Source organism: Sulfitobacter pontiacus (assembly GCF_040790665.1).
Taxonomy (GTDB): domain Bacteria; phylum Pseudomonadota; class Alphaproteobacteria; order Rhodobacterales; family Rhodobacteraceae; genus Sulfitobacter; species Sulfitobacter pontiacus.
In genome coordinates, this window is sequence record NZ_CP160849.1 from 57,672 (window position 1) to 172,283 (window position 114,612).

Genomic DNA, 114,612 nt, shown 5'->3' on the forward strand with positions numbered 1-114,612 from the left:
CCTTCCGCCGTGTCGCATCGCGTTTCTGTATCTTTGAACACGTCTATTTCAGCCGCCCCGACAGCATCCTTGGCGGTCGTTCGGTCTATGAAACCCGCGAAGCCATCGGGCGCGAGCTGGCCAAGGAATCGCCGGTAGAGGCGGATCTTGTCTGCCCCGTCCCCGACAGCGGCACCCCTGCGGCCATCGGTTTCAGCCTCGAATCGGGTATTCCCTATGCGATGGGGATTATCCGCAACCAATACATGGGCCGGACCTTCATCGAACCGACCGAGCAGATCCGCAACATGGGCGTGAGGCTAAAGCTCAACGTGAACCGCGCGCTGATCAAGGGCAAGCGGGTCATTCTGGTCGACGATTCGGTTGTGCGTGGCACCACCAGCCGCAAGATCAAAGAGATGATCCTTGATGCCGGCGCGAAAGAGGTCCACTTCCGCATTGCTTCGCCCCCCACCGCGTGGCCCTGTTTCTACGGTGTGGACACGCCGCAACGTGAAAAGCTGCTGGCGGCCACCATGTCCGAAGAGGAAATGCGCGAGCATTTGCAAGTGGATAGCCTCAAGTTCATTTCGCTCGACGGGCTTTACCGCGCCGTGGGCGAGGCAGAGGGGCGCAACAACAAGTGCCCTCAATATTGCGATGCGTGCTTCTCGGGCGATTACCCCGTCACCCCTGCCGACCAGATCAATCAAGGGTTCGAGATGAAGCCAGCCGCCGAATAAAGCCGCCGCTTCGCGACAAGTTCCGCAAGGGCGGGCGCAGGGTTCAACCCCTCGCCCGCCCTTTTGCTATTGCGCGCCCCCGTACCGCTGGCAAAGCTTTGCCGACGTGCAAGCCAGTCTTTGCCAGCTTCCCCCGCGCCCTCTTTCGGCTGTCAGGCAGCTTTGTTAGCCCCTCGGTCTAACCATTCTTTGCCCCCCTAAGCGCAGCAAGAGGCACCCATGTCGACTGACGAAAAAGGCACTCCGACCCCGCAGAAAACACTTAATCTGGCAACGCAGCAGGCGTCCCTGCCCAAGCTCGCCCTGATTGGGACCTTCGGCAGCCTGACCGACCCCGGCGCGTTGATCCGCGATGGCCGCGGACGCATTCACCGCGTGACCTTGAACGACAAGATCAGCGACGGCATCGTCGCCGCCATTGGCGACGACAGCGTGGTTCTGGCGCAGCGCGGGCGCACGGTGACGCTCAAACTTCCCAAAGGGTGAAACGCCCCGCGACATGACCACGTGTGCCGCGCCCCTCTTGACGGGGGGCGGTGGCTCAGGCAAAGCCACCCCATGACAAAAACAGCTCTTATCACTGGCGCGTCCCGCGGTCTTGGTGCCGCCCTGGCCGAAGCACTTTGCGACACGCATCACATCATTGCAGTCGCCAAAACCACCGGTGCCCTGGAAGAGCTGGACGACCGCATCCAGTCCCGCGGCGGCAGCGCGACGTTGGCACCGATGGACATCACCAATGCCGATGCGATGGCGACCCTGTGCCGTGGCATCTATGACCGCTGGGGCAGCCTTGACCTTTGGCTGCACACCGCTGTCCATGCCGCCCCCTTGGCCCCGACCGATCACATCGACGCCAAAGACATGGCCAAATCGGTCGCCTGTAACGTCACCGCCACCTCGACCCTGATCACCTATGTGGCACCGCTGCTGGGGCAATCGGGTCAGGCCGTGTTCTTTGACGATCCGGTTGTGGCGACCAAATTCTTTGGCAGCTACGGGGCCACCAAGGCCGCACAGATCGCGCTGGCCAAAAGCTGGCAGTCCGAAGCCGTGGCAATCGGCCCGCGCGTCCACATCATGACGCCCGCCCCCATGCCCACCGCGACACGCGCGCGTTTCCACCCCGGTGAAGACCGCGAGGCGCTGAACACGCCACAGTCGCAAGCCGCTGAAATTCTGGCGCAACTGGCTGTTTCCCAGCCTTAAAACATGATGCGGTGAAGGCTCCTGCCTTGCCGCGCCGCGCCCCGTCGCCTATCAAGGCGCAAAGGGGAATTTATGCGCATTCTGATCACCAACGACGACGGTATTCACGCTCCGGGTCTGAAGACCCTGCAAGGCATTGCCACCGACCTGGCCGGACCCGATGGCGAGGTCTGGATCGTGGCCCCCGCCTATGAACAATCCGGCGTCGGGCATTGCATCAGCTACACCAAGCCGATGATGGTCGAAAAGGTCAGCGACCGGCGCTTTTCAGTCGAGGGCAGCCCGGCCGATTGTGTGATGGCGGCACTGCATGACTGTATGCTGGATGCCCGCCCTGATCTGGTGCTGTCGGGTGTGAACCGCGGCAACAACGCGGCCGAAAACACGCTCTATTCCGGCACGATCGGTGGCGCGATGGAGGCGGCGCTGCAAGGCATCCCCGCCGTGGCGCTGTCGCAATATTACGGCCCTGCCAACCGTGATCTGGATGATCCGTTCGAGGCAGCCGCCGGCCACGGGGCCGATGTGATCCGCCGTATCCTGGATGCGACACCGGCGCATGGGGATGGCTACCGTCTGTTCTATAACGTGAATTTCCCGCCCGTCGCAGCGGCAGAGGTTCAGGGCATCCGTTTGGCCCCCCAGGGGATGCGCCGCGATACCAGCTTTTCCACGATCCCGCAGCTGTCGCCGTCGGGGCGGCGGTTCTTGTGGATCAAGGGCGCGGACCAGCAGATCCCGACGGACGACGGCACCGACGCGGCGCTGAACCTTGACGGCTATATCTCGGTCACGCCCATGCGCGCCGACCTCACCGCTCATGATACATTTGACGCGCTAAAAGCCATCAATACATGAACGACGAAGAAGACATCACAGACGCGACACGCAAGATGCAATTTCTTTACGCACTCCGTTCCAAGGGCGTCACCGATGCCCGTGTCCTGAACGCGATGGAGCAGATCGACCGTGGTCCCTTCATCCGCGGCCTTTTCGCGTCCCGCGCCTACGAGGACATGCCCCTGCCGATCGCCTGCGGTCAGACCATCAGCCAGCCTTCGGTTGTGGCGCTGATGACGCAGGCGCTGGATGTGTCGTCGCGTGACAAGGTGCTCGAGGTGGGGACCGGATCAGGCTATCAGGCCGCGATCCTCAGCAAACTGGCGCGGCGCGTCTATACCATCGACCGCCACCGCAGGCTGGTGGTAGAGGCCCGCCAGATCTTCGAGGATCTGGCCCTGTCCAACATCACCGCGATCATTGGCGACGGCAGCTTTGGCCTGCCCGAACAGGCCCCCTTTGACCGGATCATCGTGACCGCCGCCGCCGAAGATCCCCCCGGCCCGCTTCTGGCCCAGCTCAAGGTGGGCGGCATCATGGTCGTGCCCGTGGGCCAGTCGGACACGGTTCAACACCTCATACGTGTACGCAAAACCGAGACCGGGCTGGAATATGACGAGCTGCGCAAGGTCCGCTTTGTTCCCTTGCTTGAAGGGCTGGGAAAAGACGGCTAAATGCAGTATAGCAAGGGGAACTCCGCCCGAACGGGGACCCCAAGGCGCTGACGGCACCGAAGACGAGGACGAGCAGATGACCCAACCAAACGTGACCCGTACCCTCAGGCTGACGGTACTGGCGGGCAGCTCTGCGCTTTTGCTCGCCGCTTGTGAACAGCCCCTTGATATGGATTTGCGCGGCGGCTTTGGCGACGGTTTCACCACCGCCCACGCAGCCACCGGCCCGCTGGATGAACGCCCCGCACCGGACAACCGCGGTGTGATTTCCTACCCCAACTATCAGGTCGCCGTGGCGCGGCGTGGCGATACGCTGTCTGACGTGGCCACCCGCGTGGGTGCTGATGTGGGCAGCCTGTCGCGCTATAACGGCATCGACCCCACTGTCCCCCTCCGCAAGGGAGAGATCATCGCCCTACCGACCCGCGTCGCCGAACCCTCGCCCGCGACTGGCGCGTCGGGCACCGGTCCGATTACCACCGCTGCGGTCGATATCCAGACCATCGCAGGCGGCGCGATCAACCGGGCACCCGCCACCCCCGGCGTGCAGACCACCACCCTGCCCTCGGCGCAGACCACGACCCGCGAGAACCCCGCGAAACAGACCGGGATCGAGCCTGTGCGCCACAAGGTGGAACGTGGGGAAACCGCCTATACCATCGCGCGTCTCTATGCCGTGCCGGTTGAAACGCTGGCCGAATGGAACGGGCTTGGCGCTGATTTCTCTGTCCGCGAAGGGCAGTTCCTGCTGATCCCCGTGGCGCAGCAGGCCGCCCCGAAACGCAGCGCTGCAGTGCCAGCCGCCGCGACGGCCACCGCGCCGACAACAACCAGCTTGCCCGGCACCGGATCGCCAACGCCGACCCCGCCAAGCGCCGCGAAGCCGCTACCGCCCGTGGACGAAAAGCCCGCCGCGCCAAAGCCCGAACCCGCCGCAGCCAAGCCTGTCGCCGATGTGGGCAAGACGACGCAACCCGCCTCTTCCGGCCGCATGTCGCCCCCCGTACAGGGCAGCATCATCCGCGCCTATTCCAAGGGCAAGAACGAGGGCATCAACATCAAGGGCACACCGGGCGCTGCGGTCAAAGCCGCCGATAGCGGCACAGTCGCCGCGATCACCAAAAGCGCCGAGGGCGTGCCGATTGTCGTGATCCGCCACCCTGACAACCTGCTGACCGTATATGCCAATGTCGCCAATGTGTCGGTCGCCAAAGGGGATAGCGTCTCTAAAGGGGCAAGCATCGCCAAACTGCGCCCGGGCGATGATTCATTCGTACATTTCGAGGTGCGCAAAGGCTTTGATAGCGTCGATCCGACGCCCTACCTGAACTAAGCCAACTGGAAAACGGAACAGCTTCAACACGCGGTCCCTTTTCGGGGCCGCTTGCTTTTGTGCAGGCCGCTTATCGCTTACAGCGCGACGCCGCGCCGCCCTGCCAGATCAACGAAGTACTGCCACGCCACACGGCCCGACCGCGCCCCACGGGTCGCTTGCCATTCGATCGCCTCGGCGTGCAGGGTCTTGGCGTCAATCTCGACCCCGTAAGCCTCGCAATAGCCGCGGATCATATCCAGATACTGTTTCTGGTCGCAGGGATGGAAGCCCAGCCACAGCCCGAACCGATCCGACAGCGATACTTTCTCTTCCACCGCCTCGGCAGGGTTGATGGCAGAGCCACGTTCGTTCTCGATCATGTCACGGGGCATCAGATGCCGCCGGTTCGACGTGGCATAAAGCACGACATTCTCTGGCCGCCCCTCGATCCCGCCATCCAGCACCGCCTTCAGCGACTTGTAATGCGCGTCATCATGACCAAAGCTCAGATCATCACAATAAAGGATAAACCGTTGCCGCGCACCGCGCAGCAGGCTCAGCAGACGGCCCACCGATGGCAAGTCCTCGCGTTGCAGTTCCACAATGCGCAGACGGTCGTGCGTCTCGCGGACATGGGCGTGCACGGCTTTCACAAGGCTCGACTTGCCCATCCCGCGCGCGCCCCACAGCAGGGCGTTGTTGGCGGGCAGACCGGCGGCGAATTGCATCGTGTTGGCCAGCAACGTGTCGCGCGCACGATCCACCCCGACCAGCAGCGACAGATCAACCTTGCTGACCGTTTCGACCGGTGCCAGATGGTCCGGCCCTGTCTGCCAGACAAAGGCCCCCGCCACATCAAAATCCGGGGTTTTCAGCGGCGGAGGAGACATCCTCTCCAACGCCGCTGCAATACGGTCCATCGGGTCACGGTTCACTTCAGGTCGTCCTCATCCTCTTCGAACTCTGCGAGGATCGGGTCATCATATTCGTCGTCATAATACCCGTCTGCGCGCAGCTGCTCTTCTCGTTTGCGTTCAACCCGCCCTACAAGAAAGATAGAGATTTCGTAAAGCCCGTAGACCACAACAAACAGGATCCCTTGGGTGATCACATCCGGCGGCGTGACAAGTGCGGCCAGCACCAGGATACCAACCACCGCATATTTGCGCACGTTGCCAAGCCCCTCGGCGCTGACCAGTCCGGCCTTACCCATCAGGGTCAGCAATACGGGCAGCTGAAAGCACAGGCCAAAGGCCACGATGAACTTGATCGTCAGGCTCAGATATTCCTGAGCCGACCCCTGGAACGCGATGGCGGCGATTCCGCCTGCGTTATCCGTCCCCTCGCCGACAAGCGTGCCCGCCTGCTGGAACCCAAGAAAGAAATCGAAAGCCAGCGGCGTCACGACATAAAAGGCAAAGGACGCGCCCAAAAAGAACATCAGCGGGCTCGAGATCAGGAAGGGCAGAAACGCGCCCTTCTCGTTCTTGTAAAGCCCCGGTGCCACGAAGCGCCACAGCTGGTAGCTGATATAGGGAAAGCCCAAAACCAGCCCGCCCAGCAAAGAGATAGAGATGGCGACGAAAAAGCCCTCTTGCAGCTTGATCAGGATCAACCCGCAGTCTTCCTGCCCACGCTCGGCCATAGCCGAACACAAAGGGTTCGTCAGGAAGTTAAAGATCGGATTCCAAACGGTAAAACAGATCACCATGCCGATGATAAAGGCGATCACCGAATGGATCAGCCGCGTGCGCAGCTCGGCCAGATGCTCGATCAGCGGGGCGGCGCTGTCGTCAATATCGTCTGATGCACTCATGTGTCACTCTTTTTGGCCGCTGGCGCTTTGGGCGCGGCTTTCTTGGCCGCAGGTTTCGCTGCGGCAGGTTTCTTGGCGGCAGGCTTCTTCGCGGGCGTGGCTTTGGCTGGCGCTTTGGCGGCAGCTGCCTTCTTGGCTGGCGCTTTCTTGGCAGGAGCTTTCGTCGCCGGCTTCTCGATCTGCGGCGCGGCGGCGGGTGTCGCGAGTTTCGCTTCTGCGGCGTCGGCCTGTGCCAGCGCCTCGGCAGCTTCACGCTGTTTGCGCTCGGCACCGGCACGGGCGGTGGCGGCCTGGATCTTCTTGACATCCTCGGCCCGCTGCGAGGCCAGTTTGCCTGTCTCGCTTTCGGGGTCGAATTTGGACAGGGATTTGGTCGCTGATTTTACTTCGTCCATCGCCGACCCCAGCGGGTTCGTCGCGGTTTTCAGCGTCTTGTTCAAACTGGACGACATTTCGCGCATGCCCGTGTCATCGGCGGCATCATTCATCGCATTGCTGAACTCGCGCGCCATCCCCTTGGCCTTGCCCACAAACTGGCCGACCTTGCGAAACAGCACGGGCAGGTCCTTGGGACCCACCACAATCAGCGCGACAACGCCAACGACCAACAGCTCTGACCACCCCATATCAAACATGAGAGCTTACACCCGGTCCTTGTCGGTCTTCGTGTCGGTGACAACAACGGTGTCATCGCTCAGCTCGGCAGTGTCCTTGTCGCCGTTTTTCACGTCATCTTCGCCTTCGCTGATGCCTTTCTTAAAGCTGGTGATGCCCTTGCCGACTTCGCCCATCAGGCTGGAAATCTTGCCGCGCCCGAACAGGACCAGCACCACAACTGCAATCAGCAAAAGACCCGGAAGGCCGATATTGTTCAACATAGTCTCAACTCCATAATCCGAATGTGAGGCAGAGGGACTGCCCCCGCCGGTAAACTCTGTCTCTTTTTAGGCCCCTGCTCTGGCAGCTTGAAGGGCCAAAGCGTTTCCCTCGCCGCGTGGCCCCGCAAAATTTACGCCCTCCGAAGACCGCCCCAACACTCCTGACAGTTTTTTGGCAGTTGCCTTGCGCCCTGCCCCCCTGCGTGGCAAACAGAAACCATGCGCCGCAGCGACCGATTGTTTTCCCTGCTCTCCCTCTTGGGCGACCACCAGCTTCACCGGGCCGAGGATATGGCGCAGGCGGCGGGCGTGTCCTTGCGCACGCTCTACCGCGACATTGCGCGGCTGCAGGCGTCGGGCGTTGCGATCACCGGCACCCGTGGCGCAGGCTACCGGCTGACACCGGCGACGGTGCTGCCGCCGCTATCCCTCTCCCCCGAAGAGATTGAGGCGCTTCAACTCGCCCTCGCCGTTGTGCTTGAAACAACCGACCCCGACCTACAGGCCGCCGCGACCTCACTGGCGCAAAAGATCGACGCGGCCTTGCCCGAAACCGCACAGCCCGCAACGCAGGACTGGCAGCGCATCGAACACCCTTTCGCCAATGCCGCGCGGGGGTTGGGGCATCTGCCCGTGCTGCGCGCCGCAATCCGCGCGCGCCAGAAACTCAGGATCGTCTATAACGCCGACGATGGCTCGCTTGATACGCTGGTGCTCCACCCCCACAGGCTCAGCCATGCCGCCCGCAGTTGGACCCTGTCAGGTTGGGATGAAACCAAAGGGCAAAACACCACCCTGCGGCTTGACCTGATCGAGGCGACACACCCGCTGCCCGCGCTATTCACCGCGCCGCCCGCCTTCCAAATGGAATAAATCCTCGCCGAAGGCATCCCGCGGTGCCACAGGGGCAGCCGCCAGCGGTCTACCCTGCCGCATGCACCGGAAAAACAAAACAACGATCGCGGCGCACGGTCAGCCACATGACGGCCCCGGGCTGCGGCAAGAAGACATTGGGCACGGTGGCGCGCAGGGTGCTGCCGTCATGGTCCATCACAAATTCCACGAGACTCTCATTCCCCATGAAACGCGCACGCGCAACAACGGCGCGGGCTGCGGTGCCATCGGTCGAGGTTGGCAACGGGCCCTTGCCCGCACGGTCAAAGTCGATGCGCAAATGCTGGGGGCGGAATACGATATCCACCTGTGTCCCGTCCGGCACGCCGGGGGCCAGAAACCGGCCAAAGACCGTATGCGCAAGCGCCCCAGACACCTCGGCCCGCAGCACATTCGCGTCCGAGAAAAACGCCACCGACGCGCGGTCAACGGGACGCGTATACACGTTATAGGGGGCCCCCTGCTGCACGATCTTGCCATCGCGCATCAAGGCGATCTCGTCCGCCATGCGCATGGCTTCCTCGGGCTCGTGGGTGACCAGCAAGACGGCGGTACCTTCCTCTTTCAGGATGCCCAAAGTCTCGTCCCGGATGTCATCGCGCAGCCGGTTATCAAGACCCGAGAACGGCTCGTCCATCAGCATGATCTTGGGCCGCGGGGCCAAGGCACGCGCCAGCGCGACACGCTGTTGTTCGCCCCCCGACAGTTGATGCGGGTAGCCGTCGATAAATCGCAGCAGGTCCACACGTTCAAGCAGTTCCTCGATACGGGCGCGGCGTTCGGCCTTGGTGCCGGTTTTCAAGCCAAAGCCCACGTTGTCGGCCACGCTAAGATGCGGAAACAGCGCGAAATCCTGAAACATCAACCCGATCTCGCGCCGTTCGGGGGGCACGCGGAAGACCGTGTCACAGATCAGCTTGCCATCAACGTGGATCGTACCGCTGTCCTGCATCTCGACGCCGGCGATCATCCGCAGGGTGGTCGACTTGCCACAGCCCGATGGCCCCAGAAGGCAGGTCACCTGCCCCGGCATGATTTTCAGGCTGACATCATCCACGACGGCCCGCCCGCCATAGGCGCGCTGTAGGTTCTTGATTTCCAGTCTCGGGTGCACGTCAGTCACTTCAGTCATGGGCGCAGTCTAATCCGATCAATTCGCTCGGGATCGACCGCTATCAGCCCCGCCGCGCGCCCGCAAGCACCGCCGCGAAGCCTGCGACCAGAACGACCACACAAATCACCAAAAGCTGTTCGTATTTATGCCCCTCTGGCAGCACCGCGGCAAAGGCGGGCCACGCACGGGCAAAATAGGCAAAGGCCCCGATCATCGCCGCCCCGAAGGCCGCCAGATAGGCCCATAGGGCGATCTGCCGTTGCATCACCAGCCCGACCACCAGCACCGGCGTCAGGAACATCGACGCAGTACCCGACACAGCCACCGCGTCGAACAGCGTCGCATTGCCCCAGAGCGTCAGCACCGTGCCCGCGGCCATAAAGCCCAGCATCACGATCCGCCCGCCGTTCAGGCTACGCGGTGCGAGCTTCAGCTCTTCAACCACCAGACGCGCGGCAGAAGAGAGCGCGGAATCCAGCGTGCTCAGCGCCGAGACCAGCAAAGAGATCATCAGCGCCACAAACACCCACGCAGGAAACATCGTGGCCCAGGTGCCGATCAGCTCGCCCTCGTAGGCCGCACCGACAAGGCTCGCCTGAATGCCGAAGAACCCGAAGCCGATGATACACAGGGTTGAGATCCAGAAGGCATGCAGAAAGGACCGGCGCGTCACCTCCGGGTCGGCGATAAAGCCCCGGTCCATCATCACCGGATCATGCGCGGGGTAGGAAAACACTTGCAACAGCGCCACGGCCAGCAAGACCCAGCCGTTATAGGCCCCTGCTGTCCCCGGAGCCGTGACAACCGCCCCCAGATCAAAGCCGGGCGACACGACCAGCGCCACAAAGGCGACACCGAAAACCACGAGGAACACGACCATCTGCACCACATCGGTGCGCAGCGCAGCACTTAGCCCGCCCCAAGCGGAATAGCCCAGCCCCACGAGCGCCACGATCAGGATCGCAGGCGTGCCGCTGCCCGCCAGCACGGCGTTAAAGATCAGCCCCACCACCAGCAGATTGGCGAACACCTCGGACAAGAGCCGCAGCGCGATGACCAGATTATAACAGGCATTGCCCGCCCCGCCAAAGCGCGCGCCCAGCCAATCCTGCACCGACATGGCGCCGTTCTGGCGCAGACGTCCGACGATAAAGCCCCCGGTCAGGAAAGACCCGTAATAGGCCGCATAGGCCAGCGTGCCCGCGATGCCGTAGTAATATCCCAGGATCGCCGCGTTCATCAGGCTGCGCGCGAAAATCCATGTGGTGACCTGGCTGAGCACCAGCGTCCAAAGCCCCGGCGCACCGCCTTGGGCCGTCATCCCGCCAAAGAACCCCTCGACCGAGGCGCGGCGCGGTGCGGCCAGCAGACTTGCGGCGATGATGGCACCGAAGAGAACAAACAGAACAATGGGGGACATCCGGGAATACCTTTGAAAGGGACAGCAACGTCCATGGGTAACCTAGCAAAAACCGCCGCGCTATCTGTTGCGCGGCGGTCTGTCGTAAACGTGATGAAATATGTCAGACGGGCGCGCGCGCCGCGACGGCATCGCAGCGCCCGGCCCTCGCACTTACATCGTGATATTGGTCGCCCCGCCGTCCAGCAGCAAGTTCTGCCCGACGATAAATCCCGCGTGTTGCGAGCACAGGAAAGCACAGGCCGCGCCGAATTCATGCCGCGTGCCATAGCGCCCTGCGGGAATCGTCGATGCGCGCTCGGTGCGGGCCTCTTCCAGCGTGATGCCCTTTTGTTTGACGACGCCGCCATCCAGTGCATCGGCGCGGTCGGTGGCGTGGATGCCGGGCAGCAGGTTGTTGATCGTGACACCCTTGCCCGCGACCTGACGCGAGGTGCCCGCGACATAGCCGGTCAGACCGGTACGGGCCGAGTTGCTGAGCCCCAGAACGCCGATTGGCGCGCGCACGGATTGCGAGGTGATGTTGACGACGCGGCCCCAGCCACGGTCCATCATCGCGGGCACCAGCGCCTTGATCATCGCGATGGGGGCCAGCATGTTCGCATCGAGCGCCTTGATGAAATCCTCGCGGTCCCAATCGCTCCACATGCCGGGGGGTGGGCCGCCTGCGTTATTGACCAGAATGTCGATCTGGCCCGCGGCCTCCAGCACCAGCTTCTGGCCTTCGTCCGTGGCGATATCGGCAGCGATGGTGGTGACCTCGACGCCATAGTCCTGACGGATGCGTTCGGCGGCTGTTTCCAGATCAGCGGCACCGCGTGCGTTCATCACCAGATCCACACCCGCTTCGGCCAGCGCCTCTGCGCAGCCTAGGCCGAGGCCCTTTGACGATGCGCAAACCAATGCGCGTTTTCCCTTGATTCCCAGATCCATAGCGATCTCTCCCGGTTAGTGTTCGCGCAAGTCGTAGCACTGTCTTTGCGGACAATGCCAGCAAAAGGCCAAAGGCTTGACCCGAATGAGACACAATCCTATGGCAAGGACACAAGAACCACCGGCAGTTGTGTGACTGCCGACCCCGATATCATTCACCTTTCGCGCGCAAAGGCCCGCCCCATGACCTCGCCCCGCCCTTCCCCTCCGCAAAGCGTCCCTGTCTTTCGTGCGACGCAATTCACGGCGACGGATGGTGCGAATATGGGCGACGCGCTGTCTTTTGCCTCGGAACTGTTGCTGGATGATGTGTACGAGCTGTCCTACGGGGCGGAACCAGTGCGCCTGTCGATCCAGACGGCACCGGATGGCAGCCTGTCGATCGCGCCCGATACGCAAACCGGCACCAGCGGGGCCGCCCTGCATCTGGATTGCGCACTGACCTTCATGTCGCCTGACGGGCAGATCAACGATGCGATCCTGCTGGTCGAAGTGGCCGATGACGGCCATGCCGAAGCAATCTATCTCATCCCGCTCAGCGCGCTGTCGTCGAAAGTGGAATACCGGCTGGTTGGCATCGACACCGAGACGATGCGCCAGAAGTTCGCGCAGGTCGCCTGTGTGTCCTTCACACGCGGCACGCACATTACCATGGCCACCGGTGAGCAGCGCCCGATCGAAGAACTCTGCGTCGGGGACAAGGTCCTGACCCGCGATGACGGCGTGCAGGCGATCCGCTGGATCGGGCAAAGCACCGTGCGCGCGGTTGGCGAATTCGCCCCGATCTGCATCAACGCGGGCACGTTGAACAACGACAATGACCTGATCGTCAGCCCCGATCACCGCCTGTTCATCTACCAGCGCGAAGACCGTCTGGGCGCCGGCCGGTCAGAGCTGCTGGTCAAGGTCCGCCATCTGGTCAACGGCGATACGGTACGGGTGCAGGACGGCGGCTTTGTCGACTATTTCCAACTGCTGTTTGACGGGCACCAGATCATCTATGCCGAAGGCATCGCGGCGGAATCCATGCTGATCGACAGCCGGACCAAAGGCGTGCTGCCGCAAGAGCTGTCGGACGCCATGGGCGATGTCATCCCCGGCCATTCCGACCTGCCCCATGCGGGGCTGGATGTATCGGAGCCGCTGCTGGACCGCCCCGACGCAGCTGAACTGCTGCGCCGCGCCAGCATGCGCTGATCAGCCAAAGAATTCCTCGCGCACGATCTTGCCATTGGCCACGTGGTAGATGGCGACCTCTTTCATCTCCATCTCGGTGCCGCTGTCCTTTTCGCGCGCCGCAACATCAAAGATGACGGCAAAACGGTCATCGCCGTGGAGCATCGGGTCGCTGACATCCTGACGCGTCACCTCCATCGCGCTGTCCCACCACGCATGCTTGCCCTTGATGCCCTCAAGGCCCTGCGTCTCGCGCCCGTTTCCGTGGTCCATCCCCTCAACCGACACGGCGTCCTGCGCGTAAAGCCGATCAAGGTTCGCCACCTCATGGCCCTCGCGGCAGCCTTTTACCAACGCATCTGCGATCTCTTTCAATTCCATTGTCACACCCCCTCTGGTTTCATCTGCCCCCATCATACCGCAGTTTCGCGCCTACCCCCAAGAAAATGCCACCACCCGCCTGATCCAAGCAGACTTGCGCGTGTGTTCGGGCGTGGATATATGCCAATCCATGTTGGATACCCCCTCAAACCGCCCCGCTTTGCCTGCCGAAATCGCTCGGCGTCGCACCTTTGCGATCATTTCCCACCCCGATGCGGGGAAAACCACGCTGACAGAGAAATTCCTGCTGTTCGGCGGGGCGATCCAGATGGCCGGTCAGGTCCGCGCCAAGGGCGAGGCGCGACGCACCCGCTCTGACTTTATGGCGATGGAAAAAGACCGCGGCATCTCTGTCTCGGCTTCGGCCATGTCCTTCGATTTCATGAACAAGGGCACGAATTTCCGCTTTAACCTTGTGGATACGCCCGGCCACTCTGACTTTTCAGAAGATACCTACCGCACGCTGACCGCCGTTGACGCGGCTGTGATGGTGATTGACGGGGCGAAAGGCGTGGAGAGCCAGACGCAAAAGCTGTTCGAGGTCTGCCGCATGCGCGACCTGCCGATCCTGACATTCTGTAACAAGATGGACCGCGAAAGCCGCGATGTCTTCGAGATCATCGACGAGATTCAGGAAAACCTTGCCATTGATGTGACCCCTGCAAGCTGGCCCATCGGCGTGGGCCGCGACTTTATCGGCTGCTACGACATCCTGCGCGACCGGCTTGAACTGATGGACCGTGCCGACCGGAACAAGGTCGCTAAGAGCATTGCGATCGAAGGGTTGGATGACCCGAAGCTGGCCGAACACGTACCCGCCGCCCTGCTTGAAAAACTGCGCGAAGACCTTGAGATGGTACGCGAGCTGATGCCGCCGCTGGATGCGGCGCTGATGGCCGAAGGGTCGTTGACACCGATCTGGTTCGGCTCTGCGATCAACAGCTTTGGCGTCAAGGAACTGATGGACGGGATCGCCACCTACGGCCCCGAACCGCAGATTCAATCGGCAGAGCCAAGACAGATTTTACCTGAAGAACCAAAGGTTTCCGGCTTTGTCTTCAAGGTTCAGGCGAACATGGACCCCAAGCACCGCGACCGCGTGGCTTTTGTCCGTCTGGCGTCGGGCCACTTTACCCGTGGCATGAAACTGACCCATGTGCGGTCCAAGAAAACCATGTCTGTCACCAACCCCGTGATGTTCCTTGCCGCCGACCGCGAGCTGGCCGAGGAAGCATGGGCCGGTGACATCATCGGCATTCCCAACCACGGGCAGCTGCGCATCGGTGACACCCTGACCGAGGGCGAGGCGATCCGCGTCAGTGGCATCCCGTCCTTCGCGCCAGAGCTGTTGCAGGGCGTGCGCGCGGGCGATCCGATGAAATCGAAACACCTTGAAAAAGCGCTGATGCAATTCGCCGAAGAAGGTGCAGCGAAGGTCTTTAAACCCGCCATCGGCTCGGGCTTTGTTGTGGGCGTCGTCGGGCAGCTACAGTTCGAAGTGCTCGCCAGCCGGATCGAACTGGAATACGGGCTGCCGGTGCGGTTCGAACAATCGCAGTTCACCTCGGCTCGATGGGTGAACGGTGACCGGCAAGCCGTTGATAAGTTTACAGAAGCCAATAAACAGCATATCGCCCATGACCACGATGGCGACATCGTTTACTTGACGCGGCTGCAATGGGATATCGACCGTGTGGACCGCGATTACCCCGATGTGCGCCTGACCGCGACCAAGGAAATGATGGTCTGACTTGGGCTTGCCAGCCCGACCGACGCACCGCAAACTGGCCCCATGACTGATGTGACATGGGGCATCGCCTCTACCATTCTGGCACCGACGCGCGACATATTGCAGTTCGCCGCCTATCATCTGGCGGCGGGCGCGCAGCGGCTGTACATCTATCTGGATGCGCCCAATGAGGAGGCCTTTGCCCATCTGGACGCCCATCCCAAGATCCGCGTCATCACCTGCGACGCGCGCTATTGGAAGCAGCGCAAACGTGACCGGCCAGACGCCCACCAGCAACGCCAGACGGCAAACGCGACCCACGCCTACAACCGCCGCCGCGAGGTGGACTGGCTGATCCACATGGACGCGGACGAGTATCTGGTCGCAGGCCGCCCGATCGCTGACATTCTGGCCGATATCCCGCAAGCTGCGCCCGCCACCCGCATCCGCCCGATGGAGCAGCTTTCAGGCGATCCGACGGCGTTCAAGGGCTTCATCCCCGCCGGCCCCGACCGCGCGCGCATTGTGGCAGAGCTTTATCCGACCTATGGCGCTTATTTGAAGGGCGGGTTTCTCAGCCATCTTGCGGGCAAGGTATTTGTCCGCACGGGGCTGCCGAATATGCATCTGCGCATCCACAACGTCTTTCAAAAGGGCGAGATGCTGGAGTGTCGCGACGCCCCGCCCGACATCACGCTGGCCCATGCCCATGCGAAAACATGGGACGACTGGATCGCCGCCTACCGCTACCGCGTCACCAAGGGCAGCTACCGCCCCGAACTGCGCCCCAACCGTCCCTATGAGCAAGGCGGTCTGTCGCTCAACGACCTTTTCTCGATGATAGAGAGTGAAAGCGGCGAGGACGGGTTACGCGCGTTTTTCGACGAAGTCTGCGCAGATACCCCGGAATTGCGCAGCCGCCTGCGCGACCACGGGCTGCTACGCGAGGTTGATCTGGCGCTGCCCAACCAACTGGCAACACATTTCCCCCGTTTCACAGGGCTTTAGCGCATCCATTTGACGCGACGGGGAGTCTTTGTTAATGGGTGCAGAACATGTCGCGGAGAGCCTCCGCCCCTTGGGCCATGCGGGCCGACATGAATGCTGCCGCGGGCCAAGTGTATGTCCGCTATCATCGGACACACATGACAAAATTTTCTGATCTAAACCTTAATCCTAAAGTCCTGAAAGCCATTGATGAGGCCGGGTATGAAACCCCCACGCCGATTCAGGCCGGCGCGATCCCCCCTGCCCTTGAAGGCAAGGATGTCTTGGGAATCGCCCAAACAGGCACCGGCAAAACTGCCAGCTTTACCCTGCCCATGATCACCCTGCTTGCCCGTGGCCGCGCCCGCGCCCGGATGCCGCGCAGTCTGGTGCTGTGCCCCACGCGGGAACTGGCGGCACAGGTGGCCGAGAACTTCGACACCTATACCAAGCACCTGAAACTGACCAAAGCGCTGCTGATCGGCGGTGTGTCGTTCGGAGAGCAGGACAAGCTGATCGACAAGGGCGTTGACGTTTTGATCGCCACGCCCGGCCGTCTGATCGACCATTTTGAGCGCGGCAAGCTGATCTTGTCCGACGTGAAGATCATGGTCGTGGACGAAGCCGACCGGATGCTGGATATGGGGTTCATCCCCGATATCGAACGCATCTTCCAGATGACGCCCTTTACCCGTCAAACGCTGTTCTTCTCGGCCACGATGGCCCCCGAGATCGAGCGGATTACGAACACCTTCCTCTCTGCGCCCGAGCGTATCGAAGTCGCCCGTCAGGCCACCACGAGCGAGAATATCGAGCAAGGCGTGCTGATGTTCAAAGCCTCGCGCAAGGACCGCGAAGCGACGGAAAAACGCAAAGTGCTGCGTGCGTTGATCGACGCCGAAGGCGACAAATGCACCAACGCGATCATCTTCTGCAACCGCAAGATGGATGTGGATACGGTCGCTAAGTCGTTGAAAAAATACGGCTATGACGCGGCTCCGATCCATGGGGATCTTGATCAAAGCCAGCGGACCAAAACACTGGAAGGGTTCCGCAACGGCGATCTGCGCTTCCTTGTTGCCTCTGACGTGGCCGCGCGCGGCCTTGATGTGCCGTCGGTCAGCCACGTGTATAACTACGACGTGCCCTCCCATGCCGAGGATTACGTGCACCGGATCGGCCGCACGGGTCGCGCGGGACGTGATGGCAAGGCAATCATGATCTGCGTCCCGCGGGACGAAAAGAACCTCGAAGACGTTGAACGTCTGGTACAGCGCGAGATCCCGCGCCTCGACAACCCCTTGGGCGGTTCGGAGGCAAAAGTGGCTCCCGCGGCAGAGACCAAGACAACCGATGCCCCCGCTGCGAAATCCGATGAGGCGACCAAATCTGAAAAGCCCAAACGCACCCGCACGCGCAGCCGTAAAAAGCCTGATGCGGCTAAGGTTGACGCTGAACAGACAGAGACGGCGCAGGCGGACAGCCCTAAGGCTGACAAACCCGATGCCAAAGCGGACGCCAAATCTGATGCAAAGCCGCAAGACAAAAAGTCGGACAAACCAGCCAAGGATTCCGCAGACAAGGCCCCTGCCCAAAAGGCAGACGCCGCTCAGGACGACAAACCCAACAACCGTCGCGGTGGCCGTGGCGGGCGCGGTGATAACAACCGCAATGACAACAACCGTCAGCAGAACAACCGCAACGACAACCGCGTCGTCGGTCTGGGCGATCACACGCCCGAGTTCATCGGCCTAAGCTTTGCCGAACGTCGCGAATAACCCCACGCACCACTGACAGAAACGATTAAAGGCGCAGAGCATCCTCTGCGCCTTTTTCTTTGTCGCTACCGCTTTGCCTTGCAGCAGTTCCGGCGCGTCACACCCTGCCCCCAAAAACGCAAAACGCCGCGCATAGGGCTGCGCGGCGTTTCGGTGAGCGTGAGAGCGTTTTAGCTCAGGCGGCTGACCACGATGGTAACCTCGGGCTTTTTGCCGATCTCATCGTTGGCGGACTGACGCACAGTGCGCTTCAACCCATCGTGCAGCTTGTCGTCGTCGCGCAGGGTCTTGGCATTAGCACGGCCAAGGAACTGGGCCAAATCGGCTTCCAGCACGTCAACCAGCGACGTCTTGGACCGTCCTTGCTCTGGCAGACCCATGGCATCGACCCAAGGATCGCCCAAGGCTTCGTCATTCTCGTCCATGATGACGGTCACGGTGACGTGGCCGTTCAGCGCCATGCGGATACGGTCGCGCACAACGCCATCCATCGCGCCAATCTGGGTAGAGCCATCAAGGTAAGTCCGCCCGCTGTCGACATATTCAACGACCTTGGGCTCGTTGCCCGACAGGTCGATCATCATGCCGTTGACGGCCAAAACACCCTTCATCCCCTTGGCGTTGGCGATTTTAGCGTGCTCACGCAGGTGGCGGTGCTCACCGTGCATCGGGATCAGAATCTGCGGCTTGACCACGTCATGCAGCGTTTCCAGATCGGGACGGTTGGCGTGGCCCGACACGTGATACAGACCCGAGCTGTCGTCGACGATATCAACGCCCATCTCTGAGAATGCGTTGATCACCTTGATCACCCCACGCTCGTTGCCCGGAATGGTTTTGGAGGAGAACAGGAACATGTCCCCTTCCTTCATTTCCAGCCCCATGTATTTGCCGCGTGCCAGCTGTGCCGACGCCGCACGACGCTCCCCTTGCGACCCTGTCACCAGCAGCATCAGGTTCTCGCGCGGGATGCCGCGGGCTTCTTCCGGGCTCACGACCGGGGGGAAGTCCTTCATCACGCCGGTTTCAAGCGAGGCTTCGACCATGCGTTTCATCGCACGTCCCAGCAGCACAACCGACCGCCCTGCCCGTTCGCCCGCATCCGCCAGCGTCTTCACACGCGCGACGTTAGAGGCAAAGGTCGTCGCGACGACCATACCCTGCGCGGTGCCGAGCAGCTTTTCAATCTCTGGCCCGACGGTCGCTTCGGACCGGCCTGCATGCTGCGAGAAGACGTTGGTACTGTCACAGATCAGCGCCTTGACGCCGTCCTTGGACACGTCGGCCCAAAGTTCGGGGTCGTAGGGTTCACCAACACCGGGTGTCATGTCGATCTTGAAGTCGCCCGAGTGGATCAGCCGATCGCCGGCCACGTCGATCACCAGCGACGACGATTCAGGGATGGAGTGGGACATGGGCAGGAAGCCCACTTTGAACGGCCCTACGGTCGTTTGCTGCGGCCAAGGGGCCACGGTGGTCACCGCATCGTCGGGGTGGCCGTATTCGTCCATCTTGCGCTTGGCGATATTGGCGGTGAATTTCCGCGTGTAGATCGGCGCGCGCAGGCGATCATAGGTATGGGCCACGGCACCGATATGGTCTTCGTGAGCGTGGGTGATGAAAATCGCCTCGATCTGGTCGCGGCGTTCTTCAAGCCAGGCGATATCGGGGATGATCAGATCCACGCCGGGGCTTGTGTCCATGTCGGGGAAGGCCACGCCAAGGTCGACAACAATCAGCCGCTCCTTACCGGGTTTCCCGTATCCATAAACATAGGCATTCATGCCAATTTCACCTGCCCCACCGAGGGGCAGATAGATCAATCTTTCGCTGCTCATATGACTAAGCGGTATCCTTGTTATAGTTATAAATCACGGTCAGGCCGTGCATCGTCAAATCATCTTGGTATGCATCAAACAGATCGACTGTCTGTTGAAAGAGCGGGGCCAGCCCGCCTGTGGCAATCACGCGCATTTCGCGGCCGCGCTCAGCCTTTATTCGGGCACATATCTCACGGACGAGGCCAACATAACCCCAAAAAATGCCCGATTGTATGCAAGAGACGGTATTTGTACCAATCACCGCCTGTGGTTTCGAGATGTCTACGTGAGGTAAGGCCGCTGCGGCGTTATGCAATGCCTCAAGGCTCAGGTTTACACCGGGGGCAATCACCCCGCCGATATAGGCCCCGTCCGTATCGACCACGTCAAAGGTCGTCGCCGTGCCGAAATCGACAATGATCAGATCACCGCCATAAAGATCATGCCCCGCCACCGTGTTGACCAGACGGTCAGGCCCCACGGCGGTGCCTTCGTCAACGCGGACATCCACCGGTAGCAGGCAATCGGGTTTGCCCACCACAATGGGCCGCGTGTCAAAATAGCGGTCCGCCAGAACGCGCAGGTTGAACACCACCCGCGGCACGGTCGAGCTGATGATGACATCGGTGATATCTGCCTCGACGCCCTGAAACTTCATCAAGGTGCTGAGCCAGACGTAATATTGGTCAGAGGTACGCTGCCATTCGGTAGAGGTCCGCCACGTCCCGAGGAACCGCGCCCCGTCCCAGATCGAAAAGACTGTATTGGTGTTTCCGCAGTCAATCGCCAACAGCATGGCACATCCCTCCGCTCGCGCTTAGAAAAATACATCCGCCGCAGTGATGGGCACGCGGCCTTTGGGGGTACGCAGGATCAGGTTGCCTTGCGCGTCCACGTCTTCGAACACACCACGGGTTTCGTCCTTCATGGTGCGCGCGACGATCTCTTCGCCCAAACGCGCGGCATGGGACAACCACGCGGTACGGATGGGGGAAAACCCATAGGTCTGGAACTGCGTTTCCAACTGCGCATATTCCGCCGCCAGCGCATCCAAAAAGACCTCGGGCGGGACTACTTTGCCGGTCTCTGCCACGACGGAAACGGGGCGCAGGGCCCCTGCCTCGACCTGATCGGCACCGGGCGCATGGGCAAGGTTCACCCCGATTCCGATGGCCAGAAAATCACCGATGCTTTCCAGCAGGATGCCCGCGACCTTACCGCCGTTCAGCAGCACGTCGTTGGGCCACTTCAGGGTAAAGGCCCCCTCGTCCCGCGTGGTGGCGACAAAGGCGCGGCGCAGGGCAAGCGAGGCGACAAAGCTGCGCAGCGCCGCGGTCGAGGGGCTTTCGGACCGGCGCATCATCAGCGTCGCGGCAAAATTGCCCCGTGGCGTGGCCCAGGACCGACCGCGCCGACCGCGTGCGGCGGTCTGCTCCTGCGCGAGGATCCATGTGGACCCAGTTAGCACGCTCGCTTGGCGTGCCGCCTCGCTCAGCGTGGAATCGACGCTATCGAAAACCTGCCGCCCATAGCCATCGGGCCAAGACGCGTTCTGCGCCTTGGCCCCCGTTGCTCCCACAGTGGAAGCGCCATTGTTCACCGATGTCACCGGCAGATCAGTTGATCAGCGTCGCCGCTGCAGAGATCGCAGCAGTTTCGACGCCAAACATGTTCAGGATACCCACGACCATGATCACGGCAGAGGCAACAACGAACCCCGACAGCAGGCTGCTTTTGCCCTCGTCCAGACGGTCATCGCCTTCGGCACCGAAATACATCAGGAAAACGATACGCAGGTAATAATAGGCACCGATGGCCGAGGCGACGGCGCTGGCAACAACCAGCCAGACCAGCCCCGCATCCACACCCGCCTGCCAGACACCCAGCTTGGCGAAGAAGCCCAGCATCGGCGGCACACCAGCAAGCGAGAACAGCAGTACCAGCATCGCCAGCGCCTTACCCGGCGCGCGTTTGGAATACATGTTCAACGCCGAGATATCGGTCACCGGCTGGCCGTCTTTCTCCATCCCGAGGATGAAGGCAAAGGTGCCGATGTTCATGGTCACGTAGATCGCCAGATAGACCAGCATGGATTTGACACCCAGCTCGGTTCCGGCGGCAAGGCCGATCAGCGCATAGCCCATGTGGGCGATCGAGGAATAGGCCATCAGGCGTTTGATGTTGGTCTGACCAATCGCGGCGACGGCACCAAGGAACATGGACAGAACCGACAGCAGCGCAACGATCTGGCTCCAGTCGGCGACAGCATTGCCGAAGGCGTCATGCAGCACGCGGGCAAACAGCGCCATCGCGGCAACCTTGGGGGCTGTGGCGAAGAAAGCTGTAACCGGCGTCGGTGCGCCCTCGTAGACATCGGGCGTCCACATGTGGAACGGCACGGCCGAGACCTTGAACGCCAGACCGGAGACGACAAAGACGATCCCGAACAACAGGCCAATCGATGTCTGCCCTGCGCTCGCAAGGCTCATGACGCCCGCGAACTGCGTGGTGCCGGCGTAGCCATAGACCAGCGACACACCGTACAGCAGCAGCCCCGAGGACAAAGCGCCCAGAACGAAATACTTCAACCCAGCTTCCGTCGATTTCACGCTGTCACGACGCAGAGAGGCGACGACATAAAGCGCCAGCGATTGCAGCTCGAGGCCCATATAAAGGGTCATCAGGTCGCCCGCGCTGACCATCATCATCATGCCGACAACGCTCAGCGCGATCAGCACAGGGTATTCAAACCGCAGCAGCCCGCGCTTTTTCATATAGGCTTCGGACATCGCCAGCACCGCCGCCGCGCTGAGCAGCATGGTGACCTTGGCAAACCGGGCAAAGCTGTCTTCGACGAACAGACCGTTAAAGGCGATGCGCGTGGTGCCACCGCTGGTCATACCGATCCAGATCGCCAGCAGCGTCATCACGATTGCCGTGGCCCAGACGATCACCCCCGCGGCGGCGTCCTTGTTGGTGTAAACCGCCCCAAGCAGTGCCAGGATCGCGAAAAGCGCCAGCAGGATTTCGGGCAGGATGACATTCAGATCAGCGGAAATCATCGCGCGGTCCTTTATTCTGAGGCCGTCTGGACAGCGGCACCTGCCGCCTCCAGGGCCGTATCATAGCTATCAACAAGGGCGGCAACCGATGGCCCGATCATGTCGAGCACCAGCGCCGGGTAGACACCCAACAGCAACGTCATTGCCACCAGCGGGGCAAAGATCCAGCGTTCGCGGCGCGACATATCGGTGATGGTGCGCAGGCTTTCCTTGATCAGATCGCCCATCACCACGCGGCGATAGAGCCACAGCGCATAGGCCGCCGAGAAGATCACCCCGGAGGTCGCAACCGCCGCGACCCAGGTGTTCACCTGGAACGTGCCCATGAGCGTCAGGAATTCCCCGACAAAGCCCGATGTCCCCGGCAGACCGACGTTGGCCATAGTGAAGAACATGAACACCAGCGCATAGGCAGGCATCCGGTTCACCAGACCGCCATAGGCGTCAATCTCGCGGGTGTGCATCCGATCATAGATCACGCCGACACAGAGGAACAACGCAGCCGAGATGAAGCCGTGGCTGATCATCTGGAAGATCGCGCCATCCAGCCCCTGCTGGTTAAAGGTAAAGATACCCATGGTCACGAAACCCATATGCGCGACCGAGGAATAGGCGATCAGCTTTTTCATGTCTTCCTGCACCAGCGCCACCAGCGAGGTATAGACAATCGCGATCGCCGACATCCACAGCACCAGCGGGGCCATCACATCTGCCCCCACGGGGAACATCGGCACCGAGAAGCGCAAGAAGCCGTAGCCGCCCATCTTCAGCAGGATCGCCGCCAGCACCACGGAACCGGCAGTCGGGGCCTGAACGTGTGCGTCAGGCAACCATGTGTGCACCGGCCACATCGGCATTTTCACCGCAAAGCTGGCAAAGAACGCCAGGAACATCATGGTCTGCAACCCGCCGACCACGGTGATCCCCGCAATCGAGAAGCTATCGGAGGCAAAGGTATGGGTCAGCAAGCTGACCTCGCATCCGCCGATACAGGTCGTGCCGGCATCCGCATACATCATCACCATCGCCACCAGCATCAGGACAGACCCGAGGAAGGTGTAGAGGAAGAATTTGAACGAAGCGTAAATGCGGTTCGCCCCGCCCCAGATACCGATGATCAGGAACATCGGGATCAGACCTGCTTCGAAGAAGAGGTAGAAGAGCACCAGATCCAGCGCCATGAACACGCCCAGCATCAGCGTTTCCAGCAGCAGGAAGGCGATCATATATTCCTTGACCCGCGTCTCTACGTTCCAGCTGGCAGCAATGACCAGTGGCATCATAAAGGTGGTCAGCATCACGAAAAGGATCGAAATCCCGTCAACGCCCAGACGGTATTTCAGGCCCATCAACCACTGCGCCTCGTCGACGAACTGGAACCCGGTGTTGGACGGGTCGAAGTCGAACAGGATGAACAGCGAGATCAGGAAGGTGACCGTCGTCGTGATCAGTGCGAGCCACTTTGCATTGCGCCCCGCTGCGGCGTCATCGCCCCGCAGGAACACAGCCAGAATAAGCGCCGCAAAGCTGGGCATGAAGGTAATGATGGAAAGCAAGTGATGATCCATTAGTGTGCCCCCCCGCTCATCGTCATCCAGGTCACAAGGACCGCGATGCCGATCACCATGGCAAAGGCGTAGGTAAATATATAGCCGGACTGCGCGCGCCCTGCCAGTCGGGTGAGGAACGGGATGATCCCCATAGCGACACCGTTCAGCGTGCCGTCGATCACATTGCCGTCCCCGCGCTTCCAGAAGAAGCGACCGATGGCCATCGCGGGTTTGACGAAGATCACGTTATAAAGTTCGTCGAAATACCACTTGTTCAGCAAGAACAGATAAAGCGGCCGCTGGTTCGCCGCCAGACGCGACGGCAGGGTCGGGTTCCAGATGTAGAACCACAGGGCCATCACAAGGCCAAAGACCATCGCGATGAACGGGCTGACCTTGACCCATGCCGGTGCGGCGTGGGCGTCGTCCAGAACGTGGTTGTCCGGTGCGATATACAATGCCCCCTCGCCCGGTGCACCGGCGAAGGCGGGACCGTGGTGACCGGCATCGGCACCTTGGCCGTCTTCAGCGTGGTCGCCTGCGTCGGCGTGGCTGTCTTCCGCCCCTTCAACATGGGTTTCACCACCGGCGGCCATCTCGGCCATGGGGATGCCATAGAACTCGCCCACATCCTCGGCATGACCAAAGAAGCTGTTGTACCAGATCATACCCGCAAAGATCGCGCCAAGGCTTAGCACGCCAAGCGGCACCAGCATGACCATCGGGCTTTCATGTGCGTGGTCATGGGTATGCTTGTCGCCGCGCGCCTTGCCAAAGAAGGTCAGGAACATCAGGCGCCAGCTGTAGAAGCTTGTCATCGCAGCGGCGATCACCAGCATCCAGAAGCCATACATGGACCCGCCGCCCCAAGCGCTTTCGATGATCGCATCCTTGGACAGGAAGCCCGCGAAGCCAAAGTGCGTCAACGGAATACCGACACCGGTAATGGCCAGCGTACCGATCATCATCGCCCAGAAAGTATAGGGGATTTTCTTACGCAGCGCGCCATAGTTACGCATGTCCTGCTCGTGGTGCATCGCGTGGATCACCGACCCCGCCCCCAAGAACAACATCGCCTTGAAGAACGCGTGGGTGAACAGGTGGAACATCGCGGCAGAATACATGCCAACGCCAGCGGCCACGAACATGTAGCCAAGCTGCGACATGGTCGAATAGGCGATGACGCGTTTGATGTCGTTCTGCACCAGACCGATGGTCGCGGCGACAAAGGCGGTGGTGGCTCCAAGGAAGGTGACGAATGTCATTGCCTCGGGGGCGACCTCCATCAACGGAGACATGCGGCAGACAAGGAAAACACCGGCCGTCACCATCGTCGCGGCGTGGATCAGCGCCGACACAGGCGTCGGACCTTCCATCGCGTCGGGCAACCATGTGTGCAGGAAGAGCTGCGCCGATTTACCCATCGCACCGATGAACAGCAGGATCGCGATCAGGTTCGCGGCATTCCAGTCGGCCCAAAGGAAACCAACGGTGGTTTCCGCCAGCTCGGGGGTGGCTGCGAAGACATCGTCGAACTTGATCGAGTCGGTCAGATAGAACAGGCCAAAGATACCAAGCGCAAAGCCGAAGTCACCGACACGGTTGACCACAAACGCCTTGATCGCCGCCGCATTCGCCGAGGGCTTCTTATAGTAGAAGCCGATCAGCAGATAGGATGCGACGCCCACGCCTTCCCAGCCAAAGAACATCTGAACAAGGTTGTCAGATGTCACGAGCATCAGCATCGCGAAGGTGAAGAACGACAGATAGGCGAAGAAACGGGCGCGATAGGGCTCCGCGTCCGAGAAATTCTCGTCATGGGCCATGTAGCCGAAGGAATAGAGGTGCACGAGGCTGGAGACCGTGGTGATCACGATCAGCATGATCGCGGTCAGACGGTCGAGACGGATCGCCCAATCGGTCGACAGGCTGCCGCTTTCGATCCAGCGCAGGATCTGGATGTGCTGTGTTTCACCGTCAAACGAAAGGAAGACGATCCAGCTGAGCAGCGCCGCGAGGAACAGTAGACCCGTTGCCACATATTGGCCGGTCTTCTCCCCGATCAGCTTCCAGCCGAAACCACAGATCAATGCACCGACAAGTGGTGCGAAAAGAATGATCGTTTCCATGATCTTAGCCCTTCATCACGTTGACATCTTCAACCGCGATCGTACCCCGATTGCGGAAGAAGCAGACCAGAATGGCCAGCCCGATTGCGGCCTCGGCCGCAGCGACGGTCAGGACGAACAGCGTGAACACCTGCCCCACCAAATCACCCAGATAATAGGAGAAGGCGACAAAGTTGATGTTCACCGCCAAGAGCATAAGCTCGATCGACATCAACATGATGATGATGTTCTTGCGGTTCAGGAATAGCCCGAAAATGCCAATGACAAACAGCGTCGCCGCTACTGTCAGGTAATGTTCAATTCCGATCATGTCGTCCCTCGGTTCTTTTGCCCGTTTCAGGCGTTCTTTAGTTCTTGTCGCGAGATGTTTCCATCCCGATCCCGTCGCATCTAGAAAATGCTGTAGCCGCCCACGACCACGATCAAAACCACGACAAGCACCACAATTGTATTACGTGACATGGATCACATCCTTGTTTGGGCAGGCCGCCTAAAGGCCCTGCCCGGGTTTCACATCATTCAGTTTCATCGCCAGCTTCGGATCGCGCATCATCTGATCGACCACGTTCTGGCGTTTCACATCCGCACGGTGGCGCAGCGTCAGCACAATCGCCCCGATCATCGCGACCAGCAGGATCAGACCCGACAGCTGGAACAGCAGGAAGTATTGATCATAAAGGATCAGGCCCAATGCGGCGGTGTTGTGCACCTCGTCGGTGATCACCTGCGTGCGCAGCCCTTCGGCGGCAGAGTTCGCATCCCACGCGCCGAACGCCATCACGAATTGCATCAGGATCACCAGACCGATCAGCAGGGCCAGCGGCATATAGCGCGCCATTTCGGCCTTGAGCTCGGCGAAATCGACATCAAGCATCATGACAACGAACAGGAACAGAACCGCGACCGCGCCGACATAGACAATGATCAGCAGCATCGCGACGAATTCGGCGTTGAGCAGCACGAAAAGCCCCGCCGCGCTGAGGAAGGACAGGATCAACCACAGCACCGAATGCACGGGGTTGCGGCTGATCACAGTGAACAGCCCGCCAGCGATCACGCTGATCGCGAAGAGGTAAAATGCGAAAACGCTCATGCGTCACCTTCCTTGTCATCCAAAACACCCTGCGCGATTTCCATTGCGCGGGTCATGGCGGGGATGCCGGCGAAAACCGCCATCTGCCCGATCGTCTCTATCACTTGCTGCTTGTGGGCCCCTGCCTCTACCGCGTGGATCACGGCCTGACGCAGCGCCACGTCATTCTGGGCACCCTGCATGGTCAGCCCCGAAATCGTCAGCAACATCCGTGTTTTGGCATCCAACCCGTTGGGGTTCATCGTATTGCCAAAAAACGTTTCCATCATGTCTTTGGGCATCTTGCCCATCATCGCCTCGAACCCTTTGGGGGAAAACGCATCCATTGCAGGAAAGGCTTTGGCCATATCCTGCATCTGACGCATCATCTCTTCAAAAGGGTTCTGGCTGTCGGTCATCGGTACGGCGCGTCCAGTTCGAGGTTGCGCGCGATTTCAGCTTCCCAGCGTTCGCCGTTGTCCAGCAGCTTGGCCTTGTCATAGAACAGCTCTTCGCGGGTCTCGGTCGAGAATTCAAAGTTCGGCCCCTCGACAATCGCGTCAACCGGGCAGGCTTCCTGACAGAAACCGCAATAAATGCATTTGGTCATGTCGATGTCGTAGCGCGTAGTGCGGCGGCTGCCATCATCGCGCGGTTCCGCGTCGATGGTGATCGCCTGCGCCGGGCACACCGCTTCGCACAGTTTGCACGCGATGCAACGCTCTTCCCCGTTGGGATAGCGGCGCAGGGCATGTTCACCACGGAAACGAGGGCTCAGCGGGCCCTTTTCATGCGGGTAGTTGATCGTCGCCTTGGGCTTGAACATATACTTAATGCCCAGCTTCAAGCCTTGATAGAAATCCTGCAGCAGGAAGTATTTCGCGTGACGGGTATAGTCGGTGTTAGCCATATCAGCCCCCTACTGTCCAACGGGCATAGATACCCCAGAACCAATCGAATTTCGCGGCGAAGGATACGAAGACAACCCAGAACAGGCTGAACGGCAGAAACACTTTCCATCCCAGACGCATCAGCTGGTCATAGCGGTACCGCGGGGTGATCGCCTTGACCAACGAGAAGAAGAAGAACACCAGCCCCATTTTCGCGACCATCCAGAAGATGCCGTCCGGCAGGCCGGGGATCGGCGACAGCCAACCGCCAAAGAACATCAGCGAGATCAGCGCGCACATCAGCACCACGGCGACCAGTTCACCGATCATGAACAGCAAGAAGGGCGTGGAGGAATATTCGACCTGATACCCGGCAACCAGTTCCGATTCAGCTTCGGGAAGGTCAAACGGCGGGCGGTTGGTTTCGGCCAGCGCCGAGATAAAGAACAGGATCAGCATCGGGAAGTGCGGTAGCCAGTACCAGTTCAGCAGACCGTAGTCGCCGCTTTGCGACAGCACGATGTCCCCGAAGTTCAACGAGCCAGAGCTGATGACGACGCCGATGATGATCAGGCCGATCGACACCTCGTAAGAGATCATCTGCGCGGCAGAGCGCAGCGAGCCCAGAAACGGGTATTTGGAGTTTGACGCCCATCCGCCCATGATCACGCCATAGACTTCAAGCGACGAGATCGCGAAGACATAAAGGATCGCGACGTTGATGTTCGACAGAACCCAACCGTCGTTGAACGGGATCACCGCCCAGGCAACCAGCGCCATAACCAATGTGACCATCGGGGCCATGAAGAACACGGCGCGGTCCGCACCGGCGGGCACGACCACCTCTTTGACGATGTATTTCGCGAAATCCGCAAAGGATTGCAGCAGACCGTAGATGCCTACAACGTTCGGGCCGCGGCGCAGCTGTACCGACGCCCAGATTTTCCGGTCGGCGTACATCAGGAACGCAAGGGCAAGAAGCAGGGGAATCACAACAAGGAAAATCTGGCCAATAATCAGCAGGATCGTCCCCAGCGTGGTGTTGAAAAAGAAGTCAGCCATAGGTCCTCACACCGTCGGTATGCCTTTTTCCATGCAGTTCTGCACGGTCACTTCAGCATCTATTGTCTTCAAGCCCGCAGGCAGGCTCGGCGAGATGGTGTAAACAGCATCTGCGTGCCAGACACCACCCTCGATCTCAACATTTGTACGCACGTGGCGGGCAAAACCAAAGCCCCGGATCAAAGTATAGCGCGCCGCGGCACATTCCGCGTATTCCGCTACATTCTCGGATGACTGCGCTTTGGTCATCGCCACGTCGAACTGGACAAGATCCCCGTCCAGCAGTTTGGTTTCAACACCGCGATACTCGGGAATGAAATCTTCGGCCATGGGCGCTTGCGTCTCGCAGGCACCCAGAACCAAAGGCAAGATCATCCCCAAAATCCTCACTCCGCCGCCAGTGGTTTTTCGCGGCGGGCTTTGGCGTTGGCCGAAAGCTCTGCCATCAACTGGCTGGCGCGGGCGATGGGGTTGGACAGGTAGAAATCGGCAATCGCAAAGCGCAACGGGCTGTCGCCCAGATCGCCTGTGGCCACAGGCTGCCATGCGTTTTCGGCAACCTGATCGATATTCCCCAGATGCGGGACATCAGCGACCAGCGCCTTGCGCAATGCCGCAAGCGAATCGAACGGCAGCTTGGCGTCCAGCTCGGCACTCAGCGCGCGCAAGATAGCCCAGTTTTCCTTGGCCTGACCGGGGGCAAAGCTGGCGCGCGCGGCAAGCTGCGGACGGCCTTCGGTATTGACGAACAAACCGCCCTCTTCCGTATAGGCGGCACCGGGAAGGATGATATCGGCACGGTGCGCGCCGCGATCCCCGTGCGAGCCTTGATAGATCACGAAGGGGCCAGCAGGAATGTCGCCCTCATCGGCACCGAGGTTATAGATCACATCGGCGGCCAGCACATCGTTGATGCCATTTTCGGCAACGGCACCGACATCCATCGCACCCACACGGGATGCGGCAGTGTGCAAGACCATGAAGCCGGATTGCGTCGCCTCGGCCAGCGCCATGGCAGCGGCCAGAACCTCTGCCCCATCTTCGCGCGCCAAGGCCCCCATGCCCACAACGATGACCGAGGATTTCTCGGCAATGTCGGCGTGATCCTTTTTCAGCAGGTCATTCAGCAGCGACGGGCTGTCGCCCAGATGATCGTAATCGTAGGTCAGATCGACCGCTGGGCCCATCAGCGCCACATCCGCGCCGCGGGTCCACGCCTTGCGGATACGGGCGTTCAGCACCGGTGCTTCCACTGCGGGGTTCGCGCCGATCAGCATCACGGCTTGCGCGTGATCCAGATCTTCGACCGTGGCGGTCCCGACATAGCCCGACCGGTTGCCCGCCGGCAGCTTCGCGCCATCGGTCCGGCATTCGACAACGCCGCCTTGCCCTTCGATCAGTTGTTTCAACGCATATGTCGCCTCGACCGAAGCAAGATCACCGATCAGACCGGCGACAGTCTTACCCTTCATCGCAGCAGCGGCAGCGGCCAATGCTTCGGGCCAGTCAGCTTTGCGCAGTTTACCGTTTTCACGAATATAGGGCGTGTCCAGACGCTGGCGGCGCAGTCCGTCCCAGACGAAACGGGTTTTATCGGAAATCCATTCCTCGTTCACGCCATCATGGTTGCGCGGCAAGAAGCGCATGACTTCGCGGCCTTTCGTATCCACACGGATGTTCGACCCAAGCGCATCCATCACGTCGATCGATTCGGTCTTTGACAGCTCCCACGGCCGTGCGGTGAAAGCATAGGGTTTCGAGACCAGCGCCCCCACGGGGCACAGATCAATGATGTTGCCCTGCAGGTTCGAATCGAGCGTCTGCCCCAGATAGGCTGTAATCTCGGCGTCTTCACCACGGCCGGTCTGGCCCATCTGGTGAATGCCCGCGACCTCGGTGGTGAAGCGCACACAACGGGTGCAGGAAATGCAGCGCGTCATATGGGTTTCAACCAATGGACCCAGATCCAGATCTTCGGTCGCGCGTTTCGGCTCGCGGTAGCGGCTGAAGTCAACGCCGTAGGCCATCGCCTGATCCTGAAGGTCACACTCGCCGCCCTGATCGCAGATCGGGCAATCCAGTGGGTGGTTGATCAGCAGGAATTCCATGACCCCCTCGCGGGCCTTTTTAACCATGGGCGAATTGGTTTTGACGACAGGCGGCTGGCCCTCTGGGCCAGGACGCAAGTCGCGCACCTGCATGGCGCAGGACGCCGCAGGCTTGGGTGGGCCGCCCACGACCTCCACAAGACACATCCGGCAGTTACCGGCAATCGACAGACGTTCATGGTAACAGAAACGCGGAATTTCCACCCCTGCTTCCTCGCACGCCTGAATGAGCGTCATCGCCCCTTCGACTTCGACTTCCTTGCCGTCAATGATGATCTTGCGGGTATCGCTCATATGCTTATTTCGCTCTCAGTAACGAACCGATCCGGCTCGATTTTTGGATTTCTGCACGCCCTAACGCACAATAGCTTTGCGGGTCCGAAGTATCGACCCCCTTCGCCTTTAAATATGCGGCCCCACGGGCCTTCATGCGCGCCTTTTCAGCATCGCTTTTGCGGTAGGCGTCAATTTCGTCCGACGTATAGCCCAAAGATTTCGCCGTATTGTGCACAGTGTTCAAATAGCTGAGCGCGCGGATCATACGGGCCGAGATATCGGGGCATTCTTTGCGAATCCGGTCGGCCAGTCCAAGATCAAGCAGCGCATCATCAACAGCCGGTACATCACGCAGCGGCGGCTTTGCGGCGACAGGGCTGGCCATCAGGGCCACGGTTGTTACGGCGATCAATACGTTACGCATCTTACTCTCCTCATGTAGCGGGGCGGACTGCCCCTTGCTACACATGGGAACTGACCCCGATGTTATTCAATAACATCACCGGATCAGCCATTTGCCAGCGGTATGTCGCGCAAACGGTCAGGAAGGGCAAGCCCCCTGAAACGTCAAAGCGTCGTCCACAAGGCGCAAATTCTCGGGCGGGGTGTCCGGCCCCACGACCCATTTGATATCCGAACTGCCATAGTTGGTCACACAATACACCGTCGCTTCATAGCGCGCCGCTTCGCGGGCACCGTTGATCGACTGCGGCGCATTGCGCACCCGCAGGGTAAAGACATCGCGTTGCCCGTCGACTTTGCTCAGCTTGGTGCGGAAATATTTACCATCAAAGGCCAGACGGTCTTCGCGGGCGGTACAGCCGGCCAAGACCGCGGCCGTTATACAAAATAGAACAATCTGCTTCATCTTCCCTCACTCTGCCGGTGTGGCCGGACCCGTCTTTTTGTGCAGCCCCCTGCCCGATCAACGGGTGAAAGCTATCGTTCTTCAGTCGTGCCTCAGAAGGCTGCGAAAATCGCCAGGACCGCCAAGGCCAGAATACAGACCAGCCCCAGCATAAAGAACAGCGACCGCATCGGCTGGTTGGTTGTCCCGATATGCACCACGGCCATCGCGACCCGCACCACCACGAACAGCGCCGCAAAGAGGTTCACCCAGAACACAGGCGCGCCAAGCAGCACCGCCGCAAGCGTCGATGCCAGAAACGGGCCCGACGCCTCTATCGCGTTCATGAACGCGCGTTCGCGGCGATAGACCACATCGTCGTAGTTCCGCTTGGGCTTGCCGCAATCGCAGCGCCCCTCAGGCGTGCGCCCCATGGTAGAGAGCGCGCCGAGGACACTGATCAGAATGGCCCAAAAAGCCAAAGCAGTCAGCGCGTGGCTATAGGCGGCAAAGCTTTCCATCAAAGGTTACTCCGCCGCGACGGCGCTGACGCGGCCGGTGCGTTTGTGCTTGATGCGATCCTCGATCTCGTCGCGGAAGTGACGGATCAGACCCTGAATGGGCCAAGCCGCCGCATCCCCAAGGGCGCAGATCGTGTGGCCTTCGACCTGCTTGGTCACGTCGAGCAGCATGTCGATTTCTTCGGGCTCCGCATCGCCGCGCACCAAACGGTCCATCACGCGCATCATCCAGCCGGTCCCTTCGCGGCATGGCGTACACTGACCACAGGATTCGTGCTTGTAGAACTTCGCCAGACGCCAGATCGCCTTGATCACATCGGTGGAGTTATCCATCACGATGACCGCAGCCGTCCCCAGGCCCGAGCGTTGTTCGCGCAGGTAGTCGAAATCCATGATCGCGTCGCGCATCTGCGCACCGGGGATCATCGGCACCGACGACCCGCCGGGGATCACAGCCTTGAGGTTGTCCCAGCCGCCACGGATACCGCCGCAATGCTTTTCGATCAGCTCTTCAAAGGTGATGCTCATCGCTTCTTCGACGACGCAAGGATTATTCACATGGCCCGAGATCGCAAACAGCTTGGTGCCCGCGTTGTTCGGACGGCCAAAGCTTGAAAACCATTCTGGACCGCGACGCAGGATTGTCGGGACCACCGCGATGGATTCCACGTTGTTCACCGTGGTCGGGCACCCATAAAGACCGGCCCCCGCAGGGAACGGCGGCTTCATCCGCGGCATGCCTTTCTTGCCCTCAAGGCTTTCCAGCAGCGCGGTTTCCTCGCCACAGATATAGGCACCTGCCCCGTGGTGCAGGTAGATGTCGAAATCATAGCCGGATTTGCAGGCATTCTTGCCCACAAGTCCCGCGTCATACGCCTCGTCAATCGCGGCTTGCAGCGCTTCGCGTTCGCGGATGTATTCGCCGCGAATGTAGATGTAGCAAGCGTTGGCATTCATCGCGAAGCTCGCGATCAGGCAGCCCTCGATCAGCGTGTGCGGATCGTGGCGCATGATCTCGCGGTCCTTGCAGGTGCCGGGCTCGGATTCATCGGCGTTCACCACCAGATAGCTGGGGCGACCGTCGCTTTCCTTGGGCATGAAGGACCACTTCAGACCGGTAGGGAAGCCCGCACCGCCACGGCCCCGCAGCCCCGAGGCTTTCATCTGGTCGATGATCCAGTCGCGCCCGTTCTTGAGGATGCCCGCCGTGCCATCCCAATGGCCACGCGCCTGCGCGCCTTTCAGCGTGCGGTCGTGCATACCGTAGATATTGGTAAAGATGCGGTCTTGATCCTGAAGCATGAAGCTAACCTTTATGTGTCACGGCTGGCCGCGCGGGCCCGCCTCATCTGATATATATTGACCATCGCCCAGATCAGGGCTGCCAGCGCGGCAAAGTCGAACAGCAGCGCATAGCGTCCGGGCAAGCCGAACTGCGGCGCAAGCCATTGCGCCGCGATCCAAAGCAACATGGTGCCGGCAATGACAAGGCCGACCATCCGGCCCTTACGGGCCAGCGCGATTTCTTCCTTATCTGTCATTACACGGCATCCATGTCAGGCTCAGGTCTTTTTACTACGGGTGGAGAATTCGGTCTCTCCACCGGAGGCGAGGGTTTTGGCCTGCGCCATCCAGTCATCACGTTGAATACGGCCTTTGAACCGCACGCGGGCATCAACCCAAGCGATTTCAGCCGCGGTCCATTTGGCGATCTGATCAAAGTGATAGATCCCCAGCTCATTCAGCGTTTGTTCAAGTTTCGGCCCTACCCCACTGATAAGCTTGAGGTTATCGGCACCGCCAGCGCGTGGTTTCTCCAGCGTTTCGGGGCTACTTTCCACAGTACCCGCCGGAATATCCGCGATCCCCGAACGGGTCGAGGTCGCCCCCTTGACGGTGGCCGGTGCCTGCGGTGTTTCAGCCGGCGTTGGTTCTGGGATAGAGGCGACAGGTTCCGCCGCCGCTTCTGTTGCTGGCGCAGAAGCCGGAGTCGCCTTGGCCTTTGCAGGCTCGGCTGCGGGGGCTTCGTATTTGTAGCTGCCTTTGCGCGCAGCGAGTTCCTCTTGGCCCTTCAGCTTGGCCGTCGGCTTGATCCCCGAGAAAGCGGCGGGTTCGTCTTTGGCTGCCGGCGAGGTGCCCGCTGTCGCCTCTGACGCGGCACCGCCGACATCGGCCTCGGCCTGACCGCCGGTCGTGTCTTCGGGGCGAGCCTCTACCGTTTCGGTAGCAGCGGGTTCCGCCTCCAGCGTCGGCTCAGGCTCTACCGCCGCGTCGCTGGTTGGTGCGGCGCTGGCCGCTTGGGTTGTGGCCGCCGTTGCAGGTGCCGCCGCCGCCGCAGGGGTGCTGGCCGTCTGCATAGGCTCATCCCCAAGCGACCCGCACATGAATTTGGACAGGACCACAAAGGTCACAAGCCCCAGTATGATTCCAAGGAACAGGGAGGCGATAAAGCCCCAGCCGAAAACCAGCCAAAATAGCAACGCGAGGACAAGACCGACCCCGGTCCCCCACTGTGTGCAACCGCGTCTGCATTGCTCTTTTTGCGTCAAATCAGTCATGTCCGTCCCTTCGTTCGCCATTCAAGATGATCTATTATGTGTTATAGATACCATCTTTTGTGGCGCGCGACGAGAATTCTGTTTCTTCACCAGCAGCAAGTTTTTTCGCCTGCTCGACCCAGTTGTCGCGGGTCACGCGACCCTTGAAACCTTCGAGGTTCTGATCCACCCAGGATACCTCGTTCGGGCCCCAGTCAGCGATCTGGCTAAAGTGGTAAAAGCCCATCTTGTTCACCAGCGCTTCGAGCTTGGGACCGATGCCCTTGATCATCTTGAGGTCATCCGCCGCGCCGCCTTCGGGGGCATCCAGCGTCTTGGGCTTGGTGGCTGCCGCATCCGCATTGGCCTCTGCAGATTTCGCAACCGATGCTTGTCTGGTGCCCGCGGTCGAGGCTTTGGGCGCAGGGGCCGGATCGCCGGGTGCGACGCTGCCTGCTTCGGGTTTGCCCACAGCTTCGGTGCCGTCAGCCTCCCCCGGTGCTTCGGAGCGTTGATCCGAGGCATCGCCCACATCACGTGGTGCGTCTTCCTCTGCGGCGGTACGTCCGCCTTGGGCACCGTCAGGACCTTCGGGTGGCATATTGTCATCCCGCGCAACAGGCTGTTCCTTGTCGGAACCGGCGCTGTCTGCACCATCTTTACCCTGCCAGGGTGCCGTCAGCGGCACTTCGGTACCATCGATGCGCTTGAGCGTGTCGCCGATGTCCACGGCCAGCTGCGCGCTGGCGTTATATTGTGTCTTGCCGCTGTCGTGATCGGTCAGGCTGGTCAGCCCGGACAGCGGTTCAGAGGCATAGCGCCCGTTCTGCGGGCCGGGTACAGGCACCTGCCCCGCCGCCATCTCGTCGATCATGGTGCGGAAGCCGTCGACGGTCAGATCTTCGTAATAGTCCTTGCCGATCTGCGCCATGGGCGCGTTGGAACAAGCCCCCAGACATTCGACTTCTTCCCACGAGAATTTGCCGTCTTCGCTGATCTGATGTGCCTTGGGCGCGATGCGCTCCTTGCAGACCTCGATCAGGTCTTCGGCCCCGCAGATCATGCAGGATGTCGTGCCGCAAATCTGGAAATGCGCGACCTCGCCCACAGGCTGAAGCTGGAACATAAAATAGAATGTCGCGACCTCGAGCCCGCGGATGTAGGCCATGCCCAGCATTTCAGAGACATGTTCGATCGCAGGGCGGCTCAGCCAGCCTTCCTGCTCCTGCGCACGCCATAGCAAAGGGATGATCGCGCTGGCCTGACGGCCTTCGGGGTATTTCGTGATCTGCGCTTCGGCCCAGGCCTGGTTGGCAGGGGTGAAGGCAAAGCTTGTCGGTTGGTCAGGGTGCAAACGGCGCAGCATCAGATCAGGCTTTCGTTCTTGCGGAAACGGCGGGCGCCTCCGGCGGGAGTTTATTTGGCAAAATGAAGAGGACCCGGCTCAACGGTCGACCTCTCCGAAAACGATGTCCATGGTGCCGATGATCGCCGCGACATCCGCCAGCTGGTGCCCCTTGGCGACATAGTCCATCGCTTGCAGGTGCAGGTAGCCTGGCGCGCGCAGTTTGGCACGGTAGGGTTTGTTCGATCCATCCGCCACAAGGTAGACGCCGAATTCGCCCTTTGGGGCCTCGACCGCGCAATAGACTTCGCCGGCGGGGACGTGGAACCCTTCGGTATAGAGCTTGAAGTGGTGGATCAGGCTTTCCATGTCGGTTTTCATCGCGGTCCGGCTGGGGGGCGTGATCTTGCCCCGCGCCAATACATCACCCTGCCCTTCGGGCGCGCGCAGCTTTTCGATGGCTTGCTGGATGATGTAGGTGGACTGGCGCATTTCTTCCATCCGGACGAGGTAGCGGTCATAGCAATCGCCGTTCACACCGGTCGGGATCTGGAAGTCGAATTCATCGTAGCATTCATAGGGCTGCGCACGGCGCAAATCCCATGCCAGGCCAGAGCCGCGGACCATCACGCCCGAGAAGCCCCAATCCTGGATGTCCTGTTCAGACACGATGCCGATGTCAGCGTTACGCTGTTTGAAGATCCGGTTTTCTGTCAGCAGCTGATCCACATCGACCATGAAGCCCGACAGGAACTTGTGGGTCCATGCCTCGATATCATCAAGCAGCGCGGGCGGCAGATCCTGGTGAACCCCGCCGGGGCGGAAATAGGCCGCGTGCAGACGGGCACCGCAGGCGCGTTCGTAGAAGATCATCAGATCTTCGCGTTCTTCAAAGCCCCAGAGCGGCGGTGTCAGCGCGCCCACGTCCATCGCCTGTGTAGTGACGTTCAACAGGTGGGACAGGATGCGGCCAATTTCAGAATAGAGCACGCGGATCAGCGAGGCACGACGGGGCACTTCGACACCGGTCAGCTTTTCGATGGCCAGACACCAGGCGTGTTCCTGGTTCATCGGGGCCACGTAATCCAGCCGGTCGAAATACGGCAGGTTCTGCAGGTAGGTGCGGCTTTCCATCAGCTTTTCGGTGCCACGGTGCAGCAGGCCGATATGCGGATCGCAGCGTTCGACGATCTCGCCGTCGAGTTCGAGAACCAGACGCAGAACCCCGTGCGCCGCAGGGTGTTGCGGGCCGAAGTTGATGTTGAAGTTGCGGATCTTCTGCTCGCCGGTCAGGGCGTCTTCGAAACCTTTGGTGCCGTCCATCATTTACGCTCCAGCTCGGTCAGTTTGACGCCCATCCACCACAAAAGGGCGACGGTGCCCAAAGGCACGATACAGGCAACAGACCAGTATTTATTGATCCCGAAAAACGGCAACAGCTTGACCATCGGGATGATTGTGAGGGCAGACAGTATGAACCACCACATGCCCCCCATTATTTTGCCTCCGGCTTTTCATCGCCCGGCAGAATATATTCAGCCCCTTCCCAAGGTGACATAAAGTCGAACTGGCGATATTCCTGAACGAGGCTCACGGGTTCATAGACCACGCGCTTTTCCGTCTCGTCATAGCGGACTTCGGTATAGCCGGTGGTTGGGAAATCCTTGCGCAGCGGGTAGCCGCGGAACCCGTAGTCGGTCAGCAGGCGACGCAGGTCGGGGTGGCCGGCAAAGATGATCCCGAACATGTCAAAGACCTCGCGTTCGAACCAGTTGGCCGACGGGTGGATATCGACGATCGAGGGGACCATATCCTCTTCGCGCGCGGCGACGCGCAAGCGGATGCGCTGGTTCTGGTACATCGACAGAAAATGATAGACGACATCAAAGCGTTTGGCGCGGCCCGGGTAATCCACCGCGGTGATATCCACCAGCGAGGAGAAACGGCAGGTCGCGTCGCTTTTGATAAACTCCACCAGACCGGGCAGATTGGCCTGGGTGACATCCATGTTCAGCTCGTCAAAGGCGATGTCCCAGCCGAGGATACAGTCGGGGCGTTTCGCTTCGATATACGCGCCAAGTTCGTTCAGTTGTTCTGACATATCAGCCCCTTAGCGAACAATTGTGCCGGTGCGGCGGATTTTGCGCTGCAGCTGCATGATACCATACAGCAACGCCTCTGCCGTGGGGGGGCAGCCGGGCACATAGACATCGACAGGCACGACACGGTCACAGCCGCGCACCACGGAATAGCTGTAGTGGTAATAGCCGCCGCCATTGGCGCAAGACCCCATAGAGATCACATAGCGCGGTTCCGGCATCTGGTCATAGACCTTGCGCAGGGCCGGTGCCATCTTGTTGGTCAGCGTGCCCGCAACAATCATCAGGTCGGACTGACGCGGAGACGCGCGTGGCGCGGTGCCAAAACGTTCCAGATCGTAACGCGGCATCGAGGTGTGCATCATCTCGACGGCGCAGCAGGCCAGACCAAAAGTCATCCAGTGCAGCGAGCCGGTACGGGCCCAATTGATGATGTCTTCGGTCGAGGTCAGCAGGAAGCCTTTGTCCTGCAGTTCCTTGTTCAGGTTCTGGGTGGCCACATCGCGGTCCATCCCGGCCACATTGGCCCCGGCGGCTGCTACTGCCATTCCAGTGCTCCCTTTTTCCACTCATATGCAAAGCCGGCGGTCAGCACGGCAAGAAAGACCATCATCGACCAGAAGCCGGCCATACTCACGTCCTGAAAGGCCACGGCCCAGGGGAAGAGGAAAGCGATTTCGAGGTCAAAGATGATGAACAGGATCGACACGAGGTAGAACCGCACGTCAAATTTCATCCGGGCGTCGTCAAAGGCGTTGAACCCGCATTCATAGGCCGACACTTTTTCAGGGTCCGGGTTGCGCACGGCCAGCACGACGGCAGCCAGGATCAAAACAATGCCAAGGACAATCGCCACGGCTAGAAAAAGTAGGATCGGCAGGTATTCCCGCATCATGTCGTCCAAGGGGAAGCTCCTTTTGCGTATGCGACGCGCCACGCGCCCTGTCAGCCAAACGGCACTATTGGCTTTGGTCGGTTTACTCCGCTGTCCGGTCAGGGTCAACCGAGCCCGCCATATTTGCGTCATCCTGTCGTGGGGCGCGGCACACCCTGCCCGCGCCCGCGGGATTGGCGCTATTTTTCCAGCAGATCGCGGCTCTCGCGCCAACTGTGCTGCGGCGCGAACCCCAGCAGGTCACGCGCCTTTTCGATGCTGTAGAATGTCTCGAACTGGCCCATATCGCGGGTCAGGCGCACGTCTTTATAGTAGCGATCAATCAAGTCAGACGTTTGTGCGGCGACAGAGGTGTCGGCGTTGGCTACATTGAACACCTCGTAGCCCAAGCCGTCCACCTCGAGACAGCGCTGCACCATCTGCCCCAGATCGCGGGCATCGATATAGGCAAAGATATTGCGCCGCCGTTGATCGGGGTCGTGAATGAAGCCGGGGAAAAGGCTGGCGTATTCATGCGGTTCGATCACGTTGTTGATTCTCAACCCGTAGATATCCGCCCCCGTGCGCGCCTGAAAGCTGCGCGCCGTCGCCTCGTTGCAGACCTTGGACATGGCATAGCTGTCTTCGGGCACGGTCGGGTGATCTTCATCGACGGGGATATAGTCGGGCTTGCGCTCCCCCTGGGCAAAGCAGACGCCATAGGTCGTCTCGGATGAGGCAAAGATGATCTTAGGCACCCCCGCCTTCACGGCAGCATCAATGACATGATAGGTGCCAAGCGTATTGACCCGAAACACCTCTGTATCCGACGTGATCAGGATGCGCGGCACAGCGGCGAAATGCACAACGGCGTCAAACCCCTGCACGCCGGTGCCCTCATCCAGTTCGCCCAGATTCATCAGACTATGCATCACATCATGCATCTGGCCCGCGTCGGTGATATCGGCAATGCGGTTGTCAACGCCGGGGTGATCCAGCGGCTGCTGGTCCACATTCAACACCTGATGCCCCTGATCCAGCAGATAGGGGATCACATGCCGCCCCGCCTTGCCGCTGCCGCCGGTGAATAGAATACGCATGGGGGCCCCTCTCGCCGTTGATGTCGTGGCAAAGCCTAGAGCCTTGCCGCCCCGCTTCAACCCGTAACCCAGGCCGCCTTGCGCTTGTCGAAGAAGGCACCGATTCCCTCGGCCGCCTCTTCGGTTTCCCAGCGGTCGGCCAATGCGGCGATGGTATGGTCCACGACCTGCGCGTCGATCCGCGGTCCCAGATCCCGCGCGAGCTGTTTCGCCGCAGCCACGGCCCCCGGCGCACAGGACAGATAGGGCACGACCTCGGCCTCGATCGCAGCGTCCAGCGCATCTGCCGGCACGGCACGGGCCAGCAACCCCAGATCGACCGCCTCCGCCGCGTCAAACAGACGGGCCGACATGAACACACGCCGCGCGCGCCCCTCGCCCATACGGGCCAGCACATAGGGGCCGATGGTGGCCGGAATGATCCCCAGCCGCGTCTCGGTGAACCCCATCTTCAACGTATCAACCCCGATCGCCACATCACAGACCGAGGCCATGCCGACACCGCCACCAAAGGCGTTGCCCTGCACCCGACCGATCAAGGGCTTGGGCAGCGTGTTCAGCGCGCCCAGCATCGTGGCCAGCTTGCCTGCCTCGGCAGAGCGTGTCGGCCCATCCATATCGCGCTGCGCCTGCATCCAGCCCAGATCACCGCCCGCGCAAAAGCTTTTGCCCGCGCCAGTCAGCACCACGACCCGCACAGCGTCATCAGCGGCCAAGGCGGCGGCGGCCCCGGTCAGCTCCGCGATCATCTGCGCGGACATGGCGTTGTGCTTTTCCTCGCGCGCCAACGTCAACGTCGCGACCCCGCGCGCGTCGGTCTCCAGTTTCAGTGTCTCGTACATCATCCTACCCTCATCCGCCGCGCCATCTCGGCGGCTTCCTCGATCACCGCCTGATCCAACCCGGTGTCATAGCCAAGCGCCATCAGATGCGCGTTGACCTTTTCCGTGGCAACATTGCCCGCAGCCCCCGGCGCATAGGGGCACCCCCCCAAACCGCCTACGGCGGCATCGAACACCCGCAGGCCCATGGACAGGGATGCATCGATGTTGTCCATCGCCCGCCCGTTGGTGTCATGGTAATGCCCGGCCAAACGCCCCACGGGCACCACATCGCGCACCGCCAGCAACATGCGCGCAATCGTATCCGGCGTGCCCGCCCCGATGGTGTCGCCAAGCGAGACCTCATAGCAGCCCATAGAGAAAAGACGATCCGCCACTTCCGCCACCTTGGATGGCGCGACCGCCCCGTCATAGGGGCATTCCACCACACACGAGACATAGCCCCGCACCGGCATATCCACATGGCGTGCCTGCTCTAGGATCGGCGCGAAACGCTCGAACGCCTCCTCGATGCTGGCGTTGATATTCTTCTGGCTGAACCCCTCGCTGGCCGAGGCGAACACCGCGATCTCTCCCGCTTTGGCCGCGACCGCATCCTCGTAGCCCCGCATATTCGGCGTCAGCGCGGCATAACGCACCCCCTCGACCCGAGCAATCCCGCCCAGAACCTCACCCGATCCGGCCATCTGCGGCACCCATTTGGGGCTGACAAAGCTCGCCACCTCGATCCGGGAAAACCCCGCACGGCTCAGAAGGTCGACCAGCGCGATCTTCTCCGACACCGGAATTTCGCGCGCCTCGTTTTGCAGCCCGTCCCGTGGACCGACCTCGAATATCTCGCAGACCCCTTTATCCATAACGCCCCCTCCCCTTCATTTTGCCAAATAAACTCACCTGCGCGACGGTAGCATCACTCGACCGGCCACGGGTCAAAAAACGTCCGGTCAAACAGCGGCACGTCTTTAGGCAGCGACAGCTGGAACGCCTCGCGGTCGGTGATGCGCGCATACCAGGCCGCCACATTGGGGTGATTGTCGAGCTTGGCGAAATGCTGCGCCATATAGACCGCCTGCCCCACGTTCACATCCGCCGCCGTGAAACCGCTCATCAACAGATAATCCTGTGACAGTATCCCACCGCCCAAACGCGCCTCGATCGCGTCGTAACACTTCATCAATCGCGCGGCTTCCAGCTTCATCACGATGGGGCTGCGCATGGAATCATCGCGAAGCGCCACATGCTGCTGGGTCAGCGCGGCACAATGCTGCGATACCGTCTCGGCAAAATGGATCCACACCAACCACGCCATGCGATCCGGCGCCCCCGGCATCCGACCCAACCGGTCGGGGCTGAACCGTTCGCAAAGATATTCCGCGATGGCACCCGTCTCGAACATGCGCTCCCCGTCGATCTCGAGCGAGGGCACACGCCCCGCCGGGGAAATGGCGAGATAGCCCGGATCACGCAAGGATTTGTCGAAGGCGTGGATCGACACCTCGAAGGGCACCTCCAGCTCGTGCAGCAACCAAAGGGTGCGCATGGAACGGGTCTGTTCGACGTGGTGCAGGGTAATCATGGTGCGGTCTCCTATGCCTCGGGCTCTAGCCGCACCAGTGCTACACCCGCCTCGACCTGATCACCAGCCTGCGCCAGAACCTCGGCGACCACGCCATCGCGCGCGGCAAGCAGGCTGTGCTCCATCTTCATGGCTTCCAGCACCGCAAGGCGGTCGCCCTTGGTTACCGTCTGGCCGACCTTGGCATCCACGACACGCACCAGTCCGGGCATCGGGGCCTCGATCAGGTTGCCGTCGCCGTGACCACCCGCGGCACGGGCCAGCGGGTCGACGACGTCAAACACCAGCCCATAGCCGTCAAATACCGTTACGCGCCCCTCGGCGACAGATACAGCCGCCGCCTGTTGCCCGCCCAAGGACCAACGCCCGCCGATGCGCTGCGCCACCACCTCTGTCCCGTCCACGGTCCAGATCTGGTGATCCGCCGAGACGACCTGCACCTGCAGCAGATGATCCTCTCCGCCCCAAGTCGATCCGACCGCGCGGCGCAGCGGCTGCCACAGCGTAAATCCCGCGCCCCCGGCCGGATCCAGCAACGACAGTGCCGCCATCCCGGCAAGCGCCGCATGGCGCGGCTCCACCTCTGGCGCTTGGGTCAAAGCATCAATGTCACGGGCGATCAGCCCGGTATCCACATCCCCCGCCGCAAACCCTTCATGCGCCGCCAAAGCCCCGAGAAACGCAAGGTTTGTCACCGTCCCCGCGACCTCGCAGCCGGTCAGCGCCGCGCGTAGGCGCGACAGGGCAATCTCGCGCGTGTCGCCATGCACGATTACCTTGGCAATCATCGGATCATAGAAAGGGCTGATCGTATCGCCGGCGCGCACGCCGCTGTCGGCCCGGCAGGCGGGCGTGAACTGCAAATGCGTCAAGGTGCCCGTGGCGGGCAGGAAGCCCTTGGGCACATCCTCCGCATAAAGCCGCGCCTCAAACGCATGTCCGTGGATCGACAATTCGTCCTGGCGCAGGGGCAGCCCCTCGCCTGCCGCCACGCGCAACTGCCAGGCCACCAGATCAACGCCGGTAATCGCCTCGGTCACGGGATGTTCCACCTGCAGACGGGTGTTCATCTCCATGAAAAAGAAGCCGTCCGTCTGCAACCCGCCAGAGCCGTCGACGATGAATTCAATCGTGCCCGCCCCGGCATAGCCGATCGCCTCGGCTGCTGTGACGGCCGCCTGCCCCATCGCTTCGCGCATTTCGGGCGTCATGCCGGGGGCCGGAGCCTCCTCGATCACCTTCTGGTGGCGCCGCTGAAGCGAGCAATCGCGTTCAAACAGATGCACGGCCTTTTTGCCGTCGCCAAAGACCTGCACCTCGATATGGCGCGGTTTGGTGACGAATTTCTCGACCAGCACATCGGCGTTGCCAAAGGCTGTCTTGGCCTCGGAGCGCGCACTCTCCAGCGCGGCCTGAAAACCGTCCGCCGCCTCCACCAGCCGCATGCCCTTGCCACCCCCACCGGCGACGGCCTTGATCAACACCGGATAGCCGATCTTATCCGCCTCTGCCGCCAGCAGCGCGTCATCCTGATCGGCCCCGTGATACCCCGGCACAACCGGCACGCCCGCCTCGACCATCAAGGCCTTGGCAGCGTCTTTAAGCCCCATCGCGCGGATGGCTTTGGCCGACGGGCCGATAAAGACCAGCCCCGCCGCCTCTACCGCATCCACGAAATCGGGGTTCTCGGACAAAAAGCCGTAGCCCGGATGGATCGCCTGCGCGCCCGTATCCAGTGCCGCCTGAATGATCGCCTCGCCGCGCAGATAGCTATCGGCAGGGGCCGAGCCGCCAATATGCACCGCCGTATCCGCCATCGCCACATGCTTCGCCGCGCGGTCCGCGTCGGAATAGACCGCCACGCAGCGCACCCCCATGGCCTGCGCTGTCTCCATCACGCGGCAAGCAATCTCGCCCCGGTTCGCAATCAGGATCGTATCAAACATCACGCAGTTCCCTCACATCCATCGTATCTTCATTTTGCCCCTTAAACTCCGGGGGTCCCCGGGGGCTGGCCCCCGGCTTAATTAAAAACTTGGGCTTGCCCCCGGCCTAATAAAAGTCTTGGGCTGGCCCCCGGCTTTATTAAAAACTTGGGCTGGCCCCCGGCCGCATAAAGGCCCACCGCAGCCTACATCCGGAACACACCAAACTTCGTATCCTCGATCGGTGCGTTCAAACTGGCGCGTAGCGACAGGGACAGCACCTCGCGGCTGTGGCGCGGATCGATCACGCCGTCATCCCAAAGCCGTGCGGTCGCATAAAGCGGATGCGACTGTTCCTCGAACATATCAATCGTGGGCTGCTTGAACGCGGTCTCTTCTTCCTCGGTCCAGCTGTCGCCCGCGCGTTCAATTGCATCGCGTTTTACCGTTGCCAGAACGCCCGCCGCCTGCGCGCCGCCCATGACCGAAATGCGCGAGTTCGGCCATGTCCACATGAAGCGCGGGGAATAAGCGCGGCCCGCCATACCATAGTTACCAGCCCCGAACGACCCGCCCACCAGCATAGTGATCTTGGGCACATTGGTCGAGGCGACAGCCGTCACCATCTTGGCCCCGTGCCGCGCGATGCCTTCGTTCTCGTATTTTCGGCCGACCATGAAGCCGGTGATGTTTTGCAAGAAGACCAGCGGGATCTTGCGCTGCGAACAGAGCTCTACGAAATGCGCGCCTTTCTGGGCGGATTCCGAGAACAAGACGCCATTGTTGGCGATGATACCGACGGGGCAGCCTTTCACATGGGCAAAACCGCAGACCAGCGTCTCGCCAAAGCGCGCCTTGAATTCGTCGAAGCGGCTGCCATCGACCAGCCGCATGATGACTTCGCGGATGTCATACGGCGTGCGCAGATCGGCGGGAACAACGCCCAGCATCTCGGCCGGATCATAGGCAGGGTCTTCGGCGGGTTGCCATTGCACATTCATCGGGGCCGCGCGGTTCAGCCCGGCCACGGCGCGTCGTGCCAAGGCCAGCGCGTGGGCGTCATCCTCGGCCAGATAGTCGGCCACACCTGACAGACGGGTATGCACATCGCCACCGCCCAGATCCTCGGCGCTGACCACCTCGCCCGTGGCGGCCTTGACCAGCGGCGGACCGGCCAGAAAGATTGTGCCCTGCTCTTTCACGATGATCGACACATCCGACATCGCGGGCACATAGGCCCCGCCCGCGGTGCACGATCCCATGACCACCGCGATCTGGGGGATGCCCTTGCCGCTCATCCGCGCCTGATTATAGAAAATCCGGCCAAAGTGGTCACGGTCGGGAAAGACCTCGTCCTGATTGGGCAGGTTCGCGCCGCCGCTATCGACCAGATAGATGCAGGGCAGATGGTTTTCCTCGGCGATCTCTTGGGCGCGCAGGTGTTTTTTGACGCTCAACGGGAAATAGGTGCCGCCCTTCACCGTCGCATCATTGCACACGATCATGCAGTCGATGCCCTGCACCTTGCCGACACCCGCGATCACGCCCGCCGCTGGGGCCGCCCCGCCATAAAGCCCATGCGCCGCCAGCGCACCAACTTCAAGGAACGGCGATCCGGGGTCGAGCAGGTTGGCCACGCGTTCGCGGGGCAGCATCTTGCCGCGGCTCACGTGACGCGCGCGAGATTTCTCGCCGCCGCCCAGTTCCGCCGCATCCGCCGCTTCGCGGATGGTTTGCAGCGCGGCCAGATGCGCGGCCTCGTTCGCCTTGAAGCTTTCGGACGAGGGCAAGGCTTGCGAAATCAGCTTCATGTCGGTCTCCTTGATCGGATGGAATGGGGGGACGTCACAGTCGGGTATTGCATCACGCAGCCCCTTCGGCAGCGGCGCGGGCTTTCAGCGCGCGGCGGATCACCTTGCCTGTGACGGTCATCGGCAAGGCATCCAGAAAGGCCACCTCGCGCGGGTAGGAATAGCTGGCAAGGCGGGTTTTCACCCAGTCTTGCAGGGTCTGTTCATCGACAGTCGCACCGGATTTGCGCACGACATAGGCTTTGACGATCTCTGTCCGCAGCGGGTCGGGCTTGCCCACCACACCGCAGGTTGCCACATCGGGATGGGTCAGCAGACAATCCTCGATCTCTGCCGGACCGATGCGATAGCCGCTTGAGGTGATCACATCATCCTCGCGCCCGATAAAGCGCAGGTATTCACCGTCGAACACGCCGCGATCGCCGGTCAGCATCCAGTCACCCCGGAATTTCTGTGCTGTCTCGTCGGGGCGCTGCCAATAGCCCAGCATCATCGCGGCTGATCCCTTGCGGATGGCGACATCGCCTTCGTCTGCCGTCGGCGCACCGGTATCATCCAGTACGGAGACTTCATGGCCCGGCACAGGTTTACCGATGCAACCGGGGCGCGGCGGGAACTGGCTGCCCGCGCTGGTGGCGACCATATTACATTCGGTCTGCCCGTAGAATTCGTTGATGCTCAGGTCAAAGGCGTGTTGCCCCCATGCCAGCATCTCCGCCCCCAAAGGCTCACCCCCCGATGCGACAGAGCGTAGCCCCGCGATTGTGGCGCCCTCGGCCTTGAGCATCCGCAGCGCGGTCGGGGGGAAGAACACGTTGCGCACATCGCCATCACGGATAATGCGCGCACAGGCGTCTGGAGAGAATTTGGCCAAGCGTGCCGCGACAACAGGCACACCAAGCGCCAGCGCGGGCATTGCCACATCGAACAGCCCGCCGATCCACGCCCAATCGGCAGGTGTCCAGAGGCAATCGCCCTCCTGCCCCAGCACATCATGGCTGAGCGAGACGCCGGACAGATGGCCCGTCAGCACCCGATGGCCATGCAGCGCACCCTTGGGCGACCCCGTCGTGCCCGAGGTATAGATCAGCACCGCCGGATCGTCAGGGCCGGTGTCGGCAAAGCCGACAGGATCCCCCGCCACGCCGACGCTATCTGCCATCATGGGCGTCGCCAGCCCCCCCAGCAGATCGCGCCCTTCGGGATCGGTCAGCACCAGCGTCACGCCCGCATCACGCACCCGCGACGCAAGGGCATCATACTTGAAGAGTTTGAACAAAGGCACTGAAATCGCGCCGATTTTCCAGATCGCCAGATGGGCCGCAGCACACCACGGGCTTTGCCCCAGCAGCACGCCCACACGGTCGCCTGCCTGCACCCGCTGCGCCAAGGCGCGGGCCAGTCCGTCGACCATATCGGACAGGGTGCCAAAGCTGACATCGCGTCGCGCGTCACCTGTCAGATCAATGATCGCAAGCCGCGCGGGGTCATGGGACAGACATTGCGCCGCCATGTTCAGCCGCGCCGGAATCTCCCACGCGCCCGTTGCGTCCAGACCTGGCAGGACGTCAGCCATCAGCCTTCCCACACGTCCAGCGACAAAGCCTGACGCGCGGTCTGTTGCATCAGACAGTTGATCGCCGCAGGTCCGCGCCCCGTGCCCCCCTGCCAAAGCGAGGCTTCGTAGGTGCATGCCTTGTCGCGGAACACGATCCACGCCCGCTGCATCTCGCGCAGGGCATCCGCCACGCCGGGGCTTCCCTCGGGCCCCGGGATCGCATCGGCATCCATCCGTTTGGCCTGCACCATCACCGCGGCGTAATTATCGTTCAACCGCTGGTCCCAGAATTGCAGCTCACGGTCCAGACATCCGCCCATACCATAGGTACTGCTTCCGCCCGGAGTATCCTCCATACACTGGTTCGCAGAGACACCGACACATGCCATCTCGGCGGCAAAGCCATCGGCGTCGGCCAGGCAAATCTCTGTGCCACGATCAGTATACTGCAGATCCTGCGCGGCAAGCGGTGAGGCGCAGAGCATCAGGGCAAGGACCAGAGGTTTCACGCCATCGCTCCCATCATCTCGCGGCCCACCAGCATCCGGCGGATTTCAGAGGTGCCTGCCCCGATCTCCATCAGCTTGGCATCGCGGAAGATGCGCCCCACGGGGTTGTCCGACAGATAGCCCGCCCCACCCATGGCCTGCACCGCCTGATGCGCCTGTTTCATCGCCTCTTCGCTGGCATACAAACAGCAGGCGGCGGCATCCGCACGGGTGACATCACCGCGATCACAGGCCTTGGCGACCTCGTAGACATAGGCGCGGGCCGAATTCATCGCGGTGTACATATCCGCCATCTTGCCCTGCATCAGCTGGAAGTTCCCAATGGGCTGCCCGAATTGCTTTCGCTCGACCATATAGGGCATGATCTCGTCCAGACAGGCGGCCATGATCCCCAGACCGATCCCCGCCAGCACCACGCGTTCGTAATCAAGCCCCGACATCAGCACCGCCACGCCGCGCCCCTCTTCCCCCAGAACGTTTTCAAACGGGACTTCGACATCGTCAAAGATAAGCTCTGCCGTGTTGGACCCGCGCATGCCAAGCTTGTCGAAATGCGGGCTGGTGGTGAAGCCTTTCATGGATTTCTCGATCAGGAAGGCGGTGATGCCTTTCGATCCGGCATCGGGGTCGGTCTTGGCATAGACCACCAGCGTGTCGGCGTCGGGGCCGTTGGTGATCCAGTATTTGTTTCCCGACAGGCGGTAGTGATCGTTGCGCTTTTCGGCGCGCAGTTTCATCGACACCACGTCGCTGCCCGCAGAGGGTTCGGACATCGCCAGCGCGCCCACATGTTGGCCCGAGCATAGGCCCGGCAGGAATTTCGCCTTCTGCTCGGGGCTGCCGTTGAGACGGATCTGATTGACGCAGAGGTTCGAATGCGCCCCGTAGGACAGCGAGACCGAGGCGGAAGCGCGTGCGATTTCTTCAACCGCGACGGTGTGCGCGACATAGCCCATGCCCGAGCCGCCGAATTCTTCCTCGACCGTCATGCCCAGCAGACCAAGGCTGCCCATCTCTTCCCAGAGCGCGGGCGGGAATTCGTTCTTGGTGTCGATCTCGGCGGCCATCGGTTTGACCCGCTCCTGCGCCCAACGGTGCACCATATCGCGCATCTCGTTCACGTCGTCGCCCAGATCGAATTTCATGGTGGTGTTGAACATAGACCCCTCCCCCGAGTTTATTGAACAGTTGTTCATTACACTACACTTCTCGCGGATTCGGTCAAGCAAATGTCGCAGGCTGCGCGGAACTGCACCCGTGCCGCCGATGTTACCCCCGTGACACAGGATAGAAAGGACGCCCCGATATGAGCACGTCATTGAAGAAAGAATTCTGGGACCGCGTAGACGACACCCGCATCGGGATGCTGGCCACCGATACCGCCCGCGCCATCCCCATGAGCCACTATGCCGACCACGACGCCAATTGCCTTTGGTTCATCACCGCACGGGACACAGATCTGGCGAAATCCGCCCAGACCGGTGCTGCGGCCGAATATCTGGTGACCAGCAAGGACGAACACCTATACGCCCGGATCGACGGTACCGTTCAGGCTGTGACCGACCCTGCCAAACTGGACGAGTTGTGGAACGCCTTTGCCGCCGCCTGGTTCAAGGACGGACGCAAGGATGACGACGTACAACTTGTGCGCATGGACCTCAAACAGGCGGAGGTCTGGCTGACCGGCGGCAGCCTGTCCTTCCTTTACGAAATCGCCAAAGCCAATGTGACCAAACAGATTCCGGATGCGGGCGAACATGGGACGATCCGGTTCTGAACGGCGGACAGGCCACTATTCACATCAAGGGCGGGCCTTCGTGCCTGCCCTTTTCGCTACAACCTGCTAGGGTGCTGCCGAACACCCGCGGGCTTTGCTCTATACCCTGTCTGATACAGCCACGAACGGATGAACTGATATGAAAATCTATGTGACCAGTATCTTCGTTGACGACCAAGACAAAGCCCAGAAGTTCTACTGCGACAAGCTGGGATTTGAGGTGAAGAACGATATCCCCCTCGGGACGCACCGCTGGCTCACTGTGGTATCGCCCGAACAGCCCGAGGGAACAGAGCTTTTGCTAGAGCCCAGCGATCACCGCGCCGTCGGCCCCTACAAACAGGCGCTGGTGGAAGACGGGATCGCAGCCCATTCTTTTCAGGTTGAGGATCTGGATGCCGAAGTCAAACGGCTGACCGACAGCGGTGTCGTCTTCACCCAAGACCCTATTGATGCCGGCCCCGTCCGCATGGCGGTGCTGGATGACACCTGCGGGAACCTCATCCAGTTGATCCAGATGGCGCCCCCCGGCGCGGCCTAGCCCTGCTGGAACACCGCCGAGACTTCCGCGCGAATGATCCGTGCGATCAGTGCGCAGTCATCCAACGAGAATGTCAGCGGGACGCGCATGTCGATGATACTGGCGAGCACCGCATCGCTGGCGGGCAGCGCAGAGGGTTCGGCATAGCGCCATGAATCGTAGCGGCTGGTAAAGCCCACAGGCTCCGCCCCGCCGAACCACTTTAGCTCCACCCCGCGGGCGGCGCAACGGCTCAGCACTGGTGCAATGGCCTCGGGGGTCCAGCCAGAAAGCAGGAACTGGAACGACGATCCGACAAAGCGTTCCACCGCGGGGCGGTTGATGAGGGTCAGGCCGGGCGTGTCGCGCAAGCCGTCCTGAACCACATGATACCGCGCATTCCACCCGTCGATCTGTGCCTCAAGCCGCTTGAGCTGCGGGCGCAGGATTGCCGCGCGCAGGTTATCCATCCGGCCAGAGATATTCGGCGTGTCGTATTTCACCGTCTCGAAGGCTTCGGGCGGCGGCCCCGCCAGATGCCGGTCGTAAAGCATATAGGACCCTGAGAGCATGATCGCCCGCGCCGCGAGTGCTGCATCATCGGTGACCAGCAGCCCGCCCTCGCCCGCGTTGACGTGTTTATAGGTCTGGCAGGAATAGCATCCCACCGCCCCATGCCGCCCCGAGGGCACGCCGTTCCAGCTTGCCCCCATTGTATGGGCGCAATCCTCTACCACGGTGACACCGGCGGCGTCACAAAGCGCCATCAACCGGTCCATATCGCAAATATGCCCGCGCATATGGCTTAGCAGCAGCACCCGCGCCTGATCCAGTTTGGCGGCCAGATCGTCCAGATCGATCACCAGCCCTTGGGTGACATCGACAAAGATCGGCGTGGCCCCGACCGCGGCAATCGCGCCCGGCACGGGGGCCAGCGTGAAAGCGTTGGACAGCACCCGATCCCCCGGCTTGACACCAACAGCCCGCAAGGCGGTCGCGATGGCATAGCCGCCGGAGGCCACGGCAAGGCAGTAGTGCGCGCCCACCATCGCGGCGAACTCCTGCTCTAGCAGCGCGGCCTCGGCGATTTCGCAGGGCGCGGTGTTATAGCGGTGCAACCGCCCGTGGCGCATCACGGCGACGGCGGCGTCGATGGCTTCCTCGGGGATCGGTTCTTGCTGGGTGAAGCTGCCGGCGAACACCTCTGCCGTGTCAGATACCATGTCAGACGGCACCGATCAGACGGGTGACGATGTCGGGCAGGTCGTCATAGTGGTCCAGCAGGGCTTCGGGGCCAAGTGCTGCCATATCATCGCCCGAGGGACCGAAGGAGACCAACACGCAAGGCACACCCGCCGCGCGCGCCGTCTCGCGGTCGGTATTGGTATCGCCCACAAGCAAGCACAGCGCGGGGTCGCCCCCGGCACGCCGCGCGGTTTCGAACAGATGCTCCGGATCGGGCTTGCGGATCGCCAGCGTATCGGCCCCCACCATCGCGCCAAAGGCATCGCGCACGCCAAGCTTGGTCAGCAGCGTATGCGCCAGCCCCTCGGGTTTGTTGGTACAGATCGCCACGCGGTAGCCCGCGGCTTTCAACGCCTCCACCGCCTCCATCGCGCCGGGGTAAAGCACGGTATGGGTGTCGATCTCGCGGCCATAGGCTTCGAGCAGCATGGGATAGTAGCGGTCGATCGTCTCGGCGTCGTCGGCGCGCCCCAAACGTTCCATGCCCAACCGCAGCATCGCGCGGCCGCCTTTCAGCGCCGTGCCTGCATCGGTCTTGGCATCCAGCACATCGCCCTCGCCCATGTCGCGGAAACAGGCATTGGCCGCGGCGATCAGGTCTCCGCTGGTGTCCGCGAGCGTTCCGTCGAGGTCGAATACGACTGTTTTCATCGGCATTCCTTTGCTGAATGTGTTGCAGGCGGAAATCTTCTTTGATGACCCCTAGCCTTGCGCAAAATCGCCAACAAGGTAAAGAGAGCAGACATTAAATTGATTAAAGAGATTATACATGGAAGTTGCACTGATCCTTTTGGCCGCAGGCAAAGGTACCCGTATGCAATCGGATCTGCCCAAGGTTCTGCATGCGGTCGCCCACGCACCATTGTTAGAGCACGCCATGGCATCCGGTGCCGCACTGTCGCCTGCCCGCACGGTCGTTGTAGCAGGCCACGGGGCAGATCAGGTCCGCGCCGCAGCGCAGGCATTTGACGACGAAGCACAGGTCGTTGTGCAAGAGGAACAATTGGGCACCGCCCACGCCGTTGGTCAGGCGCGCGAGGCGCTGGCAGGCTTCGACGGCACGGCCATCGTGCTTTATGGCGATACGCCTTTCGTGCAGACCGAAACGCTTGAAAACATGTGCGCGGCACTTGAGACGAATGATGTCGTCGTGCTGGGCTTCGACGCCGCTGATCCTGCCCGCTATGGCCGTTTGGTAATGCAGGGCGACAGCCTTGACCGCATCGTTGAATACAAGGATGCCACGGATCAAGAACGCGCTATAACCCTTTGTAATAGCGGTGTTGTCGCGTGCAAATCCGATCTGCTGTTTGATCTGATTGATGCGGTCGGCAACGACAACGCATCGGAAGAATACTACCTCACCGATATCATCGGCATTGCACGGGAACGCGGGTTGAAAGCCACTGCCGTCACCTGTGACGAGGCCGAGACGATGGGCGTGAACTCCCGCGTGGATCTGGCCGCTGCCGACGCCGCGTTCCAGTCGCGCGCCCGTGCAGCCATGCTCGAGGACGGCATCACGCTGATGGCCCCCGATACGGTCTATTTCGCCCGCGACACCTATATCGGCCGCGACACGGTGATCGAACCCAATGTGGTCTTTGGCCCCGGCGTGACGATTGAATCCGGTGCCACCATCCGCGCCTTCAGCCACCTTGAAGGCTGCCACGTCGCACGCGGCGGGGTCATCGGCCCCTACGCCCGCCTGCGCCCCGGTGCAGAGCTGTCCGAGGATGTGCGCATCGGCAACTTTGTCGAGGTCAAGAACGCGCAGATCGCCGAAGGGGCCAAGGTGAACCACCTGAGCTATATCGGCGACGCGACCATCGGTGCCAAAGCCAATATCGGCGCGGGCACGATCACCTGCAACTATGACGGCGTGATGAAGCACCACACCCATATCGGGGCCAATGCCTTTATCGGGTCGAACACCATGCTGGTGGCCCCCGTGCATATCGGCGACGGAGCCATGACGGGATCGGGGTCGGTCATCACCTCGGATGTGGAGGCTGACGCATTGGCGCTGGCGCGCGCGCATCAAGTCGAGAAACCGGGCATGGCGCGGAAATTGTTGGAAATGTTAAAGGCCAAGAAGGCCAAACAGCAGAGAGGCAGCTAATCATGTGTGGTATTGTCGGTATCCTTGGCCAACACGAAGTTGCGCCTACCCTTGTCGAAGCCCTGAAACGTCTGGAATATCGCGGCTACGACAGCGCCGGTATCGCGACGATTGACGCGGGCAAGCTGGACCGCCGCCGCGCGGTCGGCAAACTGGTGAACCTGTCGGATCTGCTGGTGCACGAACCGCTCGCCGGGAAGTCGGGCATCGGGCACACCCGTTGGGCGACCCATGGCGCGCCCTCGGTCACCAATGCGCACCCGCATCAGGCGGGGCCCGTGGCTGTTGTGCATAATGGCATCATCGAAAACTTCCGCGAGCTGCGCGCCGAACTGGCCAAGGACGGCGTTGAATTCGTGACCGAGACGGACACGGAAACGGTCGTGTTGCTCACCCAGAAATACATGGCCGAAGGGCTGGGCCCTGTAGACGCCGCGACCAAGACCATTGCGCGGCTGCATGGGGCTTTCGCGCTGGCGTTCCTGTTTGACGGTGAAGACGATCTGATGATCGGCGCGCGCAAGGGGGCCCCGCTAGCCGTCGGCTATGGCGACAACGAGATGTATCTGGGCAGCGACGCGATTGCGCTGTCACCCATGACGGACCGTGTGACCTACCTGGAGGAAGGCGACCGCGCCGTGCTGACCCGCACGTCGGTCAAGATTTACGACGCCGATGATGCCCCTGTTGACCGTGTGGTCAAGAAGATCAGTCTGGATACCACCCGCATCGACAAGGCCGGCCACAAGCACTTTATGGCGAAAGAGATCGCAGAGCAGCCCGCTGTCATTGGCGAGGCCCTGTCGCGCTATCTCACCGCGGACGGAGAGATCATGCTGCCCGATCCGGGGCTCGATTTCACCAAGATCGACCGTATCACCATGGTCGCCTGCGGCACGGCCTTCTACGCCTGCCTGACCGCGAAATACTGGTTCGAACAGATCGCCCGCATGCCGGTCGAGGTCGATGTCGCGTCGGAATTCCGCTATCGTGAACCGCCCATCTCGGACCGGACAATGGCGCTGTTTGTCAGCCAGTCGGGCGAAACCGCCGACACGCTGGCCGCGCTGCGCTATTGCGCGGGCAAGGCCGATCTTATCACTTCGGTCGTCAATGTGACTGAATCCTCCATCGCGCGGGAAAGCAATCTGGCGTTGCCGATCCACGCCGGTGTCGAAGTGGGCGTCGCCTCTACCAAAGCCTTTACCTGCCAGTTGACTGTCTTGTTCCTGATGGTGCTGAAAGCCGCCGTGGACCGCGGCGCGATCACCAAGGAAGAGCTGGCCGATTATGTCTCTGGTCTGCGGTCCATGCCGTCGCTGATCAACACCGCGCTCGAACAGAACGCTGCCCTGAGGGACGAAGCCTACAAGCTTTCCTCGGCCCGTGACGTGTTGTTCCTGGGGCGTGGCGCGATGTTCCCACTTGCCCTTGAAGGCGCGCTAAAACTGAAAGAAATCAGCTATATACACGCCGAAGCTTATGCCTCGGGAGAGCTCAAACACGGCCCGATCGCGCTGATCGACGAAAACGTGCCCGTGGTGGTCATGGCCCCCAACGACACGCTCTTCGACAAGACCGTCAGCAACATGCAAGAGGTCATGGCGCGCAAGGGCAAGGTTATCCTGATCTCGGATCGTGCGGGGCTGGATGAAGCCGCCGAAGGCACGTGGGGGCAGATCGAAATGCCTCCCGTTGCCGATGCGCTCGCCCCCATCCTCTATGCGATCCCGGCGCAGTTGCTGGCCTATCACACCGCGATTGCCAAAGGCACCGATGTCGACCAACCGCGCAACTTGGCTAAATCGGTGACTGTGGAATGAACCTTGCCCCCTATATGGCGCAGCTGAACGAACTGGCTGATCCCGCCGCTGTCGAGAAGATGCAGGCCTATCACAAGGTGGATCGTCCCTATCTGGGCGTTGCCAATCCGCAGATCAACGATCTGACCAAAGCGTGGCGGGCCGAGCTGTCGCTGACCGACCGGATCGCGCTGGCCGATGCCCTGTGGCAAACGGATATCTTCGAGGCGCGGGTGGCGGCGGCCAAGCTGCTGACCCAGGCCCGTCTGCGCCCGGATGACGAACCCGCGTGGCAGTTGATCCAAAGCTGGGTACCGGACTTCGACAGCTGGGCCATCGCGGATCATGCCTGCATGGCGGCGCAAAAACGGTTGCTGGCAGACCCTCAACGTCTGGATGTGGTAGAGACCTGGACCCAATCGGGCGCACTCTGGTCGAAGCGGGCGGCGCTTGTCGCCACCCTGCCTTGGACCAAGCAGAACAACCCCAAGCCCGAAGAGCTGGACGCGCGCGAGCGTATCCTTGGGTGGGCAGCGGGGTATCTGCCGGTCAAGAACGGCATCCTGCAAAAGGCCATCGCCTGGTGGGTCCGCGACCTCAGCCGTCATGACCCCGTGCGCGCCGCCGCCTTTATCGAGGACAACCGCGCCACCCTCAAACCCTATGCGATCAAGGAAGCCGCGCGCCATATGCCGGACTTCCCGCTGGAAGCCCCAGTGGCGGCGGAAGACGAAGCCCCCGCATCAGATAGCTGATCCCTACAGAAAACGGGCGTCCAAGGTTCCCCCTCGGACGTCCGTTTTGTATTTTACACCGTCACCGCGTGGCTTAGCCGTTGGTGGACACTTCAACCTTGGTCAGATCCGTCAGCGACGCGCCAATCAGACGCAGCGCCGACAACGACATGCGGCTCCCGCCCGAGGCAGGCCCATCCAGCGGGATCAGTTCAACCGTAGAGGATTTGCCCGTCGCGGGGTTGGTCACGCGGCCCTGCATTTCCGATTTCACCAGCGGTGTTTTCATCCACAGCCCCGGCTCTGTCGCGCTGCCAAGCGAGGCGACGGTGGTGCCCAGCGATTTTGCCCCTGCCTCAGCAGGTTTTGACGCCTCGGCGCGTTGTTCGGCCGTTGTGGTGTCAAGCGCGTCGGCTGTGCGTGCCCCAGCAGGCGGACGGGCAGCCGCGGTGGCGGACGACAGGGACGCCTCTGCACGCGCCTCGGCCTCGGCCGTGGGTGGGGCTGCGTCCGCCCCGCGTTTGCCCAAACCCAAACGATCCGTTACGCCCGTACATCCGGCCAGAGCAACGACAGCGACACCTAGAATAATATAATGTTTCATGGGCTAAATCTAACGCTCCCCCCCTGCCGCTTCAATCTCCTAAATGCTACTTGCCCCGGGATGGGCCGATGTTTACCTATGGGATATGAATGCACCTTTGATTGACCCGTTCGCCCGCGCTATCACCTATCTGCGCGTCTCTGTCACAGACCGCTGTGACTTCCGCTGTGTTTATTGCATGTCCGAGAATATGAATTTCCTCCCCAAGAAGGAACTTCTGACCTTGGAAGAGCTGGATCGGCTGTGCACCAACTTTGTCGATCTGGGTGTGCAAAAGCTGCGCATCACCGGCGGTGAGCCTTTGGTCCGCAAGGGTATCATGACCTTCTTTGACAGCATGACACGCCATCTGGATGCCGGCACGCTGAAAGAGCTGACGTTGACCACCAATGGCAGCCAGTTGGAACGCTATGCCGCCGATCTTTATGCTGCGGGCGTGCGCCGTGTGAATGTCTCGCTTGATACGCTGGACGATCAGAAATTCGCCGACATCACCCGTTGGGGACGTCTGCCGCAGGTGCTGCGCGGGATCGACGCGGCGCAGAATGCCGGGCTGCGGGTCAAGATCAACGCCGTCGCGCTGAAAGGCTTCAACGAGGCAGAACTGCCGTCGATGACCGCATGGTGTGCGGATCGCGGGATTGATCTGACCTGGATCGAGGTGATGCCCATGGGCGACTTGGGCAACGAAGACCGCTTGGGCCAGTATTGGTCGCTCAAGGATGTGCGCCGCACCTACGAGGAACATTACACCGTCACCGATCTGGCCGAGAATACGGGCGGCCCTGCCCGATATGTCCGGCTGGAAGAGACCGGCCAGAAGATCGGCTTTATCACGCCGCTGTCCCATAATTTCTGCGAAAGCTGCAACCGCGTGCGGATCACCTGCACCGGTGAAATCTACATGTGTCTGGGGCAGGAAGATGTGGCCGACCTGCGCGCGCCCTTGCGCAATCACCCCGATGACGACGCGCCCTTGAAAGACGCAATTCGCGCGGCGATCAACCTTAAGCCCAAGGGCCACGACTTTGATTATTCACGGCAAAAGCTGGATGGGCAGATGCCCCGCCACATGAGCCACACAGGCGGCTGACGCGACCGTGTCCGCGCCTTTCCTGTACCGCGCCTGGGTTCTTGCCAGCCGCTGCCTGATCCCCTTTGCCGCCAGCGCAGAGGCGCGCAAGCTGAACGCGCAAGACGTGCCCGCCGCCCGCGCGGGAGAGAAACGCGGCATCGCCACACATCCGCGCCCAAGCGGCGCGCTTGTCTGGGTGCATGCGGCGTCCGTAGGCGAAAGCCTGTCGGTGCTTGCGCTGATCACCCGCATGGGGCATATGCTGCCCGACGCGCATTTCCTGATCACCTCGGGCACCGCGACCTCGGCCAGGCTGGTGGACCAACGTCTGCCGCCGCGCAGCCTGCACCAGTTTGCCCCGCTGGACGCCCCCGGCCCGTTAAAGCGGTTCCTGGCCCATTGGCAGCCCGACGCCGCGATATTTGTCGAAAGCGAGATCTGGCCGCAGATGTTGCGACGGACCCACGCGACAGGCGCGCCCATGGCGCTGGTCAATGCGCGCATGTCTGACAAGACGGTCGAGTTCTGGGAGAAATGGCCCCGCACTGCCCGCTACCTGTTCGATGTCTTTACGCTGATCGTAACGCAGAATGACGCGATGGCGCGCAACATGATCCGCATGCATGCCCCCGCCGATCGTGTGTCGCCGGGCGTGAACCTGAAATCCATGGCCGGCCCGCTGCCCGTCGATGCACAGGCGTTGGCGTCTGCGCGCACAGCGCTTGGCGGGCGGGCGGTCTGGGTCGCCTCTTCCACCCACGAAGGCGAGGAACGCAGCGTGCTTGACGCGCATAAGAAGCTGCTGCGCCAGATCCCCGATCTGTGTCTTATCCTTGCCCCGCGCCACCCCGAACGCGGCGATGCGGTAGAGGCGCTGGTTCAGGACGCGGGGCTGACCGTGCAGCGTCGCAGCCGTGGGGACGCCCCCGGGGGGCAGGTCTATCTGGCCGACACGCTGGGGGAATTGGGCCTCTGGTACAGCCTGTCCGATGTCGTGTTTCTGGGCGGATCGCTGCTGCCCATTGGCGGGCATAACCCGTTCGAGGTGGCGCAATCGGGTGCCGCCGTGCTGTCGGGCAACCATGTTGCGGCCTTTGCGGAAACCTATGCCCAGCTTGAGGCTGAAGGCGCTGCGCGGATCGTGGCGGATGGCGATGATCTGGCCACCCGCGTTGCCGCGCTCTTGACCAAACCGGACGAGCTGGCGACGATGACCGCAGCCGCTGCCCGCTTCATCGCGGCACAAGATGACCAGCTTGATGCCATCGCCAGCCGTCTGATCACCACATTGAAGTTGGATACCCCATGACGCACCCCCTTGCCCGCACCGATGTGATCGCGCCGAATTTCAAACGCAGGCTCAGCGGCGTGACGGCCACTGTGATGCGGCTGGTACCGGTCCAATCGCGCGATATCTCTATCGCGGCGACGGGCCCCGTTGTGCCCGAGGATGTGCCGCAGGTGCCGCTGGCCTCGCTTGTGACCATGTCGCGCCGCGGGCCGTCACCGTCGGGCTGGCGGGTCTGGCACGCGCGGCGCAACGTCGAGATGCTGGGCGGGCTGGCGCTGCGCTATCTGCTGGGCAAGCGGCTCAAGCTGATGTTCACCTCGGCCAGCCAGCGTGAACAGACCGGCCTGACGCGCTGGCTGATCCGGCGGATGGATGCCGTGGTGGCGACCTCGGACCGGACAAACGCCTATCTGGAAAACCCCGGCCATGTGATCATGCACGGGATCGACACCGAGGGCTTTGCCCCCTCGCCCGACCGCGCTGCCCTGCGCGCCGAGCTTAAGCTGCCAGTGAACGCGACGCTGGTGGGTTGCTATGGCCGTATCCGCGCCCAAAAGGGCACCGATGCCTTTGTCGAGGCGATGCTGCCGATCCTGCGGGACAACCCCGATGTCGTCGCCCTTGTAATGGGACGCGCGACCGAGAAATACGAGAGCTTCGAGAAGGGCCTGAAAGACCGTGCCCGCGCCGAAGGGCTGTCGGACCGGATGCTGTTCCTGCCAGAGGTGCCCGTGGGCGATATGGCGGATTTCTACCGCGTGCTGGACCTTTACGTCGCCCCCCAACGGTGGGAGGGCTTCGGCCTCACCCCGATCGAGGCGATGGCCTGCGGTGTACCCGTGGTCGCGACCCGTGTGGGGGCCTTTGAAAAGCTGGTGGTGCAAGGTACGACGGGCCTACTGGTGGACCCCGATGACATTCCCGCGCTCGAGGCCGCGACGCGCGATGCTCTGTCCGACCGGACCCGACTGGCCGCATGGGCAGAGGCCGGGCGCAGCTATGTGATGTCGGATTTCTCTATCGCGCGCGAAGCGGCGGCGCTGGTCAAAATCTATCGCAAGCTGCTGGCGGCATAGGGCGCGGGTTTCCCCCCGCCCTATGCCTGTGTGATCAGCCGATGGGCATGCGTTGTTCAGCGATACCGGCCCACCAGCTGCAGCCCGCGGGAATGATATCGTCGTTAAAGTTATACATCGGATGGTGCACCATCGCGGTGTCGCCATTGCCGACCAGAATATAGGCACCGGGGCGCTCTTCGAGCATAAAGGCGAAATCCTCGCCCCCCATGACCAAAGGTGCTTCGTCGCATTGCCCCGAGATGCCGCGCGCGACATCCGCCGCGAATTCAGTCTGTTCGTCGTGGTTCACCATCACTGGATAGTTGCGCACGTATTTGACCTTGGCCGTCGCGCCAAAGGTCGCCGCGATGCCTTCACAAATCTCTGTCACGCGCTTTTCAGCCAGATCGCGCAGGTCATTGGACAGGGTGCGCACGGTACCCAGCAAGTTCACCCGCTGCGGGATCACGTTGAACGCCTTGGACGAGGATTCGATCGAGGTGATCGAGACAACGATATTGCCCACGGGGTCCGCGTTCCGGCTGACGATGGTTTGCAGCGCGGTGATGATATGTGCGGTGACCACACCGGTATCGATGGTCTCGTGTGGTTTGGCCGCGTGGCCGCCCAGACCCTCGACTTCGATTTCCAGCAGGTCGGTGGCCGCAAAGAACGGGCCGGGGCGGATGCCGAATTGGCCGGCGGGAATGCCGGGCCAGTTGTGCATGCCATAGACTTCCTGAATGCCCCAGCGTTCCATCATGCCGTCCTTGCACATCTCGCGCCCGCCGCCGCCGCCTTCTTCGGCAGGCTGAAAGATCACCACAACAGTCCCGTCAAAGTTCCGTGTCTCGGCCAGATACTGCGCCGCGCCCAATAGCATCGCCGTGTGGCCGTCGTGGCCGCAGGCATGCATCGCATTGGGCGTTTTGGAGGCATAGTCCAGCCCCGTCTGTTCGTGGATCGGCAGCGCGTCCATATCGGCACGCAGCCCGATGACCTTGCCCGAGGTGGTGGCATTGCCCTTGATCACGCCGACAACACCGGTACGCCCGATGCCTTCGACAACTTCGTCACAGCCGAAGGCGCGCAGTTTCTCGGCCACGGTGGCAGAGGTGCGATGCGTCTCGAACAGGATCTCGGGGTGTTCGTGCAAATCACGTCGCCATGCGGTGATGTCATTGTGCAATTCGGCAAATCGGTTCTTAACGGGCATTTTTCGAAGTCCTTGAAGTCTGTGAAAAAAGGGAACGCGCAGCGCCCCTTTCGGGCAAAGCCGGCGGCTAGGCTGGCAATCTTGTTTCAATCATTTCCGCGAACCAGCTACAACCTGCGGGGATCGCGTCATCGTTGAAATTATACATGGGGTGGTGGACGGTGGGCCCGTCGCCATTACCCAGCATGATATAGGCACCGGGGCGCTGGTTCAGCATATACGAGAAATCCTCTCCGGCCATGATCGGCGGCGTGTCGCGGTCCACACCGGGGGCGATATTCTCGGCCACATCGGCGGCGTAGGCGGTATTCGCGTCAGCGTTCACGGTGATGGGATAGCCGCGCGCGTAAACGATGTCGGCAGTGCATTGGTGGGCGGCGCAGGTGTGGGCCACGACAGCCTCCAGCCGGTCCTGCACCAGATCGCGGATGCCCGCATCCAGCGTACGGACCGTGCCGCGCAGACGCACGGTTTGCGGCAGAACGTTGTGGCTGTCGGTATCGGACCGCAGGGTGCAGACCGACACGACAGCATTCTTGATCGGATCCACGTTGCGTGCGGCGATGGATTGCAGCGCGACAACGACATGCGCCGCGGCAAGGTTGGTATCGATCGCCTCGTGCGGGGCTGCGGCATGGCCGCCCTGCCCGGTGATGATGATGTCGAACTCATCTGCCGCCGCCAGTAAAGGGCCACTGCGGATCGCGAATGCGCCGACGGGATGGCCGGGCATATTGTGCAGCCCGTAGACCTCGTCGATGGACCAACGCTCCATCAAGCCTTCCTCGACCATGACGTTGCCACCGCCGCCGCCCTCTTCGGCGGGTTGGAAGATAAGCACCGCCCGCCCGTCAAAATTGCGTGTCTCTGCAAGATACTGCGCGGCCCCCAGCAGGATCGCGGTGTGCCCGTCATGGCCGCAGGCATGCATCTTGCCCGGCGTTTTGGAGGCATACGCAAGCCCCGTCGCCTCGGTGATGGGTAAAGCGTCCATATCCGCGCGCAAGCCGATGCTGCGGCCCGACGCATTGGTCTTGCCCTCGATCACCGCGACGATGCCGCTTTGCGCCACGCCGGTGGTGATATCGGTGATGCCAAAGCTGCGCAGCTTCTCTTCGACGAAAGCCGCGGTCTGCGGCAGATCGAATTGCAGTTCGGGGATCGTATGCAGGTGACGCCGCCACGCGGTGATGTCGGCATGGGTTTCGGCAAAGCGGTTCTTGATCGGCATCGCGTGCGTTCCTTTATGTGTCTAGACGTTCGGGCCCAGGATCATCGGGCTGCCATCGGTGAAACGTGCGAGGCGAAAGCGGGTCAGGTCGTGCCCGGCGCTTTGCCCCGTGGCCAGACGCGCCAGAACGCGGCCCATGCCCGGCCCGATACCAAAGCCGTGCCCCGACATGCCCGTGCCAATGGTCAGCCCCGGCAGTGCTGCCACAGTATCCACGACAGGTACAATGTCAGGCATCGTGTCGATCATCCCCGCCCAGGCAGATTTCAGCTTTATCGGCCCCAGATCGGGGAACATTGCTGAAAAATCACGCAGCAGGCGGCGGATCTTGGCCATATTGGGCGTGGGATTAAGGATGCGCATCGCCTCGAAGGGGGATGGGGTATCGGCCTGCCAGCGCCGTTTGGTCGCCCAAGCATCGGGAAAGCCTTTGGGCGCAAAAGGGTGAAGCCGTTGACCAAAGGGGTCGGCGCGCAACTGGGTCAGGTAATGGGGCAAAGCACGAAAGGCGTCAGGGCCCACAAAAAGCTCGGGCGCGCCGGGAGGGGCGAGCGTATAGCCGCCATCCTCGCGCCGCCGGAATGCGACCCGCCCGTCCGACACCGCCCCTGCGTAAATTTCAGGCAAGCTTTCGGTCGCCGCCACATTTTCGCGTACCGACAGCTGCGGCATAGCGATACCGTGATTGCGCAGGAACAGCGCCGACCACGCCCCGCCTGCCAGCACCACCTGCGAAGACGCGATACGCCCCTGTTCCGTGATCACCCCGGCAACCCGCCCCGCCGCGATGTCAAGGCAGCGCACGGCGCAATTCTCGATGATCTGAACGCCCTCTCGCGCGGCGATACCGGCGAGTGCGGGCACCGCGACCCAAGGCTCCGCCCGCATGTCCGACGGCGTGATCAGCGCGCCGATCTGAGGTGTCGCAAGGCCGGGGAACATGGCGGAGACCTCGGCCGCCGTCATCATCCGGCTGTCCGCGCCATTGGCCCGCGCATGGGGCAGCCAGTCTTCGTAGCCCGCAAGTTGTGTCGGCCTTTGCGCCAGATAGGCAATGCCGCCCTGCCGCAGCCCGATATCCACGTTCGTTTGCCCCGCAAGTTCGCGCCAGAGCGCCTGCGCCTCGGCCATGATCGGCATCTCGTCAGGGTCGCGCCCCTGTTGCCGAATCCACCCCCAATTGCGGCTGGATTGTTCAGCGGCGATGCGGCCCTTTTCCAGCAAGGTGACCGAGTGACCCTCCCGGGCGAGGAACAGCGCCGTGCAGACCCCGATGATCCCGCCGCCGATAACGACGATATCCGACGTCGCTGGCTGGGGGCCGGGATAGGTGACGGGGGTGGTCGTGTGGATCGGGAAAGGCTGCATGGGTCAGGCTTTATATAGCGTGGGCGTCGCGGGCAAAGCAGGCCTGGATCGGGGGCCAGCCCCCGGTGCCGCGCTGCGGCCCCTCCCCCGGGATGTGATGCCATTTGGAAGAAGGGGGCCGCTGCGCTGTGTCATTTCAAACGGTCAAGCAGGTCGCGCATGAAGCTATGGCCGGCCTCGAATTGCGCGACTTCGATATATTCGTTGGGCTGGTGCGCCTGTGCGATATCGCCGGGGCCGCAGATCACCGCGCTATACCCCGCTTCCTGGAACTGTCCGGCCTCGGTCCCGTAGGAGACCTTGTGGCTGGCATTGTCGCCGGTGATCTGGCGCACGAAGGTTTCGGCCAGCCCGTCTTTTTCGGGTTGTAGTGCGGGGACGTCGAAACGGGGGGTGACCTCGATATAGGTTTCGGGGACGACCTCTTGCATCTGCTTTTCGACCTCGCGCACCTTTTCCAGATAGGCGGTGCCCCAGGCGTCTTTGTCTTCGCCCGGCACGACGCGGAAATCCATGGCGAAGTGGCAATCCTTGGCGGTGATATTATGCGCTGTCCCGCCCGAGATCACGCCCACATGGGCGGTGGTAAAGGGCGGGTTGAACATCGCGGCAAGCTCGCTGGGTTTGCGGGCCATGTTCTCGGTGTTCACCTCATTGGCCCATTCGATCAGCTTGGCCCCCGCCATGATCGCGTTGACGCCTGTGTGCAGGAGCGAGGAATGCACCTCGAAGCCGACCACATGGGTGTTGAAGCCCGTGCCGCCCTTGTGACCTGTAACGGCCTGCATGGTCGAGGGTTCCCCCACGATCACCAGCGCACCTTTGGGCAACACCGGTTGCATCGCCTCGATCATCGGAGGGGCACCGGTGCAGCCGATTTCCTCGTCAAAGCTGAGCGCGATCTGGAGTGGGCGTTGCACTTCGGCGTAATGCGCTTCTACCAATGTCCAGATGGCCAGCGCATCAAAGCCCTTCATGTCGCAGCAGCCGCGCCCGTAATAGCGCCCGTCCCGTTCGACCACGGTGAAAGGGTCGCTGTCCCAGGGCTGGCCGTCCACCGGCACCACATCGGTATGCCCCGACAGGACCACCGCGCCCTCTTCCCACGGGCCCACATGGGCGAAAAGCGCATGTTTGGGTTGATCGGGGTGGATATAGCGATGGGACGCGATGCCGTGGCTTTCAAGGTAATCGGCCACCCAGTCGATCAGCGGGATATTCGTATCCCGCGACACAGTGGGAAAGCTGACGAGTTTTTCCATCAGCTCGAACGGGGTCATGCGCGCAGTCATTTATGTGGTCCTTTAGTATCCGCTATCGGTGATCAAGACCTGATGGCCGGGGGATACGGTTTTGTAAACAGAGGGTTCCGCGACATAGCTTGTCGGATGGATCGGGGACGGGATCGGCTTGAAGTTCAGCTCGCTTTCCTTTTTGCGACGCCGTGGATCGGCGATGGGGACGGCTTTCATCAAGGCCTGCGTATAGGGGTGCTGCGGGTTTTCAAACACCTGCGACCGCGTGCCCATTTCTACGATCCGGCCCAGATACATCACGCCGACGTGGTGGCTGACCCGTTCGACCACAGCCATATCGTGGCTGATGAACAGGAAGGACAGCCCCATTTCCGCTTGCAGCTCCAGCATCAGATTGACCACCTGCGCCTGCACCGACACATCCAGCGCCGACACGGCTTCATCCGCGACGATCAGCTTGGGGTTCAGCGCTAAGGCCCGCGCGATGGCGACGCGCTGGCGCTGACCACCTGACAGCTCGTGCGGGAAGCGGCGCATGAAGCTGCGCGGCAGTTCCACACGGTCAAACAGCATCTCGATGCGTTTGGTCAGTTCGGCCCCCTTGAGCGTGCCATAATTGTGGATCGGTTCGGCCACCTGATCCGACAGCTGCATCTGCGGATTGAGCGAGGCAAACGGGTCCTGAAAGATCATCTGCATGTCCAGTCGCGCCTTGTGCAGGCCACGTGAATCCAGTGCCATGATGTCTTTGCCATCGAGGTTGACCTCGCCGGACTGGGGGTCGACCAGCCGCAGCAAGGACCGCCCCGCCGTAGATTTTCCGCAGCCGGATTCCCCCACAAGGCTTAGCGTTTGGCCCTTGTTGATGGTAAACGACAGGTCCTCGACCGCATGGACATTGGCGACGGTGCGGCGCAGGAAGCCGCCCTGCACCGGAAAGCGCGTGGTCAGGTTCTTGACCGTCAGCAGCGTTTCCTCTGTGCCCTTGATAGGTTTGATCTCTTTATCCGCCGTCCCGAGCAGTTTCATCGGTTCGGGATAGGGTTTGCCGCGCATCTCGCCCAGCTTGGGGACGGCGGCCAGCAACGCCTTGGTATAGGGGTGTTGGGGGTTTTCGAAAATTTCCTCGACCGTGCCTTCTTCGACCTTGTTACCGCGGAACATGACAACGACGCGATCGGCCATTTGGGCGACAACGGCCATGTCATGGGTGATGAACATGACGGCGGTGCCGGTCTCGCGTTTCAAGCGGTCGATCAGCGCGAGGATTTCGGCCTGAATGGTCACATCCAGCGCGGTGGTGGGTTCATCCGCGATCAACAGCCGCGGCGAACAGGCCAGCGCCATGGCAATCACCACACGCTGGCGCATCCCGCCCGACAGTTCGTGCGGGTATTGCGCAAGACGGCGGGCCGGTTCGGGGATGCGGACCTGGGTCAGAAGCTCCAGCGCGCGGGCCTCTGCCTGCGCCTTGGACATGTTCTTGTGCAGGCGCAGCCCTTCGGTCAGCTGGCGACCGACGGTAAAGACAGGGTTCAGCGCTGTCATCGGTTCCTGAAAGATCATCCCGATCTCATTGCCGCGAATATCGCGCATCACATCCTGATCTGTGCGCGCCAAATCGACAGCGGGATCGTTCTGGCGCTCAAATAATAGGCGCCCACCCGCAATTTTTCCGCCGCCGAACTCGACCAGACGCATCAGCGACAGCGAGGACACCGATTTACCCGAGCCGGATTCGCCCACAACGCAGACAGTTTCACCCGCATTGATGTCAAAGCTGACGTTCTCCACACCTAGAACGGGTCCGTCCTGGGTTTGAAATTCGACCCTAAGCTCTTGAATTTGCGCGATTGGTGTCGGCGTTGCCTCGTCTAGCATGGTATTTTCCAGCGCTTCTCGTTTAATCAATTTGACGACGCTAAGGCACTTCGTCATCTGGTGTCAAATCGGTCCAAGGGACCGCTAACATCCGCTGCTTTGGAGGCTTGCATTTTTCTTCAAACCTGTTTCGATGCTTCGACGTTATTGGCGTGGCTGGAAAAACGGGCGTTTTGGCGGGCATCCCTGTCTGTCGCAGCACCCTGCCCCCGGCCGTGATCAAGATTGACGTTTTTGGCATTGCCAGAAAAGACAGACTATAAAAAAAGGCACCTCAAAAAACCAACGGTGTCCAACAAGGAGTAAGCTATGAACATGAAAACCCTGTTACTGGGAGCCGCGGCTTCGGTAGCGATTGCCCCCGCCGCATTCGGCGCCGCCCACGAGGGCGAGCGTGGACGCGACGGCGAGGTGAAAGTTATCTACTGGCAAGCGCCCTCGATCATGACCCCCTATCTGTCGGGCGGCACAAAAGACCTCGAGGCGGCGAGCCTCGTGCTGGAGCCGATGGGCCGCTATGACGAAACCGGCGCGTTGGTCCCCTATCTGGCGACCGAGATTCCCACCGTTGAAAACGGCGGCGTGGCCGAAGACCTGAAATCCATCACCTGGAAGCTGAAAGAGGGCCTGGTTTGGTCCGACGGCACGCCGGTGACCTCGGCGGACCTGAAATTCACCGCTGAATACTGTATGCACCCCGAAGGCGGTTGCGCGCAGGCGTCGAAGTTCGATGGTGTTGAAAGCATCGATATTGTGGATGATCTGACGGTTACCGTTCATTTCACCGACGCCAAGCCAAACCCTTATGGCCCGTTCATGGGCGCGCAATCACCGATCATTCAGGCCGCGCAGTTCAAGGACTGCCTGGGCGCGAAAGCCCCCGAATGTACCGAAGCCAACTTTAACCCCATCGGCACCGGCCCGTTCCGCGTGACAGATTTCCGTCCCAATGACGTGATCCAGATGGAAGCCAACCCCAACTACCGTGACCCCAGCAAACCTGCGTTCGCGACACTGACCCTCAAGGGCGGTGGTGATGCGAATGCCGCGGGTCGTGCGGTGATGGAAACCGGCGAATACGACTATGCCTGGAACATGCAGCTGGCCCCCGATGTGCTGGCGAAAATGGCCGAAGGCGGCAAGGGTCAGGCGATCTCTGCATTCGGGACATTGGTCGAACGGATCGAGATGAACCTGACAGACCCATCGCCGGACCTGCCAGAGGGCGAACGCTCCACCGTGGCGCATCCGCACCCCATCCTGTCCGACTTTAAGGTCCGCAAGGCGCTGTCCATGGCGATCGACCGTCCTTTGCTGGTCGAGGTCGGCTATGGCCAGGCGGGTCGCGCGACCTGTAACCTCGTGCCCGCGCCCGAGCTGTATGCCTCCGACAACACCGAATGTCTGACGCAGGATCTGGAAGGCGCGAAAGCCCTGCTGGAAGAAGCCGGCTGGACCGACACCAATGGCGACGGCATCCGCGACAAAGACGGTGAAAAACTGTCCCTGCTGTACCAGACCTCGACCAACGCTGTCCGTCAGGATTTCCAGGCGCTGATCAAAGACTGGTGGAACCAGATCGGTGTCGAAGTCGAACTGCGCAACCTTGATGCGTCGGTCTTCTTTGGGGGTGACCCCGGTTCGCCCGATACCTTCCAGAAGTTCTATGCCGACGTTGAAATGTACGCGAACAACTTTGACGGCACCGATCCGCAGGCTTACCTGTCTGCCTATCGCTGTGGCAACGAGCCCAAGCCTTCCAGCCAGTGGCAGGGTGAAAACATCAACCGTTTCTGCAACGAAGAATATGACGCGTTGCTGGACGAACTGTCGCGCACGGGCGAGTTGGACAAGCGTGGCGAGATCGCCAAGCAGCTGAACAACATCATCACACGTGACACGATGACCATCGTTCCGCTGGTCGACCGTGGTCGGGTTTCCGCTGCGTCCAACACTCTGGGCGGCGTGATCCTGAACACATGGGATTCCGAACTGTGGAATGCCGCCGACTGGTACCGCGTGAAAGAATAATCACGCCCAAGCTCAGAGGAGCACGCAGCGCGCGTGCTCCTCATGACTTGATGCCTGTGTGAATGTGTGCGAAATCGCGCCTCCCTTCGATTTTGACATGCTTCCCCTCCCCTAGACCGACTTGCAAAGGCGCTGTGCATGCTGACCTTCACCATTCGTCGACTACTTTTGTCGATACCAACGCTTTTGTTTATCAGCCTGGTAATCTTCCTGCTGTTGCAACTGGCCCCCGGCGATCCGATGGCCCAGGTGCCGCTGACAGTCCCACCAGAGGTAAAACAGAAAATGCGCGAGGCGCTTGGCCTCGGGCAGCCGATCTATGTGCAATACTATAAATGGCTGATCCAGTTCTTCTGGGTTGAACCGCAGGTCTTCATCGACTGGGCCACCCGCGACAGCTTCCTGCTGGGCTGGCTGCCCGACACCAGCCTGTCGACCTTTATTGACCCCGACACAGGTGCTGTGCGCCCCGTACAGCGTGCGATCAGCTGGCAGACCCGCAGCCCGATCATGGATATCGTGATCCAGCGGATGCCGCAGACGCTTTGGGTGGTTGGGCTTAGCTATATCGTGGGCATCCTGATCGCGATACCGATTGGCATCTATTCGGCCTACCGTCACTATTCACTATTCGATCAAGCGGGCACCTTTGTCACCATGATCGGCTTTTCGATCCCGCCCTTCTTCACCGGGCCGCTGCTGATCGTGATTTTCTCGGTCTCGCTGGGGTGGTTGCCGTCGATCTATGACACGACCCATGTCGTGACCGACTGGGAGAGTTTCAAAATCCAGTTCATGCAGATGATCATGCCCGTGATGGTGCTGGCGCTGCAAACCACCGCACAGATCAGCCGCTATATGCGCGGCGCGATGCTGGACAACCTGAACCAGGACTATGTGCGCACCGCCCGCGCCAAGGGGCTGCGCGAGAAATCGGTCGTTCTGGTCCATGTGCTGCGCAACTCGATGATCCCAGTGGTCACGGTGATTGCCCTTGGCATGCCCGCGATCTTTGGCGGCGCGATCATTACCGAGAATGTGTTCAAAGTGAATGGGATCGGGCAGCTGCTGCTGACCGCGCTTTTTGCCAACGACCTGCCGATGGTGATGACGCTGACCTTTATCTTCGCCATCCTCATCGTTCTATTCAACCTGATTGCCGATGTTCTATACGGCCTGCTTGACCCAAGGATCCGCTATGACTGAGCAAGCCACCCCCGCAAGCCCGATCGAGGCCGACATCGAACTCTATGGCGCGCTGGTCGATAAAGAGCCGCAAAAGCCGCCGCGCAGCCAGTGGATCGACGTCTGGCAGCAGTTCCGCAAGCACAAGGGCGCTGTCTTTGGCGGAGGCTTCTTGCTGTTCATCACCCTCGCGGTGTTGTTCGGCCCCTACCTTTGGGATGTCGACCCCAAGGCGTTGGATATCCGCAACAAGAACTGGCGCCCCGTGTATCAACTGCTGTTCGACAGCGAGGCCAAGGCCGGTTGGGCGCATCCCTTTGGCACCGACCAGCTGGGCCGTGATATCATGGCACAGATGATCGCCGGCGGGCGGGTGTCTATGGCGGTGGGCTGGCTGGCCATGGGACTGGCGCTGGTCATCGGATCGGCCATCGGCGTCATCTCGGGCTATTTCAAACGGCTCGATTTCTGGCTGATGCGCTTTACCGATCTGGTTCTGTCGCTGCCGATCCTGCCGCTGACGCTGCTGGCGGTGACCCTGTTCCGGCAGCCGCTCAACGCACGGTTTGGCCCCGAAGGCGGGATGTTCATCCTAATCGTCGGCATCATCGGTCTGACCTCGTGGATGCAGACCGCGCGGATCGTGCGCGGTGACATTCTGGCGCTGAAAGAGCGCGAGTTCATCCTCGCCGCGCGGTCCATCGGGACGCGGTCGGGCAAGATCATCCGCAAGCACCTGCTGCCCAACGTCATCTCTCCGATCATGGTCTCGGCCACGCTGGGACTGGCGACCGCGATCATCACCGAAAGCGCGCTGAGCTTTCTGGGCGTCGGCTTCCCGTCGGACTATCCGACATGGGGCAAGCTCTTGTCCGATGCCGTGTCACGGATGCAGGAATTCCCCGAGCGGGTGATCCTGCCCGGCGTCGCGATCTCGCTGACCGTGCTGAGCGTGAACTATCTTGGCGACGGGCTACGTGACGCGCTGGACCCGCGGCTGCGCGGACGGTGATCCGGATCGGACCGTCGCCTTTTGGGGCTTCTGTCGGGTTTGAGTATTTGAAAAAGGGTGAAGGGGGGCTGCGGCCTCCCTTTGTCGTGGGGGCGCAAAAGGCTTGAACTTGGGCGGTTTACGCGTCAGGGAACTGGCGTGCTGTCGTCAAGGGGATCACGGGGATGTTTGAACAATTCGGTTTTGAGACCACCACACCGCAACAGGCGGCTGTCTGGTTCGCGCTGGCGGTTGGGGTGATTTTTGGCATACTCGGGCAGATTACCAAATTCTGTTTTCGCCGCTCTCTGATTGGCGAGGACCGGCGCGCCGCCAAAGGGGTCTGGCTGACAGCGCTGGCCTTTGCCGTCCTGGGGACGCAGGTCGCGGTCGCCATGGGCTGGATCAGCTTTGCCGAACACCGCTTTATGGTGCCGGATGTGCCCTATCTCGCGATTGGCATCGGCGGCCTGCTTTTTGGCGCGGGGATGGTGTTGACGCGGGGCTGTATCTCTCGGCTGACCATTCTGGCGGGCTCCGGCAATTTGCGCGCGGCGTTGGTCGTGGTTGTCTTTGCCGTTGTGGCCCATGCCACGTTGAAAGGCGTGCTGGCCCCGATGCGCGTGGCGCTTGGCGGTGTGACCCTTGGGCTTGGCGATTACGTCAGCCTTGCCGCCCTGCCCGGGGGGGTGATGCTATGGGGCGGGCTGATCGTGGTGGCGGCCCTTGCCGTGGCGCTGCGATCGGGCAATCGCTGGACCCATCTGGTGATGGCGGCAATGATTGGCCTGCTGGTCCCGCTGGCCTGGGTCGGGACGGGGTTTATCCTGTTTGACGCATTCGACCCGATCGCGATGGAAAGCCTGTCGTTCACCTCTCCTTCGGCCGATGCGCTGTTCTGGGTGGTGGCCAGCAGTTCGATCCCCGCGGGCTTTGGCGTCGGGCTTTTGGGGGGCGTGGCTCTGGGGGCCTGCGCGTCGAGCCTGATCTTTGGCGGCTTTGGCTGGCAAAGCTTCGAGACACCCGCCCAGACGGGCCGCTATCTGACCGGAGCGGCTTTGATGGGTGTGGGCGGTGTACTGGCGGGTGGCTGCACGCTGGGGGCCGGATTGTCCGGCGTGCCCACGCTGTCCCTTGCCGCTATCCTTGCGATTGTGATGATCGGTGTCGGCGTGCTGGCGATGCATGCCTTCCTGCGCGCAACACCAGCGGGCAGCTGACCCTATTTGATCTTGTGGCGCAGGCGGCGCAACAGCCCCCAGACCAGCACCACCACCACCGGGACGGCCCCTGCCGAGAGCGTGCCCTTACTGACCCCGATACGGTCGGCCAGCGGGTAGAGCATATAGCCCACCAGTGACACCGCGTAATAGCTGATCGCGACCACGGACAGCCCTTCGACCGTGTGTTGTAGGCGCAGTTGCAGGTCAGAGCGTTTGTCCATGCTGGCCAATATCGCCTGATTTTGCGCGGATCGTTCCACATCGACCCGTGTCCGCAACAATTCGGCCGCGCGGCTGGCGCGGGCGGACATTTTATTGAGCCGTGTTTCCGAGGATGTGACCGTACGCATCGCAGGCTCGTAGCGGCGCATCATGAATTCATCAAACCCTTGCCGCGCCATGAACCGCGTTTCGCGCAAAGCCCCGATCCGCTGTGCGACGATAGCTTGATACGCCTCTGTCGCGCCCAGACGGTAAGACGCATCGGCCGAAAGCGCCTCTAGCCCGACAGAGATATCCAGCAGCCGGTGCAGCGTGTCTTCGGCCATGGCAGAGGTGCCTGCCATACCCGCCATCAGATCGTTCAGCTCTGCATCGATACGGTCCAACTGCCCCGCGAATTCGCGCACCTTGGCAAAACCGAGCATCGACATGGATTTATAGGTCTCTATCTCGCACAGACGTTGCACGATGCGGCCCAAGCGGCGGCTGCCCGTGCCTTCGCTGGCAAAGATTGCCATGCGCATGTGGCCCGCGGGGTCGATACGGAAATCGCTGGCGATGACGGCAGCATCTTCAAGCACCGATGCCACGGCGAGGCTTTCGGGGACGAACCAGTCTTGCAACGCCTCGGCGATCTGCGCGTCCTGTGGCGGACGGGGCACCAGCCGCAGCAGAATAGAGGTGATCCGCTGCGCGTTCAGGCCCGCGCGCCAATCCTGCGGGAAGACATCAAACTCTGCCGGATCAAAGGGGCGCTGGCCGAGCTGATCCAGAAACACGGTATAGGTCACGAATTCGGTATGCTGCTCCCACTTCAGCGTGTATTTCCCCATCGGGCCGAAATAATGGGTCGCGTCCGCGGCGGGCAGCGGCGCACCATAATGGGCCAAGAGATCACGAAGCTGTTGCAGATCGACAGACCGGTCCCGCCGCGCGGCCTCCCCCAAGGGGCGCACGGCCAGATAGGCCGCAACATGGGGTGCGGTGAGCGAGGGGAACGGGCGGGCGTGCAGCTCGCTATTGAGCGTATAGCGCAGGGGGTGATCGTCGAGGGCGGGCACGATGCGGGCTTTCTACAAGGGGTCAATCAAAGCAGTCTATCGTGACCACCGCCATTCGCCTAGATATATTTCACATATCTTTCATAGGGTTAACCGTATACCGCGGAATACCGGACCGGTTTCAGAACCGATTGACCGGTATCTTGAGGTAAGCGTGACCGTCGTCTTCCGCCTCCGGCAAGCGCCCCGCCCTAAGGTTCATCTGCAAGACATGCAGCATCCGGTCGGGCAGCGCGAGGGTTTTGTCCCGCGCCTCGCGTTGGTCGACGAAGCTTTGCTGCGACACGCCACCGCCGATATGGGCGTTGTGCCGGCGTTGTTCGGCCACGGTGGATTCCCACATGGGTTGGCTGCGATACTCGGTGCCATAGTCATGGCCGATGAACAGACGCGTGGCATCCGGCAGGGCAAGGATATCTTGCAGGGACTGGTAGAGTTCAGCCGCGGTGCCACCCGGAAAATCGGCGCGCGCTGTGCCCACGTCAGTCTGCATAAAGCTGTCATGCACAAAGGCCGCGTCAGAGCCTACAACATAGGTGATCGACCCCAACGTGTGCCCCGGCGACAGCATCACCCGCACGGACAGCTCGCCGATGGTGAATGTATCGCCATCCTCGAACAAATGGTCGAAATCGGCGGCGGGGTCAAAGGCGTCGGGCATGTTGTAATAGTCACGCCAGAGCTCTGCGATCTCTGTCACCTTGGCCCCGATGGCATTGGGCTTGTTTAGCCGTTGCTTCAATACGTGCGAGGCCATGAGATGGTCCGCATGGGGGTGGGTGTCGAGGATCCATTCGATCTCGTAGCCCGCGGCTTCCGCGTGGCGCAGGATGGTATCGACATGCTGCGTGTCAGTCGCCGCACTTTGTGGGCTGAAGCCCAGAACCACGTCGATCACCGCCGCCTTGGAGGTCGCCGGATCCGCCACCAGATATTGGATGCTGCCGGTATCGTCATCGTAAAAACCGGTCACTTCAGGGGAACCGGGGCCGGTCGAGGGGCTGGTGCGTGAAAACTTCACATTCAAATCCTCCTATATGACAATTCAACACGTGCCACCGGCTTGAGTTCCACTGCCTTCGCCCCAAAAGCAAAAGGGGCGGCGCATTGCTGCACCGCCCCTTGGTTTGTCGCCTGTCGCGTGATCAGTCGATCAGCGGCAGCAGCTTGTCGAGGCTCGCCTTGGCGTCGCCGTAAAGCATCCGCGTGTTGTCCTTGAAGAACAGCGGATTCTCGATGCCGGAATAGCCTGTCCCCTGCCCGCGTTTGGACACGATGACGTTCTTGGCCTTCCAGCATTCCAGAACCGGCATACCGGCGATGGGGCTGTTGGGGTCGTCCTGTGCGGCAGGGTTCACGATGTCATTGGACCCGATCACGATCGCCACGTCGGTCGACGGGAAATCATCGTTGATCTCGTCCATTTCCATCACGATGTCATAGGGCACTTTGGCCTCGGCCAGCAGCACATTCATGTGACCCGGCAGACGCCCCGCAACGGGGTGAATGGCGAAACGCACGTTCTTGCCTTTTGCCCGCAGCTTCTTGACCAGCTCGCTTACCGCTTGCTGCGCCTGAGCGACCGCCATCCCGTAACCGGGGATGATGATGACGCTGTCGGCCTCGTTCAACATGGTGGCGACACCGTCAGTGTCGATTGCAACCTGTTCGCCTTCGACCTCCATCTGCGGACCGGATGTCCCGCCGAAGCCGCCGAGGATCACGCTGACGAACGACCGGTTCATCGCTTTACACATGATGTAGGACAGGATCGCACCGGACGAGCCGACCAGCGCCCCCACGACGATCAGAAGATCGTTGCCAAGGCTGAAACCAATCGCCGCCGCAGCCCAGCCAGAGTAGCTGTTCAGCATCGACACAACCACGGGCATATCCGCGCCGCCGATACCCATGATCAGGTGGTAGCCGATGAACAGCGCCGCCAGGGTCATGATGAACAGCGGCAGGAAACCACCAGTGTTGAAGTACCAGACCAGACACAGCAGCGACAAGCCAGCAGCCGACGCGTTCAGGATGTGACCGCCGGGCAGTTTTGTCGCCGACGTATCCACGCGCCCCGCCAGCTTGCCATAAGCGATGACCGACCCAGTAAAGGTGATGGCACCGATGAACACACCAAGGAACAGTTCGACCCGCAGGATCGCGATCTCGACGCTGTCTTTCTTGGCCAGCAGCGCTGCGAACCCTTCGGTCGCCTTGCGGGCGGTGTCATCCATCGCCAGCACGTTGCCCAGTTCGATATGCGCGTTATAGCCGACAAAGACCGCCGCCAGACCCACAAGGCTGTGCATCGCGGCAACCAGTTCGGGCATCTGCGTCATCTGCACTTTTGTCGCCAGTTGATAGCCGATGGCACCGCCACCCGCGATCAGGATCAGCGACAGCAGCCAGAAGCCGGCCCCCGGCCCGATCAATGTCGCAGCCACGGCCAAAGCCATGCCCACGATCCCGTACCATACCGCGCGCTTGGCGCTTTCCTGACCCGACAGCCCGCCAAGGCTGAGGATGAAGAGGATGGCGGCGACTACGTAAGCCGCTGTTGTAAAACCAAAATCCATTTACCTGAACCCTTTACGATTTTTGGAACATGGCAAGCATGCGCCGTGTCACGAGGAAGCCACCAAAGATGTTGATCCCGCACATAAAGACCGACAGCGCGGCCAGAATAATCACCAGGAACGACCCGGACCCGATCTGCATGACCGCCCCCAGAATGATGATCGACGAAATCGCATTGGTCACAGCCATCAGCGGTGTGTGAAGGCTGTGTGCCACACCCCAGATCACCTGGAAGCCGATAAACACGGACAGCACGAATACGATAAAGTGCTGCATAAAGCTGGCCGGCGCGACCAGACCCACCGCCAACAGCAGCACGCCACCGATGGCCAGCAGGCCGACCTGATTGCGGGTTTGTGCCTTGAACGCGGCCACTTCGTTGGCGCGTTTCTCTTCCGCTGTCAGCTCTTTCGGCTTGTCTTTCTTCGGAGCCGCCGCAATCGCTGCCACTTTCGGTGGCGGCGGCGGGAAGGTGACTTCCTTGTCATGGGTGATGGTCGCCCCGCGGATCACGTCGTCTTCCATGTTGTGGTTGATCACACCGTCTTTTGCGGGCGTCAGATCGGTCAACAAATGCCGGATGTTGGTGGAATACAGCGTCGAGGCTTGCGTTGCCATCCGGCTTGGGAAATCAGTATAGCCGATGATGGTCACGCCATTCTCGGTCACGATTTTCTCGTCCATCTTGGTCAGCTTGCAGTTGCCGCCCTTTTCCGCCGCCAGATCGACGATCACCGAACCGGGCTTCATCGCGGCGACCATATCTTCGGTCCACAGCTCAGGCGCTTCGCGGTTGGGGATCAGGGCGGTGGTGATGACGATATCAACCTCGGGGGCCAGCTCGCGGAACTTGGCCAGCTGCGCCTCGCGGAATTCAGGCGAGGAAACAGAGGCATAGCCACCGGAGGCGGAGCCGTCCTGCTGCTCTTCCTCGAAATCGAGGTAGACAAACTCGGCCCCCATCGATTCAACCTGTTCAGCCACTTCGGGGCGCACGTCAAAGGCCAGCGTGATCGCGCCAAGGGATGTGGACGTCCCGATCGCGGCCAGACCGGCAACACCGGCACCGACAACCAGAACCTTCGCCGGAGGCACCTTGCCCGCCGCCGTGATCTGACCGGTAAAGAAGCGGCCAAAGTTGTTGCCTGCCTCGATCACCGCACGGTAGCCCGCGATGTTCGCCATGGACGACAGCGCATCCATTTTCTGCGCGCGGCTGATCCGGGGGATCATCTCCATCGCGACGACAGTAGTGCCTTTCTCGGCCGCCTCTTTCATCTTGGCCTCATCGGCCACAGGGCTGAAGAAAGAGATCAGCGTCTGGTCGGACCGCAGCATTGCCATTTCTTCGGTGTTGGGGACGCGGACCTTGGCCACGACATCCGCCGTCTCCCAAAGCTCGGCCGCCGTGTCGATCACCTCTACCCCGGCTTCGACATATTTATCGTTGGAAAAACCAGCCGCCTCGCCTGCGCCAGCTTCGATCATACAGCTATGACCAAGCTTTTGCAGCTGCAGCGCTGATTCCGGGGTCATCGCAACGCGATTTTCCCCTTCAAATGTTTCTTTTGGCGTCCCGATCTTCAATCCAGAGTCCCCCGTTTGTGCTTCTGCGCCCAGTGTGGCGCAATAATATTACCCAGAGCGATAGCGCTTGGGTTCCTATAGTACAAGAGACGGACATAATTAGAACAGCGTTTTGCAGCGTCAATAGCGCTAACAGCCCGATTTTTAGGTTTACGACGTTGCGTGAAAACCCGCGCGCCCTTGCGCCTGCCCCCTGCTGCCGACAGCATGCCCCCCATGATGATCCATTTCATAAGGGAGAGCAGAATGGACCTACAGGGAAAACACGCGCTGATCACGGGCGGCGGCACCGGCATCGGGCTGGACATCGCGCGGGATCTGGCCGCACGGGGCGCACATGTGACCATCACTGGCCGCCGCCAAGAGGTGCTGGACGAGGTCGCAGGCGACAATATGACCGGCATGGCAATGGACGTGCGCAGCGAGGAAGACGTGGTCGCCAAGATCGCCGCCGCCGTCAAAGCCCACGGTCCGATCCAGATCTGCATCCCCAACGCCGGCATCGCCGAGGGCAAGGCCGTGCATAAAACCGACATGGAATTCTGGCGCAATATGATGTCGACCAATCTCGACGGTGCTTTTCTGACCATCCGCGAATCGCTCAAAACCATGCGCGATACCGACTGGGGCCGCGTCATCGCGATCTCTTCCATGGCGGGCCTGAAGGGTCTGCCCGGGGCTGCGGCCTATTCGGCGTCGAAACACGGGATGATCGGTTTGGTCAAATCGCTGGCGGCGGATTATCTGGGGCAACCCTATACGTTCAACGCGATCTGCCCCGGCTATGTCGACACGCCCATCGTGTCGCGCAATACGGCGTCGATCTCGGAACGTGCTGGTATCTCGGAAGAAAAAGCGCGCGCGATCATGGTCAACTCCAACCCGCACAAGCGTCTGATCGAGGTGTCCGAGGTCACAGCCGCGGCCGCATGGCTCACCGGTCCGGGGTCGCAAAGCATCAACGGTCAATGCATCCAGGTCACCGGCGGCGAGATGTAATCGCCCACCGGTCATGATTTGTTAACTTTGGGGCGGCTAAGGTCGCCCCATGCACAAGATCACATACCCGATAGCCCCGTCCCCAAGCGCCGTCGCTTTCCAAAGCTGCCGCAAACGGTGCCCCCAGCACGCGGGCAAACCACGCGCAGCGCAGCCAAGATCTGCCGCGCCGCCGGATTTCCTCTGGCAGAAGATCGACACGCTGACCGCCCGCTATCTTGCAAGGCCAGGCCCACTGCATTTGCCGCGCATCACGCTGTCGGGGTAACCTGTCAGGCGGATTTCAACATTCGCTGATGCTTGCTGTCCGCCCAGGCCTGCGCCGCCGCACCAAAGCGTTCAAACAGGGGACGCGACACCGGATCATTGCCCGCGTCCCATTCTGGGTGCCACTGCACGGCAAGGGTAAACCCCGGCGCATCCTTGATATATATCGCCTCTGGCGTGCCGTCTTCGGCAAAACCATCGATCACCACACGCGGGCCCGCCGCCTTGATCCCCTGCCCGTGCAAGGTATTCGTCCGCACCTTCGGGGCCCCTAAGACCTCGTGGAAGACGCCCCCTTGGGTAAAGGTCACGTCGTGGCGCAGCTCGAACTTCTGCTCCATCGTGCCATCGGGGGGCATGCGGTGGTTCATACGGCCGGGTAGCTCACGGATTTCGGGGTAAAGCGTGCCACCCATGGCGACATTCACCTCTTGGAACCCCCGGCAGACACCAAAGAACGGCTGCCCGCGTTCAACGCAGGCGCGCACCAGCCCCAGGGCGATAGCGTCGCGCGCACGGTCAAAGGTGCCATGCGCCTCGGTCGCGGGTTCGCCGTATTCCTCGGGGTGCACATTGGGCCGCCCGCCGGTCAGCAAAAAGCCGTCGCAGGTCTCCAACAGCTCTTCCACCGACACAAGCGACGGGTCGCTCGGGATGATCAGGGGCAAACAGCCAGACACCTGCGCCACCGCGATGGTGTTCATCGTGCCGGCGGCGTGGATCGGATATTGATCGTTCAACAGGCTGGTGTTTCCGACAATACCAACAACAGGACGCGCCATATTCAGCCTCAGAGTTTGATTTCGCTCAAAGCCTACCGCGTCCTCAATCCGACCTCAACACCCCAAAGCGGGCGTTATTCCTCGCCTTTCAGCCCTGCCGCTTCGATCCCTGCCAGCGCTGCTTTGACATCGTTGTCCGAAGTATCCCCCGTCACGCCCAGCGCGCCAATCACCACGCCGGCCTCATCGCGAAGCAGCAACCCGCCGGGCACAGGCACCACCGCCCCGCCGTACACACCGTTCACTGCTGCCATAAAGTAGGCCTGCTGTTCGGCCCGCGCCATCTGCGCGCGCCCTGCCATCCCCAGCATCACCGCGCCATAGGCTTTGCCGTGGGCGATTCCGAAACGCCCCGGTGCGGCACCGTCTTCCCGCTCGAAGGCTTGCACGTGGCCGCCCGCATCAAGCACCACTGCCGACAAGGGCTTCAGCCCCAGTTCGTGCCCCTTCTTGAACGTCTCGGCGATCATCGTCCGCGCCTGCTCTAATGTGACTGCCATGCTATCCTCATTGTTACTTCATTTTGCCAACTAAACTCCGGGGAGCGCGAGGGGCTGGCCCCTCGCCCTTTCCGAAACTTCAAACTCAGCCCTGCGCGGCTTTCAGCTCCAACCGGCGGGCATGCAGGACAGGTTCGGTATAGCCCGAAGGCTGCACGCGCCCTTTCAGCACCAGATCGCTGGCCGCTTGAAAAGCGATGCCGTCAAAACCCGGTGCCATAGGCTGGTACAGTGGATCGCCCGCATTCTGCCGGTCCACGACAGCGGCCATCTTCTTGAGAGCCGCCGTCACCTGCTCTTCCGAGATCACCCCGTGGTGCAGCCAGTTCGCCAGCGCCTGAGCCGAGATGCGGCAGGTCGCGCGGTCTTCCATCAGGCCGACGTCATGGATGTCTGGCACCTTCGAGCACCCAACACCCTGATCGACCCATCGCACAACATAGCCAAGGATGCCTTGGGCGTTGTTCTCAACTTCCTGCGCGATATCCGCGTCCGACAGGTTCCGCCCGTCCAGTACCGGAATGGTCAGCAAATCGGCCAGCGTGCCACGGGCCCCACCCTGTTTGATCTCGTCCTGACGCGCCAGCACGTCGATTTTGTGGTAGTGCATCGCGTGCAGTGTGGCGGCTGTGGGCGATGGCACCCAAGCGCAGTTCGCACCCGCCTTGGGGTGACCGATCTTGGCCTCCAGCATTGCCTCCATCATATCGGGCATGGCCCACATGCCCTTGCCGATCTGGGCACGTCCCTGCAGGCCGCAGGCCAGACCGATATCAACGTTGCGATCCTCATAGGCGCTGATCCAGGGGGCGCTTTTCATCTCGCCCTTGGGCACCATCGGCCCTGCCTCCATAGAGGTGTGGATCTCGTCGCCGGTACGATCAAGGAAGCCGGTGTTGATAAAGGCCACGCGCGATTTGGCCGCGCGGATACACTCCGCGAGGTTGACCGAGGTGCGGCGCTCTTCATCCATGATGCCCAGCTTGACCGTGTTGGCAGGCAGACCCAGCACGGTTTCCACGCGGGTAAATATCTCATCGGCAAAGGCCACTTCCTCGGGCCCGTGCATCTTGGGCTTTACCACATAGACCGATCCCGCGACCGAGTTGCGCATGCCCCCGGTCTTTTGCAGATCGTGCATCGCGATCAGCGTGGTGACCATGGCATCCATCAGCCCTTCGCCAATCTCGCGCCCGTCACGGTCCAGAATGGCGGGGTTGGTCATCAGGTGGCCGACATTGCGCACCAGCATCAGCGACCGCCCCTTGACCGTCAGCGCGCTGCCGTCTGGCGCGGTATAGTCGCGATCCCCGTGCATCTCGCGCGTGACCTGCTGGCCGCCCTTCTCGAAGGTTTCCGACAGATCGCCTTGCATCAGCCCCAACCAATTCCCATAGGCCACGACCTTGTCCTCGGCGTCCACGGCGGCAACGCTGTCTTCACAATCCATGATCGTGGACATCGCGGATTCCAGCAGCACATCCGCCACGCCTGCCGGATCGGTCTTGCCAATGTTATGTGCGGCGTCGATCCGGATTTCGATGTGCAGCCCGTTGTTGCGCAGCAAGATCGCCTCGGGCGCGGCTGCGTCCCCACGGTAGCCGACAAACTGCTCCGGATCTTTCAACGCAGGTGTCAGCGCGCCGTCAACCACGGCATACCCCGTTACGTCCACGTGACTGCCAGAGCCAAGCGGGGCTGCGTCATCCAGAAACGCCTTGGCCTGCGCCACGACCCGTGCACCACGGTCCGCATCGTATCCCTTGCCCTGCGGCAGATCACCCAAAGCGTCGGTGCCGTAATAGGCGTCATACAGGCTGCCCCAACGCGCATTGGCGGCGTTCAGGGCAAAGCGGGCGTTGGTGATCGGCACCACCAGCTGCGGGCCGGGCACCCGTGCGATTTCAGGGTCGACGCCTTTTGTGTCAATCTCGAACGCGGGGCCTTCGGGCACCAGATACCCGATCTCGCGTAGAAAGCTTGTGTAGGCGTCCGCATCATGAGGCTGGCCGGCCCGTTCTTTGTGCCAGCTGTCGATCTTGGCCTGCATGTCTGCGCGGGTCTGCAACAGCGCGCGGTTCTTGGGGCCAAGGTCATGTACCAGATCGCTGAGCCCCGCCCAGAACGTTCCCGCATCGATGCCGGTGCCGGGCAGTGCTGCACCCTCGATAAACTCAACCAGTTCGGCGGCAACCTGAAGGCCGTTTTTGTCGGTACGCTGTATCATCTCATAGCTCCTGTCGCTCGCGTGGAATTTGCTTTGCGACAAGACTTAGAAGGTATCCCCCCGTGGAGCAACATGTATTGGTAAAAACATCTTACCAATGCAGCCCCTACTGAGCGCTAGCGGCCCCCCGCGCCCTACGGCATCGGTCAGAGCAGTATTTCACCGTCTCCCAATCGCGCGCCCACTTGCGCCGCCAGCTAAAGGGCAACCCGCAGCTTTGGCATATCTTGCTCGGAAGATCTGATTTCTTGCGCATCTTCGCCATTGCGCCTTACCCCCCGGATAATCCCTATCATCATAAAAAACGGCAGGCCTTGTCGCCAAGGCCTGCCGTCCAAATCATTAAATCTTCAATCGTTAAAAGCGCTTATAAAACTCAGTTGCTTTCGTTTGTCCCCGGTGCGACGGGATCAACAGGCGCTGCGTTGGTATCGTCCGCCTGTGTTGCGCCGCTGGTGTCTTCCTCGGTCACCGCGGGGACGGTGCTGTCAGTGGTAATGGCCTGCGTGCCTTCTTCGGCAGCGGGTTGACGGTCTTCGCGACCGTTGTCGATCAGGATGAAGCCAAGAATGGCCGTAATCACGATGCCGAAAATCATCGCCCCTTTGACGCCAAGCAGCGCGGGTTTGTGCTGTTTCTCTTGTTTGTCGATATTTGTGTCGGGTGCAGACATGATGCCCTCCGATGGGTTCGGTGAAAGTTGATCTTCTCGGGTGGCGACCTTGCAGGTGCCGTGTTGCAAGACTAACTTGAGCGCTGGACATCTGGTTCCAAACAGAAGGAAAAAACATGCGCGACGCTGCCCCCCAGACGATATATCTGGCCGACTACACGCCTTATGGCTTTATCATCGACGATGTCGCGCTGCATTTCGATCTGGACCCGCGCAAGACCCGCGTCAAAAGCCGTATCTCCTTTCGCCCCAACCCCGATGCAAGCGACAAGACGTTCTTTCTGCACGGGGAGAACCTGTCGCTTGTCTCGGCCATGATTGATGGCACGCCCGTCTCGCCCGAGGTGACGGTCGAGGGGCTCACCTGCGATGTGCCAAACGCGCCCTTCGTCTGGGAAGCGGAGGTAGAGATCGACCCGATGGGCAATACCGCGCTTGAGGGGCTTTATATGTCGAACGGCATGTATTGCACCCAATGCGAGGCGGAAGGCTTTCGCAAGATCACCTATTACCCCGACCGCCCCGATGTGATGGCGGTGTTCACCGTGACCATCAACGGACCACATCCGGTATTGCTGTCCAACGGCAACCCCGTCAGCAGCGGCAAGGATACCGCCGAATGGCATGATCCCTGGCCCAAGCCTGCCTACCTGTTTGCTCTGGTCGCGGGCGATCTGGTCGCACACCCCGGCAGCTTCACCACGAAATCAGGCCGCGACGTTGACCTGAACCTCTATGTGCGCCCCGGTGACGAAGGCAAATGCGCCTTTGGTATGCAGGCGCTGAAAGACAGTATGAAATGGGACGAGGACGTTTATGGTCGTGAATACGATCTTGATCTGTTCAACATCGTTGCCGTGGATGACTTCAACATGGGCGCGATGGAGAATAAGGGGTTGAACATCTTCAACTCCTCCGCCGTTCTCGCGTCGCCCGAAACCTCGACCGATATGAACTTTGAACGGATCGAGGCGATTATCGCGCATGAGTATTTCCACAACTGGACCGGCAACCGCATCACCTGCCGTGACTGGTTTCAGCTGTGCCTGAAGGAAGGGCTGACGGTCTATCGCGACAGCCAGTTCACCTCTGACATGCGCTCTGCCGCGGTGAAGCGGATCGGTGACGTGATCGACCTGCGCGCCCGCCAGTTCCCCGAGGATCAAGGCCCGCTGGCCCACCCCGTGCGCCCCGAGAGCTTTCAGGAAATCAACAACTTCTACACCGCCACGGTCTATGAAAAAGGGGCCGAGGTGATTGGCATGCTCAAGCTGCTGGTCGGGGACGAGGCGTATTCAAAAGCGCTTGACCTCTATTTCGATCGCCACGACGGGCAGGCTTGTACCATCGAAGACTGGCTACAGGTGTTCGAGGATACCACAGGCCGCGATCTGGGGCAGTTCAAGCGCTGGTATTCCCAAGCGGGCACGCCGCAGCTGTCGGTCACCGAAAGCTGGGACCACGGCACATTGACGTTGCATTTCAAGCAACACACCCCCGCCAGCGCGGCCACCGCCGACCCGCAGCCCTATGTGCTGCCGATCGCTGTCGGGCTGATCGGTCAGGACGGGGACGAGGTGCACGAGACCACGGTGCTGGAAATGACGCAGGCCGAACAAAGCTTTGTTTTTGACGATCTGGGGACGCGCCCTGTGGCATCCGTGCTGCGCGGCTTTTCGGCACCGGTGGTGCTGACCCAAGACCTGTCGGACGCAGATCGCGCGCATCTGCTGGCCCATGACAGCGATCCGTTCAACCGTTGGGAACAGGGGCGCATGCTGGCCTATGGGTCGCTGCTTGGGATGATCCGCGAGGGCAAGGCCCCGAACAAGGATTGGCTGGCCGGTATCCGCGCGGTAATCGGGGATGAAACCCTTGATCCGGCGTATCGCGCGCTGATGCTGGGGCTGCCGTCGCAATCCGATCTGGCGCGCGCGCTGTCAGAGGCAGGCGACACGCCCGACCCCGACATCATCTATGCCGCGACCGAGGCGACCCGCGCTGCGATGGCCGACGCCTTTGCCGATCTGTTGCCGACGCTTTATCGCCGTCACACCGTCGACGCTCCGTTCGAGCCAAACGCGAAACAGGCGGGCAAGCGCGCCTTGTCCAATGCCGCCCTGTCCCTGCTGACGCGCAATGACGACGGCGTGCTCGCGCAAGAGCAATATGACGCGGCCGACAATATGACCCAGCAGCTTTCCGCGCTGGCCAATCTGGTCCGCGCCGGTCGCGGCAACAAGGCTGTCGAGGCCTTCGAGGCGCAGTGGAAAGCGGACCGTCTGGTGATGGACAAATGGTTCGGCCTGCAGGTGATGGAAGCCGACCCCGAAGACGCCCACGAGGTGGTCGAGACGCTGACCAAACACCCTGACTTCAACTGGAAGAACCCCAACCGCTTCCGCGCTGTGCTGGGGGCTTTTGCTGCGCATCACGCGGGCTTCCACCATGCTTCGGGGGCGGGCTATCGGCTGCTTGCCGATTGGCTGATCCAGCTTGATCCGGTGAACCCGCAGACCACTGCGCGGATGTGTTCGGCCTTCCAGACATGGAAACGCTATGACACTGACCGTCAGGACATGATCAAGGCAGAGCTGGACCGCATCCTGTCGCAGCCCGGCCTGTCGCGTGACACGACCGAAATGCTGACACGTATCCGCGGTGCATGATGCCGCCGAAGGTGTCCCGCCGCGGGGCACCTTCCACCACCGGCGTGCGGGTCGCAGCCTTTGGACCGCTTTGGTGGTCGCGGCTGTCTGGCTGGCGCTGGTCACGGCCTATGTCGTGATTGACGCGTCCCCTGTGATACTGGCGATCGTCGCCCTCTTCACCCTGCCCGCGCTATGGGATCTTGCGACGAACCCCATCGCCAGCCTGAGCCTCTCCCCGCAGGCGCTGGTCTGGCAGCGGGGCAAGGATAAGGTCACGATCCCGCTCGACACAATCGACCACATCCGCCTTGATACGCGGCTGGACCTCTCTGTACGCGCGACGGTGGTGCTGCGGTCGGGGCAGCGGTTGCGTATTCCCCCCGATACCATGCCCCCGCACCGCCCGTTCGATCACGCGCTTCACGCCGCTGGCGTCCCCACGCAGCGGCACCACTTTAGCCTGCGCGGCTAGGCCGGCCACGGGCGGCGCGTTCAGGATAGCGTTCAGGGGCGCGGCTTGGGGCGCGTGGCATCCAGTGGTTTGCAATAGGCTTGCTGCTTCAGCCAGCGCGACATGTCCCGACGTTTCGCAGGGCTGCGCAACGGGCCCCAGTCTGCCGCGACACCACGCCCGCCGCGGCCATAGATCACCCCGTCACGGGGCACGGTGACCGCCATGATCCGCACAGCACAGCTCAGGTTCGCGGCCCCGTTCTGCAACCCCGCGCCCGTGCCGACGTTGCAGCCATAGCCGCGCGCGGTGGCAGGCAGGATCTGCAGCAGCCCGTACCACAGACCGCCGCCCCCGACCGCGCGGGCCTTATACGTACTCTCATGTTTCGCCAGCGCCGACATGAACCCGACCCAGAACGCCCTGCGGTCCGCGTCCGAGGCGGTGGGATAGGCCGGGCACCAGTCGTCGATGTCGGCGGGCACCATATCAACCAGAGGCTTGCCGTGGGACTTGAGCGCGGACAGCGCCGTGCGCGTCCAGACCGCATGCCCGCGACGGTGCTGCCACCTTGTGCGCGGGATCACCCCGTTGCGCGCAGGCGGCGAGACCTCGTAAAGATTGATCGGCGCGGCGGTCGCAAGGTCGGGGCCCGCTGTGCCACCCTCTCCGGGCACTGCAGGCGCGGGTTCAATCGGCGCGGCGGCGGTTGGCGGCGTAGTGTCAGGATCAGGGACCGCGCTGCGGGCCACAGGGCGCAGGACATTCACCGTCTCGGCCGCCAGCGGCAGTGCCACGCCACCGGACAGAAGCGCGACCACCACCGGCGCGAGAATCACCCGCCCCAGACCACCGCGCCGCATGTCGCTGCGGCGTGCTGTTATCTTTGCTGACATTCCTACTCCCCCAGTTGTATTCGCGCACAACATAGCGTGTTCCGCGCCATCGTCGCCGGTCTTTGAACAATCAGGCATTATTCAGCCTTAAAGCCGCGTTCAGACGCTTGGCAAATCCCAGACTAACCATCGCGATGCCATCTTGGTGCCTAATTATCCCGCCATTTTCAGTGGCAGAAGACGGGTTCATATAGGACTGGACAAACGATGCGGCACCTCAAGAATTTATTCAAACGCAAAAGCGTTCCGACGCTGCTGTTGGATTCTGACGATCTTGGCCAAACGCCGCGCAAGCAAGAGCCCCGCCCGCAGCCTCAGAAAACCGCGCAAACCGCCGTACCGCGCCCGGATGCTGTGCCGCCTTCGCCTCATGAAATGCTCAGCATCGACTGCCCTGATCCCACCGCCGAGGACCGTCTTTGCGATGAAAACCACCAGTTGGGCCAAGGCTTGGTGCGGCAGGAGAACTGGGCGGCGCTGTCAAAGGTGATCCGCGCGGCAGACGCTGATAGCACGCTCACCCCCGGGTCCATGCCTGTGGCCGAGCTGATCGCTTATGGTGCCCGCGCCGATGTGGTGATGGCGACAGAGCACGCGATCGAGGACGTGGACAGCGGCTTTGCCAAAGCCTTGCTGAGCGGGATCGAGGATTTCGAACATGTGCTGGACGAGCACCAAGACGATTACGTCGTCGCCTGCGTCGTGGCACAGGCGCATATCGACATCGGCTGGGCGTGGCGCGGCAAAGGCGGAAGCAACGTGCTACCGCAACGCAACCGCGACGCCTGCATCGCCCACTTCGAGCGCGCCGGAGAGATCATCGCTCCCTTCATTGCCCAGCATCCCACCAGCGCGCTTGTCGCGGCCACCTGCTGCGCCCATGCGAGCGGGCCGTTCAACCACCAAGGCGGGTTGCGCGAAAGCTATGAAAAGCTGATCATGCTCAACCCGCTGAACCCGCGGCCCATGCGCGCCTTGGGCAACCACCTGCTGCCGCGCCATCACGGCGGCTATTCAGAGCTTGAGCTTGAAGCCCGACGCACCGCCGCGCGGGTACAGAATGTCTGGGGGGCCGGTGGCTATACCTGGGTGATGTTTGACGCGATCTGCTCTGATGATACGGCCTGCGCCAATCTGGACGTTGACTATTTCATCGACGGCTTGCGCGACATCCTTGCGCATCACTCCACCGCCTATTTCGCGAACCTGCTGGCGGCCTATTGTGCCAATATGACCAGCTTTGGCGGCGGCGGAAACGAACGCGCCGACAGCATTCGCGCCCGCATCGGTGCCTGCACCGAATGGATCATCCGTGCACATCTGACAGAATTGCACCCGATGATCTGGGCCCATGCCGCCCACGGCTTTGACAACAACCTGCGCATTCGGTCGCCGCATAAATTCGCCGCGTCCGGCCGCGAGGATGCAATGCAGGTGATGACCAGCCTGTTCCGGTCCGAGCTCGCCTCGGGGCAGCGGATCGTGTTCACCAGCAAGGGGCCACAGGCCACGCCTGCCTAAGATCGCCTTTGGGCCGCACCTCTTGGCCGGTCCGTGCACGCATTGGCGCGGCCTGCCTCTTGCAGCACCCCGCCCCCTGTCTTATGACCAAGGCGTTCTGTTTCTGACGCCAAAGGTGCCCCCATGCTTGACCTGACCTATGACACCCCCAAAGTGCGCACCATTGCGGGTGCCAAACATGACTGGGAACTGGTCATCGGGATGGAGGTGCACGCGCAGGTTCTGTCGAACGCAAAGCTCTTTTCCGCCGCCTCGACCAAATTCGGGGCCGAGCCGAACAATAACGTCGCTTTCGTTGACGCGGCCATGCCTGGCATGCTGCCCACCATCAACGAATACTGTGTCGAACAGGCCGTGCGCACGGGTCTGGGCCTGAAGGCCGAGATCAACCTGCACAGCGCCTTTGACCGCAAGAACTATTTCTACCCCGACCTGCCACAGGGCTATCAGATCTCGCAGCTTTACCATCCCATTGTGGGCGAAGGTGAAGTGCTGGTGGAACTCGGCGATGGCACGGCGCGGCTGGTGCGCGTTGAACGCATCCACCTTGAACAGGATGCGGGCAAATCGATCCACGACATGGACCCGAACATGTCCTTCGTCGACCTGAACCGCACCGGTGTTGCGCTGATGGAAATCGTGAGCCGCCCCGACATCCGCGGCCCCGAAGAGGCAGCCGCCTATCTGACCAAACTGCGCCAGATCCTGCGCTATCTGGGGACCTGCAACGGCGACATGCAGTCCGGTGCCATGCGCGCGGATGTGAACGTGTCGATCTGTCTGCCCGGTCAGTACGAAAAATATCAGGAAACGCAGGATTTCAGCCATCTGGGCACGCGCTGCGAGATCAAGAATATGAACTCCATGCGGTTCATCCAGCAAGCGATCGAGGTCGAGGCGAAACGCCAGATTGCCATTGTCGAGGCCGGTGGCGAAGTGGTGCAGGAAACCCGCCTGTTCGATCCGGACAAGCAGGAAACCCGCTCCATGCGCTCAAAGGAAGAGGCGCATGACTACCGCTACTTCCCCGACCCCGATCTGCTGCCACTGGTGATCGAACAGGCGTGGGTTGATGACATTGGTGCCAACTTGCCCGAACTGCCCGACGCCAAGAAAGCGCGCTTTATCAAAGACTTCGGCCTCAGCGACTATGACGCCTCGGTGCTGACCTCGGATCTGGACAGCGCAGGCTATTTCGAGGCGACCGCACAGGGTCGCGACGGCAAGATGGCGGCGAACTGGGTGATTAACGAACTGTTTGGCCGTCTCAAGAAAGACGAGAAAGCCATCACCGACAGCCCCGTTAGCCCTGCTCAGCTTGGCGGTGTGATTGATCTGATCGCTTCTGACGCGATTTCGGGCAAGATCGCCAAGGATCTGTTTGAAATCGTCTATACCGAAGGCGGTGATCCTGCCGTGATCGTTGAAGAACGCGGGATGAAGCAGGTCACAGACACCAGCGCGATCGAGGCCGCCGTGGACGAGATCATCGCAGCGAACCCCGATCAGGTCGCCAAAGCGCGCGAGAATCCAAAGCTCGCCGGTTGGTTCGTCGGTCAGACGATGAAGGCCACGGGCGGCAAGGCGAACCCCAAAGCGGTCAACCAGATCGTCGCGCAAAAACTGAACGGCTAGGGCATCGGGCCGGGGTTCACCAAAAACCCCGGCCCTTTTCTTGCTACGCTCCCCATCTGACATCCTGTGAAAGGTCATTTATGGACACGCCCTTCCGGTCATCGCCGCGCATCGTTCAGCCCGAATGGATCGACTTTAACGGTCACCTGAACATGGCCTATTATTCGGTGCTGATGGATAACGCCGTCGATGATGCCTATCACCAGATCGGGTTCGGACCAGAGTATCAGAAGACCGGCCACACCACCTATGTCGCTGAATTCCACATCTGCTATCTGCGCGAGCTGCACGAAGGGGCGTCGACCTATTGCACCTTCCAACTGCTCGACTTTGATGAAAAACGTTTCCATTCCTTCACGCAGCTTTGGCACGCGGACGGATGGCTTGCCGCCACGGGCGAGGCGCTGACGCTGCACATTGACCAGTCCGGCCCCCGCGTGGCCCCCATGCCCGCCGACCTCATGGCGCGGCTTGAGGCGATGAAGACAGCCCATGCCAGCTTGCCTTATCCTGAACAGGCGGGCCGCAAGATTGGTCTGAAACGCTGAGTGTACCCCGTTGCCCACCCCCGTATTGATTTGAAAGCCAGCCGTCATGCCACGCTATGAATACAAAGTTGTGCCCGCCCCGACCAAAGGGTTGAAAGCCAAGAACGTCAAAGGGGCAGAAGCGCGATTTTCCCATGCGTTGCAAGAACTTATGAACGGTCTTTCAGGGTATGGGTGGGAATACCAACGCGCCGAGACCCTGCCGTCGATCGAACGCGTGGGCCTGACCGGCAGCACGACAGAGTGGCGCAATGTGCTGGTGTTTCGCCGCCTCCGCGAGGCCGAGCCCGAGGACGAAGCCGTCACTACAGAGCTGCTTCCCCCGCCGCAGCCCGACCCGCACGACACGCCCAAGCCCGAAGCTGAAACCGCCCAAGCAGAGGACGCAGGCGACGCGCCCTATTTCGAGGATGAGCATGGCGAAACGAAAGACGACGGCAAGACCGCCGTGGTGGCCCCGTCCCTGCTGAACGCGCTGGCGTCGCGCCGCAAATCAACCACCGTGAAAACGCCCGCCAAGCCAAGCGCCACAGCCGCAGAGACCGCCCCGAAGACCGAGGCAGACACCACGGCCCCGGAAACGGAAACGGCAAAGACGGATAAGACGGCAGACTAGCCGCAAACCGTGACGCAGGGCTTAAACGTCGAGATCCAGCGCCAGCGCGTGAATACGGCCAATCAGATCGGGGCCAAGCGCGCCATGCACGGCACGATGCCGCGCAACACGGTTCAGCCCCTTGAAATGGGCCGACCGGATTTTCACATTAAAATGACTTTCGCCGCCCTCGCGATAGCCCCCGTGGCCGCGATGGCTTTCACTATCGTCAACGACGCTTAATTCCGACGGGGCGAACGCCTCTTCCAGCCGGTCGGCAATTTCTTGTGTCACTGACATTTTTTAGCTCAGCCCCCCTTCAATCTCACAGCCCAAGGTCTAAACTGACCGGCCTGAGTCGGAAAGGTCCATATCATGCCCAAAAGTGATCCCTTTGGATTCGACATGTCCGTGTCGTCTTCGAAAAAGAAAAATCCCCGTGGCCGTCGCGGGATGTCCGGTGCGTCCGAGACATCGCAACGCGTCTGTTCGCACGAAGGCTGCGAAGAACCGGGCAAGTACCGCGCGCCCAAAGCACCGGACGTGCTGGATGATTATTTCTGGTTCTGCCAGAAACACGTGCGCGAATATAACCTAAAGTGGAACTTCTTTGACGGCACCACAGAAGCCGAATTGAATGCCCAGCAGTCCAAGGACAAAGTGTGGGAGCGTACCACCAAGCCCCTTGGCGACCCCGAAGCACGGGCCTGGGCGCGTTTGGGCATCGAGGACCCGCATCAGGTTCTGGGCAAGAACGCGACGCAGAACCCCGGCAAAGGGCCTGCCGCAGGTCGCCGCCTGCCCCCCACGGAACGCCGCGCGCTCGAAATTCTGGAAGCCAAGGACACCTGGACCAAACCCGAAGTGCGCAAGGCCTATAAGGCGCTTATCAAGGTGCTCCACCCCGATATGAACGGCGGGGACCGCAGCCAGGAAGAGCAGCTGCAGCTCGTCGTCTGGGCTTGGGACCAGCTGAAGGGCAGCCGCAACTTCAAGGACTGATGCCGCGGCATTCCGGTGGGCCGAGGGCATCGGCAACCGCCTGTGACGGGCTTGAGAGCCATATAGATGGGGCGGTGCAGACAAATGCGCCGCCCCTTTTCCATGTGACACAAGGATTCGCGGTTTTGCCGCAGGTGCGAATTGCCCCTTTCCCTCGCGCTCAGGAAAGATATGTTGCCGTGGACGCCACCCTTGATCCGCAAGCGGTGCGCAAGACAGAAGCATGAAGGACGTACAAAATATGGCCGAGACCTCATTGGACCTCACAACCAAACCCACCAAAGAGATCTCCGTTCGCGAAGTCTTTGGCATCGACACCGACATGGTGGTGCATGGCTTTGAAGAACGTACAAGCCGCGTTCCCGATCTGGACAGCACCTATAAATTCGATCCCGACACCACGATGGCGATCCTTGCGGGGTTCAACCACAACCGCCGCGTGATGGTGCAGGGCTACCACGGGACGGGTAAGTCCACTCACATCGAACAGGTGGCAAGCCTGCTGAACTGGCCCTGTGTCCGCGTCAACCTTGATAGCCACATCAGCCGGATCGACCTGATCGGGAAAGACGCGATCAAGCTGAAAGACGGCAAGCAGGTCACGGATTTTCAGGAAGGCATCCTGCCTTGGGCCCTGCGCAACCCCACAGCGATCGTGTTTGATGAATATGACGCGGGCCGCGCCGATGTGATGTTCGTGATCCAGCGCGTGCTGGAAGTCGACGGCAAGCTGACGCTGCTGGACCAGAACCAGGTGATCGAACCCCACCCCTATTTCCGCATCTTCGCGACCGCGAACACGGTGGGTCTGGGCGACACCACGGGTCTTTACCACGGCACGCAGCAGATCAACCAGGGCCAGATGGACCGTTGGTCGCTTGTGGCGACGTTGAACTATCTGAGCATCGACGCCGAAACCCAGATCGTTCTGTCGAAGAACCCGCATTACAACACCGAAAAAGGCCGCAAGACGATCAAACAGATGGTCACCGTCGCCGACCTGACGCGCACCGCCTTCATGAATGGCGAACTCTCGACCGTTATGTCGCCGCGGACCGTGATTGCCTGGGCCCAGAACGCCGAGATTTTCCGCGACGTGGGCTATGCCTTCCGCCTGTCGTTCCTCAACAAATGTGATGAACTTGAACGCCAGACCGTGGCCGAATTCTATCAGCGTCTGTTCGACGAAGAGCTACCGGAATCCGCCGCCAGCCTGAGCCTTGGCTAAGCTACGATCCACCCCGTGCCCGCGTTGGCAGGGATGAAGAACAAGACGTCCACCGGCAGCTTGGTCGGTGGACGACAGTCTGACCGCAGCGCCCCGTTTCGTGTGGCCGCGGTGACCAAAGCCGCAGGTCGGCCGCACTCGGATGGGAGAATGACATGAGCAAACAATCAGATAACCCCGCCGACGCGTTCAAAAAGGCTTTGGCCGAAGCGACCAAGGTCATGTCGAACGATCCTGACCTCACAGTCAGCTATTCCGTTGATCCCTCGGGGCTGAGCGGCGATTCCATGCGTCTGCCGCAGGTCAGCCGTCGCATGACCCGCGAAGAAGTCCTGCTGGCCCGCGGCACCGCTGACGCGCTCGCGCTGAACCGGCGCTATCACAACGGCCAGACCCACGCGAAATACATGCCCGCCGGTGACATGGCCCGCGATCTTTATGAAGCGATGGAAACCGCCCGCTGCGAAGCCGTAGGTGCCCGCGACATGCCCGGCACCGCGGGCAATATCGACGCCAAGATCAAATACGACTCCCTGCGCAAGGGCTATGATCAGGCCAAGCAGCCCTCGGACGTGCCTTTGGCGACGGCGGCAGGCTATCTGGTGCGCCATCTGGCGACGGGGCGTGACATGCCCGCCGGTGCCGCCAACGCAATGGAGCTGTGGCGCGGCTATATCGAGGACCAGGCCGGTGGCACGCTCGAGACGTTGAACGACACGCTGGATGATCAGGCCGCATTTGCCCGCTTTGCGCGCAAGATGATCGTTGATCTGGGCTATGGCGATCAGCTGGGCGATGACCCCGATCAAGGCGACGACGACCAAGACAGCGCAGAGGAAGAAGGCACCGAAGAGGAACAAGAGCCCGATAGCACCGGTCAGGACGATCAGGACGACGACGAGGCAGAAGCCTCGCCCGAGCAGTCGCAAGAGCAGCAGCAGGATGAATCCCAGGCGCAGGTGTCGATGGATGACACCGCCGATCAGGAGCTTGGCGAAGAGGCCGAGATGCCCGATGGCGATGCCCCGATGGAGCCGCCCGCCCCGCCGCAAGCCTCGGACGCGGACCCGAATTATCTGGTGTACCAGACCGAGCATGACGAGGTGATCGGGGCCGAAGACCTTGCCGAACCGGCGGAACTTGAACGCCTGCGCGCCTATCTGGACCAACAGCTTGAACCGCTGAAAGGCGCGGTCAGCCGTCTGGCCAACAAGCTGCAACGTCGCTTGCAAGCGCAGCAGAACCGGTCGTGGGAATTCGATCTGGAGGAAGGTACATTGGATGCCGGTCGTCTGGCCCGTGTCGTGGCCAACCCCACAACCCCGCTGTCGTTCAAGGTCGAACAGGACACCGAATTCCGCGACACCTGTGTGACCTTGCTGCTGGATAACTCCGGCTCGATGCGCGGGCGGCCGATTTCCATCGCCGCGATCTGCGCCGATGTTCTGGCCCGCACGCTGGAGCGTTGCAACGTCAAGGTCGAGATCCTGGGCTTTACCACCCGCGCCTGGAAAGGCGGCCAAGCCCGCGAGGCCTGGTTGAACGACGGCCGCCCGGTCCAGCCGGGCCGTCTGAATGATCTGCGCCACATCATCTATAAATCCGCCGACGCCCCCTGGCGGCGCACGCGGCCCAATCTGGGGTTGATGATGAAGGAAGGCTTGCTGAAAGAGAACATCGACGGGGAGGCGCTGGAATGGGCGCACCGCCGGATGATCGCCCGCCACGAGGCGCGCAAGATCCTGATGGTGATCAGCGACGGTGCGCCTGTGGATGACAGCACCCTTTCGGTGAACCCAGCGAATTATCTGGAAAAACACCTGCGCGACGTGATCGCCATGGTCGAGAAACGCAAGGCGGTGGAACTGCTGGCCATCGGCATCGGCCACGACGTCACCCGCTATTATGACCGCGCCGTTACGATCACCGATGTCGACCAGCTGGCCGGTGCGATGACCGAACAGCTGGCGGCGCTGTTTGATACCGATCCCCGCGCGCGGGCCCGTGTCATGGGCATGCGCCGCGCAAGCTGAGGGTCAGGGACGCTCCGCGGGGAGTTTTAAGAGCAAAATGAAGAATGGGGTGGGGATATGTTTCAATCGTTCGAGGTAACCTCGCGGCCGGAACAGGGGCCGCCACGGCTGGCGGCGCTGCGCAAAGAGCTGCAGGCAGAGGCGCTTGACGGGTTTCTAGTGCCCCGCGCTGACGCGCATCAGGGTGAATATGTTGCCCCCCGTGACGACCGCTTGAAATGGCTCACGGGGTTCACCGGATCGGCCGGCTTCTGTGCCGCTTTACGCGATGTGGCGGGCGTGTTTATCGATGGGCGCTACCGCACGCAGGTCAAGGCGCAGGTGGCAGATGTCTATACGCCTGTGGCCTGGCCCGAAGTCTCGCTGGCCGAATGGCTGCGCGCACAGCTGCCTGAAGGTGGCGTGATCGGCTTTGATCCGTGGTTGCATGCCGCCGGGCAGATCGTCCAGCTTGAGGACGCCTTGGACGGCAGCGGCATCACGCTGCGCCGTACCGATAATCTGGTCGACCGCATCTGGGAAGACCAGCCTGCCCCGCCCATGAACCCCGCCAAGGTTCACCCGATCGGCTATGCGGGCGAGGCCCATGGCGATAAGATCGCGCGGCTGGCCGAAGAGCTGCGCGACAAGGGCCGTAGGGCCGCGGTGATCACCCTGCCCGACAGTCTGTGTTGGCTGCTGAACATCCGCGGGTCCGATATTGCGCGCAATCCGGTCGTGCATGGCTTTGCCGTGCTGCACAGCGCGGGTCACGTGGACGCGTTCGTCGCCCCATCCAAGCTGGAGGGGCTTGAGGCGCATTTGGGCGCGCATGTGACCCTGCATGCGCCAGAGGCGTTTTTGGATGCGCTTGGCGACCTGTCGGGCCCCGTGCTGGTCGAGAAGGCCACCGTGCCTGTCGCTGTTTGGGACGCTTTGGGCGACAGGATCGTCTGGGGCGACGACCCCTGCGCCCTGCCCAAGGCCCGCAAGAACGCGGCGGAGATCGAAGGCTCTGTCGCGGCGCATTTGCGCGACGGGGCGGCCTTAGTCGAGGTGCTGGCCTGGGTGGATGCGCAGCCTGCGGGCAGCGTGACGGAGACGCAAGTGGTGACCCAGTTGGAGACCGCGCGCCGCCGTGATCCGGCCTTGCAAGAAATCAGCTTTGAAACCATTGCCGGCACCGGCCCCAATGGTGCGATCATGCATTACCGCGTGACCGAGGACACCGATCGCCTTTTGCAAGACGGGCATCTGCTGGTGCTGGATTCGGGCGGGCAATATCTGGATGGCACCACCGACATCACCCGCACCATCGCCATCGGCACGCCGCCGGTAGAGGCGAAAGAGGCGTTTACCCGTGTGCTGAACGGTTTGATCGCCATGAGCCGTCTGCGCTGGCCCCAAGGGCTGGCCGGGCGCGATATCGAGGCTGTGGGGCGTTTGCCGCTCTGGATGGCGGGGCAGGATTTCGATCACGGGCTGGGCCATGGCGTCGGGGCCTATCTGAGCGTGCACGAAGGACCGCAACGTCTGAGCAAGCTCAGCACGGTGCCCCTGTCCGAAGGCATGATCCTGAGCATCGAGCCCGGCTATTACCGCGAGGGGGCCTTTGGCATCCGGCTGGAAAACCTTGCCGTGGTGCGGTCTGCGCCTGATCTTCCGGGCGGGGACGCGCATCGCGCCATGCTGTCATGGGAGACGCTGAGCTTTGCGCCCATCGACACGCGGCTGATCGTGCCGGAGATGCTGAGCCAAGATGCGCGAGACTGGCTGAACGCCTATCATCACGACGTTGCGGAAAAGATCGGGCCGCGGCTATCACCGGTTGCGAAACTGTGGTTGGATGCGGCAACAGCGCCGGTTTGAGCGCGATATATTTCAGTTCATTCAGGGAGGACGGTCAGCAATGGCAGACCATATCAAGATATTGAAGTCGAACGGAACATGGACAGTGCGCGCAGGGGGCGCGGTACTGGCCGAAACACGTAATGCGCTTGAGCTGCGCGAAGGCGACCGCGACGCGGTGATCTATATCCCCCGTTCGGATATCGCCATGGCGTTTCTGGACAAGACCGACAAGACCACCCACTGCCCGCACAAGGGCGATGCGCATTACTTCTCGGTTGTGACCAAAAGCCGGACGTTGGAAAACGTGGCATGGTCCTACGAGGACCCCAGCGATGATGTCGCCGAGATCAAGGGCCATCTGGCATTCTACCAATTGCCCGAGGTTGCGGTCGAACAAATCTAGGGCCCCCGAGAGGGCCCTAGAAATTCAAGATCGAAGCAAGGGGGGCTGCGGCCCCTCTTATGCGTTCAGCAGCCAGCTTGTGTCCGCGCTGAGATCGGCGGCGCTGGTGTTTTGCACGATCACCACGACATTGCCGTTGACCACAAGTTCACTGTCGGTGCCATTGGCAGCGGCGCGGATTTCGAACATCCCGTCACCGGGGGCAAATTGCGCAGGCGAGCCTTGGGTTTCCTGCAGGTACAGCCCGTCTTCGGCGAGATTAAAGTCGGTCACGATGACCGGGGCTTTGCCCACTTGATCATAGCCGATGGCATTGATCACATCGGCCCCGTCGCCCCCTGTCACGGTATCGCCGTCGTTGGCGCTGATGGTGTCGTTGCCATCGCCCCCCAGCACGACATCTGCCATCGTATCCGTATCGCCCGACACATTGCCGTTGAGGTTGAAGTCGAACGCGCGGATCACATCGTCACCGGCACCGCCGTCAATACTGTCGGTCCCCAGCCCCGAGATCAGGAAGTCATTCCCCGCCCCGCCGTTCAACGTGTCGTCGCCCATGCCGCCGAATAGCGCGTCATTGCCAGCGTCGCCATCAATCAGGTCGTCGCCCCTGTTGCCCGCCAGCTTGTCCGGCCCCTCGCCGCCTGACAGCGTGTCATTGCCGGGGCCCGCGTTGATCGTATCGGCTCCTGCGTCGCCAGACAGATCGTCATCGCCGCTGCCGCCGTTGATCAGATCGCTTTGGGTGCCGCCGCTGATCACATCGTCGCCGCCATTGCCATTCAGCGTGTCGTTCAACCCGCCCCCCATCAACGTGTCGTTCCCGATGTTGCCGTTCAGCAGGTCGTTGCCGCCCTGCCCGTCAAGCATATCATCGCCCGCCAACCCGCTCAGCGTATCGCTGCCAACCCCGCCCATCAGCGTGTCATTGCCCTGCCCGCCACTGAGCCCGTCGTTGCCTTCGTTGCCCATCAGGATGTCGTCGCCGTCGTTCCCTTCGATGTAGTCAAAGCCTTCGCCACCGCTTAGCGTGTCATTGCCGCGCCCCCCCAGCACGGTATCCGCGCCAAAGTTACCTTGGGCGTCGTCATCGCCCGACCCGCCGTTGACCAGATCGTTGTTGGTGCCACCGCGCAGCACGTCATCGCCGCTACCGCCAAAGAGCGTGTCCATCAGCCCGCCGCCCAAAAGCGTATCATTATCGGCCCCGCCATCCAGATTGTCGGACCCGAGCCCGCCCACGAGGGAATCCGCACCGCCAAAGCCGCCAAGGCTGTCGTCGCCGCTACCGCCGATCAGGGTGTCGTTATCGGCCCCGCCATCAAGCGTATCGCTGCCGTTGTTCCCGTTGAGCAGATCGTCACCCAGACCACCGCGCAGCATATCGCTGCCCTGCCCGCCGGACAGGTCATCGGTGCCCCCGAAGCCTGAAAGACTGTCCGCGCCGTTCCCGCCCAGCAATGTGTCGGCACCCGGCCCGCCGTTGACGGTATCGCGCCCCTCTTCGCCATTGCCAAGATTGTCGCCACCGCCAAGGTTCAGTAGGTCATTGCCCGCGCCGCCCTGCACCGTGTCATCGCCGCCAAAGCCGTTTACCGTGTCGTCACCGCCAAACGCGTCGATGTCATCATTCGCGCCCGTGCCCGTGACCAGATCAGGGCCGTTGGTGCCCTGCTGCGTGGCGATCTGCGGGTCTGTCACCTCGGGCTCTGCCACGTCTTGCATGTCGTCGTTGGTATCGTCGTCATCGCTGTCGCTGCCAATCAATCCCGCAAATCCCAAAAGCGCGAGCGCTGGTAGTAAAGTCAATCCAAGCATGTTCAAATCCCCCTAAGCTATACCCAGAGTGTAGCTTACGCTGAGGAACGCAAGAAAGACAAATTACCGCCGCATTTCAGACACATTTCAATATTTAGGACAGTTCAGCCCCGCTGCGCCCACTGTCGCGAATACAGCGACAATCAAGAATGTTCCTCGGCCGCTGTCTCGGCCAGGGCGCGGTTATAGGCCTTAAGCGCATCCACATGGAACAGCGCGCCCAGCAGTTCGGGCGGCGATTCGGGCTTGAGCGTGACCACGGGAATAAACGCCGCGCCGGTCTGCTCGAAAATCGGCATCGCGGCCTCTAGCGTGGCGGTGCCGTCGATATAGGTCCCCTCGCCGATCAGATCCCAGCAGGTTTCTTCGTTCGCAGCGCGCAGGTCGTCGGGGCGGCGCATGATGCGGCCCACCATGAACATGCCCAGCAGATAGGCCTGAGGACCGGCGGCAAGGTGGATACCGCGGCGTTCCATCTGCGTCAGGAAAAAGCTGCGGTGCACCAGACGCGAGGCAAGCGCGGTCGACATGCTCACAGCGACCATCACCGCCAGACCTGTCTGCCAGTCTCCGGTCAGTTCGAATACAATCAAGGTGGTAGAGATCGGCGCCCCCAGAACGGCAGCTGCCACCGCGCCCATGCCCGCCAGCGCATAAAGCGACGTGGCCCCCGACATCGTGGGAAAGACGCCCGTGGCGATCAAGCCGAAGGCCAGCCCCGTCAGCGCCCCCAACATCAGCGAAGGCGAAAACACCCCGCCGCCCATCCGCCCGCCAAGGGTGATCGACACCGCGATGATCTTGAGCACGGCAAAGACAACGGCTTCGTGCAGGATCATATCACCGCTTAGCGCGCGGGTCGTCGTCTCGTATCCGACTCCGATGATATGCGGGAACCACAGCGCGATCACGCCAAGGATTGCCCCTGCCACGGCAGGGCGCAAGTAACGCGGCAGCTTGCTGCGGGCCTGTATGAAGTTGCCGAAATCCTCGGCCCAGAAGATACCGCGCATGAGAAACACTGCCACCACGCCGCAGGTCAGCCCCAGCAGCAGGAAGGCGGGCAGCTCGGCATAGAAGGACATATCGCCCACGGTGGGCAGGGCAAATTCGGTCAGACCGCCGAATTCCAATCGGTTGATCACAGTGCCTGCGGCCGACGCGATTACGATGGGGGCAAAGGCGTGCACGGCAAAGTGGCGCAAAACGATCTCGAGCGCGAAAAGCGCGCCTGCGATCGGGGCATTAAAGCTGGCAGAGACGGCCGCCGCAACGGCGCAGCCCAACAGGTCACGACCGGTAATACCGCTGGCATTGATCCGGCGGCTCACGAGGGTCGAGATCACGCCCGCAAGGTGGACCACCGGCCCTTCTCGCCCTGACGATCCGCCGGTGCTCAGCGTGATCAGCGAGGCCAGCGCCGACGCAATACCGGCCCGTGTTTCCACCCGACCTTCGTGCAATGCCGCGCCAAGGATCACATCGCCGACGCTGCGCACACGGGCATCTCGGGTGAAATTATGCAAGATCAGCCCCACGGTCAGCCCGCCGATGGTGGGGATCAGAACGACCCAATACCACTCAAGGCTGCCGATAAAACTATGCAGGTGCTGCACGTCTTCGGTGCCATAAAGAAACGCCTGTAACGCGTTGATCCCTTTACGAAAAAACAGCGCAGCAAAGCCTGCCGAGATGCCGATCGCAAGCGCGATGAACCAAAAGGTAACCTTGCCCGGCCCTTTTTCACGCAACACATCCCACCCCAAACGCGCATGGTTGCACAACGTGTCATACTGCTGGTTCAGAAAGGGGCGCGGTTTCAAAGGCATGGCGGCTTTGCTGTCAGGGTTTACCCATGTCTAGGACAGAGCCGCCTGCGTTAAAACCCCTGCAATCAAGACTGTGCCGCTAGCTGGCGAATTCTTCGCCCAAAAGCTCGCGCGCGGCGGCGCGTGCGGCCTCGGTAATCGTATCCCCTGCCAGCATCCGCGCAACCTCGTCCACGCGTTCTGGCGCTGACAGCGGCGTGACCGTCGACAGGGTCATGCCCTTGGACACGGCCTTGGACACACGCCAGTGATGCGCGCCCAAAGCGGCAACCTGGGGGGAGTGGGTGACAACAAGCACCTGCCCGCCCTGCGACAGCGCCGCCAGACGACGCCCCACCGCATCGGCGGTCGCACCGCCGACACCCCGGTCGATTTCGTCAAAGATCATCGTCAGGCCGGTTTGCCCCTTGGCCAGACAGACCTTAAGCGCGAGCAGAAAGCGGCTGAGCTCCCCGCCTGATGCGATCTTGCCAAGTGGGCCCGCAGGCGCGCCGGGGTTGGTGGCCACGGTAAAGGACACCGCATCGCGGCCTTCCGGTCCGGGCGTTTCCTCGGTGATCTGCGTGGCAAAAACCGCGCGCTCCATCTTGAGCGGGGCAAGCTCTGCCGCGACGGCCTTGTCCAGCTTGCCCGCTTTCTTGCGGCGCGCGTCGGTCAGGGTGTCGGCCGCGGCATCATAGGCGGCTTGGGCGTCGCGCACGGCTTTCTCCAACCCCGCCTGTGCGGCCTCGCCTGCGTCCAGCGCGTCCAGCTTGCCGCGCAGCGTCTCGGCAAAGCCCGCCAGATCGTCGGCCAGCACCTCGTGCTTGCGGGCCATGGCGCGGATCGCAAAGAGGCGCTCTTCGGTTTCTTCCAGCTCGATCGGGTTGAACGACATGGTGTCGATGGCGGCGACCACGCCTTCCATCGCCTCGTCCAATTCGACCATCGCACGCGAAAGCGCCGCCATCGGGGCCTCTAGCGCGCCGTCGGCTTTATGGGCCACCCCGTCGAGCCAGCGCAAGGCGTCGCCCAGCTGTGTCTCTGCCCCGCCCTGTCCCATCATCTCGTAGGCGTTGACCACATCGCTGCGGATCTTTTCGGCGCTTTGCATCAGGCGGCGGCGCGCGTCGAGCTGTTCTTCCTCGCCCGCTTGCGGGTCCAGCTTGTCCAGCTCTGCCACGGCGTGGCGCAGGTATTCTTCTTCGGCGGCAATCGCCTCGCGCTCGGCGGCGGCCTGTTTGGCTGCCTTGCGCGCCGCAGCCAAGGCAGACCACGCCTGACGCACCTTGTCGCGCAGCGGCGCGGTGCCCGCGAATTCATCCAGAATGGCGCGGTGGCCCTTGGGGTCAAGCAGCCCGCGGTCGTCATGCTGGCCGTGCAATTCGACCAGCGTTTCCGACAGCGCGCGCAGCACCTCGCCCGAGCAGCGGCGGTCATTGACCCAAGCCGTTTTGCGCCCGTCAGACCCGTTGATACGGCGCAAGATCAGCTCTCCCCCGCCGGGCAGGCCAGCCTCTTTCAGCACCTCGTGTGCGGCGTGGCCTTCGGGCAGATCGAACCATGCCGTGACCTCGCCCTGTGACGCGCCCTGACGCACCAGATCGGCGCGCCCGCGCCAGCCCAGCACGAACCCGAGACTATCGAGCAAGATCGATTTACCCGCCCCGGTTTCGCCGGTCAGAACGTTCAAACCCGGCTGAAACGCAAGTTCCAGCCGGTCGATGATCAGCATATCCGAAATATCTAGGCCGCGTAGCATGGGTCACTATCCGTGTGGGCCGTCAAAAGGCGGGTGGTCAGATCCATTCGCCCTTGATCGTTTGGCGGTAGATCGCGGTCAACCAGTTATCGCCGAAGGACTTCATTTCAAGGCCCTGACCGGTCAGCAGCTTATAGCTTGCCTCGTACCATTCGGTGGACTGGTAATTGTGCCCCAGAATGGCACCTGCGGTCTGCGCCTCGTCCGTGAGACCCAGCGACAGATACGCCTCTACCAGACGGTGCAGCGCCTCGGCGGTGTGGGTGGTTGTCTGGAAATCCTCGACCACGACGCGGAAGCGGTTGATCGACGCGGTATAGTGTTTGCGACGCAGATAATAGCGCCCCACTTCCATTTCCTTGCCCGCCAGATGGTCAAACGCCAGATCGAATTTCAGCACGGAAGACCGCGCGTATTCGCTGTCTGGATAATCCTCGATCACGCGACGCAGCGCTTGCAGCGCCTGAAAGGTCAGCCCTTGGTCGCGGCCAACTTCGTCGATCTGGTCATAGTAGCTTAGGGCCAGAAGGTAGCTTGCATAGGACGCATCATCGTCATCGGGGAAGAAATCAATATAGCGCTGCGCGGCAGAGCGGCTGTTGGGGTAATCCTGATCCTGATGATAGGCGAAAGCCTGCATGATCAGCGCCCGCTTGGCCCATTCGGAATAGGGGTACAGGCGTTCAATCTCGGAGAAATATTCAGCCGCTTCGGCAGGGCGCTTGCGGTTCAGTTCAAATTCGCCACGCTCGTAAATCTGCTCGGCCGAGTATGTTTCAAGCGGAATTTCCTGAGGGTTGAAGAAGCTGTTGGTCGTCCGACCCGTGTCCTGAGCACCACCGCACGCGCCAAGAACGCCCGCCAAAAGCACCGCACCGACCACCCGCTTGCGCGACATCGTACCCGTCATGCGTTTCACCCTCGCTTTAAACTCTGCGTCACGTTTCACGATACGCCTTTGCCCGTGACTAGCACAAGGTTTCGCGCAACAAAACGACCATTCGGCAGTCCCCTGCAAGGGCGGCTGTCGACGGGCCAAATCGTAAACAAAGGATTACCCAAGCCCCACCGGAGTTTCAACCGTCGTTAACGCCCTGCCCTGCGACATCGCGTTACCGCTTTCAGGCAACGGCGGGGATTTCGTCCCACTCAAGGCCAAAGCCGGGCAGACGCGACGCCATTTGCGCGTCACATTCAACCATGCGCACAGCACCGGGGGTCGCGAACAGCGCCCGCAGCAGCGTGTTGGTCAGGCTGTGGCCGGCGCGCACGCCGGTGTAATGCCCGATCAGCGGAGCACCGGCCAGCGCCAGATCACCCAAGGCATCCAGCATCTTGTGGCGTACGGGTTCGTCCGCGTGGCGCAGACCACCGGGGCTCAGCACTTGGTCGCCGTCGAAGACGACAGCATTTTCACCCGCGTGACCGCCCAATGCCAGACCGTTCGCCTGCATCGCGTCGACATCCGCCTGACGGCAGAAGGTCCGGCTGTCGCAAAGTTCGCGGGCGAAGCTGCCGTTGTTCATGACCAGCGACTTTTCCTGATGGCCAATGGCGGCATCGGCGAAATCGATGATAAAGTCGATCTTCAGGGTGTCTGCCGGTGCGATGGTGGCCGAGGCTTCGCCATCCGTCACGGTGACCGTTTTCAGCACTTCGAAAGCACGCACAGGGGCCGCCAGTACGCGAACGCCGCGCTGCATGATACCCCGCACGAAGGGCGCGGCAGAGCCGTCGAGGATCGGCACTTCGGGGCCGTCAATCTCGACCAGCGCGTTGTGGATACCACAACCGGCCAGTGCGGCCATCAGGTGTTCAACAGTAGAGATTTGCAGACCCGCCGCATTTTCCAGCTTGGTGCAGAGAGGCGAGCGATTCACTGCGTCCCAGCGGGCGGGGATCAGGCGATCGCCCACATCCACGTCACTGCGCGAGAACCAGATACCGTGATGCGCGCCAGCCGGACGGATCGTCACAGTTGCAGGACGGCCAGAATGAAGGCCGGTGCCGCTAAAGCTGATCGCTGTCTTAATGGTTGTCTGCACGGTCAATACTCACTGTCCAAAGATCATCTGTCTAAGTTGAACTCTGTCCTAACGGGGCCGTTCCTAATGCTCAATTCAATCATTGCTACCGTCTGAAACATCACTGTCACAATTGGGCGTTAACGTGCGCATACTCCCAATAAGCCATTGTTATATATATATTTCAGGCTCCCGATCATCCCTGAAATGACGGCGAAGCGTGAACATATAACAGCAATATTTCAACGAATGTTATCGACCCGCACACCCCAATTGCTGCACCGCAGCACGCTTAAAGTTGTGGCGCTAACGGAAAAGACCACCCCTAAGGGTGGCCTTTCGGACGTTTACGAGGACGTCTTAGGTAAGCTTAGTTCGCCTGACGACGCAGGAAGGCGGGGATTTCGATCCGCTCTTGATCTTCGTCCTGAACGTCGCGCGGCTGTGGCGCGGCAGAGGTCGCGCGGGTCTGAACCGGCGGCTGCTGACGTGCGGGACGCTGCTGCTGTGTTTCCGCCTCACCGTGACCGGTCATGCGGTTGATCAACGAGTTGATGCCAAAGCGCTTCTCGCCCTGCTCGGCGGCGGGTTGTTGACGCTGCTGCTGCGGCTGCGCTTGCGGCTGACGCTGTTGCTGCTGGCTTGGCGACGCTTTTTGCGCGGCGGCGCGCAGACGGGCCAGTGCTTCGGGCGATGGGGTGCCAGGGGCGCGTGGCGCGACAAACGCCTCTTGCTCTTGCGCGTCGACATTCACCTCTTCGCGGCGCGGCTGGAAGGACGCAACCTCGGGACGGTAGGCGGGGGGCGGCAGATCATCTGCGTCCGACGCTTCGTCTTCGTAGGACGTGTCAGAGAAACCGCTGTGGTTGACCGCGGCTTCTTCTTTGAACAGCTGCTGCTGTGGCTCTTCTTCGTACTCGGCCTGTGCGGCAACGGGTGCAGGTGCTTCGGCGGCGGGGGCTTGTTCAACCTCTGGCGCTTTGGCAGGCAATGGCTGCGACATGGAACGGCGCGGCACGGGCATCTCTGTGTTGACGTCAACCGCATCGATCCCAGTGGCAACAACGCTCACGCGCATAACGCCACCCAGTTCGGTGTCGAGCGTGGACCCTACGATGATGTTCGCGTCCGGGTCGACTTCTTCGCGGATACGGTTCGCCGCTTCGTCCAGTTCGAACAGGGTCAGGTCGTGACCGCCGGTGATGTTGATCAGAACGCCCTTGGCACCGCGCAGGCTGATTTCGTCCAGCAGCGGGTTCGCAATGGCTTTCTCGGCGGCCTGGATGGCGCGATCTTCGCCCTCTGCCTCGCCGGTGCCCATCATCGCTTTGCCCATCTCGTCCATCACGGCGCGCACGTCCGCAAAGTCGAGGTTGATCAGGCCGGGGCGGACCATCAGATCCGTTACACCTTTGACACCTTGGTACAGCACGTCATCCGCCATGGAGAATGCTTCGGTAAAGGTGGTTTTTTCATTCGCCAGACGGAACAGGTTCTGGTTGGGAATGATGATCAGTGTATCGACGACCTTTTGCAGCGCCTCGATACCGTCTTCAGCCTGACGCATCCGCTTGATGCCCTCAAACTGGAACGGCTTGGTCACGACACCAACGGTCAGAACACCCAGTTCACGCGCAGCCTGCGCGATGATCGGCGCGGCCCCTGTCCCGGTGCCCCCGCCCATACCGGCGGTGATAAAACACATATGCGCGCCGGCCAGGTGGTCCACAATCTGTTCAATGCTTTCTTCGGCAGCGGCCGCACCGACAGAGGCCCGCGCGCCCGCACCCAGACCTTCGGTCACTTTGATGCCCAACTGAACGCGGCTTTCCGCTTTGGCTTGCTGCAACGCTTGCGCGTCTGTGTTGGCAACCACGAAATCAACACCGTCGAGCTCTTTCTCGATCATGTTGTTCACGGCGTTGCCGCCTGCCCCGCCAACACCAAACACTGTGATGCGGGGTTTCAGGTCGCCCTGTCCGGGCATTGAAAGATTAAGGGTCATGAGCCATCCGCCTGTATTGTTTAGCTCGCTTACGGAGCATTTTTTGTGCAATCCCCCTTATTGTATAGGGAGAACGCCCATGCGTCACCTAGAAAACACGGTTTTGACACACTATATGGGCGTTTTTTTGCCGGTTTTCTCATGATTTCGACGCGCGCACCGCATCTGGGGGTTACCAGTTGTCGCGGAACCACTTGACAGCGCGCTTCAACGACCGGGATGGGTAGCGGTCGGCGGGAATGTCGAAGTCCCACCACTCGTCCTGCGGGTGCGCGGCAAACAGCGCCAACCCTACAGCAGAGGCGAAACCCGGACCGGTTGCGGCTTGTGGCAGGCCATGCACGCGCAGCGGGCGGCCCAAACGGACCTGTTGGCCCAAAATCTTGCTTGCCAGACCATCAAGGCCCGGAATCTGACTGCCGCCGCCGGTCAGCACAATCTGCTGGCTTGGCAGGTGGTCAAAGCCCGCGGCATCCAGACGGGCGCGGACTTCTTCCAGAATTTCTTCGACACGGGGGCGCATGATGCCGATCAGCTCGGCGCGGCTCACGGTGCGACGGTCGTGTTCGTAATCACCGGTGTCGCCACCGATATCGATCATCTCGCGATCGTCCATGCCTGTCGCATGCACCCCGCCATAGAAGGTCTTGATCCGTTCAGCATTGGCCGTCGGCACCTGCAACCCCATAGAGATGTCAGAGGTGATGTGATCCCCGCCCATGCGCACGCTGTCGGCGTAGATCATGTGTTTGCGAATGAAGATCGAAACAGAGGTCGACCCGCCGCCAAGATCGATACAGGCGGCACCAAGTTCCTGTTCGTCCTCGACCAGCGATGAAATCCCCGAGACATAGGCCGAAGACGCAACGCCCGCCAGTTCGAGGTCACAGCGTTTGATGCAATGGGCAAGGTGTTGAACCGCCGCCGCGTCCACGGTCAGCATATGCATATCGACCGACAGGGTATTGCCCAATTGGCCCCGCGGATCGGACAGGCCCGACCGGTTATCCAGCGCAAAGTTCACCGGCTGGGCATGCAGCACTTCACGGCCCTCGCCGTATTCGGGCACGTCGCAATTGGCCAGAACCTGCGCGACATCCTGCTCGGACACGACCTGCCCTTCCAGATCAAGCTCGGCATCCAGACCGTAGCTGCGCGGTTCTGCCCCCGAGAAACAGGCGATCACGTGATCCACACGGATGTTCGCCATTTTCTGTGCCGCCTGCAGCGCGGTACGCACAGCGCGTTCGGTTTCCTGCATGGCGCAGATCTCGCCAAAGCGGACCCCACGCGACCGTGTGGTCGCAGCCCCGATCACACGAAAACCGGATTGCCCCGCGAGCGACCCGATTTCGCCCTCTTCAGAGACGCGGCCCGTGCCGTCAAACCGCAGCACCAGGCAGGCGATCTTTGACGTGCCCACATCCAGAATAGCCACCACGCCGCGTTGCATCGCTAGCTTACGCATGTGGCGCATGGATCGCTGACTATCGTATAGGTCCATCATCTTTTCACTGTCCCGAAATCTGCCTGATGCGCCACAATTCTTGTGTGGCGTCCTTGTTCATTTGCACGGTGGGCCGTTGGGCCAACCGCATGTCTACCCGCGCGACGTCGCGGGCCAGCACATCCTGTGCGCCTTCCAGCGCGATCACCCGCTCCAGCGCCTGAACGGCCTGGGTTTCGGGCAGCAAGATACGCTGTTCACGGTCAAGAACGACGTCCCATCGCCGCTCTCCCATGCGCACCAAACCGCGCAGCCGCTCCCCCAACGGAGCCGCCGTGCGGATCAATTCAAGCGCTTCGCTCACGCGCTGGTTCGCCGCCTCGCCTACCACAAGGGGCAGGTCCGTGCGATCGCCGCGCGATGCAAGCTGGCCGATGGGGCTGCCCTCGGCGTCGATCAGCAGCAGCCCGTCCTGGCTGCGCCAAACGGCGACCGGCACCCGTGGCTGTACCGACACCTGCAACACGCCGCCCGGCTTCACCCGCAGCGACGCCTGCTTGACGCCGGGAAGATCGGTGATCGCCTGCCGCAATGCAGGCAGATCAAGATCAAAGGAACTGGTTGGAAATTCGACAGGCACAGCGGCACGCACGTCGGCGGCCAAAACGCCTTCGACACCATCAATCGCCATCAGCTTGACCATAAATTCGGGGCGCTGCTGGATGCTGGTGCGGGCATTGGCATAGACATCAGCCAACTGGCCGCGCCGTGCTTCGTCCGACAGATAGATTGTCCCCGCTGCCAAGGCCAAGCAGAACGGCACCCCGACGCGCAGCCCGAAACGGAACGTCGGCGTCAGCATCAAACGCTGCATGCGCCACGCCCAACGTGACGGTGCGGGATCTGCTTTGGCCGGCTTGGCGGGTTTGACGCGTTTGATCAACGATTGCATGACGCGTCCTCGACCATCCAGGCGCAGAGCTCACCAAAGGAAATGCCAACCGCCTGCGCCTGTTCGGGCGACAGCGACGTGGGGGTCATGCCGGGCTGGGTGTTGGTTTCCAGCAGGAACAGCCCCGCTGCCCCCTTGCTTTCATCCCAACGAAAATCCGTGCGGCTGACACCGCGACAGCCAAGCGCGTTATGCGCCCGCAGGGCGTAATCCATGCAGAGCTCAAAAATCTCGTGCGGGATATCGGCAGGGACCACATGGGTCGACCCGCCCGCCTTGTATTTGGCGTCGTAATCATACCAGCCCGTCGTGTGGATATCGGTCACAGTCAGCGCACGTTCGCCCATCACGGTGGTGGTCAGTTCGCGACCGGGGATGAATTTCTCGACCATGACCTCGGCGGGCATGGCATCATCCAACTGCGGGGGGCCGTTGTTTTCAATCTCGACAAGGTAGACACCGACGGATGACCCTTCGTTGTTCGGCTTGACCACATAGGGCGGGTCCATCACATGGGATCCCCGCACCGTCGCCGCCGATACGATCAAGCTTTCCACAACAGGCAAACCCGCGGCACGAAAAACTTCCTTGCTGCGCTGCTTGTCCATCGCAAGGGCGGAGGCCAGCACGCCGGAGTGTGTGTAAGGCAGGCCCATCCATTCCAGCAACCCCTGCACGCAGCCGTCTTCACCCCAACGGCCATGCAGACAGTTCAAAACGACATCGGGTTGAGCAGCGCCCAGATCGGCACAAAGGTCGGGGCCGCAATCGACCTCGATGACTTCGAAACTCCGGTCCCGCAAAGCCGCTGCGCAGGCGCGCCCTGTTGACAGAGACACCTCGCGTTCCGCCGAGGGGCCACCCAACAATACTGCAACTCTCGGGGGTGTCCTGCTCGACAATCCCACTCAATCTGCCTTTTTAAACGGGCCTGTTGCGACCCTTATTCATTCTGTTCCGGACCTTTTGGCGGCCCTAAATCATGACGCTCGAACGTTTATTTTTCGCCGATCCGCATAATTTCCCACTCTAGCGTAATCCCGCTGGAATCGTAAACCTTTTTTCGCACCATTTCACCCAATGCTTCAAGGTCTGCTGCCGTCGCGGAACCCGTATTGATCAGGAAGTTGGGGTGTTTCCGGCTCATCTGCGCGCCACCCAAGGTCGCACCGCGCAAGCCGGCGTCGTCAATGACCTTCCACGCCTTCAGATCATGGCGGTCATCCGCCTGCCCCGTGCTGGAAAACCCCGCTGGATTGCGGAACGTCGACCCCGCGCTGCGGTCCTTGGTGGGTTGGGTTTCGTCCCGTTTGCGCAGCTGGTCCTCCATCCGCGCGTGCAACGCCTCGGCCTCGCCTTTGGGGGGCGCGAAACGGGCAGCGGTGATGACATACCCGTCTGGCAAAGCGGTCTGGCGATAGGCAAATTGCAGATCCTCCGGCCCAAGCGTGACCTTTTCGCCTGTGCGGGTGATCGCGTCTGCGCTGATGAAATAATCAGCAGTATAGGCACCATAGCAGCCCGCGTTCATCCGTACCGCGCCGCCAATACTACCCGGGATTGTGCGCAAGAAGGTCAGGTCCAGCCCCGCGTCCGCTGCCTTGCGCGCGACATGGGCGTCCAGCGCCGCGGCACCTGCGGTGACGATTCCATCCTCGCAACTGATGGTGTTGAACCCGCGCCCCAGCCGGATCACCACAGCCCGCAAGCCGCCGTCGCGCACGATCACATTCGATCCGACCCCCATCGGCATGACCACGACATCGGCGGGCAGCGCCTTCATGAAAGCTGCCAGATCATCCGCATCGGCAGGCTGGTAGAAATAGTCAGCAGGGCCGCCCACGCGCAGCCAGGTCAGATCAGCCAAGGGGCGGTTTTGCGTCAGCTTACCGCGCATGTCGGGAAAGGAAATATCTGTCATGTCCATCGCCTAGCCCGCTTTGGGAGGGAGGTCAATTTTCCACATGCGACCGAAGCGCGCCAAAAACCGCCCAATCAATCAGGCCGGTTCGCCCGCAGCTCGCGCGTGATACGGCCGGCCAGCCATCCTGTAAGAAACGCGCAGACCGCATAGCCCGTGGCGGCGGCTTGCGCCATGAACACCGGACGCTCCAGCGGTTTCGCGCCAAGGCCCCAGATCATCCACGCCCAGTTCAGCGCGAGCCCCGCCAGCAGGACCAGCACAAAGCCGCCATACCGGCGCATCAGACCGCACCAGCCCGCGGCAAGCATCCACACCACGAGGATGCTGATCAGGATCACCAGCGTCAGGTTCACTTTGCAGCATTCCGCACAGCGGCACCGCGCAGCCAGCGCATCAGATAGATCACCGGCCAGCGCAACACCGAACAGCCTCCCGCAAGTACCAGCATCCCGACCCAAGGGCCATGCTGCATGGTGACAAACCCCAGGACGGGGATGCCGACGGCAATCAACATATAAGCGCTGCGCCAATGCTGGTCAGAACTGGGCGTCATGGCCAACACATTGGCAACGACCGCCCAAAAACAGGCAAGAACCAGTGATATACTCATTTTGGAACCTCCGGGTTTTGTCCGCGCAGCTTGGCCAGCAAAAAGCGCAAGGGATTGCGGAACATGGACACAAAGGCAGCAAGAGCAAGCAGGCTATAGAGCCAGCCCACCTGAAGACCGATCAGGATGATCAGCACCGGTGCGGCGATCAGCAGGATCACACCGGGAATATATTGCAGGCGCATGGGCAGCGTCGCCACCGTGGCCGAGCAAAAGACCCACAGGATGCAAGCCCAAAGCAAGGTCATGACCGGCCCCCGTATGATGGGGTCCGCGCCATTCAAACGGCTTCCTTCTTCAAGGATTCAAGCGCGGCAGGCAAGGCGTTGGCCCAGGTGCTGATTGTCCCTGCCCCAAGGCAGACAACCATATCCCCCGGCCCTGCCTGTTCGCGGACCAGCCGCGCCAGATCATCCTCGCTTTGGACGGCGCGGGCGTGGCGGTGACCATGACGGATCAACCCTGCGACCAGATCATCGCGCCCTGCCCCCTCGATCGGGGCCTCGCCTGCGGCATAGACCTCGGCGATGCCAACAACATCGGCATCGTTGAAACAGGCGCAGAATTCCTCGAAATGGTGGT

Annotated in this window: 111 protein-coding genes (2 of these 111 running past the window's edge); 36 read left to right on the forward strand and 75 right to left on the reverse strand. The window is 61.5% G+C overall.

Going from position 1 to position 114,612, the window contains the following annotated elements; all coding sequences use genetic code 11:
• The 6 genes from purF to AB1495_RS00275 form a co-directional block, all read left to right on the forward strand.
• Nucleotides 1-722, forward strand: the 3' portion of a protein-coding gene (gene purF / locus AB1495_RS00250; protein ID WP_037944446.1) for an amidophosphoribosyltransferase. It extends 763 nt beyond the left edge of the window; 722 of the gene's 1,485 nt are visible here — the last part of the coding sequence; the start codon falls outside the window, past its left edge; its stop codon occupies nt 720-722.
• 219 nt (nt 723-941) lie between these two features.
• The gene (locus AB1495_RS00255; RefSeq protein ID WP_005853915.1) at nt 942-1,208 is read left to right on the forward strand and encodes a hypothetical protein; all 267 of its coding nucleotides are present in this window, start codon (nt 942-944) and stop codon (nt 1,206-1,208) included.
• Between the two features lie 72 nt (nt 1,209-1,280).
• A complete protein-coding gene (locus AB1495_RS00260; protein WP_009824837.1) occupies nt 1,281-1,931 on the forward strand; it encodes an SDR family oxidoreductase in 651 nt (216 codons plus the stop codon).
• Nucleotides 1,932-2,003: 72 nt separating this feature from the next.
• Complete coding sequence (surE, locus tag AB1495_RS00265; RefSeq protein ID WP_005853919.1) at nt 2,004-2,789, forward strand: 5'/3'-nucleotidase SurE; 786 nt, start codon at nt 2,004-2,006, stop codon at nt 2,787-2,789.
• Entirely contained in the window at nt 2,786-3,445 is a 660-nt protein-coding gene (locus AB1495_RS00270; RefSeq protein WP_005853921.1) for a protein-L-isoaspartate(D-aspartate) O-methyltransferase, read from the forward strand. The genes surE and AB1495_RS00270 overlap by 4 nt, the downstream gene beginning before the upstream one ends.
• A gap of 76 nt (nt 3,446-3,521) precedes the next feature.
• Entirely contained in the window at nt 3,522-4,778 is a 1,257-nt protein-coding gene (locus AB1495_RS00275) for a LysM peptidoglycan-binding domain-containing protein (protein WP_005853923.1), read from the forward strand.
• 77 nt (nt 4,779-4,855) lie between these two features.
• On the opposite strand, the gene AB1495_RS00280 is transcribed toward AB1495_RS00275, so the two are convergent.
• The 4 genes from AB1495_RS00280 to AB1495_RS00295 are packed head-to-tail and all read right to left on the reverse strand — an operon-like array spanning nt 4,856 to nt 7,454.
• Nucleotides 4,856-5,695, reverse strand: a complete 840-nt coding sequence (locus AB1495_RS00280; RefSeq protein ID WP_005853925.1) for an ATP-binding protein — start codon at nt 5,693-5,695, stop codon at nt 4,856-4,858.
• On the reverse strand, nt 5,692-6,576 hold the full coding sequence (tatC, locus tag AB1495_RS00285; RefSeq protein WP_005853927.1) for a twin-arginine translocase subunit TatC: 885 nt from the start codon (nt 6,574-6,576) through the stop codon (nt 5,692-5,694). The genes AB1495_RS00280 and tatC overlap by 4 nt, the downstream gene beginning before the upstream one ends.
• Entirely contained in the window at nt 6,573-7,211 is a 639-nt protein-coding gene (gene tatB / locus AB1495_RS00290) for a Sec-independent protein translocase protein TatB (protein WP_074634404.1), read from the reverse strand. The genes tatC and tatB overlap by 4 nt, the downstream gene beginning before the upstream one ends.
• Before the next feature lie 6 nt (nt 7,212-7,217).
• Nucleotides 7,218-7,454 carry a twin-arginine translocase TatA/TatE family subunit gene (locus tag AB1495_RS00295; protein WP_005853930.1) on the reverse strand — a complete coding sequence of 79 codons (237 nt, stop codon included), beginning with the start codon at nt 7,452-7,454 and terminating at the stop codon, nt 7,218-7,220.
• Nucleotides 7,455-7,673: 219 nt separating this feature from the next.
• Here AB1495_RS00295 and AB1495_RS00300 point away from each other — a divergent pair, with 219 nt between their 5' ends.
• Nucleotides 7,674-8,327 (forward strand): YafY family protein, encoded by a 654-nt coding sequence (locus AB1495_RS00300; protein ID WP_074634405.1) that lies wholly within the window; start codon nt 7,674-7,676, stop codon nt 8,325-8,327.
• A gap of 49 nt (nt 8,328-8,376) precedes the next feature.
• Here AB1495_RS00300 and AB1495_RS00305 read toward each other — a convergent pair whose 3' ends face one another.
• The 3 genes from AB1495_RS00305 to AB1495_RS00315 all read right to left on the reverse strand — a co-directional run bounded on the left by AB1495_RS00305 (nt 8,377) and on the right by AB1495_RS00315 (nt 11,815).
• Nucleotides 8,377-9,480, reverse strand: coding sequence for an ABC transporter ATP-binding protein (locus AB1495_RS00305; RefSeq protein ID WP_005853933.1), 1,104 nt, complete (start codon nt 9,478-9,480; stop codon nt 8,377-8,379).
• A 43-nt stretch (nt 9,481-9,523) separates the two neighbouring features.
• Entirely contained in the window at nt 9,524-10,882 is a 1,359-nt protein-coding gene (locus tag AB1495_RS00310; protein ID WP_037964191.1) for a sodium:proline symporter, read from the reverse strand.
• A gap of 153 nt (nt 10,883-11,035) precedes the next feature.
• Entirely contained in the window at nt 11,036-11,815 is a 780-nt protein-coding gene (locus AB1495_RS00315; protein ID WP_005853937.1) for an SDR family oxidoreductase, read from the reverse strand.
• A gap of 183 nt (nt 11,816-11,998) precedes the next feature.
• Here AB1495_RS00315 and AB1495_RS00320 point away from each other — a divergent pair, with 183 nt between their 5' ends.
• A complete protein-coding gene (locus AB1495_RS00320; RefSeq protein WP_074634407.1) occupies nt 11,999-13,012 on the forward strand; it encodes a Hint domain-containing protein in 1,014 nt (337 codons plus the stop codon).
• On the opposite strand, the gene AB1495_RS00325 is transcribed toward AB1495_RS00320, so the two are convergent.
• Entirely contained in the window at nt 13,013-13,372 is a 360-nt protein-coding gene (locus AB1495_RS00325) for a nuclear transport factor 2 family protein (RefSeq protein WP_074634408.1), read from the reverse strand.
• 130 nt (nt 13,373-13,502) lie between these two features.
• Between AB1495_RS00325 and AB1495_RS00330 the strand changes: the two genes are divergently transcribed.
• The 3 genes from AB1495_RS00330 (at nt 13,503) to AB1495_RS00340 (ending at nt 17,866) form a co-directional block, all read left to right on the forward strand.
• Nucleotides 13,503-15,122, forward strand: a complete 1,620-nt coding sequence (locus tag AB1495_RS00330) for a peptide chain release factor 3 (protein WP_074634410.1) — start codon at nt 13,503-13,505, stop codon at nt 15,120-15,122.
• A gap of 42 nt (nt 15,123-15,164) precedes the next feature.
• The gene (locus AB1495_RS00335; RefSeq protein ID WP_074634412.1) at nt 15,165-16,109 is read left to right on the forward strand and encodes a glycosyltransferase family 2 protein; all 945 of its coding nucleotides are present in this window, start codon (nt 15,165-15,167) and stop codon (nt 16,107-16,109) included.
• Between the two features lie 137 nt (nt 16,110-16,246).
• Complete coding sequence (locus AB1495_RS00340; protein ID WP_074634779.1) at nt 16,247-17,866, forward strand: DEAD/DEAH box helicase; 1,620 nt, start codon at nt 16,247-16,249, stop codon at nt 17,864-17,866.
• 170 nt (nt 17,867-18,036) lie between these two features.
• On the opposite strand, the gene AB1495_RS00345 is transcribed toward AB1495_RS00340, so the two are convergent.
• The 34 genes from AB1495_RS00345 to AB1495_RS00510 form a co-directional block, all read right to left on the reverse strand.
• Nucleotides 18,037-19,704, reverse strand: a complete 1,668-nt coding sequence (locus AB1495_RS00345; protein WP_074634413.1) for a ribonuclease J — start codon at nt 19,702-19,704, stop codon at nt 18,037-18,039.
• 4 nt (nt 19,705-19,708) lie between these two features.
• Complete coding sequence (locus tag AB1495_RS00350) at nt 19,709-20,482, reverse strand: type III pantothenate kinase (protein ID WP_009824851.1); 774 nt, start codon at nt 20,480-20,482, stop codon at nt 19,709-19,711.
• Between the two features lie 21 nt (nt 20,483-20,503).
• Nucleotides 20,504-21,265 carry a biotin--[acetyl-CoA-carboxylase] ligase gene (locus AB1495_RS00355; RefSeq protein ID WP_074634780.1) on the reverse strand — a complete coding sequence of 254 codons (762 nt, stop codon included), beginning with the start codon at nt 21,263-21,265 and terminating at the stop codon, nt 20,504-20,506.
• Between the two features lie 37 nt (nt 21,266-21,302).
• Complete coding sequence (gene nuoN, locus AB1495_RS00360) at nt 21,303-22,748, reverse strand: NADH-quinone oxidoreductase subunit NuoN (RefSeq protein ID WP_005853955.1); 1,446 nt, start codon at nt 22,746-22,748, stop codon at nt 21,303-21,305.
• 11 nt (nt 22,749-22,759) lie between these two features.
• The gene (locus AB1495_RS00365; RefSeq protein WP_009824853.1) at nt 22,760-24,316 is read right to left on the reverse strand and encodes an NADH-quinone oxidoreductase subunit M; all 1,557 of its coding nucleotides are present in this window, start codon (nt 24,314-24,316) and stop codon (nt 22,760-22,762) included.
• Nucleotides 24,316-26,427 (reverse strand): NADH-quinone oxidoreductase subunit L, encoded by a 2,112-nt coding sequence (nuoL, locus tag AB1495_RS00370; protein ID WP_074634415.1) that lies wholly within the window; start codon nt 26,425-26,427, stop codon nt 24,316-24,318. Before nuoL ends, AB1495_RS00365 begins: the two co-directional genes overlap by 1 nt.
• Nucleotides 26,428-26,431: 4 nt before the next feature.
• Nucleotides 26,432-26,737, reverse strand: a complete 306-nt coding sequence (gene nuoK, locus AB1495_RS00375) for an NADH-quinone oxidoreductase subunit NuoK (protein ID WP_005853964.1) — start codon at nt 26,735-26,737, stop codon at nt 26,432-26,434.
• Nucleotides 26,738-26,917: 180 nt separating this feature from the next.
• Nucleotides 26,918-27,520, reverse strand: a complete 603-nt coding sequence (locus tag AB1495_RS00380; protein WP_005853967.1) for an NADH-quinone oxidoreductase subunit J — start codon at nt 27,518-27,520, stop codon at nt 26,918-26,920.
• Nucleotides 27,517-27,918, reverse strand: coding sequence for a carboxymuconolactone decarboxylase family protein (locus tag AB1495_RS00385; protein WP_005853969.1), 402 nt, complete (start codon nt 27,916-27,918; stop codon nt 27,517-27,519). The genes AB1495_RS00380 and AB1495_RS00385 overlap by 4 nt, the downstream gene beginning before the upstream one ends.
• The gene (nuoI, locus tag AB1495_RS00390; protein WP_005853971.1) at nt 27,915-28,409 is read right to left on the reverse strand and encodes an NADH-quinone oxidoreductase subunit NuoI; all 495 of its coding nucleotides are present in this window, start codon (nt 28,407-28,409) and stop codon (nt 27,915-27,917) included. Before nuoI ends, AB1495_RS00385 begins: the two co-directional genes overlap by 4 nt.
• A 1-nt stretch (nt 28,410) precedes the next feature.
• Entirely contained in the window at nt 28,411-29,451 is a 1,041-nt protein-coding gene (nuoH, locus tag AB1495_RS00395; RefSeq protein WP_005853973.1) for an NADH-quinone oxidoreductase subunit NuoH, read from the reverse strand.
• A gap of 6 nt (nt 29,452-29,457) precedes the next feature.
• A complete protein-coding gene (locus AB1495_RS00400; protein ID WP_074634416.1) occupies nt 29,458-29,826 on the reverse strand; it encodes a hypothetical protein in 369 nt (122 codons plus the stop codon).
• 11 nt (nt 29,827-29,837) lie between these two features.
• Complete coding sequence (gene nuoG, locus AB1495_RS00405) at nt 29,838-31,853, reverse strand: NADH-quinone oxidoreductase subunit NuoG (RefSeq protein WP_074634418.1); 2,016 nt, start codon at nt 31,851-31,853, stop codon at nt 29,838-29,840.
• 4 nt (nt 31,854-31,857) lie between these two features.
• Complete coding sequence (locus AB1495_RS00410; RefSeq protein ID WP_037964163.1) at nt 31,858-32,259, reverse strand: DUF5333 domain-containing protein; 402 nt, start codon at nt 32,257-32,259, stop codon at nt 31,858-31,860.
• A gap of 117 nt (nt 32,260-32,376) precedes the next feature.
• Nucleotides 32,377-32,703 carry a hypothetical protein gene (locus AB1495_RS00415; protein ID WP_074634419.1) on the reverse strand — a complete coding sequence of 109 codons (327 nt, stop codon included), beginning with the start codon at nt 32,701-32,703 and terminating at the stop codon, nt 32,377-32,379.
• A gap of 92 nt (nt 32,704-32,795) precedes the next feature.
• Entirely contained in the window at nt 32,796-33,203 is a 408-nt protein-coding gene (locus AB1495_RS00420) for an MAPEG family protein (RefSeq protein WP_037944459.1), read from the reverse strand.
• Between the two features lie 6 nt (nt 33,204-33,209).
• A complete protein-coding gene (gene nuoF, locus AB1495_RS00425) occupies nt 33,210-34,505 on the reverse strand; it encodes an NADH-quinone oxidoreductase subunit NuoF (RefSeq protein WP_009824861.1) in 1,296 nt (431 codons plus the stop codon).
• Nucleotides 34,506-34,516: 11 nt separating this feature from the next.
• Nucleotides 34,517-34,744 (reverse strand): DUF5337 domain-containing protein, encoded by a 228-nt coding sequence (locus AB1495_RS00430; RefSeq protein WP_005853987.1) that lies wholly within the window; start codon nt 34,742-34,744, stop codon nt 34,517-34,519.
• 21 nt (nt 34,745-34,765) lie between these two features.
• The gene (locus AB1495_RS00435; RefSeq protein ID WP_244268795.1) at nt 34,766-35,761 is read right to left on the reverse strand and encodes an endonuclease; all 996 of its coding nucleotides are present in this window, start codon (nt 35,759-35,761) and stop codon (nt 34,766-34,768) included.
• 34 nt (nt 35,762-35,795) lie between these two features.
• Nucleotides 35,796-37,106, reverse strand: coding sequence for an NADH-quinone oxidoreductase subunit E (locus AB1495_RS00440; RefSeq protein ID WP_074634423.1), 1,311 nt, complete (start codon nt 37,104-37,106; stop codon nt 35,796-35,798).
• Between the two features lie 78 nt (nt 37,107-37,184).
• Nucleotides 37,185-38,408: an NADH-quinone oxidoreductase subunit D gene (locus AB1495_RS00445; protein WP_005853993.1), complete on the reverse strand. Its 1,224-nt coding sequence runs from the start codon at nt 38,406-38,408 to the stop codon at nt 37,185-37,187.
• Nucleotides 38,408-38,572 (reverse strand): hypothetical protein, encoded by a 165-nt coding sequence (locus AB1495_RS00450; protein WP_005853995.1) that lies wholly within the window; start codon nt 38,570-38,572, stop codon nt 38,408-38,410. The genes AB1495_RS00445 and AB1495_RS00450 overlap by 1 nt, the downstream gene beginning before the upstream one ends.
• Before the next feature lie 8 nt (nt 38,573-38,580).
• Nucleotides 38,581-39,186: an NADH-quinone oxidoreductase subunit C gene (locus AB1495_RS00455; RefSeq protein ID WP_037944466.1), complete on the reverse strand. Its 606-nt coding sequence runs from the start codon at nt 39,184-39,186 to the stop codon at nt 38,581-38,583.
• A 9-nt stretch (nt 39,187-39,195) separates the two neighbouring features.
• The gene (locus AB1495_RS00460; protein ID WP_005853998.1) at nt 39,196-39,732 is read right to left on the reverse strand and encodes an NADH-quinone oxidoreductase subunit B family protein; all 537 of its coding nucleotides are present in this window, start codon (nt 39,730-39,732) and stop codon (nt 39,196-39,198) included.
• The gene (locus AB1495_RS00465; protein ID WP_005854000.1) at nt 39,723-40,088 is read right to left on the reverse strand and encodes an NADH-quinone oxidoreductase subunit A; all 366 of its coding nucleotides are present in this window, start codon (nt 40,086-40,088) and stop codon (nt 39,723-39,725) included. Before AB1495_RS00465 ends, AB1495_RS00460 begins: the two co-directional genes overlap by 10 nt.
• A gap of 170 nt (nt 40,089-40,258) precedes the next feature.
• Complete coding sequence (locus AB1495_RS00470; protein WP_074634424.1) at nt 40,259-41,158, reverse strand: NAD(P)-dependent oxidoreductase; 900 nt, start codon at nt 41,156-41,158, stop codon at nt 40,259-40,261.
• 56 nt (nt 41,159-41,214) lie between these two features.
• Complete coding sequence (locus AB1495_RS00475) at nt 41,215-42,000, reverse strand: crotonase/enoyl-CoA hydratase family protein (protein ID WP_009824867.1); 786 nt, start codon at nt 41,998-42,000, stop codon at nt 41,215-41,217.
• A complete protein-coding gene (locus AB1495_RS00480; RefSeq protein WP_037964146.1) occupies nt 42,000-42,857 on the reverse strand; it encodes a hydroxymethylglutaryl-CoA lyase in 858 nt (285 codons plus the stop codon). Before AB1495_RS00480 ends, AB1495_RS00475 begins: the two co-directional genes overlap by 1 nt.
• 53 nt (nt 42,858-42,910) lie before the next feature.
• Nucleotides 42,911-43,576, reverse strand: a complete 666-nt coding sequence (locus AB1495_RS00485) for a glutathione S-transferase family protein (protein WP_074634426.1) — start codon at nt 43,574-43,576, stop codon at nt 42,911-42,913.
• 11 nt (nt 43,577-43,587) lie between these two features.
• The gene (locus tag AB1495_RS00490) at nt 43,588-45,522 is read right to left on the reverse strand and encodes an acetyl/propionyl/methylcrotonyl-CoA carboxylase subunit alpha (protein ID WP_074634428.1); all 1,935 of its coding nucleotides are present in this window, start codon (nt 45,520-45,522) and stop codon (nt 43,588-43,590) included.
• A gap of 185 nt (nt 45,523-45,707) precedes the next feature.
• Nucleotides 45,708-47,312: a carboxyl transferase domain-containing protein gene (locus AB1495_RS00495; protein ID WP_074634429.1), complete on the reverse strand. Its 1,605-nt coding sequence runs from the start codon at nt 47,310-47,312 to the stop codon at nt 45,708-45,710.
• A 52-nt stretch (nt 47,313-47,364) separates the two neighbouring features.
• Nucleotides 47,365-48,888, reverse strand: coding sequence for an AMP-binding protein (locus AB1495_RS00500; RefSeq protein WP_074634431.1), 1,524 nt, complete (start codon nt 48,886-48,888; stop codon nt 47,365-47,367).
• Nucleotides 48,888-49,379, reverse strand: a complete 492-nt coding sequence (locus tag AB1495_RS00505) for a lysozyme inhibitor LprI family protein (RefSeq protein ID WP_074634432.1) — start codon at nt 49,377-49,379, stop codon at nt 48,888-48,890. Before AB1495_RS00505 ends, AB1495_RS00500 begins: the two co-directional genes overlap by 1 nt.
• Nucleotides 49,376-50,539 (reverse strand): isovaleryl-CoA dehydrogenase, encoded by a 1,164-nt coding sequence (locus AB1495_RS00510; RefSeq protein ID WP_005854015.1) that lies wholly within the window; start codon nt 50,537-50,539, stop codon nt 49,376-49,378. Before AB1495_RS00510 ends, AB1495_RS00505 begins: the two co-directional genes overlap by 4 nt.
• 146 nt (nt 50,540-50,685) lie before the next feature.
• On the opposite strand from AB1495_RS00510, the gene AB1495_RS00515 reads away from it, so the two are divergent.
• Nucleotides 50,686-51,156 (forward strand): pyridoxamine 5'-phosphate oxidase family protein, encoded by a 471-nt coding sequence (locus AB1495_RS00515; protein WP_074634434.1) that lies wholly within the window; start codon nt 50,686-50,688, stop codon nt 51,154-51,156.
• A 139-nt stretch (nt 51,157-51,295) separates the two neighbouring features.
• A complete protein-coding gene (locus AB1495_RS00520) occupies nt 51,296-51,697 on the forward strand; it encodes a VOC family protein (RefSeq protein ID WP_074634435.1) in 402 nt (133 codons plus the stop codon).
• Here the strand turns inward: AB1495_RS00520 and AB1495_RS00525 are convergent.
• Together AB1495_RS00525 and AB1495_RS00530 are read right to left on the reverse strand one after the other, a co-directional pair.
• Nucleotides 51,694-52,899, reverse strand: a complete 1,206-nt coding sequence (locus AB1495_RS00525) for a DegT/DnrJ/EryC1/StrS aminotransferase family protein (RefSeq protein WP_074634437.1) — start codon at nt 52,897-52,899, stop codon at nt 51,694-51,696. The genes AB1495_RS00520 and AB1495_RS00525 overlap by 4 nt on opposite strands.
• Nucleotide 52,900: 1 nt before the next feature.
• Entirely contained in the window at nt 52,901-53,572 is a 672-nt protein-coding gene (locus tag AB1495_RS00530) for an HAD-IA family hydrolase (RefSeq protein WP_005854024.1), read from the reverse strand.
• A gap of 118 nt (nt 53,573-53,690) precedes the next feature.
• On the opposite strand from AB1495_RS00530, the gene glmU reads away from it, so the two are divergent.
• Genes glmU through AB1495_RS00545 form a run of 3 tightly spaced genes read left to right on the forward strand, consistent with a single transcriptional unit; the run spans nt 53,691 to nt 57,600 of the window.
• Entirely contained in the window at nt 53,691-55,043 is a 1,353-nt protein-coding gene (gene glmU, locus AB1495_RS00535; RefSeq protein WP_074634439.1) for a bifunctional UDP-N-acetylglucosamine diphosphorylase/glucosamine-1-phosphate N-acetyltransferase GlmU, read from the forward strand.
• A gap of 2 nt (nt 55,044-55,045) precedes the next feature.
• Nucleotides 55,046-56,866, forward strand: coding sequence for a glutamine--fructose-6-phosphate transaminase (isomerizing) (gene glmS, locus AB1495_RS00540; protein WP_074634440.1), 1,821 nt, complete (start codon nt 55,046-55,048; stop codon nt 56,864-56,866).
• Nucleotides 56,863-57,600: a DNA alkylation repair protein gene (locus tag AB1495_RS00545; protein WP_074634442.1), complete on the forward strand. Its 738-nt coding sequence runs from the start codon at nt 56,863-56,865 to the stop codon at nt 57,598-57,600. The genes glmS and AB1495_RS00545 overlap by 4 nt, the downstream gene beginning before the upstream one ends.
• Nucleotides 57,601-57,673: 73 nt before the next feature.
• Here the strand turns inward: AB1495_RS00545 and AB1495_RS00550 are convergent, their stop codons facing one another.
• Nucleotides 57,674-58,183 (reverse strand): hypothetical protein, encoded by a 510-nt coding sequence (locus AB1495_RS00550; RefSeq protein WP_074634443.1) that lies wholly within the window; start codon nt 58,181-58,183, stop codon nt 57,674-57,676.
• A gap of 85 nt (nt 58,184-58,268) precedes the next feature.
• Here AB1495_RS00550 and moaA point away from each other — a divergent pair, with 85 nt between their 5' ends.
• From moaA to AB1495_RS00565, 3 genes are read left to right on the forward strand one after another with little or no spacing between them, the layout of a single operon-like run.
• Nucleotides 58,269-59,276 (forward strand): GTP 3',8-cyclase MoaA, encoded by a 1,008-nt coding sequence (moaA, locus tag AB1495_RS00555; RefSeq protein ID WP_005854034.1) that lies wholly within the window; start codon nt 58,269-58,271, stop codon nt 59,274-59,276.
• 7 nt (nt 59,277-59,283) lie between these two features.
• On the forward strand, nt 59,284-60,567 hold the full coding sequence (locus tag AB1495_RS00560; protein WP_074634445.1) for a 3-deoxy-D-manno-octulosonic acid transferase: 1,284 nt from the start codon (nt 59,284-59,286) through the stop codon (nt 60,565-60,567).
• Nucleotides 60,564-61,625, forward strand: a complete 1,062-nt coding sequence (locus AB1495_RS00565) for a glycosyltransferase family 4 protein (protein WP_074634446.1) — start codon at nt 60,564-60,566, stop codon at nt 61,623-61,625. Before AB1495_RS00560 ends, AB1495_RS00565 begins: the two co-directional genes overlap by 4 nt.
• A gap of 34 nt (nt 61,626-61,659) precedes the next feature.
• On the opposite strand, the gene AB1495_RS00570 is transcribed toward AB1495_RS00565, so the two are convergent.
• The 5 genes from AB1495_RS00570 to AB1495_RS00590 form a co-directional block, all read right to left on the reverse strand.
• Nucleotides 61,660-62,823, reverse strand: coding sequence for a M20 aminoacylase family protein (locus AB1495_RS00570; RefSeq protein WP_005854046.1), 1,164 nt, complete (start codon nt 62,821-62,823; stop codon nt 61,660-61,662).
• Between the two features lie 67 nt (nt 62,824-62,890).
• The gene (locus tag AB1495_RS00575; RefSeq protein ID WP_074634448.1) at nt 62,891-64,054 is read right to left on the reverse strand and encodes a M20 aminoacylase family protein; all 1,164 of its coding nucleotides are present in this window, start codon (nt 64,052-64,054) and stop codon (nt 62,891-62,893) included.
• A 21-nt stretch (nt 64,055-64,075) separates the two neighbouring features.
• On the reverse strand, nt 64,076-65,422 hold the full coding sequence (locus tag AB1495_RS00580; protein WP_074634449.1) for an FAD-binding oxidoreductase: 1,347 nt from the start codon (nt 65,420-65,422) through the stop codon (nt 64,076-64,078).
• Between the two features lie 131 nt (nt 65,423-65,553).
• Nucleotides 65,554-66,714, reverse strand: a complete 1,161-nt coding sequence (gene argE, locus AB1495_RS00585; RefSeq protein WP_074634451.1) for an acetylornithine deacetylase — start codon at nt 66,712-66,714, stop codon at nt 65,554-65,556.
• Nucleotides 66,715-66,726: 12 nt separating this feature from the next.
• Nucleotides 66,727-68,559 carry an ABC transporter ATP-binding protein gene (locus tag AB1495_RS00590; RefSeq protein WP_037964584.1) on the reverse strand — a complete coding sequence of 611 codons (1,833 nt, stop codon included), beginning with the start codon at nt 68,557-68,559 and terminating at the stop codon, nt 66,727-66,729.
• A gap of 309 nt (nt 68,560-68,868) precedes the next feature.
• Between AB1495_RS00590 and AB1495_RS00595 the strand changes: the two genes are divergently transcribed.
• From AB1495_RS00595 to AB1495_RS00610, 4 genes are all read left to right on the forward strand, one after another.
• The gene (locus tag AB1495_RS00595) at nt 68,869-70,590 is read left to right on the forward strand and encodes a peptide ABC transporter substrate-binding protein (RefSeq protein ID WP_005854055.1); all 1,722 of its coding nucleotides are present in this window, start codon (nt 68,869-68,871) and stop codon (nt 70,588-70,590) included.
• A gap of 138 nt (nt 70,591-70,728) precedes the next feature.
• On the forward strand, nt 70,729-71,796 hold the full coding sequence (locus AB1495_RS00600) for an ABC transporter permease (RefSeq protein WP_005854056.1): 1,068 nt from the start codon (nt 70,729-70,731) through the stop codon (nt 71,794-71,796).
• A complete protein-coding gene (locus AB1495_RS00605) occupies nt 71,789-72,787 on the forward strand; it encodes an ABC transporter permease (protein WP_005854057.1) in 999 nt (332 codons plus the stop codon). Before AB1495_RS00600 ends, AB1495_RS00605 begins: the two co-directional genes overlap by 8 nt.
• Before the next feature lie 164 nt (nt 72,788-72,951).
• Nucleotides 72,952-73,986: a YeeE/YedE family protein gene (locus AB1495_RS00610; protein WP_074634453.1), complete on the forward strand. Its 1,035-nt coding sequence runs from the start codon at nt 72,952-72,954 to the stop codon at nt 73,984-73,986.
• A gap of 2 nt (nt 73,987-73,988) precedes the next feature.
• Here the strand turns inward: AB1495_RS00610 and AB1495_RS00615 are convergent, their stop codons facing one another.
• From AB1495_RS00615 to AB1495_RS00630, 4 genes are all read right to left on the reverse strand, one after another.
• Complete coding sequence (locus tag AB1495_RS00615) at nt 73,989-75,272, reverse strand: DUF3422 family protein (RefSeq protein WP_074634454.1); 1,284 nt, start codon at nt 75,270-75,272, stop codon at nt 73,989-73,991.
• A gap of 121 nt (nt 75,273-75,393) precedes the next feature.
• Entirely contained in the window at nt 75,394-76,293 is a 900-nt protein-coding gene (locus tag AB1495_RS00620; RefSeq protein ID WP_074634456.1) for an MBL fold metallo-hydrolase, read from the reverse strand.
• A gap of 124 nt (nt 76,294-76,417) precedes the next feature.
• A complete protein-coding gene (locus AB1495_RS00625; protein WP_074634458.1) occupies nt 76,418-77,851 on the reverse strand; it encodes an NAD(P)(+) transhydrogenase (Re/Si-specific) subunit beta in 1,434 nt (477 codons plus the stop codon).
• A 13-nt stretch (nt 77,852-77,864) separates the two neighbouring features.
• Nucleotides 77,865-79,439: a Re/Si-specific NAD(P)(+) transhydrogenase subunit alpha gene (locus AB1495_RS00630; protein WP_074634459.1), complete on the reverse strand. Its 1,575-nt coding sequence runs from the start codon at nt 79,437-79,439 to the stop codon at nt 77,865-77,867.
• A 246-nt stretch (nt 79,440-79,685) separates the two neighbouring features.
• Between AB1495_RS00630 and AB1495_RS00635 the strand changes: the two genes are divergently transcribed.
• Nucleotides 79,686-80,438 (forward strand): SDR family NAD(P)-dependent oxidoreductase, encoded by a 753-nt coding sequence (locus AB1495_RS00635; RefSeq protein WP_005854063.1) that lies wholly within the window; start codon nt 79,686-79,688, stop codon nt 80,436-80,438.
• Between the two features lie 49 nt (nt 80,439-80,487).
• Nucleotides 80,488-80,706, forward strand: coding sequence for a hypothetical protein (locus tag AB1495_RS00640; RefSeq protein ID WP_074634461.1), 219 nt, complete (start codon nt 80,488-80,490; stop codon nt 80,704-80,706).
• 4 nt (nt 80,707-80,710) lie between these two features.
• Here the strand turns inward: AB1495_RS00640 and AB1495_RS00645 are convergent, their stop codons facing one another.
• The 5 genes from AB1495_RS00645 to AB1495_RS00665 form a co-directional block, all read right to left on the reverse strand.
• On the reverse strand, nt 80,711-81,487 hold the full coding sequence (locus AB1495_RS00645; RefSeq protein ID WP_005854066.1) for a gamma-glutamyl-gamma-aminobutyrate hydrolase family protein: 777 nt from the start codon (nt 81,485-81,487) through the stop codon (nt 80,711-80,713).
• A 74-nt stretch (nt 81,488-81,561) separates the two neighbouring features.
• Complete coding sequence (locus AB1495_RS00650; protein ID WP_074634462.1) at nt 81,562-81,987, reverse strand: heme-binding protein; 426 nt, start codon at nt 81,985-81,987, stop codon at nt 81,562-81,564.
• Nucleotides 81,988-82,072: 85 nt separating this feature from the next.
• Nucleotides 82,073-84,214: a malate synthase G gene (locus AB1495_RS00655; protein ID WP_074634464.1), complete on the reverse strand. Its 2,142-nt coding sequence runs from the start codon at nt 84,212-84,214 to the stop codon at nt 82,073-82,075.
• Between the two features lie 106 nt (nt 84,215-84,320).
• The gene (locus tag AB1495_RS00660) at nt 84,321-84,479 is read right to left on the reverse strand and encodes a DUF2256 domain-containing protein (RefSeq protein WP_074634466.1); all 159 of its coding nucleotides are present in this window, start codon (nt 84,477-84,479) and stop codon (nt 84,321-84,323) included.
• Nucleotides 84,480-84,590: 111 nt separating this feature from the next.
• Nucleotides 84,591-84,887, reverse strand: a complete 297-nt coding sequence (locus tag AB1495_RS00665) for a hypothetical protein (protein ID WP_005854072.1) — start codon at nt 84,885-84,887, stop codon at nt 84,591-84,593.
• Nucleotides 84,888-85,003: 116 nt separating this feature from the next.
• Between AB1495_RS00665 and pepN the strand changes: the two genes are divergently transcribed.
• On the forward strand, nt 85,004-87,556 hold the full coding sequence (pepN, locus tag AB1495_RS00670) for an aminopeptidase N (RefSeq protein ID WP_074634467.1): 2,553 nt from the start codon (nt 85,004-85,006) through the stop codon (nt 87,554-87,556).
• Entirely contained in the window at nt 87,549-88,010 is a 462-nt protein-coding gene (locus tag AB1495_RS00675; protein ID WP_074634469.1) for a hypothetical protein, read from the forward strand. Before pepN ends, AB1495_RS00675 begins: the two co-directional genes overlap by 8 nt.
• Before the next feature lie 32 nt (nt 88,011-88,042).
• Here the strand turns inward: AB1495_RS00675 and AB1495_RS00680 are convergent, their stop codons facing one another.
• On the reverse strand, nt 88,043-88,885 hold the full coding sequence (locus AB1495_RS00680) for a transglycosylase SLT domain-containing protein (RefSeq protein ID WP_074634470.1): 843 nt from the start codon (nt 88,883-88,885) through the stop codon (nt 88,043-88,045).
• Between the two features lie 207 nt (nt 88,886-89,092).
• Between AB1495_RS00680 and AB1495_RS00685 the strand changes: the two genes are divergently transcribed.
• The 4 genes from AB1495_RS00685 (at nt 89,093) to AB1495_RS00700 (ending at nt 93,205) form a co-directional block, all read left to right on the forward strand.
• On the forward strand, nt 89,093-90,406 hold the full coding sequence (locus tag AB1495_RS00685; protein ID WP_074634472.1) for a hypothetical protein: 1,314 nt from the start codon (nt 89,093-89,095) through the stop codon (nt 90,404-90,406).
• Between the two features lie 123 nt (nt 90,407-90,529).
• Complete coding sequence (gene gatB / locus AB1495_RS00690) at nt 90,530-92,041, forward strand: Asp-tRNA(Asn)/Glu-tRNA(Gln) amidotransferase subunit GatB (RefSeq protein ID WP_074634474.1); 1,512 nt, start codon at nt 90,530-90,532, stop codon at nt 92,039-92,041.
• A gap of 80 nt (nt 92,042-92,121) precedes the next feature.
• A complete protein-coding gene (locus AB1495_RS00695) occupies nt 92,122-92,589 on the forward strand; it encodes a thioesterase family protein (protein ID WP_074634475.1) in 468 nt (155 codons plus the stop codon).
• 46 nt (nt 92,590-92,635) lie between these two features.
• On the forward strand, nt 92,636-93,205 hold the full coding sequence (locus AB1495_RS00700) for a hypothetical protein (RefSeq protein ID WP_074634477.1): 570 nt from the start codon (nt 92,636-92,638) through the stop codon (nt 93,203-93,205).
• 21 nt (nt 93,206-93,226) lie between these two features.
• On the opposite strand, the gene AB1495_RS00705 is transcribed toward AB1495_RS00700, so the two are convergent.
• The gene (locus AB1495_RS00705; RefSeq protein WP_005854089.1) at nt 93,227-93,484 is read right to left on the reverse strand and encodes a BolA family transcriptional regulator; all 258 of its coding nucleotides are present in this window, start codon (nt 93,482-93,484) and stop codon (nt 93,227-93,229) included.
• A gap of 75 nt (nt 93,485-93,559) precedes the next feature.
• Between AB1495_RS00705 and AB1495_RS00710 the strand changes: the two genes are divergently transcribed.
• From AB1495_RS00710 to AB1495_RS00730, 5 genes are all read left to right on the forward strand, one after another.
• Nucleotides 93,560-94,186, forward strand: a complete 627-nt coding sequence (locus tag AB1495_RS00710) for a J domain-containing protein (RefSeq protein WP_005854091.1) — start codon at nt 93,560-93,562, stop codon at nt 94,184-94,186.
• A 241-nt stretch (nt 94,187-94,427) separates the two neighbouring features.
• Nucleotides 94,428-95,414, forward strand: coding sequence for a cobaltochelatase subunit CobS (cobS, locus tag AB1495_RS00715; protein ID WP_005854093.1), 987 nt, complete (start codon nt 94,428-94,430; stop codon nt 95,412-95,414).
• Nucleotides 95,415-95,569: 155 nt separating this feature from the next.
• Complete coding sequence (gene cobT / locus AB1495_RS00720; RefSeq protein ID WP_005854095.1) at nt 95,570-97,447, forward strand: cobaltochelatase subunit CobT; 1,878 nt, start codon at nt 95,570-95,572, stop codon at nt 97,445-97,447.
• Between the two features lie 57 nt (nt 97,448-97,504).
• Nucleotides 97,505-99,295, forward strand: coding sequence for an aminopeptidase P family protein (locus AB1495_RS00725; RefSeq protein ID WP_074634479.1), 1,791 nt, complete (start codon nt 97,505-97,507; stop codon nt 99,293-99,295).
• A 40-nt stretch (nt 99,296-99,335) separates the two neighbouring features.
• Nucleotides 99,336-99,680 (forward strand): DUF427 domain-containing protein, encoded by a 345-nt coding sequence (locus AB1495_RS00730; RefSeq protein WP_074634480.1) that lies wholly within the window; start codon nt 99,336-99,338, stop codon nt 99,678-99,680.
• 57 nt (nt 99,681-99,737) lie between these two features.
• On the opposite strand, the gene AB1495_RS00735 is transcribed toward AB1495_RS00730, so the two are convergent.
• From AB1495_RS00735 to murC, 14 genes are all read right to left on the reverse strand, one after another.
• A complete protein-coding gene (locus AB1495_RS00735) occupies nt 99,738-101,498 on the reverse strand; it encodes a calcium-binding protein (protein WP_074634482.1) in 1,761 nt (586 codons plus the stop codon).
• A 143-nt stretch (nt 101,499-101,641) separates the two neighbouring features.
• Nucleotides 101,642-103,327 (reverse strand): chloride channel protein, encoded by a 1,686-nt coding sequence (locus AB1495_RS00740; RefSeq protein WP_074634483.1) that lies wholly within the window; start codon nt 103,325-103,327, stop codon nt 101,642-101,644.
• A 79-nt stretch (nt 103,328-103,406) separates the two neighbouring features.
• Complete coding sequence (gene recN / locus AB1495_RS00745; protein ID WP_074634485.1) at nt 103,407-105,068, reverse strand: DNA repair protein RecN; 1,662 nt, start codon at nt 105,066-105,068, stop codon at nt 103,407-103,409.
• Nucleotides 105,069-105,105: 37 nt separating this feature from the next.
• Nucleotides 105,106-105,978, reverse strand: coding sequence for an outer membrane protein assembly factor BamD (locus tag AB1495_RS00750; protein ID WP_005854107.1), 873 nt, complete (start codon nt 105,976-105,978; stop codon nt 105,106-105,108).
• Nucleotides 105,979-106,189: 211 nt separating this feature from the next.
• On the reverse strand, nt 106,190-107,113 hold the full coding sequence (gene lpxC / locus AB1495_RS00755) for a UDP-3-O-acyl-N-acetylglucosamine deacetylase (RefSeq protein WP_074634781.1): 924 nt from the start codon (nt 107,111-107,113) through the stop codon (nt 106,190-106,192).
• Between the two features lie 349 nt (nt 107,114-107,462).
• Nucleotides 107,463-109,097, reverse strand: coding sequence for a cell division protein FtsZ (gene ftsZ / locus AB1495_RS00760; RefSeq protein WP_074634487.1), 1,635 nt, complete (start codon nt 109,095-109,097; stop codon nt 107,463-107,465).
• 172 nt (nt 109,098-109,269) lie between these two features.
• Nucleotides 109,270-110,604 carry a cell division protein FtsA gene (ftsA, locus tag AB1495_RS00765; protein WP_037954460.1) on the reverse strand — a complete coding sequence of 445 codons (1,335 nt, stop codon included), beginning with the start codon at nt 110,602-110,604 and terminating at the stop codon, nt 109,270-109,272.
• Between the two features lie 4 nt (nt 110,605-110,608).
• Nucleotides 110,609-111,496, reverse strand: a complete 888-nt coding sequence (locus tag AB1495_RS00770; protein WP_005854115.1) for a cell division protein FtsQ/DivIB — start codon at nt 111,494-111,496, stop codon at nt 110,609-110,611.
• Nucleotides 111,484-112,404: a D-alanine--D-alanine ligase gene (locus tag AB1495_RS00775; protein WP_074634488.1), complete on the reverse strand. Its 921-nt coding sequence runs from the start codon at nt 112,402-112,404 to the stop codon at nt 111,484-111,486. The genes AB1495_RS00770 and AB1495_RS00775 overlap by 13 nt, the downstream gene beginning before the upstream one ends.
• 89 nt (nt 112,405-112,493) lie before the next feature.
• Entirely contained in the window at nt 112,494-113,423 is a 930-nt protein-coding gene (murB, locus tag AB1495_RS00780) for a UDP-N-acetylmuramate dehydrogenase (protein WP_074634489.1), read from the reverse strand.
• A gap of 68 nt (nt 113,424-113,491) precedes the next feature.
• Nucleotides 113,492-113,773, reverse strand: a complete 282-nt coding sequence (locus AB1495_RS00785; RefSeq protein WP_074634490.1) for a hypothetical protein — start codon at nt 113,771-113,773, stop codon at nt 113,492-113,494.
• On the reverse strand, nt 113,770-114,030 hold the full coding sequence (locus AB1495_RS00790; protein WP_074634491.1) for a DUF2484 family protein: 261 nt from the start codon (nt 114,028-114,030) through the stop codon (nt 113,770-113,772). Before AB1495_RS00790 ends, AB1495_RS00785 begins: the two co-directional genes overlap by 4 nt.
• Nucleotides 114,027-114,278 carry a DUF2484 family protein gene (locus AB1495_RS00795; protein WP_005854125.1) on the reverse strand — a complete coding sequence of 84 codons (252 nt, stop codon included), beginning with the start codon at nt 114,276-114,278 and terminating at the stop codon, nt 114,027-114,029. Before AB1495_RS00795 ends, AB1495_RS00790 begins: the two co-directional genes overlap by 4 nt.
• Before the next feature lie 32 nt (nt 114,279-114,310).
• Nucleotides 114,311-114,612: the 3' end of a UDP-N-acetylmuramate--L-alanine ligase gene (murC, locus tag AB1495_RS00800; RefSeq protein ID WP_074634492.1), read on the reverse strand. Its footprint extends 1,114 nt past the window's final position; only the last 302 of its 1,416 coding nucleotides appear in the window; its start codon lies beyond the right edge, outside the window; its stop codon occupies nt 114,311-114,313.

Excerpts from the sequence above, each read along its gene's own strand:
- AB1495_RS00435 (WP_244268795.1), bottom strand. The coding sequence starts at position 35,761 with ATGACTGATTTGACGCAAAAAGAGCAATGCAGACGCGGTTGCACACAG.
- murB (WP_074634489.1), bottom strand. The coding sequence starts at position 113,423 with ATGGACATGACAGATATTTCCTTTCCCGACATGCGCGGTAAGCTGACG.
- AB1495_RS00625 (WP_074634458.1), bottom strand. The coding sequence starts at position 77,851 with ATGGATTTTGGTTTTACAACAGCGGCTTACGTAGTCGCCGCCATCCTC.
- AB1495_RS00515 (WP_074634434.1), top strand. The coding sequence starts at position 50,686 with ATGAGCACGTCATTGAAGAAAGAATTCTGGGACCGCGTAGACGACACC.
- AB1495_RS00470 (WP_074634424.1), bottom strand. The coding sequence starts at position 41,158 with ATGCGTATTCTATTCACCGGCGGCAGCGGCAAGGCGGGGCGGCATGTG.
- AB1495_RS00420 (WP_037944459.1), bottom strand. The coding sequence starts at position 33,203 with ATGGAAAGCTTTGCCGCCTATAGCCACGCGCTGACTGCTTTGGCTTTT.
- AB1495_RS00735 (WP_074634482.1), bottom strand. The coding sequence starts at position 101,498 with ATGCTTGGATTGACTTTACTACCAGCGCTCGCGCTTTTGGGATTTGCG.
- AB1495_RS00545 (WP_074634442.1), top strand. The coding sequence starts at position 56,863 with ATGAACCTTGCCCCCTATATGGCGCAGCTGAACGAACTGGCTGATCCC.
- gatB (WP_074634474.1), top strand. The coding sequence starts at position 90,530 with ATGCTTGACCTGACCTATGACACCCCCAAAGTGCGCACCATTGCGGGT.
- tatC (WP_005853927.1), bottom strand. The coding sequence starts at position 6,576 with ATGAGTGCATCAGACGATATTGACGACAGCGCCGCCCCGCTGATCGAG.
- AB1495_RS00650 (WP_074634462.1), bottom strand. The coding sequence starts at position 81,987 with ATGGCAGTCACATTAGAGCAGGCGCGGACGATGATCGCCGAGACGTTC.
- AB1495_RS00710 (WP_005854091.1), top strand. The coding sequence starts at position 93,560 with ATGCCCAAAAGTGATCCCTTTGGATTCGACATGTCCGTGTCGTCTTCG.
- AB1495_RS00485 (WP_074634426.1), bottom strand. The coding sequence starts at position 43,576 with ATGATTACCCTGCACCACGTCGAACAGACCCGTTCCATGCGCACCCTT.
- argE (WP_074634451.1), bottom strand. The coding sequence starts at position 66,714 with ATGACTGCGCGCATGACCCCGTTCGAGCTGATGGAAAAACTCGTCAGC.
- AB1495_RS00455 (WP_037944466.1), bottom strand. The coding sequence starts at position 39,186 with ATGTCAGAACAACTGAACGAACTTGGCGCGTATATCGAAGCGAAACGC.
- AB1495_RS00770 (WP_005854115.1), bottom strand. The coding sequence starts at position 111,496 with ATGCAATCGTTGATCAAACGCGTCAAACCCGCCAAGCCGGCCAAAGCA.
- AB1495_RS00300 (WP_074634405.1), top strand. The coding sequence starts at position 7,674 with ATGCGCCGCAGCGACCGATTGTTTTCCCTGCTCTCCCTCTTGGGCGAC.
- AB1495_RS00580 (WP_074634449.1), bottom strand. The coding sequence starts at position 65,422 with ATGCAGCCTTTCCCGATCCACACGACCACCCCCGTCACCTATCCCGGC.
- AB1495_RS00635 (WP_005854063.1), top strand. The coding sequence starts at position 79,686 with ATGGACCTACAGGGAAAACACGCGCTGATCACGGGCGGCGGCACCGGC.
- AB1495_RS00600 (WP_005854056.1), top strand. The coding sequence starts at position 70,729 with ATGCTGACCTTCACCATTCGTCGACTACTTTTGTCGATACCAACGCTT.
- AB1495_RS00415 (WP_074634419.1), bottom strand. The coding sequence starts at position 32,703 with ATGAAGCAGATTGTTCTATTTTGTATAACGGCCGCGGTCTTGGCCGGC.
- AB1495_RS00325 (WP_074634408.1), bottom strand. The coding sequence starts at position 13,372 with ATGGAATTGAAAGAGATCGCAGATGCGTTGGTAAAAGGCTGCCGCGAG.
- pepN (WP_074634467.1), top strand. The coding sequence starts at position 85,004 with ATGCGCGACGCTGCCCCCCAGACGATATATCTGGCCGACTACACGCCT.
- AB1495_RS00330 (WP_074634410.1), top strand. The coding sequence starts at position 13,503 with ATGTTGGATACCCCCTCAAACCGCCCCGCTTTGCCTGCCGAAATCGCT.
- AB1495_RS00460 (WP_005853998.1), bottom strand. The coding sequence starts at position 39,732 with ATGGCAGTAGCAGCCGCCGGGGCCAATGTGGCCGGGATGGACCGCGAT.
- AB1495_RS00440 (WP_074634423.1), bottom strand. The coding sequence starts at position 37,106 with ATGCTGCGCCGTTTGCACCCTGACCAACCGACAAGCTTTGCCTTCACC.
- glmU (WP_074634439.1), top strand. The coding sequence starts at position 53,691 with ATGGAAGTTGCACTGATCCTTTTGGCCGCAGGCAAAGGTACCCGTATG.
- AB1495_RS00790 (WP_074634491.1), bottom strand. The coding sequence starts at position 114,030 with ATGAGTATATCACTGGTTCTTGCCTGTTTTTGGGCGGTCGTTGCCAAT.
- AB1495_RS00490 (WP_074634428.1), bottom strand. The coding sequence starts at position 45,522 with ATGTTTGATACGATCCTGATTGCGAACCGGGGCGAGATTGCTTGCCGC.
- AB1495_RS00610 (WP_074634453.1), top strand. The coding sequence starts at position 72,952 with ATGTTTGAACAATTCGGTTTTGAGACCACCACACCGCAACAGGCGGCT.
- AB1495_RS00410 (WP_037964163.1), bottom strand. The coding sequence starts at position 32,259 with ATGCGTAACGTATTGATCGCCGTAACAACCGTGGCCCTGATGGCCAGC.
- glmS (WP_074634440.1), top strand. The coding sequence starts at position 55,046 with ATGTGTGGTATTGTCGGTATCCTTGGCCAACACGAAGTTGCGCCTACC.
- AB1495_RS00550 (WP_074634443.1), bottom strand. The coding sequence starts at position 58,183 with ATGAAACATTATATTATTCTAGGTGTCGCTGTCGTTGCTCTGGCCGGA.
- AB1495_RS00740 (WP_074634483.1), bottom strand. The coding sequence starts at position 103,327 with ATGCCTTTGAAACCGCGCCCCTTTCTGAACCAGCAGTATGACACGTTG.
- AB1495_RS00270 (WP_005853921.1), top strand. The coding sequence starts at position 2,786 with ATGAACGACGAAGAAGACATCACAGACGCGACACGCAAGATGCAATTT.
- nuoL (WP_074634415.1), bottom strand. The coding sequence starts at position 26,427 with ATGGAAACGATCATTCTTTTCGCACCACTTGTCGGTGCATTGATCTGT.
- AB1495_RS00525 (WP_074634437.1), bottom strand. The coding sequence starts at position 52,899 with ATGGTATCTGACACGGCAGAGGTGTTCGCCGGCAGCTTCACCCAGCAA.
- AB1495_RS00260 (WP_009824837.1), top strand. The coding sequence starts at position 1,281 with ATGACAAAAACAGCTCTTATCACTGGCGCGTCCCGCGGTCTTGGTGCC.
- AB1495_RS00350 (WP_009824851.1), bottom strand. The coding sequence starts at position 20,482 with ATGCTGTTGGCGATTGACTGCGGAAACACCAATACAGTCTTTTCGATC.
- AB1495_RS00275 (WP_005853923.1), top strand. The coding sequence starts at position 3,522 with ATGACCCAACCAAACGTGACCCGTACCCTCAGGCTGACGGTACTGGCG.
- AB1495_RS00685 (WP_074634472.1), top strand. The coding sequence starts at position 89,093 with ATGCGGCACCTCAAGAATTTATTCAAACGCAAAAGCGTTCCGACGCTG.
- nuoH (WP_005853973.1), bottom strand. The coding sequence starts at position 29,451 with ATGGCTGACTTCTTTTTCAACACCACGCTGGGGACGATCCTGCTGATT.
- AB1495_RS00645 (WP_005854066.1), bottom strand. The coding sequence starts at position 81,487 with ATGGCGCGTCCTGTTGTTGGTATTGTCGGAAACACCAGCCTGTTGAAC.
- nuoF (WP_009824861.1), bottom strand. The coding sequence starts at position 34,505 with ATGCTTCAGGATCAAGACCGCATCTTTACCAATATCTACGGTATGCAC.
- AB1495_RS00530 (WP_005854024.1), bottom strand. The coding sequence starts at position 53,572 with ATGAAAACAGTCGTATTCGACCTCGACGGAACGCTCGCGGACACCAGC.
- AB1495_RS00475 (WP_009824867.1), bottom strand. The coding sequence starts at position 42,000 with ATGTACGAGACACTGAAACTGGAGACCGACGCGCGCGGGGTCGCGACG.
- AB1495_RS00320 (WP_074634407.1), top strand. The coding sequence starts at position 11,999 with ATGACCTCGCCCCGCCCTTCCCCTCCGCAAAGCGTCCCTGTCTTTCGT.
- AB1495_RS00655 (WP_074634464.1), bottom strand. The coding sequence starts at position 84,214 with ATGATACAGCGTACCGACAAAAACGGCCTTCAGGTTGCCGCCGAACTG.
- AB1495_RS00315 (WP_005853937.1), bottom strand. The coding sequence starts at position 11,815 with ATGGATCTGGGAATCAAGGGAAAACGCGCATTGGTTTGCGCATCGTCA.
- AB1495_RS00305 (WP_005853933.1), bottom strand. The coding sequence starts at position 9,480 with ATGACTGAAGTGACTGACGTGCACCCGAGACTGGAAATCAAGAACCTA.
- AB1495_RS00595 (WP_005854055.1), top strand. The coding sequence starts at position 68,869 with ATGAACATGAAAACCCTGTTACTGGGAGCCGCGGCTTCGGTAGCGATT.
- ftsA (WP_037954460.1), bottom strand. The coding sequence starts at position 110,604 with ATGATGGACCTATACGATAGTCAGCGATCCATGCGCCACATGCGTAAG.
- AB1495_RS00750 (WP_005854107.1), bottom strand. The coding sequence starts at position 105,978 with ATGACGGGTACGATGTCGCGCAAGCGGGTGGTCGGTGCGGTGCTTTTG.
- surE (WP_005853919.1), top strand. The coding sequence starts at position 2,004 with ATGCGCATTCTGATCACCAACGACGACGGTATTCACGCTCCGGGTCTG.
- AB1495_RS00795 (WP_005854125.1), bottom strand. The coding sequence starts at position 114,278 with ATGACCTTGCTTTGGGCTTGCATCCTGTGGGTCTTTTGCTCGGCCACG.
- recN (WP_074634485.1), bottom strand. The coding sequence starts at position 105,068 with ATGCTACGCGGCCTAGATATTTCGGATATGCTGATCATCGACCGGCTG.
- AB1495_RS00335 (WP_074634412.1), top strand. The coding sequence starts at position 15,165 with ATGACTGATGTGACATGGGGCATCGCCTCTACCATTCTGGCACCGACG.
- moaA (WP_005854034.1), top strand. The coding sequence starts at position 58,269 with ATGAATGCACCTTTGATTGACCCGTTCGCCCGCGCTATCACCTATCTG.
- AB1495_RS00400 (WP_074634416.1), bottom strand. The coding sequence starts at position 29,826 with ATGATCTTGCCTTTGGTTCTGGGTGCCTGCGAGACGCAAGCGCCCATG.
- nuoG (WP_074634418.1), bottom strand. The coding sequence starts at position 31,853 with ATGAGCGATACCCGCAAGATCATCATTGACGGCAAGGAAGTCGAAGTC.
- AB1495_RS00295 (WP_005853930.1), bottom strand. The coding sequence starts at position 7,454 with ATGTTGAACAATATCGGCCTTCCGGGTCTTTTGCTGATTGCAGTTGTG.
- ftsZ (WP_074634487.1), bottom strand. The coding sequence starts at position 109,097 with ATGACCCTTAATCTTTCAATGCCCGGACAGGGCGACCTGAAACCCCGC.
- nuoN (WP_005853955.1), bottom strand. The coding sequence starts at position 22,748 with ATGATTTCCGCTGATCTGAATGTCATCCTGCCCGAAATCCTGCTGGCG.
- nuoK (WP_005853964.1), bottom strand. The coding sequence starts at position 26,737 with ATGATCGGAATTGAACATTACCTGACAGTAGCGGCGACGCTGTTTGTC.
- AB1495_RS00510 (WP_005854015.1), bottom strand. The coding sequence starts at position 50,539 with ATGTTCAACACCACCATGAAATTCGATCTGGGCGACGACGTGAACGAG.
- AB1495_RS00700 (WP_074634477.1), top strand. The coding sequence starts at position 92,636 with ATGCCACGCTATGAATACAAAGTTGTGCCCGCCCCGACCAAAGGGTTG.
- AB1495_RS00450 (WP_005853995.1), bottom strand. The coding sequence starts at position 38,572 with ATGTGGTGGTTCATACTGTCTGCCCTCACAATCATCCCGATGGTCAAG.
- AB1495_RS00660 (WP_074634466.1), bottom strand. The coding sequence starts at position 84,479 with ATGGCGAAGATGCGCAAGAAATCAGATCTTCCGAGCAAGATATGCCAA.
- AB1495_RS00520 (WP_074634435.1), top strand. The coding sequence starts at position 51,296 with ATGAAAATCTATGTGACCAGTATCTTCGTTGACGACCAAGACAAAGCC.
- tatB (WP_074634404.1), bottom strand. The coding sequence starts at position 7,211 with ATGTTTGATATGGGGTGGTCAGAGCTGTTGGTCGTTGGCGTTGTCGCG.
- AB1495_RS00380 (WP_005853967.1), bottom strand. The coding sequence starts at position 27,520 with ATGAGCGTTTTCGCATTTTACCTCTTCGCGATCAGCGTGATCGCTGGC.
- AB1495_RS00705 (WP_005854089.1), bottom strand. The coding sequence starts at position 93,484 with ATGTCAGTGACACAAGAAATTGCCGACCGGCTGGAAGAGGCGTTCGCC.
- AB1495_RS00640 (WP_074634461.1), top strand. The coding sequence starts at position 80,488 with ATGCACAAGATCACATACCCGATAGCCCCGTCCCCAAGCGCCGTCGCT.
- AB1495_RS00590 (WP_037964584.1), bottom strand. The coding sequence starts at position 68,559 with ATGCTAGACGAGGCAACGCCGACACCAATCGCGCAAATTCAAGAGCTT.
- nuoI (WP_005853971.1), bottom strand. The coding sequence starts at position 28,409 with ATGGCTAACACCGACTATACCCGTCACGCGAAATACTTCCTGCTGCAG.
- cobS (WP_005854093.1), top strand. The coding sequence starts at position 94,428 with ATGGCCGAGACCTCATTGGACCTCACAACCAAACCCACCAAAGAGATC.
- AB1495_RS00680 (WP_074634470.1), bottom strand. The coding sequence starts at position 88,885 with ATGTCAGCAAAGATAACAGCACGCCGCAGCGACATGCGGCGCGGTGGT.
- AB1495_RS00575 (WP_074634448.1), bottom strand. The coding sequence starts at position 64,054 with ATGCCGATCAAGAACCGCTTTGCCGAAACCCATGCCGACATCACCGCG.
- AB1495_RS00255 (WP_005853915.1), top strand. The coding sequence starts at position 942 with ATGTCGACTGACGAAAAAGGCACTCCGACCCCGCAGAAAACACTTAAT.
- AB1495_RS00310 (WP_037964191.1), bottom strand. The coding sequence starts at position 10,882 with ATGTCCCCCATTGTTCTGTTTGTTCTCTTCGGTGCCATCATCGCCGCA.
- AB1495_RS00340 (WP_074634779.1), top strand. The coding sequence starts at position 16,247 with ATGACAAAATTTTCTGATCTAAACCTTAATCCTAAAGTCCTGAAAGCC.
- AB1495_RS00480 (WP_037964146.1), bottom strand. The coding sequence starts at position 42,857 with ATGGATAAAGGGGTCTGCGAGATATTCGAGGTCGGTCCACGGGACGGG.
- AB1495_RS00345 (WP_074634413.1), bottom strand. The coding sequence starts at position 19,704 with ATGAGCAGCGAAAGATTGATCTATCTGCCCCTCGGTGGGGCAGGTGAA.
- AB1495_RS00570 (WP_005854046.1), bottom strand. The coding sequence starts at position 62,823 with ATGCCCGTTAAGAACCGATTTGCCGAATTGCACAATGACATCACCGCA.
- AB1495_RS00430 (WP_005853987.1), bottom strand. The coding sequence starts at position 34,744 with ATGACAGATAAGGAAGAAATCGCGCTGGCCCGTAAGGGCCGGATGGTC.
- AB1495_RS00385 (WP_005853969.1), bottom strand. The coding sequence starts at position 27,918 with ATGACCGACAGCCAGAACCCTTTTGAAGAGATGATGCGTCAGATGCAG.
- AB1495_RS00665 (WP_005854072.1), bottom strand. The coding sequence starts at position 84,887 with ATGTCTGCACCCGACACAAATATCGACAAACAAGAGAAACAGCACAAA.
- AB1495_RS00365 (WP_009824853.1), bottom strand. The coding sequence starts at position 24,316 with ATGGATCATCACTTGCTTTCCATCATTACCTTCATGCCCAGCTTTGCG.
- AB1495_RS00695 (WP_074634475.1), top strand. The coding sequence starts at position 92,122 with ATGGACACGCCCTTCCGGTCATCGCCGCGCATCGTTCAGCCCGAATGG.
- AB1495_RS00565 (WP_074634446.1), top strand. The coding sequence starts at position 60,564 with ATGACGCACCCCCTTGCCCGCACCGATGTGATCGCGCCGAATTTCAAA.
- AB1495_RS00730 (WP_074634480.1), top strand. The coding sequence starts at position 99,336 with ATGGCAGACCATATCAAGATATTGAAGTCGAACGGAACATGGACAGTG.
- AB1495_RS00725 (WP_074634479.1), top strand. The coding sequence starts at position 97,505 with ATGTTTCAATCGTTCGAGGTAACCTCGCGGCCGGAACAGGGGCCGCCA.
- AB1495_RS00500 (WP_074634431.1), bottom strand. The coding sequence starts at position 48,888 with ATGGCTGACGTCCTGCCAGGTCTGGACGCAACGGGCGCGTGGGAGATT.
- cobT (WP_005854095.1), top strand. The coding sequence starts at position 95,570 with ATGAGCAAACAATCAGATAACCCCGCCGACGCGTTCAAAAAGGCTTTG.
- AB1495_RS00605 (WP_005854057.1), top strand. The coding sequence starts at position 71,789 with ATGACTGAGCAAGCCACCCCCGCAAGCCCGATCGAGGCCGACATCGAA.
- AB1495_RS00495 (WP_074634429.1), bottom strand. The coding sequence starts at position 47,312 with ATGAAGCTGATTTCGCAAGCCTTGCCCTCGTCCGAAAGCTTCAAGGCG.
- AB1495_RS00445 (WP_005853993.1), bottom strand. The coding sequence starts at position 38,408 with ATGGACGGCACCAAAGGTTTCGAAGACGCCCTGACCGGCGAGCAGAAG.